The organism is Pseudomonas sp. XK-1 (assembly GCF_038069885.1).
In the GTDB taxonomy this organism is placed as follows: Bacteria; Pseudomonadota; Gammaproteobacteria; order Pseudomonadales; family Pseudomonadaceae; genus Aquipseudomonas.
The window spans coordinates 1073937-1189013 of the sequence record NZ_JBBPES010000001.1; the positions used below are offsets into that span (position 1 = coordinate 1073937).

101 protein-coding genes (2 of these 101 running past the window's edge) are annotated in these 115077 nt (G+C 62.7%); 72 read left to right on the forward strand and 29 right to left on the reverse strand.

Annotated features, from left to right (window positions below; genetic code table 11):
* The 4 genes from leuA to xseA form a co-directional block, all read right to left on the reverse strand.
* Nucleotides 1–622, reverse strand: partial view of a 2-isopropylmalate synthase gene (gene leuA, locus WMW70_RS04780; RefSeq protein WP_341436340.1) — the 5' portion only. 1049 nt of this gene lie to the left of the window's left edge; 622 of the gene's 1671 nt are visible here — the first part of the coding sequence; its start codon is at nt 620–622; the stop codon falls past the left edge of the window.
* A 297-nt stretch (nt 623–919) separates the two neighbouring features.
* The gene (locus WMW70_RS04785; protein ID WP_341436341.1) at nt 920–1462 is read right to left on the reverse strand and encodes a hydrolase; all 543 of its coding nucleotides are present in this window, start codon (nt 1460–1462) and stop codon (nt 920–922) included.
* Nucleotides 1463–1476: 14 nt separating this feature from the next.
* Nucleotides 1477–2301 (reverse strand): peptidoglycan DD-metalloendopeptidase family protein, encoded by an 825-nt coding sequence (locus WMW70_RS04790; RefSeq protein WP_341436342.1) that lies wholly within the window; start codon nt 2299–2301, stop codon nt 1477–1479.
* A gap of 63 nt (nt 2302–2364) precedes the next feature.
* Entirely contained in the window at nt 2365–3744 is a 1380-nt protein-coding gene (xseA, locus tag WMW70_RS04795) for an exodeoxyribonuclease VII large subunit (protein ID WP_341436343.1), read from the reverse strand.
* A gap of 99 nt (nt 3745–3843) precedes the next feature.
* Here xseA and WMW70_RS04800 point away from each other — a divergent pair, with 99 nt between their 5' ends.
* Nucleotides 3844–4398 (forward strand): sugar ABC transporter ATPase, encoded by a 555-nt coding sequence (locus tag WMW70_RS04800; RefSeq protein ID WP_341436344.1) that lies wholly within the window; start codon nt 3844–3846, stop codon nt 4396–4398.
* 287 nt (nt 4399–4685) lie between these two features.
* On the opposite strand, the gene WMW70_RS04805 is transcribed toward WMW70_RS04800, so the two are convergent.
* Nucleotides 4686–6803, reverse strand: coding sequence for a TonB-dependent siderophore receptor (locus tag WMW70_RS04805; protein WP_445942099.1), 2118 nt, complete (start codon nt 6801–6803; stop codon nt 4686–4688).
* Nucleotides 6804–6960: 157 nt separating this feature from the next.
* On the opposite strand from WMW70_RS04805, the gene guaB reads away from it, so the two are divergent.
* The 4 genes from guaB to tadA all read left to right on the forward strand — a co-directional run bounded on the left by guaB (nt 6961) and on the right by tadA (nt 12183).
* Nucleotides 6961–8430, forward strand: coding sequence for an IMP dehydrogenase (gene guaB, locus WMW70_RS04810; RefSeq protein ID WP_341436345.1), 1470 nt, complete (start codon nt 6961–6963; stop codon nt 8428–8430).
* Nucleotides 8431–8522: 92 nt separating this feature from the next.
* On the forward strand, nt 8523–10103 hold the full coding sequence (guaA, locus tag WMW70_RS04815; protein WP_341436346.1) for a glutamine-hydrolyzing GMP synthase: 1581 nt from the start codon (nt 8523–8525) through the stop codon (nt 10101–10103).
* A gap of 171 nt (nt 10104–10274) precedes the next feature.
* Nucleotides 10275–11645 (forward strand): multicopper oxidase family protein, encoded by a 1371-nt coding sequence (locus WMW70_RS04820; protein WP_341436347.1) that lies wholly within the window; start codon nt 10275–10277, stop codon nt 11643–11645.
* A gap of 55 nt (nt 11646–11700) precedes the next feature.
* Nucleotides 11701–12183 carry a tRNA adenosine(34) deaminase TadA gene (tadA, locus tag WMW70_RS04825; RefSeq protein WP_341436348.1) on the forward strand — a complete coding sequence of 161 codons (483 nt, stop codon included), beginning with the start codon at nt 11701–11703 and terminating at the stop codon, nt 12181–12183.
* A gap of 171 nt (nt 12184–12354) precedes the next feature.
* On the opposite strand, the gene mltF is transcribed toward tadA, so the two are convergent.
* The gene (gene mltF, locus WMW70_RS04830) at nt 12355–13815 is read right to left on the reverse strand and encodes a membrane-bound lytic murein transglycosylase MltF (protein ID WP_341436349.1); all 1461 of its coding nucleotides are present in this window, start codon (nt 13813–13815) and stop codon (nt 12355–12357) included.
* Between the two features lie 164 nt (nt 13816–13979).
* Here mltF and purL point away from each other — a divergent pair, with 164 nt between their 5' ends.
* The 3 genes from purL to WMW70_RS04845 all read left to right on the forward strand — a co-directional run bounded on the left by purL (nt 13980) and on the right by WMW70_RS04845 (nt 18681).
* A complete protein-coding gene (gene purL, locus WMW70_RS04835; protein WP_341436350.1) occupies nt 13980–17876 on the forward strand; it encodes a phosphoribosylformylglycinamidine synthase in 3897 nt (1298 codons plus the stop codon).
* 18 nt (nt 17877–17894) lie between these two features.
* Nucleotides 17895–18161 carry a CDGSH iron-sulfur domain-containing protein gene (locus WMW70_RS04840; RefSeq protein ID WP_341436351.1) on the forward strand — a complete coding sequence of 89 codons (267 nt, stop codon included), beginning with the start codon at nt 17895–17897 and terminating at the stop codon, nt 18159–18161.
* Nucleotides 18162–18363: 202 nt separating this feature from the next.
* On the forward strand, nt 18364–18681 hold the full coding sequence (locus WMW70_RS04845) for a YqfO family protein (protein ID WP_341436352.1): 318 nt from the start codon (nt 18364–18366) through the stop codon (nt 18679–18681).
* 163 nt (nt 18682–18844) lie between these two features.
* On the opposite strand, the gene WMW70_RS04850 is transcribed toward WMW70_RS04845, so the two are convergent.
* Both WMW70_RS04850 and WMW70_RS04855 read right to left on the reverse strand, forming a co-directional pair.
* Nucleotides 18845–19348 carry a L,D-transpeptidase family protein gene (locus tag WMW70_RS04850; protein WP_341436353.1) on the reverse strand — a complete coding sequence of 168 codons (504 nt, stop codon included), beginning with the start codon at nt 19346–19348 and terminating at the stop codon, nt 18845–18847.
* A gap of 15 nt (nt 19349–19363) precedes the next feature.
* Nucleotides 19364–19921, reverse strand: coding sequence for an NUDIX hydrolase (locus WMW70_RS04855; protein ID WP_341436354.1), 558 nt, complete (start codon nt 19919–19921; stop codon nt 19364–19366).
* A gap of 167 nt (nt 19922–20088) precedes the next feature.
* On the opposite strand from WMW70_RS04855, the gene WMW70_RS04860 reads away from it, so the two are divergent.
* The 5 genes from WMW70_RS04860 to WMW70_RS04880 are packed head-to-tail and all read left to right on the forward strand — an operon-like array spanning nt 20089 to nt 23375.
* Nucleotides 20089–20694 (forward strand): CoA pyrophosphatase, encoded by a 606-nt coding sequence (locus WMW70_RS04860; RefSeq protein WP_341436355.1) that lies wholly within the window; start codon nt 20089–20091, stop codon nt 20692–20694.
* Nucleotides 20695–20716: 22 nt separating this feature from the next.
* The gene (locus WMW70_RS04865) at nt 20717–21241 is read left to right on the forward strand and encodes a gamma carbonic anhydrase family protein (protein WP_341436356.1); all 525 of its coding nucleotides are present in this window, start codon (nt 20717–20719) and stop codon (nt 21239–21241) included.
* Complete coding sequence (locus WMW70_RS04870) at nt 21238–21429, forward strand: DUF1289 domain-containing protein (RefSeq protein ID WP_341436357.1); 192 nt, start codon at nt 21238–21240, stop codon at nt 21427–21429. Before WMW70_RS04865 ends, WMW70_RS04870 begins: the two co-directional genes overlap by 4 nt.
* 36 nt (nt 21430–21465) lie before the next feature.
* Nucleotides 21466–22647 (forward strand): formate-dependent phosphoribosylglycinamide formyltransferase, encoded by a 1182-nt coding sequence (purT, locus tag WMW70_RS04875; protein WP_341436358.1) that lies wholly within the window; start codon nt 21466–21468, stop codon nt 22645–22647.
* Entirely contained in the window at nt 22644–23375 is a 732-nt protein-coding gene (locus tag WMW70_RS04880) for an SGNH/GDSL hydrolase family protein (protein ID WP_341436359.1), read from the forward strand. The genes purT and WMW70_RS04880 overlap by 4 nt, the downstream gene beginning before the upstream one ends.
* Here the strand turns inward: WMW70_RS04880 and WMW70_RS04885 are convergent.
* Both WMW70_RS04885 and WMW70_RS04890 read right to left on the reverse strand, forming a co-directional pair.
* On the reverse strand, nt 23350–24636 hold the full coding sequence (locus WMW70_RS04885) for an HlyC/CorC family transporter (protein WP_341436360.1): 1287 nt from the start codon (nt 24634–24636) through the stop codon (nt 23350–23352). The genes WMW70_RS04880 and WMW70_RS04885 overlap by 26 nt on opposite strands.
* Before the next feature lie 10 nt (nt 24637–24646).
* Nucleotides 24647–25447, reverse strand: coding sequence for a cytochrome C assembly family protein (locus tag WMW70_RS04890; RefSeq protein ID WP_341436361.1), 801 nt, complete (start codon nt 25445–25447; stop codon nt 24647–24649).
* A 211-nt stretch (nt 25448–25658) separates the two neighbouring features.
* Here WMW70_RS04890 and ffh point away from each other — a divergent pair, with 211 nt between their 5' ends.
* The 5 genes from ffh (at nt 25659) to rplS (ending at nt 29226) form a co-directional block, all read left to right on the forward strand.
* A complete protein-coding gene (gene ffh, locus WMW70_RS04895) occupies nt 25659–27032 on the forward strand; it encodes a signal recognition particle protein (RefSeq protein ID WP_341436362.1) in 1374 nt (457 codons plus the stop codon).
* A gap of 251 nt (nt 27033–27283) precedes the next feature.
* Nucleotides 27284–27535: a 30S ribosomal protein S16 gene (rpsP, locus tag WMW70_RS04900; protein WP_090239277.1), complete on the forward strand. Its 252-nt coding sequence runs from the start codon at nt 27284–27286 to the stop codon at nt 27533–27535.
* Between the two features lie 5 nt (nt 27536–27540).
* Nucleotides 27541–28077, forward strand: coding sequence for a ribosome maturation factor RimM (rimM, locus tag WMW70_RS04905; RefSeq protein WP_341436363.1), 537 nt, complete (start codon nt 27541–27543; stop codon nt 28075–28077).
* A gap of 5 nt (nt 28078–28082) precedes the next feature.
* Entirely contained in the window at nt 28083–28835 is a 753-nt protein-coding gene (gene trmD, locus WMW70_RS04910) for a tRNA (guanosine(37)-N1)-methyltransferase TrmD (RefSeq protein ID WP_341436364.1), read from the forward strand.
* Nucleotides 28836–28875: 40 nt separating this feature from the next.
* Nucleotides 28876–29226 carry a 50S ribosomal protein L19 gene (gene rplS, locus WMW70_RS04915; RefSeq protein WP_090248568.1) on the forward strand — a complete coding sequence of 117 codons (351 nt, stop codon included), beginning with the start codon at nt 28876–28878 and terminating at the stop codon, nt 29224–29226.
* A gap of 82 nt (nt 29227–29308) precedes the next feature.
* On the opposite strand, the gene WMW70_RS04920 is transcribed toward rplS, so the two are convergent.
* Nucleotides 29309–29986 (reverse strand): hypothetical protein, encoded by a 678-nt coding sequence (locus WMW70_RS04920; protein ID WP_341436365.1) that lies wholly within the window; start codon nt 29984–29986, stop codon nt 29309–29311.
* 199 nt (nt 29987–30185) lie between these two features.
* Between WMW70_RS04920 and xerD the strand changes: the two genes are divergently transcribed.
* The 6 genes from xerD to WMW70_RS04950 all read left to right on the forward strand — a co-directional run bounded on the left by xerD (nt 30186) and on the right by WMW70_RS04950 (nt 35959).
* Entirely contained in the window at nt 30186–31082 is an 897-nt protein-coding gene (xerD, locus tag WMW70_RS04925) for a site-specific tyrosine recombinase XerD (protein ID WP_341436366.1), read from the forward strand.
* Between the two features lie 93 nt (nt 31083–31175).
* The gene (locus WMW70_RS04930) at nt 31176–31913 is read left to right on the forward strand and encodes a thioredoxin fold domain-containing protein (RefSeq protein WP_341436367.1); all 738 of its coding nucleotides are present in this window, start codon (nt 31176–31178) and stop codon (nt 31911–31913) included.
* Nucleotides 31914–32026: 113 nt separating this feature from the next.
* Complete coding sequence (locus WMW70_RS04935) at nt 32027–33331, forward strand: homoserine dehydrogenase (protein WP_341436368.1); 1305 nt, start codon at nt 32027–32029, stop codon at nt 33329–33331.
* A 79-nt stretch (nt 33332–33410) separates the two neighbouring features.
* A complete protein-coding gene (gene thrC, locus WMW70_RS04940; protein WP_341436369.1) occupies nt 33411–34835 on the forward strand; it encodes a threonine synthase in 1425 nt (474 codons plus the stop codon).
* Between the two features lie 90 nt (nt 34836–34925).
* Complete coding sequence (locus tag WMW70_RS04945) at nt 34926–35186, forward strand: ribosomal protein L7/L12 (protein WP_341436370.1); 261 nt, start codon at nt 34926–34928, stop codon at nt 35184–35186.
* Between the two features lie 38 nt (nt 35187–35224).
* Nucleotides 35225–35959: a substrate-binding periplasmic protein gene (locus WMW70_RS04950; protein WP_341436371.1), complete on the forward strand. Its 735-nt coding sequence runs from the start codon at nt 35225–35227 to the stop codon at nt 35957–35959.
* 25 nt (nt 35960–35984) lie between these two features.
* Here WMW70_RS04950 and WMW70_RS04955 read toward each other — a convergent pair whose 3' ends face one another.
* A complete protein-coding gene (locus tag WMW70_RS04955; protein ID WP_341436372.1) occupies nt 35985–37184 on the reverse strand; it encodes a CaiB/BaiF CoA transferase family protein in 1200 nt (399 codons plus the stop codon).
* Nucleotides 37185–37442: 258 nt separating this feature from the next.
* On the opposite strand from WMW70_RS04955, the gene WMW70_RS04960 reads away from it, so the two are divergent.
* From WMW70_RS04960 to recJ, 3 genes are all read left to right on the forward strand, one after another.
* The gene (locus tag WMW70_RS04960) at nt 37443–38009 is read left to right on the forward strand and encodes a rhomboid family intramembrane serine protease (protein ID WP_341436373.1); all 567 of its coding nucleotides are present in this window, start codon (nt 37443–37445) and stop codon (nt 38007–38009) included.
* Nucleotides 38010–38106: 97 nt separating this feature from the next.
* Complete coding sequence (locus tag WMW70_RS04965; protein WP_341436374.1) at nt 38107–38646, forward strand: YaeQ family protein; 540 nt, start codon at nt 38107–38109, stop codon at nt 38644–38646.
* Between the two features lie 134 nt (nt 38647–38780).
* Nucleotides 38781–40493, forward strand: coding sequence for a single-stranded-DNA-specific exonuclease RecJ (recJ, locus tag WMW70_RS04970; protein WP_341436375.1), 1713 nt, complete (start codon nt 38781–38783; stop codon nt 40491–40493).
* A gap of 109 nt (nt 40494–40602) precedes the next feature.
* Here recJ and WMW70_RS04975 read toward each other — a convergent pair whose 3' ends face one another.
* On the reverse strand, nt 40603–41289 hold the full coding sequence (locus WMW70_RS04975; RefSeq protein WP_341436376.1) for a transglutaminase-like cysteine peptidase: 687 nt from the start codon (nt 41287–41289) through the stop codon (nt 40603–40605).
* A 257-nt stretch (nt 41290–41546) separates the two neighbouring features.
* On the opposite strand from WMW70_RS04975, the gene WMW70_RS04980 reads away from it, so the two are divergent.
* The gene (locus WMW70_RS04980) at nt 41547–42269 is read left to right on the forward strand and encodes a tellurite resistance TerB family protein (protein WP_341436377.1); all 723 of its coding nucleotides are present in this window, start codon (nt 41547–41549) and stop codon (nt 42267–42269) included.
* Nucleotides 42270–42523: 254 nt separating this feature from the next.
* Nucleotides 42524–44179: a GMC family oxidoreductase gene (locus tag WMW70_RS04985; protein ID WP_341436378.1), complete on the forward strand. Its 1656-nt coding sequence runs from the start codon at nt 42524–42526 to the stop codon at nt 44177–44179.
* A 4-nt stretch (nt 44180–44183) separates the two neighbouring features.
* Here WMW70_RS04985 and WMW70_RS04990 read toward each other — a convergent pair whose 3' ends face one another.
* A complete protein-coding gene (locus WMW70_RS04990) occupies nt 44184–45845 on the reverse strand; it encodes a diguanylate cyclase domain-containing protein (protein WP_341436379.1) in 1662 nt (553 codons plus the stop codon).
* A 171-nt stretch (nt 45846–46016) separates the two neighbouring features.
* On the opposite strand from WMW70_RS04990, the gene prfB reads away from it, so the two are divergent.
* From prfB to WMW70_RS05025, 7 genes are all read left to right on the forward strand, one after another.
* Nucleotides 46017–47112 (forward strand): peptide chain release factor 2 gene (gene prfB, locus WMW70_RS04995; protein ID WP_341436380.1). Its coding sequence is split into 2 segments (ribosomal slippage): nt 46017–46088 and nt 46090–47112, totalling 1095 coding nucleotides; the frame shifts between segments, so codons are not numbered across the junction.
* 61 nt (nt 47113–47173) lie between these two features.
* Nucleotides 47174–48676 carry a lysine--tRNA ligase gene (gene lysS, locus WMW70_RS05000; protein ID WP_341436381.1) on the forward strand — a complete coding sequence of 501 codons (1503 nt, stop codon included), beginning with the start codon at nt 47174–47176 and terminating at the stop codon, nt 48674–48676.
* A 117-nt stretch (nt 48677–48793) separates the two neighbouring features.
* Complete coding sequence (locus WMW70_RS05005; RefSeq protein WP_341436382.1) at nt 48794–49504, forward strand: TetR/AcrR family transcriptional regulator; 711 nt, start codon at nt 48794–48796, stop codon at nt 49502–49504.
* A 33-nt stretch (nt 49505–49537) separates the two neighbouring features.
* Entirely contained in the window at nt 49538–50089 is a 552-nt protein-coding gene (locus WMW70_RS05010; RefSeq protein ID WP_341436383.1) for a hypothetical protein, read from the forward strand.
* Nucleotides 50090–50141: 52 nt separating this feature from the next.
* Nucleotides 50142–51437 (forward strand): flavohemoglobin expression-modulating QEGLA motif protein, encoded by a 1296-nt coding sequence (locus tag WMW70_RS05015; RefSeq protein ID WP_341436384.1) that lies wholly within the window; start codon nt 50142–50144, stop codon nt 51435–51437.
* A gap of 203 nt (nt 51438–51640) precedes the next feature.
* Nucleotides 51641–52387, forward strand: coding sequence for a TIGR00266 family protein (locus WMW70_RS05020; protein WP_341436385.1), 747 nt, complete (start codon nt 51641–51643; stop codon nt 52385–52387).
* Between the two features lie 92 nt (nt 52388–52479).
* A complete protein-coding gene (locus WMW70_RS05025) occupies nt 52480–52803 on the forward strand; it encodes a hypothetical protein (RefSeq protein ID WP_341436386.1) in 324 nt (107 codons plus the stop codon).
* A gap of 84 nt (nt 52804–52887) precedes the next feature.
* Here WMW70_RS05025 and WMW70_RS05030 read toward each other — a convergent pair whose 3' ends face one another.
* Complete coding sequence (locus WMW70_RS05030) at nt 52888–53232, reverse strand: pilin assembly protein (protein ID WP_341436387.1); 345 nt, start codon at nt 53230–53232, stop codon at nt 52888–52890.
* 166 nt (nt 53233–53398) lie between these two features.
* Here WMW70_RS05030 and ppc point away from each other — a divergent pair, with 166 nt between their 5' ends.
* The 7 genes from ppc to WMW70_RS05065 all read left to right on the forward strand — a co-directional run bounded on the left by ppc (nt 53399) and on the right by WMW70_RS05065 (nt 60965).
* Nucleotides 53399–56035: a phosphoenolpyruvate carboxylase gene (gene ppc / locus WMW70_RS05035; protein WP_341436388.1), complete on the forward strand. Its 2637-nt coding sequence runs from the start codon at nt 53399–53401 to the stop codon at nt 56033–56035.
* A 249-nt stretch (nt 56036–56284) separates the two neighbouring features.
* Entirely contained in the window at nt 56285–56932 is a 648-nt protein-coding gene (gene adk, locus WMW70_RS05040; RefSeq protein ID WP_341436389.1) for an adenylate kinase, read from the forward strand.
* Between the two features lie 342 nt (nt 56933–57274).
* The gene (locus tag WMW70_RS05045; protein WP_341436390.1) at nt 57275–58060 is read left to right on the forward strand and encodes a 5'-nucleotidase, lipoprotein e(P4) family; all 786 of its coding nucleotides are present in this window, start codon (nt 57275–57277) and stop codon (nt 58058–58060) included.
* Nucleotides 58061–58208: 148 nt separating this feature from the next.
* A complete protein-coding gene (gene tsaB, locus WMW70_RS05050; RefSeq protein WP_341436391.1) occupies nt 58209–58889 on the forward strand; it encodes a tRNA (adenosine(37)-N6)-threonylcarbamoyltransferase complex dimerization subunit type 1 TsaB in 681 nt (226 codons plus the stop codon).
* A gap of 139 nt (nt 58890–59028) precedes the next feature.
* Entirely contained in the window at nt 59029–59370 is a 342-nt protein-coding gene (locus WMW70_RS05055) for a hypothetical protein (protein WP_341436392.1), read from the forward strand.
* 28 nt (nt 59371–59398) lie between these two features.
* Entirely contained in the window at nt 59399–60259 is an 861-nt protein-coding gene (locus WMW70_RS05060) for a DUF72 domain-containing protein (RefSeq protein WP_341436393.1), read from the forward strand.
* Nucleotides 60260–60272: 13 nt separating this feature from the next.
* Complete coding sequence (locus WMW70_RS05065; RefSeq protein ID WP_341436394.1) at nt 60273–60965, forward strand: extensin-like domain-containing protein; 693 nt, start codon at nt 60273–60275, stop codon at nt 60963–60965.
* A 167-nt stretch (nt 60966–61132) separates the two neighbouring features.
* Here the strand turns inward: WMW70_RS05065 and WMW70_RS05070 are convergent, their stop codons facing one another.
* Nucleotides 61133–61900 (reverse strand): hypothetical protein, encoded by a 768-nt coding sequence (locus WMW70_RS05070; RefSeq protein WP_341436395.1) that lies wholly within the window; start codon nt 61898–61900, stop codon nt 61133–61135.
* 106 nt (nt 61901–62006) lie between these two features.
* On the opposite strand from WMW70_RS05070, the gene WMW70_RS05075 reads away from it, so the two are divergent.
* Complete coding sequence (locus tag WMW70_RS05075) at nt 62007–62801, forward strand: class I SAM-dependent methyltransferase (protein ID WP_341436396.1); 795 nt, start codon at nt 62007–62009, stop codon at nt 62799–62801.
* Between the two features lie 22 nt (nt 62802–62823).
* Here WMW70_RS05075 and WMW70_RS05080 read toward each other — a convergent pair whose 3' ends face one another.
* Nucleotides 62824–63462 (reverse strand): TetR/AcrR family transcriptional regulator, encoded by a 639-nt coding sequence (locus WMW70_RS05080; protein WP_341436397.1) that lies wholly within the window; start codon nt 63460–63462, stop codon nt 62824–62826.
* Nucleotides 63463–63553: 91 nt separating this feature from the next.
* Between WMW70_RS05080 and WMW70_RS05085 the strand changes: the two genes are divergently transcribed.
* The 3 genes from WMW70_RS05085 to gtfA all read left to right on the forward strand — a co-directional run bounded on the left by WMW70_RS05085 (nt 63554) and on the right by gtfA (nt 69638).
* Nucleotides 63554–64657, forward strand: coding sequence for an efflux RND transporter periplasmic adaptor subunit (locus WMW70_RS05085; protein WP_341436398.1), 1104 nt, complete (start codon nt 63554–63556; stop codon nt 64655–64657).
* Nucleotides 64658–64662: 5 nt separating this feature from the next.
* Entirely contained in the window at nt 64663–67743 is a 3081-nt protein-coding gene (locus tag WMW70_RS05090; RefSeq protein ID WP_341436399.1) for an efflux RND transporter permease subunit, read from the forward strand.
* A 452-nt stretch (nt 67744–68195) separates the two neighbouring features.
* Nucleotides 68196–69638, forward strand: a complete 1443-nt coding sequence (gene gtfA / locus WMW70_RS05095) for a sucrose phosphorylase (protein WP_341436400.1) — start codon at nt 68196–68198, stop codon at nt 69636–69638.
* Nucleotides 69639–70710: 1072 nt separating this feature from the next.
* Here the strand turns inward: gtfA and WMW70_RS05100 are convergent.
* Both WMW70_RS05100 and WMW70_RS05105 read right to left on the reverse strand, forming a co-directional pair.
* Nucleotides 70711–71364, reverse strand: a complete 654-nt coding sequence (locus WMW70_RS05100) for a hypothetical protein (protein ID WP_341436401.1) — start codon at nt 71362–71364, stop codon at nt 70711–70713.
* A 160-nt stretch (nt 71365–71524) separates the two neighbouring features.
* On the reverse strand, nt 71525–72202 hold the full coding sequence (locus tag WMW70_RS05105) for a DUF4197 domain-containing protein (RefSeq protein ID WP_341436402.1): 678 nt from the start codon (nt 72200–72202) through the stop codon (nt 71525–71527).
* A gap of 270 nt (nt 72203–72472) precedes the next feature.
* Here WMW70_RS05105 and WMW70_RS05110 point away from each other — a divergent pair, with 270 nt between their 5' ends.
* On the forward strand, nt 72473–75043 hold the full coding sequence (locus tag WMW70_RS05110; protein WP_341436403.1) for a bifunctional diguanylate cyclase/phosphodiesterase: 2571 nt from the start codon (nt 72473–72475) through the stop codon (nt 75041–75043).
* 216 nt (nt 75044–75259) lie between these two features.
* On the opposite strand, the gene WMW70_RS05115 is transcribed toward WMW70_RS05110, so the two are convergent.
* Together WMW70_RS05115 and plsB are read right to left on the reverse strand one after the other, a co-directional pair.
* On the reverse strand, nt 75260–75478 hold the full coding sequence (locus WMW70_RS05115) for a hypothetical protein (protein ID WP_341436404.1): 219 nt from the start codon (nt 75476–75478) through the stop codon (nt 75260–75262).
* Between the two features lie 129 nt (nt 75479–75607).
* The gene (gene plsB / locus WMW70_RS05120; protein WP_341436405.1) at nt 75608–78091 is read right to left on the reverse strand and encodes a glycerol-3-phosphate 1-O-acyltransferase PlsB; all 2484 of its coding nucleotides are present in this window, start codon (nt 78089–78091) and stop codon (nt 75608–75610) included.
* A gap of 359 nt (nt 78092–78450) precedes the next feature.
* Between plsB and WMW70_RS05125 the strand changes: the two genes are divergently transcribed.
* From WMW70_RS05125 to WMW70_RS05150, 6 genes are all read left to right on the forward strand, one after another.
* Entirely contained in the window at nt 78451–79374 is a 924-nt protein-coding gene (locus WMW70_RS05125) for an ABC transporter ATP-binding protein (RefSeq protein WP_341436406.1), read from the forward strand.
* Nucleotides 79371–80105: an ABC transporter permease subunit gene (locus WMW70_RS05130; RefSeq protein ID WP_341436407.1), complete on the forward strand. Its 735-nt coding sequence runs from the start codon at nt 79371–79373 to the stop codon at nt 80103–80105. Before WMW70_RS05125 ends, WMW70_RS05130 begins: the two co-directional genes overlap by 4 nt.
* Nucleotides 80106–80113: 8 nt before the next feature.
* Nucleotides 80114–81949, forward strand: a complete 1836-nt coding sequence (locus tag WMW70_RS05135; RefSeq protein ID WP_341436408.1) for a GldG family protein — start codon at nt 80114–80116, stop codon at nt 81947–81949.
* A gap of 261 nt (nt 81950–82210) precedes the next feature.
* Nucleotides 82211–82399, forward strand: a complete 189-nt coding sequence (locus WMW70_RS05140) for a 4-oxalocrotonate tautomerase (protein ID WP_341436409.1) — start codon at nt 82211–82213, stop codon at nt 82397–82399.
* A 234-nt stretch (nt 82400–82633) separates the two neighbouring features.
* Nucleotides 82634–86698, forward strand: a complete 4065-nt coding sequence (hrpA, locus tag WMW70_RS05145) for an ATP-dependent RNA helicase HrpA (protein ID WP_341436410.1) — start codon at nt 82634–82636, stop codon at nt 86696–86698.
* 112 nt (nt 86699–86810) lie between these two features.
* Nucleotides 86811–87611 carry a substrate-binding periplasmic protein gene (locus tag WMW70_RS05150; RefSeq protein WP_341436411.1) on the forward strand — a complete coding sequence of 267 codons (801 nt, stop codon included), beginning with the start codon at nt 86811–86813 and terminating at the stop codon, nt 87609–87611.
* An 11-nt stretch (nt 87612–87622) separates the two neighbouring features.
* Here WMW70_RS05150 and WMW70_RS05155 read toward each other — a convergent pair whose 3' ends face one another.
* The gene (locus WMW70_RS05155; RefSeq protein ID WP_341436412.1) at nt 87623–87940 is read right to left on the reverse strand and encodes a hypothetical protein; all 318 of its coding nucleotides are present in this window, start codon (nt 87938–87940) and stop codon (nt 87623–87625) included.
* A gap of 119 nt (nt 87941–88059) precedes the next feature.
* On the reverse strand, nt 88060–88632 hold the full coding sequence (locus WMW70_RS05160) for a COG3904 family protein (protein WP_341436413.1): 573 nt from the start codon (nt 88630–88632) through the stop codon (nt 88060–88062).
* A 141-nt stretch (nt 88633–88773) separates the two neighbouring features.
* Here WMW70_RS05160 and WMW70_RS05165 point away from each other — a divergent pair, with 141 nt between their 5' ends.
* From WMW70_RS05165 to WMW70_RS05185, 5 genes are all read left to right on the forward strand, one after another.
* A complete protein-coding gene (locus WMW70_RS05165; protein WP_341436414.1) occupies nt 88774–89211 on the forward strand; it encodes an HIT family protein in 438 nt (145 codons plus the stop codon).
* Between the two features lie 121 nt (nt 89212–89332).
* On the forward strand, nt 89333–89758 hold the full coding sequence (locus tag WMW70_RS05170) for a 3-isopropylmalate dehydratase (RefSeq protein WP_341436415.1): 426 nt from the start codon (nt 89333–89335) through the stop codon (nt 89756–89758).
* Between the two features lie 1051 nt (nt 89759–90809).
* Nucleotides 90810–92321: a ShlB/FhaC/HecB family hemolysin secretion/activation protein gene (locus WMW70_RS05175; RefSeq protein ID WP_341436416.1), complete on the forward strand. Its 1512-nt coding sequence runs from the start codon at nt 90810–90812 to the stop codon at nt 92319–92321.
* Between the two features lie 76 nt (nt 92322–92397).
* Complete coding sequence (locus WMW70_RS05180; protein WP_341436417.1) at nt 92398–95361, forward strand: two-partner secretion domain-containing protein; 2964 nt, start codon at nt 92398–92400, stop codon at nt 95359–95361.
* A gap of 120 nt (nt 95362–95481) precedes the next feature.
* Nucleotides 95482–96294 carry a hypothetical protein gene (locus WMW70_RS05185; RefSeq protein WP_341436418.1) on the forward strand — a complete coding sequence of 271 codons (813 nt, stop codon included), beginning with the start codon at nt 95482–95484 and terminating at the stop codon, nt 96292–96294.
* 110 nt (nt 96295–96404) lie between these two features.
* Here WMW70_RS05185 and WMW70_RS05190 read toward each other — a convergent pair whose 3' ends face one another.
* The 4 genes from WMW70_RS05190 to WMW70_RS05205 form a co-directional block, all read right to left on the reverse strand.
* Entirely contained in the window at nt 96405–97127 is a 723-nt protein-coding gene (locus WMW70_RS05190; protein WP_341436419.1) for a substrate-binding periplasmic protein, read from the reverse strand.
* Nucleotides 97127–98368, reverse strand: a complete 1242-nt coding sequence (locus tag WMW70_RS05195; RefSeq protein WP_341436420.1) for an MFS transporter — start codon at nt 98366–98368, stop codon at nt 97127–97129. The genes WMW70_RS05190 and WMW70_RS05195 overlap by 1 nt, the downstream gene beginning before the upstream one ends.
* A 52-nt stretch (nt 98369–98420) precedes the next feature.
* A complete protein-coding gene (locus tag WMW70_RS05200) occupies nt 98421–99032 on the reverse strand; it encodes a LysE family translocator (protein WP_341436421.1) in 612 nt (203 codons plus the stop codon).
* A 312-nt stretch (nt 99033–99344) separates the two neighbouring features.
* On the reverse strand, nt 99345–100418 hold the full coding sequence (locus tag WMW70_RS05205; RefSeq protein ID WP_341436422.1) for a hypothetical protein: 1074 nt from the start codon (nt 100416–100418) through the stop codon (nt 99345–99347).
* 365 nt (nt 100419–100783) lie between these two features.
* Between WMW70_RS05205 and WMW70_RS05210 the strand changes: the two genes are divergently transcribed.
* The 13 genes from WMW70_RS05210 to WMW70_RS05270 all read left to right on the forward strand — a co-directional run bounded on the left by WMW70_RS05210 (nt 100784) and on the right by WMW70_RS05270 (nt 113280).
* Nucleotides 100784–101905 (forward strand): beta-ketoacyl-ACP synthase III, encoded by a 1122-nt coding sequence (locus tag WMW70_RS05210; protein WP_341436423.1) that lies wholly within the window; start codon nt 100784–100786, stop codon nt 101903–101905.
* Nucleotides 101906–101992: 87 nt separating this feature from the next.
* A complete protein-coding gene (locus tag WMW70_RS05215) occupies nt 101993–102595 on the forward strand; it encodes an RNA polymerase sigma factor (protein WP_341436424.1) in 603 nt (200 codons plus the stop codon).
* Nucleotides 102589–102822: a zf-HC2 domain-containing protein gene (locus tag WMW70_RS05220; protein WP_341436425.1), complete on the forward strand. Its 234-nt coding sequence runs from the start codon at nt 102589–102591 to the stop codon at nt 102820–102822. The genes WMW70_RS05215 and WMW70_RS05220 overlap by 7 nt, the downstream gene beginning before the upstream one ends.
* 243 nt (nt 102823–103065) lie before the next feature.
* Nucleotides 103066–103332 carry an HvfA family oxazolone/thioamide-modified RiPP metallophore gene (locus WMW70_RS05225; protein ID WP_341436426.1) on the forward strand — a complete coding sequence of 89 codons (267 nt, stop codon included), beginning with the start codon at nt 103066–103068 and terminating at the stop codon, nt 103330–103332.
* Between the two features lie 27 nt (nt 103333–103359).
* Complete coding sequence (locus tag WMW70_RS05230) at nt 103360–104202, forward strand: HvfB family MNIO-type RiPP peptide maturase (RefSeq protein ID WP_341436427.1); 843 nt, start codon at nt 103360–103362, stop codon at nt 104200–104202.
* A complete protein-coding gene (locus WMW70_RS05235) occupies nt 104199–104897 on the forward strand; it encodes an HvfC family RiPP maturation protein (RefSeq protein ID WP_341436428.1) in 699 nt (232 codons plus the stop codon). The genes WMW70_RS05230 and WMW70_RS05235 overlap by 4 nt, the downstream gene beginning before the upstream one ends.
* Nucleotides 104898–104950: 53 nt before the next feature.
* Entirely contained in the window at nt 104951–105547 is a 597-nt protein-coding gene (locus tag WMW70_RS05240; protein ID WP_341436429.1) for an HvfX family Cu-binding RiPP maturation protein, read from the forward strand.
* Nucleotides 105548–105688: 141 nt separating this feature from the next.
* Nucleotides 105689–106153, forward strand: a complete 465-nt coding sequence (locus tag WMW70_RS05245; protein ID WP_445942100.1) for a TRAP transporter small permease subunit — start codon at nt 105689–105691, stop codon at nt 106151–106153.
* Nucleotides 106153–107478, forward strand: coding sequence for a TRAP transporter large permease (locus WMW70_RS05250; protein WP_341436431.1), 1326 nt, complete (start codon nt 106153–106155; stop codon nt 107476–107478). Before WMW70_RS05245 ends, WMW70_RS05250 begins: the two co-directional genes overlap by 1 nt.
* Nucleotides 107479–107664: 186 nt before the next feature.
* Nucleotides 107665–108714: a TRAP transporter substrate-binding protein gene (locus tag WMW70_RS05255; protein ID WP_341436432.1), complete on the forward strand. Its 1050-nt coding sequence runs from the start codon at nt 107665–107667 to the stop codon at nt 108712–108714.
* A gap of 552 nt (nt 108715–109266) precedes the next feature.
* Nucleotides 109267–110640 carry a glutamine synthetase family protein gene (locus tag WMW70_RS05260; protein WP_341436433.1) on the forward strand — a complete coding sequence of 458 codons (1374 nt, stop codon included), beginning with the start codon at nt 109267–109269 and terminating at the stop codon, nt 110638–110640.
* Between the two features lie 73 nt (nt 110641–110713).
* On the forward strand, nt 110714–112102 hold the full coding sequence (locus WMW70_RS05265) for an aldehyde dehydrogenase family protein (protein WP_341436434.1): 1389 nt from the start codon (nt 110714–110716) through the stop codon (nt 112100–112102).
* 8 nt (nt 112103–112110) lie between these two features.
* Nucleotides 112111–113280, forward strand: a complete 1170-nt coding sequence (locus WMW70_RS05270; protein ID WP_341436435.1) for an iron-containing alcohol dehydrogenase — start codon at nt 112111–112113, stop codon at nt 113278–113280.
* Between the two features lie 6 nt (nt 113281–113286).
* On the opposite strand, the gene WMW70_RS05275 is transcribed toward WMW70_RS05270, so the two are convergent.
* Both WMW70_RS05275 and WMW70_RS05280 read right to left on the reverse strand, forming a co-directional pair.
* Nucleotides 113287–114060 carry a M23 family metallopeptidase gene (locus WMW70_RS05275; protein ID WP_341436436.1) on the reverse strand — a complete coding sequence of 258 codons (774 nt, stop codon included), beginning with the start codon at nt 114058–114060 and terminating at the stop codon, nt 113287–113289.
* A 10-nt stretch (nt 114061–114070) separates the two neighbouring features.
* Nucleotides 114071–115077 carry the 3' portion of a L,D-transpeptidase family protein gene (locus WMW70_RS05280; protein WP_341436437.1) on the reverse strand. Its footprint extends 4 nt past the window's final position, so 1007 of the gene's 1011 nt are visible here — the last part of the coding sequence; the start codon falls outside the window, past its right edge — the gene reads right to left on this strand; its stop codon occupies nt 114071–114073.

Sequence of the window (115077 nt, forward strand, 5' to 3'; positions counted from 1 at the left end):
GCTTGTTCGCCTGGGTCGGCTGGAACACCCCGATCACCGCGTTGCACACCTCGACGGCGAAGTCGATTTCGGTAGAGCTGAACACCTCCGGCGAATACTCGAAGCCCCAGCGGGTCTCGGGCGCAGCGTCGGCCAGGCGTTTGATGGTCTTGCCGGCGGCCACGGCGATGGCTTTGACACCAGCCTTGTCCTGGTTGAAGACGATCTTGCGAAAGCTCGGCGCGCAGGCGTTGTAGTAGTGAACGATGGCGCGCTTGGCACCCTTGAGCGACTCGAAGGTGCGTTCGATCAGGTCGTCACGTGCCTGGGTCAGCACCTGAATGGTCACGTCATCGGGGATATGGCCACCTTCGATCAGCTCGCGGACGAAGTCGAAATCGGTCTGCGAGGCGGACGGAAAGCCCACTTCGATTTCCTTCAGACCCACGGCCAGCAGACACTTGAAGAAGCGCATCTTCTTCTCGGCATCCATCGGCTCGATCAGCGACTGGTTGCCATCGCGCAGGTCGGTGGACAGCCAGATCGGTGCCTTGTCGATGATCTTGTCCGGCCAGGTGCGGTCTGGAATCCGGATCTGGGTGAACGGACGGTATTTGCTGGACGGGTCTTTAAGCATGCTCATGGGGCAATCCTTTTAGCGCGGCGGCAATCGGCGAACCGGGCGAATCTGAAAAATAGGGCAGGGCGTGGGCGTAAGAATTAGCCACGCAGTCGCTGGCTGACCAAGCAGAGGTTGGCGTGTTGGCGCAGCAGGATAAGAGTGTGATGGGTATTCATGGCGTCAACCCTAACCAGCGAGGGTAAAGCGTGCAAGCATGTTGAGAAAATTGGTGATAAATAGCGCTATGTGTGGATGGTTGCGATTTTATAGCGCTGCAGCGTGCGGCTTTTACCGTGGATTGCGCGGCCTATAGCGCTGCTAGCGGATAAATTCCCGGCTGATGCTGCGAAACAATTCGCTGCCGGCCTGCTCCAACCATTCGAAAGCAACCATTTCCCGCGAGACGATCACTGCGCCTGCTTGCTGCATGCGCTGCAGCGCCAGTTGCTTGTCGGCTGGCTTGCGCGAGCCCACGGCCTCGGCCACGACAAACACGGCGAGGCCTTGCTCCAGCAGGTCGAGCACGGTCTGCAGCACGCAGACATGGGCTTCGCTGCCGCACACGATGAATTGTTGCCGCTCGCCGCCCGGGCGTTGCAGCAGCTCGCCCTCGCTGACAGCGGAGAAGTGCAGTTTCTCTACAATCGCCTCGGGCGCGTGCCCGGCGCGCAGCGAGGCAATGGTCGGCCCCAGGCCCTTGCTGTATTGCTCGGTGAGCAGCACAGGTACGCCGATACGCTGCGCCACCTGCTGCAGCCACAGGCTATTGGCGGCCAGCTCGGCATGCCCGGCGATGGCGGGGAACAAGCGCTCCTGAATATCGATAATCAGCAGGCAGGATTCTTGGGCGCGGATACGCATGGTGGTGCTCCTGTTCAGGGTTTGAAGGCACCGATAAAGATCGCTGGATCGACCCGGGCATCGTTCAGGCTGACATTCCAGTGCAGGTGCGGCCCGGTGGCGCGGCCGGTGGCCCCGACCTTGCCGAGCACGCCGCCACGGGGAATTTCATCACCGACTTTTACGCCGATGGCCGAGAGGTGGCAGAACATGCTGATCAGGCCCTGGCCGTGGTCGACAAACACCGTCTTGCCGTTAAAGAAATAGTCGCCAATCAGGATCACCTTACCCGCGGCAGGTGCCTTGATCGGCGTGCCGCTATTGGCCGCGAAGTCCAGCCCCGAGTGCGGGTTGCGCTCCTCACCGTTGAAGAAACGGCGCAGGCCGAAGGGGCTGGACAGCGGGCCGTTGACTGGCCTGTCGAACAGCAGATTGCTCGGCTGACGAGGGCTGAACTGCTGATAGGCGCGGGTCTGTTCGGCCAGTTCGCGCTCGATGCGCGCAAGGTTCTTGGCGTTCGGGTTGACCTGCTGTTGATTCTTGATAGTGATGCGCTGCTCGACGTAATGCTTGCTGCCGACCTGAAAGCTCAGGGTCTGGCTGCCGTTGACGCTGATCTGTTGGCTGCCCGGCTTGATGCTGAGCGGGATGCCGACGATGGCGATCCAGCGTTGCTGATCTTCATGGATAACCAGCACGGGTTTGCTCTGGTAGCGCACGCTGGGCGCGCTGGCGGCCGGCCCCAGATCGACTACCGCCACGCCGCCCGGTACGGGCTTATTCAGTAGCCGGCTGATAAAGCCTTCGGCGTGGACGGGCAGGGCGAGGCAGAACAGGGTGATAAGCGTGAACAGGCGCATTGAATATCCGTAGGGTGGATAACGCGAAGCTTATCCACCGCTTTAAAAGGTAAATCGAAAAGGTCAGTCGAGCAGCGAAAGGGTAACCGGCTGCACATGGTTGTCTTCGACCCGTACATCCAGCTCGCCGTTGCCCAGGCGTGCCTTCAGACGCTGGCCGGGCCGGGTGTCGGCGGCGTTGCGGATGGCGCGGCCGCGCTCATCCAGCAGGATGCTGTAGCCACGACCGAGGGTCGCCAGCGGGCTGACCGCGTGCAGTGTCTGCACCTGGCTATGCAGCTGCAGGCGGCGTGCCTTGAGGCCTTCGCCCATGCTGCGTTGCAGGCGTTCGGCCAGGGCTTGCAGGCGTTGATCGAGCAGCCTGAGATTGCGTTCCGGGTGCAGGCTGAGCAGGCGGGTCTGCAGGTGATTCAGACGTTCGCGGCGGCTATTCAGCTGACGCTCGAAGGCGCGGGTCAGGCGCATCTCCAGATCATCCACGCGCTGAGCATGCTGGCGCAGGCGCTCGCCGGGGTGGCGCAAGCGCCGCTGCAAACCTTCCAGGCGCATGCGTTCGCGCTCCAGGCGGTGCTGCATGCGCAGGTTCAGGCGGCGCTTGAGGTTGTGCAGGCGCTGCACCAGTTCGCTGCTGTCGGGGGCCAGCAGCTCGGCGGCGGCCGAGGGTGTTGGCGCGCGGATATCGGCGACAAAGTCGGCGATGGATACATCGGTTTCATGGCCCACGGCGCTGACGATGGGCGTGATGCAGGCGGCAATGGCGCGGGCCACCGGTTCTTCGTTAAAACACCAGAGGTCTTCCAGCGAGCCGCCGCCCCGGGCCAGGATCAGCGCATCGAAGCCTTTTGCATCGGCGATACCAAGTGCGCGAACAATCTGCGCGGTGGCTTCGCGGCCCTGTACGGCGGTGGGGATCAGGCACAGCTCGACCTGCGGCGCGCGGCGGCGGAATACGCTGATAATGTCGCGGATCACCGCGCCGGTCGGCGAGCTGATAATGCCGATGCGTTTCGGGTGGGCCGGCAGGGCGACTTTAGCCTCGGCTGCGAACAGCCCTTCGGCGCTAAGCTTTTCTTTCAGCGCTTCGAAGGCCAGGCGCAGCGCGCCATCGCCGGCGGGCTCCACGGCATCGAGAATCAGCTGGTAGTCGCCGCGCCCTTCAAACAGCGAAACCTTGCCGCGCACCTTGACCGCCAGGCCGTCCCGCAGCGCCTGGCGTACCTTGGCGGCGTTCTGCCGGAACAGCGCGCAGCGCACCTGGGCCTGACTATCTTTAAGGGTGAAATAGATATGCCCGGACGCCGGCTTGGCCAGGTTGGAGATTTCCCCCTCGACCCAGATGCCGCCGAATACATCTTCCAGCAGCAGGCGTGCGCGATTGTTCAGTTGGCTGACGCTGAGCACCTCGCGGTCGAGGTTCAGGCGTTGGAAGGGGTCTTTGATCATGGCCCGCATAGTAAAGGCTTTGCCTCTGCAACTATAGAGCCTTGACCAGCGTCGCCAGCCCATTACGCTGCGCGCCTTTAGCGCAAACCGAGTTCCATTATGAGTGAGCAGCAAGCCATTATCGTGCCGCAGATTTCCAGCTTTCCCGGCCACGAGGCGCGGGCGCGGTTGATTGTGCGCTGGCTGGTCAAGCAGAACATCATCGAAGAGCAGCTGACCACCTGCGGGCGTACCTTCAAGCATATGGGCTACGGCATTGCCGAGGGCGCGCGGCGGGTGGTCGAACGTCCCGAGCTGTTGCCGTTCGGGCATGCGGTGCATGGCCTGGAAATTATCTACAAGCGCTGCATCTATACCCCGACGGCGGACTTTCTCGAAGAGGCCGGCTGCCCTGAGTGCCGGCGGGAAGTAGGGGGAAGGTTGTTCGACAGTCTGGAGGAGTGGATGCCGGGGCACACCGATAACTTCCGGTGCCCGCTGTGCGGCCATGAAGACGATATCAACGGCTTTCTGTTTCTGCAGCCCTGCGGTTTTTCCAACCTGGGCTTTATCTTCAACAACTGGGCGGATGCCGGCTTCAAGCAGAGCTTTCTAGACGAGTTTGCCGCGCGCTTGGGCTACCCGGTTTCTCTGGTACGGGTCGATCTTGCCTGAGGCGGCTCATCCCTGAACCCTATAAAAAGGCTATGTCCAAGACTGTGTTGCAGGCCGCTTTTGTAGGGTGGGTTAGCGGCGCTGGGGCTGGCTACGGGAGGCGACACGCAATTCGAGCGCCGCGTAACCCACCATTGCGGTTTGTTGGTAGACCGTCATGGTGGGTTACGGCGCATTGAGAGCCGATGGTGTTTGTCCTATCTCGGCTTGCGCCTGACCCACCCTACGTATTACCGCCCTTCACGCACCGCAAGCGGTTCGGGGCAATTCAACACATGGCTAGAAGGTTAAAACTCGACGCTGGCCGACAGACGCAGTTCGCGCGGTTCACCGACCGCGACCCGCAGGTTGCCGCCGCTGGAGGGGTAGTACTCCTGGTTGAACAGGTTGCGCGCGTTCAGCTGCAGGCGGGTCTTGTCGCCCAGTAGCTGGCTTTCCCAGCTGATAAAGGCATCGGCCACGGTGTAGCTGTCCAGCCAGAAGCTGTTGGCGTTATCGCCTGCGCGTTCGCCGACATAGCGCGCGCCGCCGCCGACTCGCCATTGTCCGGCGTCGCTGGGCAGCGCCAGGTGGTGGGTCAGGTACAGGCTGGCGATATTCTGCGCGGCATTGACCAGTTCATTGCCCTGGTTGGTAGGGTCATCGAGGATTTCCGTGTCGGTGTAGGCGTAGGTGCCGAGCAGCTCCCAGCGTTCGGCAATGCGCCCACTGATATCGATTTCCACACCCTGGGAGCCGACCTTGCCGGCGGCTTGCGAGGTGCCATTGTTGCTGACCACGACGTTCTCTTTCTCGATATCGAACACTGCAGCGCTGGCCGAGAGGGCGTTACCCAGGTCGAGCTTGATGCCCAGCTCATAGCTGCGGCCCTGTTCCGGGTCGAACGCCTGACCGGTGTCGGCGTCGGAGGCGTTGGGCACGAACGAGCGACTGTAGTTGCCGTATAGCGAGACCTGCTGGTTGAGCTGGTAGACCAGGCCGCCGAACGGCAGAAAGCTGTTGTCCTGGCGGTCGGTGGTTTTCTCGTAGTTGCTGCCACGGCCCTGTTCGACCAGTTGCTCGAAGTGCTGGTAACGGCCGCCGGCCACCAGTATCCATTGGTCATTAAGGTGCCAGTTGTCCTTTATATAGAGCGAGCGTGAGTGCAGTTCATCGCTTCTGTCGCTCTGCACGGTGCTGATCCGCGAAGGTTCGGCGAGGTTGCCGTAGACCGGGCGGTAGATATTGAAGCCGCCGACGGCCGAGCCGCGGTAGGTATCACCGCGGAAGTTGTCGACCCGCTCGGTGTCCATGCCCAGCAGCAGGTCATGCTGCTGGCCGAACACGCTGGTGTTGCCAATCCAGTCCCAGGCCAGGTACTGGGTCTGGTTTTCATGTTCGCTGCCGTCGGCGCGGCGGCTGAGTGCGCCGGTGGTGGCGTTAAGCGCGTTGGGCCGCGCTTCGGCATAGTCGTAGCGCTCGTTGTTCCAGCCGTAGGTCAGGCGGCTCAGCCAGTTCGGGTTGAGTTGGTACTCGGCCTTGGCGGTAAACAGCTCATCGGTGCCTTCGGCTTTTGCCCAGCTTTCGTTGAAGCGTGCGTTGTATTTAGTTTTCGCCGGTTTGCCCTTGATGATCACCGTGCCGCGATCCACCGGGGTCGAGTATTCCTTGCGCTCGTAAGCCAGGGTGATGCGCAGGTCATCGCTGCTCCAGCTCAGGGATGGGGCTATCAAGGTGTGGTTGTCCGCGCCGAAGTTGCGCCAGTAGTCCTCATGCTGGCGTTCGGCGATCAGACGGTAGGCGAAGCCGCTGTCGCCCAGCGGGCCGGTGGTGTCGAGCATGAGATTGCCGCCACCCTCGCTGCTGGTCTCACCGCTGACTTGCGTGCGCCGCTGGTATTCGGGCTGCTTGCTGATCACGTTGATCAGCCCGCCAGGCTCCAGTGCGCCGTAGAGCAGAGAGGCCGGGCCCTTGAGCACTTCCACCCGCTCGGTGGTGGCGCTGAAGTTGCGCGACAGGCTGGAGCGGATGCCGTCACGCAGGATCGAGCCGTCGGCGTTGCTGCCGAAGCCCCGTTTGACGAAGCCGTCCTGGGTCCCCGCCAGGGTATTGCTCTGGCTGATGCCGCTGACGAACTTCATCGCATCGTCCAGCGACTGCACCTGATAGTCCTCGATCACCTGTTTAGTGACCACTTGCACCGCCTGGGCCTCTTGCATGATCGGCACCGCGCTTTTGCTCGCGGTGCTGGCCGTGCTGGCGCTGTAGCCGATTTCGTCTTCACGGGTCGCGGTTACGGCCTGGCTGGGTAGCTCAAGCGCTGCGGTGGTTTCGGCCGCCAGGCTGTTGGCGGCGGGCATCAAGGCCAGGGCGAGCAGGGTGAGACGCCAGGCGGGGTGGGCGGGGGAGACGCGGGTGGAGGGCATATGCTACTCGGTCGCAGATGTTTTTGAGAATCATTATTGTATTTGTCTCGTTCGCATCTGGATAGCGCCGCATGCCAATGTCATTGTTTGCGTTGAGTGCGGGGGGGCGTCTGAGTATAATGGCGCGCTTCCAATTTCCCGCCCGGGAGCCCCCGCCATGCTGCGTATCAGTCAAGAAGCTCTTACCTTCGACGACGTTCTACTTATCCCTGGTTATTCCGAAGTTCTGCCGAAGGATGTCAGCCTCAAAACGCGTCTGACCCGTGGCATTGAACTGAATATTCCGTTGCTCTCTGCTGCCATGGACACCGTCACCGAAGCCCGTCTGGCGATTGCCATGGCTCAGGAAGGCGGCATTGGCATCATCCACAAGAACATGACCCCCGAGCAGCAGGCTGCCGAGGTGCGCAAGGTCAAGCGCTACGAATCCGGTGTCGTCAAAGACCCGATCACCATCGAGGCCGATGCCTCCGTGGGGGATCTATTCGACCTGACCCGACAGAACAACATCTCCGGCGTACCGGTGCTGCACCACGGTGATCTGGTCGGTATCGTCACCAGCCGTGATGTGCGCTTCGAAACCAACATGAGCGCCAAGGTGCGCGATGTAATGACCTCGAAAGAGCGTCTGGTGACGGTGAAAGAGGGTGAAGACACCCAGACTGTGCGCAAGCTGTTGCACAAGCACCGTATCGAGCGCGTGCTGATTGTCGATGACCAATTCCGCCTCAAGGGCATGATGACCGTCAACGATATCGAGAAAGCCAAGGCTTACCCTCTGGCCAGCAAGGACGACCAGGGTCGTCTGCGAGTTGGCGCAGCGGTTGGCACGGGTGCAGATACCGAAGATCGCGTCACTGCGCTGGTGCATGCCGGTGTTGACGTGATCATCGTTGACACGGCCCATGGACACTCCAAAGGCGTGATCGACCGCGTGCGCTGGGTCAAGCAGACCTTCCCTGATGTACAGGTGATTGGTGGCAACATCGCGACTGGTGATGCGGCCAAGGCGCTGGCCGAAGCTGGCGCGGATGCAGTCAAGGTCGGTATCGGCCCGGGCTCGATCTGCACCACGCGTATTGTCGCGGGTGTCGGTGTGCCGCAAATCTCCGCCGTGGCCAACGTCGCAGCTGCCTTGGCTGGCACCGGTGTGCCGCTGATCGCCGATGGCGGTATCCGCTTCTCCGGCGACCTGTCCAAGGCCATCGTGGCCGGTGCGTCCTGCGTGATGATCGGTTCGATGCTCGCCGGTACTGAAGAAGCGCCAGGTGAAATCGAACTGTTCCAGGGCCGCTCCTACAAGGCTTATCGCGGTATGGGTTCGCTGGGTGCGATGGCGCAGGCGCAGGGCTCCTCAGATCGTTACTTCCAGGACTCATCCGCTGGTGCCGAGAAGCTGGTGCCGGAAGGTATCGAAGGCCGCGTGGCTTATAAGGGCGCTATGGGGGCCATCGTCCATCAGCTGATGGGCGGCCTGCGTGCCTCCATGGGCTATACCGGTTGCGCGACCATCGAAGAGATGCGCAGCAAGCCTGAGTTTGTGCGCATTACCGGTGCCGGTATGGCCGAGTCCCATGTACATGACGTACAGATCACCAAAGAAGCCCCAAATTATCGCGTGGGCTGATTGTTGATCAGTTGATATAAAGCCCGGGGCTGTCGCTGTTGTTTTACAGGGCAGCCCCGAGTCATTTGTGAATTCCGCTACGAGAGACGGCCATGGCTCATCAAGACATCCACGCTCACCGCATCCTGATTCTGGATTTCGGCTCCCAGTACACCCAGCTGATCGCCCGCCGCGTGCGCGAGATCGGCGTGTATTGCGAGCTGCACCCGTTCGATATGAGCGACGATGACATCCGTGCCTTCGCCCCGCGCGGCATCATCCTCGCCGGTGGCCCGGAGTCGGTGCATGAAGCCGACAGCCCGCGTGCGCCGAAAGCCGTGTTCGACCTCGGTGTACCGGTTTTTGGTATCTGCTACGGCATGCAGACCATGGCCGAGCAGCTGGGCGGCAAGGTTGAAGGCTCCGAGTTGCGTGAGTTCGGTTATGCCCGCGTTGACGTGGTCGGCAAGGCCCGTCTGCTCAACGGTATCGAAGATCACATCGACGACGACGGCGTGTTCGGCCTCGACGTCTGGATGAGTCATGGCGACAAGGTCACCGCTCTGCCGGAAGGTTTCCATATCCTCGCCAGCACCCCGAGCTGCCCGATCGCCGCCATGGCGGACGACGGCCGCGGCTACTACGGCGTGCAGTTCCACCCGGAAGTGACCCACACCAAGCAGGGCGGTCGCATCCTCTCGCGCTTTATCCTGGAAATCTGCGGCTGTGAAGCCCTGTGGACCGCCTCCAACATCGTTGAAGACGCCATCGCCAATGTGCGCGCTCAGGTTGGCAGTGCCAACGTGCTGCTCGGCCTGTCCGGCGGTGTGGATTCCTCGGTGGTCGCGGCGCTGCTGCACAAGGCCATCGGCGATCAGCTGACCTGCGTATTCGTCGACAACGGCCTGCTGCGCTTGCATGAAGGCGAGCAGGTGATGGCCATGTTCGCCGAGAACATGGGCGTCAAAGTGATCCGCGCCAACGCCGAGGAGCAGTTCCTCAATAACCTGGCCGGCGAAGCGGACCCGGAGAAGAAGCGCAAGATCATCGGTCGTACCTTTATCGACGTGTTCGATGCCGAATCCTGCAAGCTGGACAACATCAAGTTCCTCGCCCAGGGCACCATCTACCCGGACGTGATCGAGTCGGCTGGCGCGAAAAGCGGCAAGGCCCACGTGATCAAGTCGCACCACAACGTCGGCGGCCTGCCGGAAGAAATGAACCTGAAACTGGTCGAGCCACTGCGCGAACTGTTCAAGGACGAAGTGCGTCGCCTGGGTCTGGAACTCGGCCTGCCGTACGACATGGTCTACCGTCACCCCTTCCCGGGCCCAGGCCTGGGTGTGCGCATCCTCGGTGAAGTGAAGAAGGAATACGCCGACCTGCTGCGTCGCGCTGACCACATCTTTATCGAAGAGCTGCGCAAGGCCGACTGGTACCACAAGGTCAGCCAGGCCTTCGTCGTGTTCCAGCCAGTGAAGTCGGTGGGCGTGGTTGGTGATGGCCGTCGTTACGCCTGGGTCGTCGCCCTGCGCGCGGTGGAAACCATCGACTTTATGACCGCACGTTGGGCGCACCTGCCTTACGAACTGCTGGAAACCGTCAGCGGCCGCATCATCAATGAAATCGAAGGCATCTCCCGCGTCACCTACGACGTGTCGAGCAAGCCGCCTGCCACCATCGAGTGGGAGTGATGTAGCCGACAAGGGCAGCGAAAGCTGCCCTTGTCGTTTCTGCTGCGGCATCCTGTCCGCTTTTCGGGGTCGTCAGTCCCGTCGCTTAAATGAGAAGATATTGCAATTGGTAGTCCGGATTAAATCCGGGCTGATATCTTCCCGGATTGCATCCGGGCAACGGGAATCCCTATGTCCTTTACCCGCAGACAAATGCTGGTCGGCCTGGCTGGGCTTGGCGTTGTCGGCCTTGGTGCCGGTGGCGTGCGCTACTGGCTGGGCCGTCCGGAAAACGTGGCGACTCACGACTATGAACTGATCGCCGCGCCGCTGGATATCGAGCTGGTGCCGGGGCATACCACGCCGGCCTGGGCCTATGGTGGCCAGGCACCGGGTGTGGAGCTGCGCTGTCGCCAGGGTGAGCGCTTGCGTGTGCGCTTTATCAATAAGCTGGAGGTGCCGACCACCATCCACTGGCATGGTATCCGCCTGCCGCTGGCGATGGACGGCGTGCCCTATGTTTCGCAGCTGCCGGTGCTGCCGGGTGAATACTTCGACTACAACTTCATCACTCCCGATGCCGGCAGCTTCTGGTATCACCCGCACACTGCCAGCAGCGAACAGCTGGGTCGCGGCCTGGTCGGCGCGCTGATTGTCGAGGAGCGTGAACCAACGGGCTTTCGCCATGACCACACGCTTAACCTGAAAAGCTGGCATGTCGATGGGCAGGGGGCCTTTACCGAGTTCAGCGTGCCGCGTGAGGCGGCGAGGGGCGGTACCCCGGGGCGCTTGAGTACGGTCAATGGCAAGCATGCGCCCGCCCTGGATTTGCCCGCCGGGCAGGTGGTGCGCCTGCGTCTGATCAATCTGGACAACACCCTGACCTATCGCCTCAACCTGCCCGATGCGGATGCGCGCATTTATGCGCTGGACGGCAACCCGGTCGAGCCGCGGCCGCTGGGCAAGGAGTACTGGCTGGGGCCAGGTATGCGCATTGAGCTGGGTTTGAAGGTGCCGGCGGTGGGTACAGAGTTGTCGCTGCGCAACGGGCCATTGCGTTTGGCGACCCTGCGCGCGCAGCCCAGTGCCGAGGGGGAGGGTGATTGGCCGCCGGCGCTGCCGGCCAACCCGATTGCCGAGCCGGATCTGGCTGCTGCGCAAACCGTCAAATTCAACTTCGAGTGGGCCGGTGCAGTGTCGGTCGGTCTGGACCAGGGCGCGGCGCATAGCTTCTGGCAGATCAATGGTCAGGCCTGGGATATCAATGACAAGACCTGCGCCGACCGGCCGATTGCCCGCCTGCAGTTGGGCAGGAGCTATATCTTCGAGCTACGCAACCTTAGCCAGTATCAGCACCCGATCCATTTGCACGGCATGACCTTCAAGGTGCTGGCGTCCAATCGCAAGGCGATCATCCCGTATTTCACCGATACCTATCTGCTGGGCAAGAACGAAAGTGCGCGGGTGGCGCTGGTCGCGGATAATCCCGGGGTATGGATGTTCCACTGCCATGTGATCGACCATATGGAAACCGGCCTGATGGCCTCCATCGAGGTGGTGTGAACATTTCCGTAGGGTGCGCCGTGCGCACCAGTGCAAGGGGTGGTCTGGCGAGGCTATGAAGAAAGTACAAATCATCGATCGCAGCCGCGATTCGTTTTTCATGCGCGAGGCCCTGGCCCTGGCCGCAGAGGGGGCGGCCCTGGGCGAGGTGCCGGTGGGCGCAGTGCTGGTGCAGGATGGCGAGATCATCGGGCGCGGCTTCAACTGCCCGATCTCCAGCCACGACCCCAGCGCCCATGCCGAGATGGTGGCGATCCGCGCCGCCGCCCGGGCCGTGGATAACTACCGCCTGCCGGGCAGCACCCTGTATGTGACCCTGGAGCCGTGCAGCATGTGCGCCGGGCTGATCGTGCATGCACGGGTGCAGCGCGTGGTCTATGGCGCAACCGAGCCCAAGGCCGGCGTGGCCGTGAGTCGTGGCGAGTTCTTTACCCAGGCCTTTCTCAATCATCGGGTGTTGATCGAGGGCGGGGTGCTGGCCGAGGAGTGCGGTGCGGTGCTTAGCGAGTTCTTCAAGATGCGCCGCGCAACGCGCTAGAGGTTTTCTCCACTTCAATCTGGCGGCGTTTAGCTCGTATAAGTCTGGGCGCAATCCTGGGTGGGCAGGTGCAGGCGTTCCCGGATTCGATCCGGGCTCCACGCTGGCGGTTTAATGCCAGGGTTATGTGGGAGAACTGCAGACGAAACACGAGGCTGTGCGGGTGCCGGGCTACAGCGGCGACAGTTCTTCCGGCGGCGGCGTCTTGTTTACCCCAGGTACATGCAGGTTGCTTTCGGCCAGCTGGGTGCCTTCCAGCTGCGGCTGGGTGACCCAGGTGAGGATGTCGTAGTAGCGACGGATGTTGCGTACGAAGTGCACCGGCTCGCCGCCGCGGGCATAGCCGTAGCGGGTTTTGCTGTACCACTGCTTCTGCGCCAGGCGCGGCAGGATCTTCTGCACATCCAGCCATTTGTTCGGGTCCAGGCCTTCGGCCTCGGTGAGCTTGCGCGCATCTTCCAGGTGGCCGCCGCCGACGTTGTAGGCGGCCAGGGCGAACCAGGTGCGGTCCGGCTCCTGAATGCTTTCCGGCAGCTGTTTTTTCACGTGGACGATGTACTTGGCTCCGCCGTCGATGCTCTGCTTGGGGTTGAGGCGGTCGGACACGCCCATGGCCTGGGCCGTGCGCAGGGTCAGCATCATCAGGCCGCGTACGCCGGTTTTCGAGGTGGCGGTCGGTTGCCAGAGCGACTCCTGGTAGCCCATTGCGGCCAGCAGGCGCCAATCGACCTGGTTGTTCTGCGCCGCCTGGCGGAAGAACTGTTCGTAACGCGGCAGGCGCTGTTGCAGGTGCTTGGCAAAGGTGTAGGCACCGACATAGCCGAGTACGTCGACGTGGCCGTAATAACGATCCTTCAGGCGCTGCAGGCTGCCATTCTTGTGCGCGCGTTCGATAAAGGCGTTGATCTCGTCCAGCAGACTGGTGTCTTCCCCGGGAGCGACCGCCCAGGCCAGGTTCTGCGTATCGCCCAGGTCGAAGGCCACCCGTACGTTGGGGAAGTACACCTGATTCATCGCCAGTTCGTTGGAGTCGACCAGGGTCAGGTCGATCTGCCCTTCGTCGACCATGCGCAGCAGGTCGACCACTTCTACCGCGGCGGATTCGTCATACGTCAGCTCTGGAAGTTGCAGCTTGAGTTCGGCCAGCTGTTCGGCATGGCTGCTGCCTTTAAGCACCAGAATGCGTTTGCCGAGCAGGTCTGCCGCGCGAGTGGGGCGCTGCTGGCCGTTGCGATAGATCACCTGGGGGGTGACTTCCAGATAAGGCAGGGAGAAGCGTGCGCTCTGTTGCCGGCTGGCGCTTTGCACCAGGCCGGCGGCGGCCAGCACCGGGCCGTCGGGCTTGCCAAGGTTGGTAAACAGCTCGTCGAGGTGGTCGGCGGTTTCGATTTTCAGCTGGACGCCCAGGTCTTCGGCAAAGCGTTTGACCAGTTCGTATTCGAAGCCGGTTTCGCCGTTACGGTCCTGGAAATAGGTGGCCGGGCTGTTACGGGTGATCACCCGCAGTACACCCTCCGCCTGAACGCGCTCGAGTGTGCTGGGTTCTTCAGCGCAGCCGCCGAGCAGCAGGAGGATTCCGGTCACCGACAGCCAGCGGGCGCAGCGCGTACGGAACGCAGATTGAGCAAACATTGGCGCAGTATACGCAAAGCATGGGGCGCGCCATATCTCGACAGCGCACCGCTTCTCTGCTAGCGCAATTGCTGCGCGAGGTTCGCCTCCACGGGTGCTGTTGGCGGCGCTTTAGGCTAGAATGCACGGCCTCAAAGTACACCCCTTCCCAGAGGCTGTCCCCGATGTTGATCCTGCGCGGCGCTCCCGCCCTTTCTGCTTTCCGCCACGGTAAATTGCTCGAGCAACTGACCGGCAAGGTACCCGCTGTCACTGGGCTGTATGCCGAGTTCGCGCATTTTGCCGAAGTTGCCGGCGTGCTCAGCGCCGACGAACAGCAGGTTCTGGCCCGTTTGCTCAAGTACGGCCCGAGTGTGCCGGTGCAGGAGCCCAGCGGCCGCCTGTTCCTGACCATTCCGCGTTTCGGCACCATCTCGCCCTGGTCGAGCAAGGCCAGCGATATCGCCCGCAACTGTGGCCTGGCGAAGATTCAGCGCATCGAGCGTGGCCTGGCCTATTACGTGACCGGCGAGCTGAGCGCCAGTGAGGCGCAGCAGGTCGCCGAGCTGCTGCACGATCGCATGACCCAGATGGTGCTGGATAACCTGGAAGGGGCCAGCGCGCTGTTCAGCCACGCCCAGCCCAAGCCGCTGACCGCGGTGGATGTATTGGGTGGCGGCCGCGCCGCCCTGGAGCAGGCCAACGTCGAACTGGGCCTGGCCCTGGCCGAGGACGAAATCGACTACCTGGTGAGCAGCTTCAACGACCTGGGGCGCAACCCCCACGACATCGAACTGATGATGTTCGCCCAGGCCAACTCCGAGCATTGCCGCCACAAGATCTTCAATGCCAGCTGGGATATCGACGGCCAAGCCCAAGAGAAATCCCTGTTCGGCATGATCAAGAACACCTATCAGATGCACAGCGAAGGTGTGCTGTCCGCTTATAAGGACAACGCTTCGGTGATCGTCGGCCACACCGCAGGACGCTTCTACCCGAATGCCGAGACTCGCCAGTACGGCGCGACTCAGGAGCCCGTGCATATCCTGATGAAGGTGGAAACCCACAATCATCCGACCGCCATCTCGCCGTTCTCTGGTGCCTCCACCGGTTCCGGCGGCGAGATCCGCGACGAAGGTGCCACCGGCCGTGGTGCCAAGCCCAAGGCGGGTCTGACCGGTTTCACCGTCTCCAACCTGAACATCCCCGGTTTCGAGCAGCCCTGGGAAGTTCCATACGGCAAGCCCGAGCGCATCGTTACCGCGCTGGACATCATGATCGAAGGCCCTCTGGGCGGCGCGGCGTTCAACAACGAGTTCGGTCGTCCGGCTCTGACCGGTTATTTCCGCACCTTCGAACAGGCGATCCAGACCCCACGTGGCGAAGAAGTGCGGGGTTACCACAAGCCGATCATGCTGGCTGGCGGTATGGGCAACATCCGTGCAGATCACGTACAGAAAGGCGAGATCACCGTGGGTGCCAAGCTGATCGTGCTCGGTGGCCCGGCCATGCTGATCGGCCTGGGCGGCGGTGCCGCTTCGTCGGTCGCCACCGGTGCCAGCTCGGCTGACCTGGATTTCGCTTCGGTACAGCGCGAAAACCCGGAAATGGAGCGCCGCTGCCAGGAGGTTATCGACCGTTGCTGGCAGCTGGGCGAACATAACCCCATCGCCTTTATCCACGACGTCGGTGCCGGCGGTTTGTCCAATGCCTTCCCTGAGCTGGTCAACGATGGCGGCCGTGGCGGGCGCTTCGAATTGCGCAACGTGCCGAACGACGAGCCGGGCATGGCCCCGCACGAAATCTGGAGCAACGAATCCCAGGAACGTTACGTGCTGGCGGTGGATGCCGCCGACTTCGAGCGCTTCAAGGCGATCTGCGAGCGCGAGCGTTGCCCGTTTGCGGTAGTCGGTGAGGCCACCGAAGAAGCCCACCTGACCGTGACCGACAGCCATTTTGGCAACAACGCTGTGGACATGCCGCTCAACGTACTGCTGGGCAAAGCCCCACGCATGCACCGTTCGGCCGCTCGCGAAGCCGAGCTGGGCGACGATTTCGATGCCAGCACCCTGGCCATCGATGAGGCCGTGACCCGCGTGTTGCATCACCCGGCCGTGGCCAGCAAGAGCTTTCTGATCACCATCGGCGACCGCACCATTACCGGTCTGGTTGCCCGCGATCAGATGGTCGGTCCGTGGCAGGTGCCCGTGGCCGATTGCGCGGTCACCGCCACCAGCTTCGACGTCTACACCGGCGAAGCCATGGCCATGGGCGAGCGCACCCCGCTGGCGCTGCTGGATGCTGCGGCATCCGGGCGTATGGCGATTGGTGAAACCCTGACCAACCTGGCCGCCTCGCGCATCGAGAAGATTTCCGATATCAAACTGTCCGCCAACTGGATGGCCGCCGCCGGCCACCCGGGCGAAGATGCGCGTCTGTATGACACCGTGAAAGCGGTCGGCATGGAGCTGTGTCCCGAGCTGGGTATCACCATCCCGGTGGGCAAGGACTCGATGTCGATGAAGACCCAGTGGCGCGATGACGGCGCGGAGAAGAGCGTGACCTCGCCGCTGTCATTGGTTGTTACCGGCTTTGCTCCGGTCGGCGATATCCGCAAGACCCTGACCCCGCAGCTGCGCATGGACAAGGGCGAGACCGACCTGATCCTGATCGATCTGGGTCGTGGGCAGAACCGCCTGGGCGCGTCGATCCTGACCCAGGTTTACGGCAAGCTCGGCAGCCAGGCCCCGGATGTGGATGACGCCGAGGACCTCAAGGCCTTCTTCGCGGTGATCCAGGGTCTCAACGCCGATGGCCATATCCTCGCCTATCACGACCGCTCCGACGGTGGTCTGCTGGTTACCGCGCTGGAGATGGCCTTTGCCGGTCACTGCGGTCTCAATCTGTACCTCGATGCCCTGGCCGCCGACAGCGCCGAGCTGGCCGCCGTGCTGTTCAACGAAGAGCTGGGTGCGGTGATCCAGGTGCATCAGGACGCCACCCCGGAAGTGCTGGCGCAGTTCAGCGCCGCTGGCCTGGGCGACTGCGTGGCGGTGATCGGCCAGCCGGTCAACAGCGATGCCGTGGCGATCGGCTTCAACGGTCAGCCGGTATTCGCCGGCCAGCGTCGCCTGCTGCAGCGCCAGTGGAGCGAAACCAGCTACCGCATCCAGCGCCTGCGCGACAACGCCCAGTGTGCCGATCAGGAATTCGACGCGCTGCTGGAAGAAGACAATCCGGGCCTGTCGGTCAAGCTCGGCTTCGATGTCAATGAAGACATCAGCGCGCCCTATATCCGCAAGGGTGTGCGTCCGCAGATCGCCGTGCTGCGCGAGCAGGGTGTCAACGGCCAGGTGGAAATGGCTGCGGCCTTCGATCGTGCCGGTTTCAACGCGATCGACGTGCATATGAGCGATATCCTCAGCGGCCGCGTCAGCCTCGACGAGTTCAAGGGCCTGGTCGCCTGCGGCGGTTTCTCCTACGGCGACGTGCTCGGTGCTGGCGAGGGCTGGGCCAAGTCGGTGCTGTTCAACAGCCGCGCCCGTGATGGCTTCCAGGCCTTCTTCGAGCGCAAGGACAGCTTCGCCCTGGGTGTGTGCAACGGCTGCCAGATGATGAGCAACCTGCATGAGCTGATCCCTGGCACCGAGTTCTGGCCGCACTTCGTGCGCAACCGCTCGGAGCAGTTCGAGGCGCGGGTGGCCATGGTTCAGGTGCAGGAGTCGGCGTCGATCTTCCTGCGCGGAATGGCCGGTTCGCGCATGCCAATCGCCATCGCCCACGGTGAAGGCCATGCCGAGTTCGAAAGCGAGGAAGCCTTGCTCGAGGCCGATCTGTCCGGTTGCGTGGCCATGCGCTTTATCGACAATCACGGCAAGGTCACCGAAAACTACCCGGCCAACCCCAACGGTTCGCCGCGCGGTATCACTGGCCTGACCAGTCGCGACGGCCGCGTGACCATCATGATGCCGCACCCGGAGCGGGTATTCCGCGCCGTGCAGAACTCCTGGAAACCGGATGATTGGCAGGAAGATGCCGGCTGGCTGCGCATGTTCCGCAACGCCCGGGTCTGGGTGGATTGATCAAGGTGGCGCGGGCCGATGGATAAGTCCGCGCCCATCCTGCCCGAGGTGCGCCAGGTCGAGCCTGGCGCGACCTTGCTGCTGTGCCGCTGCGGGCGTTCGCCCCAGCTTCCCGATTGCAGCCCAGGCTGCAGCCACGGACTTCGTCTCGAACCCGTTCAACAGCAACTCCTGCTGCTGTGCCGTTGCGCCCGTTCGCGGCACCTGCCCTATTGCGATGGCAGCCATAATCCGCCCGTGCAGGGGTGGCGCGAGCGCTGGCGACGTTTCTGGCATGGCCTTTAGCAGCGGCCAAGTGACAGGTGGCACCAGATGGGCGCAGGGGCGAGCTACGCTCAAGGTGCATGCCGACACTGAACGTCGGTGCAATTGACCGGTCATATCTGGCAACTGTGATGAGCGCCACGAACCGTGAATAAGGCAAAATGCCATTATTGTGTGGCATCATTCGCGCGCTTTTTTATCGGTCGTGCCCTTGGAGACCTTGATGTACAAGCTTTGCTTTTACGTGCCGGAAACTCACCTCGATGAGGTAAAAAAAGCCGTTTTTACAGCCGGTGGCGGCCGTATAGGGGCTTATGACAGTTGTTGCTGGCAGGCCCTGGGGCAGGGCCAGTTCCGCCCGCTGGAAGGCAGTCAGCCGTTTATCGGGCAGGTCGGGGCGGTCAAGCAGGTGGCCGAGTGGAAGGTCGAACTGGTGGTGGCCGACGAGCTGATCCACGATGCGGTCAAGGCGTTGAAGCTCAGCCATCCCTATGAGACGCCGGCCTTTGAGGTATGGCGGCTTTCGGATATCCAGTTCTAAGGTTTCAGCAGGCGAAAGGCACCGTAAAGGTGCCTTTTTTGTGGGTGTGTCGTCGCTATCTGGTGGGTTTTATACCGTAGGGTGCGCCGTGCGCACCGAGACGCATGCGCACCCACCATGCAGAATTTAGATGGGCTGGCCGCGCAGGTGCTGTTTATACCTGTCAGGGTCTGATTTCGATCAGCGTGCCATCTTTGACCAGTCTCCAGACCTCACGCATGTCGGTGTTCTTCATGGCGATGCAGCCTTCGGTCCAGTCCAGTGTGTGGAAGAACCATTCGGGGTATTCCTCGTCCAGTGGCGTGCCGTGGATCATGATCATGCCGCCGGCTGAGACGCCTTTCTCCCGCGCCAGGGCCTGATCCCGGGCGTTGGGGTAGGAGATATGCATGGACAGGTTGTACTTGTCGCTGGTCTTGCGCCAGTCGATCCAGTAGAAGCCTTCTGGGGTGCGCAGGTCGCCTTCGCGTTGCTTGGCTCCATCGGGCTGCTTGCCCAGGGATACTCGGTAGGACTTGAGGGTTTCGCCGCGGCTCTGCAGGTGCAACTTGCGCTCGGATTTGAGTACCAGCACCTTGTCGATGGTCTTGCCGGCGAGCGTGGCGGTGGTCGTGGCCTGAGAGGTCAGGGTAAAGGTCAGGCAGAGTAGGGCTAGCAACCAGCGCATCATCGTTTCCGTCAATCAAAAAGCTTTCTTGTAATGCGCGCGCAAGGCTTCGAGCGGCTCGTTGCGGACCGGGAAGTGTTGCTCGCGGCGGTCGGCGAAGTAGCATTCTAGGGTACGGCCGATGGTCGGGAAAGCCAGCTCTGACCAGGGGATGTCCCGTTCATGGAACAGCTGCACCTCGAGGCTTTCTTCGCCGGCGGCAAAGTCGAGGTCGATCAGCTCGGCGCGGAACAGCATATATACCTGGTTGATATGCGGCAGATCGAACAGGGTATAGAGGCTCAGGTCGCGCACCCGGGCACAGGCTTCTTCGTGGGTTTCGCGGGCGGCGGCCTGTTCCAGGGTTTCGCCGTTCTCCATAAAACCGGCGGGCAGGGTCCAGTAGCCGCGTCGCGGTTCGATGGCGCGGCGGCACAGCAGCACCTGGTCGTGCCATACCGGCAGGCAGCCGGCGATGATGCGCGGGTTCTGGTAGTGAATGGCCTGACAGTGCCCGCAGACATGCCGCAGGCGGTTGTCGCCCGCGGGAACGAGCAGGGTGACGGGGCTGCCGCAGTTGCTACAGAACTTCATGCCGGCTACTCGGAAGTGGTTAAGGTTATCTTGGCGCGCCGGCGCTATGCTCGGCAAGCGCCACGGGTACGGGCCTGTTTTCGGGGCGTGGCGCTGTCGGTGCGGGGGCTTGGGCCGCGCGCTGCTTTCGTGCCATTATCGGGGCAGAACAAAGATCGAGAATATCCATGCTGGACGAGTTGCTCCATCGCATGCGTGGCTATAGCCCGCACCTGCTGCAGACCACCAACGACTATCCGCAGGCGGCGGTGCTGGTACCCATTACCCGCAGCGACGAGCCGGAAGTGGTGTTGACCTTGCGCGCCAGCGGCCTGTCCACCCATGGCGGCGAGGTGGCCTTTCCCGGTGGGCGGCGCGACCCTGAAGATGCCGACCTGATCCAAACCGCCCTGCGCGAGGCGCAGGAGGAAATCGGCCTGCCGCCTGGCCTGGTCGAGGTGATCGGGCCGCTCAGTACCCTGGTTTCGCGCCACGGCATCCAGGTCACGCCCTATGTCGGGTTGGTGCCCGACTTTGTCGACTACCAGGCCAACGATGATGAAATCGCCGCAGTATTTAGCGTGCCTCTGGAGTTTTTTCGCGACGATCCGCGCGAGACCACTCACCGTATCGATTACCTTGGGCGCAGCTGGTATGTGCCCAGTTACCGTTATGGCGAATACAAGATCTGGGGCCTGACCGCGATCATGCTGGTCGAGCTGGTCAACCTGGTTTACGACGATGCCGCGATCGATATGCATCGTCCCCCTGAGCACTTTATCAAGCTCACCTGAGGGTGGGCCGAGGACTATCTGGATGAAATATCGCCTGGGTCAATCCCATGTCGAGGCCCATGCCGAAAGCTGGGTCGCGCCCAATGCCACCCTGGTGGGCAAGGTCAAGCTGGAGCCTGGCGCGAGCGTCTGGTTCAACGCGGTGCTGCGCGGCGACAACGAGCTGATTCATATCGGCGAGAACAGCAACGTGCAGGACGGCACCGTGATGCACACCGATATGGGCTTCCCGCTGACTATCGGCAAGGGTGTGACCATCGGCCACAACGCCATGCTGCATGGCTGTTCGGTGGGCGATTACAGCCTGATCGGTATCAATGCCGTGGTGCTCAACGGCGCAAAAATCGGCAAGTACTGCATCATCGGGGCCAATAGCCTGATTGGTGAGGGCAAGGAGATTCCCGATGGGTCGCTGGTCATGGGGTCGCCCGGCAAAGTGGTGCGCGAGTTGACCGAGCCGCAGAAGAAGATGCTTGAAGCCAGCGCCGCCCACTATGTGCACAACGCCCAGCGTTATGCCCGCGAGCTGGCGGAGCAGGACGAGTGAGCGAGCAGGAGCGCCCGGTTGCTTCGCCCTGCGTGCATGTTTGCGCCCTCGATGACGAGGATATCTGCATCGGCTGTCAGCGTAATGTCGCCGAAATAACCCGCTGGAGCCTGATGGACAACGCCGAGCGCCGTCAGGTGCTGGATTTGTGTCACGCGCGCGCCAAAACCAAGGGTGTGCTGCTGTAGTACGCCCTTCTTTATTATTTGCTTCGAGGAATTTCCATGCCCCGTATCGGAACCCCTTTGTCGCCGAGCGCGACCCGTGTGCTGTTGTGCGGCGCAGGTGAGCTGGGCAAGGAGGTGGTGATCGAGTTGCAGCGCCTCGGCGTCGAGGTGATCGCCGTGGATCGCTACGCCAACGCCCCGGCCATGCAGGTGGCGCACCGCAGCCATGTGATCAATATGCTCGATGGCGCGGCATTACGGTCGGTGATCGAGCTGGAAAAGCCCCACTATATAGTTCCGGAAATCGAGGCCATCGCCACTGCGACCCTGGTCGAGCTGGAGAATGAAGGCTATACCGTTATCCCCAGCGCTCGCGCCGCACAGCTGACCATGAACCGTGAAGGCATTCGCCGCCTGGCCGCCGAAGAGCTGGGCCTGCCGACTTCGCCTTATCAGTTTGCCGATTCCTTCGAGCAGTGCCGCGCAGCGGTTGAGGCGATTGGTTTTCCCTGTCTGATCAAGCCGATCATGAGTTCCTCGGGCAAGGGTCAGTCGGTGCTGAAAAGTCTGGATGATCTGCAGGCGGCCTGGGATTACGCCCAGGCTGGCGGCCGTGCCGGCAAGGGTCGGGTAATAGTCGAGGGCTTTATCGATTTCGATTACGAAATCGCCCTGCTCACCGTTCGCCATGTCGGCGGCACCACCTTCTGCGCGCCGGTTGGTCATCGCCAGGTCAAGGGCGATTACCAGGAGTCCTGGCAGCCCCAGCCAATGAGTGCCAAGGCCCGGGCCGAAGCCGAGCGTATTGCCTTGGCGGTTACCGATTCGCTGGGCGGTCGCGGATTGTTCGGCGTCGAGCTGTTCGTCAAAGGCGATCAGGTCTGGTTCTGCGAAATCTCGCCGCGGCCCCACGACACCGGTCTGGTCACCCTGATTTCCCAGGATCTGTCGGAATTCGCCCTGCATGCCCGGGCGATTCTCGGCCTGCCGATTCCGGCGATTCGCCAGCTGGGGCCCTCCGCCTCGGCGGTGATCCTGGTCGAGGGCGAGTCGCGTCAGGTCAGCTTCGCTAACCTGGGGGGGGCTCTGGTCGAGCCCGACACCGCTCTGCGTCTGTTCGGCAAGCCGGAAGTCAGCGGCCAGCGCCGTATGGGCGTGGCGCTGGCGCGAGATGAGTCATTGCAAGCGGCGCGGGCCAAGGCGAGCCGGGCGGCGCAGGTGGTCAGCGTCGAGCTGTGAGCCGTTTGCGCGTCGGTCTCTGGTGGTTGGGGTTGGCGCTGCTGTCGCCGCTGGTGGTGCCGCAAGCACTCTATACCAGGCGACGGGCGCTCAGGTTGCCGCCGGCAGAAGGTCCACGACAGGGCTTGGCCGGGGTCGAACAGGCCGGGGTGCCGCTGCGCTTGCTGGTGCTGGGCGAATCCACCGTGGTGGGTGTCGGGGTCAGTAGCCTGCAGATGGCCCTGGTTGGGCAGTTGGCCGAGGCCCTGGCGCAGCGCTGCGGGCGACCCGTGGCCTGGCGCGCCTGTGGGGAAAATGGCATCACTGCCGAGCAGGCCCGCGTGCGTCTGTTGCCGCAGATGCTGGATCAGCCCTTCGATCTGGCGTTGCTGGTATTCGGCGTCAACGACACCACCCACCTGACCCCATTACCGTGCTGGGAGGCTGCGCTCGGCAATATGGCCGCAGCGCTGCAGGGGCAGGGTGCAGCGGTGGCTTTTAGCGGGGTGCCACCGCTGCAGCATTTCACCGCCTTGCCCTGGCTGTTGCGGCGGCTGCTTGGCGTGCGCGGGGCATTGCTGGATCAGCGCCTGCACCGCCTGGCGATTCGCCTAGGGGCGGGGCACCATGGCGTTACGCTGGAGTTTTCCGGCGACTACCTGGCACGCGACGGTTATCACCCCTCGGCTCTGGGGTATCGGGTATGGGCCGAGGCGTTGGCCGCTAGTCTTGCGCCTGTTCGGCCGTGACCTTGGTGCTGGCTTTCCAGGCGCGCACGGTTTTTACCCGGTTTTCCGAGGATTGCAGGATCTCCAGGCGATAAGGGCCGATTTTCAGGCAGACCGCGCTTTCCGGAATGCTTTCCAGAGCCTCGGTGATCAGACCGTTGAGGGTCTTGGGGCCGTCGCAGGGCAGATGCCAGTCCAGTGCCTTGTTCACTTCACGGATATAGGCTGCGCCGTCGATCACCTGGGTGCCGTCTTCCTGGGGGTGGATGTCCGGGCTGCGCAGGCTGTCCTTCTTGCTGAAGTCGCCGACGATTTCTTCGAGGATGTCTTCCAGGGTGACGATGCCGATCACATCGCCATATTCGTCGACCACGATGCCGATACGACGTTTCTGCTTCTGGAAGTTGATCAGCTGGGTCGACAGCGGCGTGCCTTCAGGCACGAAGTACGGCTCGTTGCAGGCCGCCAGTAGCGCCTCTTTGCTCAGTTCGTTGTGGGTCAGCAGTCGGGCGATCTGGCGCATATGCACGATGCCTTCGACCTGATTGATATCGGTACGAAACACCGGCAGACGCGTATGGGTGGTGTTGGTCAGCAGGTTGATGATGCTTTCGAGGTCATCGTCCAGGTTGATGCCGGTCACTTCGTTGCGCGGGATCATGATGTCATCCACCGTGACCCGCTCCAGATCGAGGATGCCGAGCAGCATGTTCTGGCGGTTTTTCGGCATGCCTGCACCGGACTCGCGTACCACGCTGCGCAGCTCCTCGGTGGACAGGCTGTCGCTGGCCCGTTGTGACGGGTCGACGCTGAGCAGGCGCAGCAGGATATTGCTGATCGAACTGGTTGCCCAGACCACCGGGTAGAGCAGGCGTTGCAGCAGCAGCAACACGCGGCTAGCGGGGAAGGCCACCAGTTCGGGGCGCAGGGCGGCCAGGGTCTTGGGGGTGATCTCGCCGAAAATCAGCACCGCGATGGTCAGGCCGGCGGTGGCGATGGCAATCCCGGCCTCACCCCAGATGTCCACGGCCAGTACGGTGGCGATGGAGGCGGCGAGAATATTCACCACGTTGTTGCCGACCAGAATGGTGCCCAGCAGGCGGTCCGGGCGGCTCAGCAGGCGGGTCACGCGGAGCGCGCCCTTGTGCCCTTCCTTGGCCATGTGCTTGAGGCGATAGCGGTTGAGGCTGAGCATGCCGGTCTCCGAGCTGGAGAAGAAGGCCGAGCAGAGGATCAGAAATATCAACAGGCCAAGCAGATAGCTTGAGTGCAGGTCGTCCACGGAAGGGGTCTCAGATATGCAGGATAAATTCGCGGACCAGCTTGCTGCCGAAATAGGCCAGCATCAGCAGGCAGAAGCCGGCCAGGGTCCAGCGAATCGCTTTGTGGCCGCGCCAGCCGAGTTGGTGGCGGCCCCACAGCAGCACGGCGAATACCACCCAGGCAAAGCCCGAGAGGATGGTCTTGTGCACCAGATGCTGGGCCAGCAGGTCGTTGATAAACAGTGCGCCGGAGAGCAGCGACAGCGACAGCAGCAGCCAGCCGGCCCAGAGGAAGCCGAACAGCAGGCTCTCCATGGTCTGCAGGGGTGGGAAGTTCTTGATCAGGCTCATGGGGTGCTTGTGCTTGAGCTGGTGGTCCTGCAGCAGGACCAGCAGCGATTGCAGCACCGCAATGGTGAGCATGCCGTAGGCGGTGATCGACAGCAGGATATGCGCCAGTATGCCGGGGGCCTCGTCGATGGCCTTGATGGTGCCGGTGGGCATAAATTGGGCGAGCAGCACGGTCAGAAAACCCAGGGGGAACAGCAGCAGCAGCAGGTTTTCCACCGGAATCCGCGAGCAGGCCAGCAGCGTCAGCAGGATCACGGCGGCGGCAATCAGACTGGCGGCCTTGAAGAAGTCGAGAAACAGGCCGCTGCCGTCGAACATCTGCATAAACAGGCTGCCGCCATGGAACAGCAGGGCGAGTACGCCGAGCAGCACCAGCAGGCGTTTATTGGAGGTGCTGCGCTGTTGCAGGCGCAGGCCCTGGTAGAAGGCGGCAGCCGCATAGAGGCCGGCGGCGGCTAGGCTGGGTAGCAGAGGGTGCATAAATCCTTGTCAGGCAAACCCGAAAGGCGGCCAGTGTGGCATATAACCCGTGCGCCACGAAAGCGTCTGGCGGTGTTGGTCAGGGTATGTCCGGCCGGCCTTGGCTTGGCGCAGCCGACAAAGATACGTCAACAGCGGCTTAAGTCTTCGCTATAATCCGCCACCTGTTGCAAGCCCACCCTCGGCTCGATAGAGCCTGAAAGGAACGCGCATGTTCGAAAATCTGACAGACCGCCTCTCGCAGACCCTGCGAAATGTCACTGGCAAGGCCAAGCTGAGCGAAGACAACATCAAGGACACTCTGCGCGAAGTGCGCATGGCCTTGCTGGAGGCCGACGTTGCCCTGCCGGTGGTCAAGGACTTCGTCAACAAGGTCAAGGATCGCGCGGTTGGCACCGAAGTGTCGAAGAGCCTGACTCCGGGTCAGGCCTTCGTGAAGATCGTCCGTGCCGAGCTCGAAGAGCTGATGGGCGCGGCCAACGAAGACCTGGCGCTGAATGCCGTGCCGCCGGCGGTGATTCTGATGGCCGGCCTGCAGGGTGCGGGCAAGACCACCACGGTCGGCAAGCTGGCGCGCTTCCTTAAAGAGCGCAAGAAGAAGACTGTGCTGGTGGTGTCGGCCGACGTTTACCGTCCGGCGGCGATCAAGCAGCTGGAAACCCTGGCCAGCGATATTGGCGTGACTTTCTTCCCTTCCGATCTCAGCCAGAAGCCGGTGGATATCGCCGAAGCGGCGATCAAGGAAGCCAGGCTCAAGTTTATTGATGTAGTGATCGTCGATACTGCCGGTCGTCTGGCCATCGATGCCGAGATGATGGCCGAGATCCAGGCGCTGCACGCAGCGATCAAACCGGTGGAAACCCTGTTCGTGGTTGACGCCATGACCGGTCAGGACGCCGCCAATACCGCCAAGGCCTTTAATGATGCCCTGCCGCTGACCGGTGTGGTGCTGACCAAGGTCGATGGTGATGCCCGCGGTGGTGCGGCGCTGTCGGTGCGACATATCACCGGTAAGCCGATCAAGTTTATCGGTATGGGTGAGAAGACCGAGGCGCTCGAGCCCTTCCATCCGGAGCGGATTGCTTCGCGCATCCTCGGTATGGGTGATGTGCTCAGCCTGATCGAGCAGGCCGAGCAGACCCTGGACAAGGAAAAGGCCGAGAAACTCACCAAGAAGCTGAAGAAGGGCAAGGGCTTCGACCTCGAAGACTTCCGCGATCAGCTGCAACAGATGAAGAACATGGGCGGCCTCGGCGGCCTGATGGACAAGCTGCCGCAGATGGGTGGCGTCAATCTGGCGCAGATGGGCAATGCTCAGGGCGCGGCCGAGAAGCAGTTCAAGCAAATGGAGGCGATCATCAACTCGATGACGCCTCAGGAGCGTCGTGACCCGGACATCATCAGCGGCTCGCGCAAGCGCCGCATCGCCATGGGCTCCGGCACCCAGGTGCAGGACATTGGCCGCCTGATCAAGCAGCACAAGCAGATGCAGAAGATGATGAAGAAATTCACCGCCAAAGGCGGTATGGCCAAGATGATGCGTGGCATGGGCGGGATGATGCCGGGCGGCATGCCGAAGATGTAAGGAATCCGCGTCGGCAGCGATGTCGGCGCAGACCCTGCCGAAGGCGGGGATTTACAGTAAACCCGCCTTTTGCGGGAGCTGATTGGCCGGGTTGGACAGCGGCCCTCAAGCAGATCTTGATTGCACAGTCCTATGCGCCTGAAAAAGCCATTTGCAAAAGTCCGGATATTCCTTAGAATATGCGGCCTTTCGGGCACCTATGCCCGCCGTGCATTTAGATTTGCAGCACCGACTACAGGAACTATGTTCACATGCTAACGATTCGTCTTGCCCTTGGCGGCTCCAAAAAGCGCCCGTTCTACAAAATCAACGTGACCGACAGCCGTAACCCACGCGACGGTTCGCATAAAGAAGAAATCGGTTTCTTCAACCCGATCGCTCGTGGTCAGGAAGTTCGTCTGTCCGTGAAGCAAGACCGCCTGGCCCATTGGCTGAGCGTTGGTGCACAGCCTTCTGATCGTGTTGCTCAGTTGTTGAAGGACGCTGCTAAGGCTGCGGCCTAAGCAATATGAGCGCGACGCCTGTTTCTACCGATGATTTGATCGTTATCGGCAAGATCTACTCTGTACATGGCGTTCGCGGTGAAGTGAAGGTGTATTCCTTTACTGATCCTGTTGCAAACCTGTTGCAGTACAAGTCCTGGACGCTTAGGCGCGAAGGCAGTGTCAAACAGGTAGAGCTGGTCAGCGGACGCGGGAGTGATAAATTCCTGGTCGCGAAGCTCAAGGGTCTTGATGATCGTGAAGAAGCACGTCTTCTTGCCGGTTATGAGATCTGCGTGCCGCGCAACCTGTTCCCTGAATTAACAGACGGCGAGTACTACTGGTACCAGTTGGAAGGTCTCAAGGTTATCGACCAGGCAGGGCAATTGCTCGGCAAGATTGATCACCTGTTAGAAACCGGTGCCAACGATGTGATGGTGGTCAAACCCTGCACCGACAGTCTGGATGGTCGTGAGCGCCTGTTGCCCTATACCGAGCAATGCGTGTTGTCGATTGATCTGGCCGCTGGCGAAATGCGGGTCGACTGGGATGCGGACTTCTAAGCCTGATGCCAAATCTGCGCGTTGAAGTCATTACGCTGTTCCCGGAAATGTTTGCCGCTATCAGTGATTACGGCATTACCAGCCGAGCGGTGAAGCAGGGGTTGTTGCAGCTGACCTGCTGGAATCCGCGTAGCTACACCACAGACCGTCACCACACCGTGGATGATCGGCCTTTTGGCGGTGGCCCCGGCATGGTGATGAAGATCAAGCCGCTTGAAGATGCTTTGCTTGAGGCGAAGCAGGCTACAGGTGGTGCGGCCAAGGTGATTTACCTGTCGCCGCAAGGTCGCCAGCTGACGCAGTCAGCGGTACGCGAACTGGCCAATGAGGGTGCATTGATCCTGATTGCCGGCCGCTACGAAGGCATTGATGAGCGCTTTATTGAAGCGCATGTCGATGAAGAATGGTCGATTGGGGACTACGTCCTGTCCGGCGGTGAGCTGCCGGCCATGGTGCTGATCGACGCGGTAACGCGCCTTTTGCCTGGTGCATTGGGTCATGCAGATTCGGCCGAGGAGGACTCCTTTACGGATGGCCTGCTCGACTGCCCGCACTACACCCGCCCGGAGGTGTATGCGGATAAACGTGTTCCCGAAGTGTTGCTTAGTGGCAACCACGAACACATCCGGCGCTGGCGTTTGCAGCAGTCCCTTGGTCGGACCTACGAACGACGCGCCGATCTTCTGGAAAGCCGCTCGCTTTCTGGAGAAGAGAAAAAGCTGCTGGAGGAATACGTCCGCCAGCGGGACGATAGTTAATGTATCGATGACCGGCCGAGGCCTGTCTTAGGAGCGCAGCATGACCAACAAGATTATTCAGCAGCTCGAAGCTGAGCAGATGGGCAAAGAGATCCCGACTTTCGCACCGGGTGACACTATTGTTGTCCAGGTTAAAGTGAAGGAAGGCGACCGCCAGCGTCTGCAGGCTTTCGAAGGCGTAGTTATCGCCAAGCGTAACCGTGGCCTGAACAGCGCTTTCACCGTGCGTAAGATCTCCAACGGTGTTGGCGTAGAGCGTACTTTCCAGACCTACAGCCCGCTGGTCGACAGCCTGGCTGTCAAGCGTCGCGGTGACGTACGTAAAGCCAAGCTGTACTACCTGCGTGACCTGTCCGGTAAGGCGGCACGTATCAAGGAAAAACTGGGCTAAGTCTCAGCTTCCTTACAAAAAAGCAGCCTTCGGGCTGCTTTTTGCGTTTCTGGGTCGGGGGTGGCGAAGTGTCTCGGCGGCGCTACCTGTGCAGGTGGATCTTCAGCGAGGCTTGGGACAGGTCGATATCGTTCAGGCTGAGGCTGCCGAAGCTTTGCCCTTGGGGGGCACCGGCGACACGGATATTGTCGAAGCGCAGTTCGCCGATGCTGCTGGGCAGGCGTACGTTGACCGAGCCGTCGGCATTGATCACCGAGCGTGCCTGGCTCGTGTCGTACTGCACGGCGGTCATTGAGGTTTCTGCCTCCAGGCTGTTGAGTACCGGCATTACCAGCTTGCTGAGCTGGCCGACGGTGCCCAGGCCGTCGTCACTGCCGGCCTGCTGGAACAGGCTTTGCAGTACATCTTCCAGACCTTGCGCGCTGACCGTGCTCATTTCCGTGTCACTCATCGGGCGCAGGCCTGAGGGGGGCTCAAATTGACTGATGACGCTGGGCTGGCTGCGCATGATGTCGGCACTGGCAATCTGGAATGGGCTGAGCAGGGCGGCGACCAGGGTGGCGGCTATGCGCAGGTTGCTTTGCTTGGTCAGGGCCTTTTTCAGCTGGCGTTCGCTGAGCAGGCCGCGTTCGATCAGAATCTCGCCTAGGCGTTTCTTGCTGGTGAGCTGTGCCTGGATAGCGGCATCCAGCTGGCTGCGGTCGATCAGCCCCTTGTTGATCAGGATTTGCCCGAGGCGCGAGTGTTGTTGGCTAGACATGGCGATCCCTGCAGTAGTGTGATGGCGTATTGATATCATGGCGATCAAACCTACTACTGTCACCCTTCGAAAGGTAGGGGTTAGGTGATTTTCGCCGGTTTTTCCGCCGTTGGTCGGGCGGTGCCGGATGGTATTAACCCTGGCTCGCTGCATCCGGGCATGGAAAACTAGCGTAGTTCATCTTCCCCAGGTTTTCTTGATGCCCGCCGTCGACCACCCTCTGATTGATCGCTTTCTCGAAAGCCTGTGGCTGGAGAAGGGCTTGTCCGTGCATACCCGCGCGGCCTATCGCAGTGATTTGGCGCTGTTCAACGGCTGGCTGCAGGCGCGGGATTTGGAGTTGGCCAGCGCCGGCCGTGGGCTGATACTCGATCATCTGGCCTGGCGCATGAACGAAGGCTACAAGGCCCGTTCCACTGCACGCCTGCTCTCCGGCTTGCGTGGTTTCTATCGCTTTCTGCTGCGTGAGGGGCTGATTGCCGGCGACCCGACCCTGCAGGTGGACTTGCCCCAACTCGGCCGGCCGCTGCCCAAGTCCCTGTCCGAGGCGGATGTCGAAGCGCTGCTGGCGGCCCCCGAACTGGATGACCCCATCGGCTTGCGCGACCGCGCCATGCTGGAAGTGTTGTATGCCTGTGGCCTGCGGGTGACCGAGTTGATCAGCCTGACCCTGGAGCAGGTCAATCTGCGTCAGGGCGTGCTGCGGGTGTTCGGCAAGGGCAGCAAGGAGCGCCTGGTACCACTGGGAGAGGAGGCTATCGCCTGGATCGAGCGCTACAGCAAGGAGGCGCGGCCCTTTCTGCTGGATGGAAAACCCAGCGACGTGCTGTTTCCCAGTCTGCGCGGCGAGCAGATGACCCGGCAGACCTTCTGGTACCGGATCAAACATCAGGCTCGCGTCGCGGGGATTGCCAAGAGCCTGTCGCCGCATACATTGCGTCACGCCTTTGCCACCCATCTGCTCAATCACGGGGCCGATCTGCGCGTGGTGCAGATGCTGCTGGGGCATAACGACCTGTCGACCACGCAGATCTACACCCATATCGCCCGCGCGCGTCTGCAGGAGCTGCATGCCGAGCACCATCCGCGAGGCTGAGAGCGCCGCCCAGCCTGCCGTAGTCGGTCTCTGCAGGCTTCTATGGTAGGCTGTGTCGATCACCGCTTAGCATGTCGTATGACAGGAGAATTCATGCGTTTTACTCGCACTTTCGCGGCACTGACTCTGGGTCTGGCCAGCAGCGTGGCCATGGCCGCCGATGCCGATCAGGCCATCCGCAAGACCTTGCAGGCCATTCAACCGGATCTGCCGGTCGAGGCCATCGCCGAAAGCCCCATGCCTGGGGTTTATCAGGTGCAGTTGCAGGGCGGGCGTCAGCTTTATGCCAGCGAGGACGGGCAGTTTCTCCTGCAGGGCTATCTGTTCCAGGTCAAGGATGGCAAGGCCGTCAACCTGACCGAGCAGGCGGAAAGCCAGGGCGTGGCCGAGACCCTCGCCGCGATTCCAGCTTCCGAGATGGTGATTTTTGCCGGTAAAGAATCCAAGACGCATATCACCGTCTTTACCGATACCGATTGCGGTTATTGCCAGAAACTGCACAGCGAAGTGCCGGAGCTCAATCGTCTGGGCGTTGAAGTGCGCTATCTGGCTTTCCCGCGCCAGGGCATGGGCAGTGCCGCAGCCAAGGAACTGGTCAGCGTCTGGTGTGCCAAGGACAGGCAACAGGCCATGGATCTGGCAAAAAAACGTCAGCCGGTACCCGAGGCCCAGTGTGACAATCCGGTCGCCAAGCAGTACGCCCTTGGCCAGATGATCGGCGTCACGGGCACGCCAGCCATCGTTCTGGCCAATGGCAAGATCATTCCAGGCTATCAGCCGGCACCACAGCTGGCAAAAATCGCCCTGGAATCCGCCCAGAAATCTAAGTAGTCCGAGCCTGGCGACGGATTGACTAATAAACAGCCGCTTCGTATGGTGCGGCTCTTTTTCTACGGCCGGGGCTTGCTCCGGCCGTTTTACGCAGTGCAGATGGGGAGTTCAGTGTGAAACCGGTCAAAGTAGGCATCTGTGGGCTGGGTACCGTCGGTGGCGGTACGTTGAATGTGCTCAAGCGTAACGCCGAGGAAATTACCCGGCGCGCCGGCCGCGGTATTGAGATCGCCCAGATCGCCATTCGCTCGCCCAAGCCGCAGTACGACACGACCGGCATCAGCCTGACCCAGGATGCCTTCGAACTGGTGAATAACCCCGAGATCGATATCGTTATCGAGCTGATCGGCGGTTACACCCTGGCCAAGGAGCTGGTGCTCAAGGCCATCGACAATGGCAAGCATGTGGTCACCGCGAACAAGGCGCTGATCGCCGTGCACGGCAACGAGATCTTCGCCAAGGCCCGCGAGAAGGGCGTGATAGTCGCCTTCGAAGCGGCGGTGGCCGGCGGTATTCCGGTGATCAAGGCGATCCGCGAAGGTCTGGCGGCCAATCGCATCAACTGGCTGGCCGGTATCATCAACGGCACCGGCAATTTTATCCTCAGCGAAATGCGCGAGAAGGGCCGGGCCTTCGACGACGTGGTGAAAGAAGCCCAGGCCCTGGGTTATGCGGAAGCCGATCCGACCTTCGATGTTGAAGGCATCGATGCGGCGCACAAGCTGACCATCCTGGCGTCGATTGCCTTTGGTATCCCCCTGCAATTCGACAAGGCGTACACCGAAGGCATCACCAAGCTGACCACGGCCGATGTGAACTACGCCGAAGCCCTGGGCTATCGCATCAAGCACTTGGGCGTGGCGCGGCGCACCGACGCGGGTATCGAGTTGCGCGTGCATCCGACGCTGATCCCGGCCGATCGCCTGATCGCCAACGTCAATGGCGTGATGAACGCGGTGATGGTCAATGGCGACGCCGCCGGCAGCACCCTGTATTACGGTGCCGGTGCTGGTATGGAGCCGACCGCCTCTTCCGTGGTGGCCGACCTGGTGGACGTGGTGCGCGCCCTGACCACCGATCCGACCAACCGAGTGCCGCACCTGGCCTTCCAGCCGGATTCGCTGTCCGATCACCCGATCCTGCCGATCGCTGCGTGCGAGAGCGCCTATTACCTGCGCATCCAGGCCAAGGACCATCCCGGTGTGCTGGCCCAGGTGGCGAGCATCCTGTCGGCGCGCGGGATCAATATCGAATCGATCATGCAGAAGGAAGTCGAAGAGCATGACGGCCTGGTGCCGATGATTCTGGTGACCCATCGCGTGGTCGAGGCCCGCATCGACGAGGCGCTGGCCGCTCTGGAAGCCCTGGATGATGTGGTTGGCAAGGTCATGCGCATCCGCGTCGAACAGTTGAACTAACCAGCGGCAGGCCGCACGCGCAACCGGCGCCTGCGGCTTACCGCTTGAAGCTTGCAGCTCAAACCGAAGGTTTGCCCCTATGCGCTATATCAGTACCCGCGGCCAGGCACCGGCCCTGAATTTCGAAGACGTGCTGCTGGCTGGCCTGGCCAGCGACGGCGGCCTCTATGTGCCGGAAAACCTGCCGCGTTTTACCCAGGAAGAAATCGCCTCCTGGGCCGGCTTGCCCTACCACGAGCTGGCGTTCCGGGTGATGCGCCCGTTCGTCACCGGCAGCATCCCGGATGCCGACTTCAAGAAGATTCTTGAGGAAACCTACGCGGCCGGCTCAGGCGGCGTGTTCGCCCACAACGCCGTCGCACCACTGCGCCAACTGAACGGCAACGAATGGGTGCTGGAGCTGTTCCACGGCCCGACGCTGGCCTTCAAGGACTTCGCCCTGCAACTGCTCGGCCGTCTGCTCGACTATGTGCTGGCCAAGCGCAACGAGCGCGTGGTGATCATGGGCGCGACGTCTGGTGATACCGGTTCGGCCGCCATCGAGGGCTGCAAGGCCTGCGACAACGTCGATATCTTTATCATGCACCCGCACAACCGGGTGTCCGAGGTGCAGCGCCGGCAGATGACCACCATCTTCGGCGACAACATCCACAACATTGCCATCGAGGGCAACTTCGATGACTGCCAGGAGATGGTCAAGGACAGCTTTGCCGATCAGGGCTTCCTCAAGGGCACGCGCCTGGTCGCGGTGAACTCGATCAACTGGGCGCGGATCATGGCCCAGATCGTCTACTACTTCCACGCTGCCCTGCAGCTCGGCGGCCCGGCGCGCTCCATCGCGTTCTCGGTGCCGACCGGCAACTTCGGCGACATCTTCGCCGGCTACCTGGCGCGTAATATGGGCCTGCCGATCAGCCAGCTGATCGTCGCGACCAACCGCAACGACATCCTGCATCGCTTTATGAGCGGCAATCAGTATGTGAAGGACACCCTGCACCCGACGCTGTCGCCGTCCATGGACATCATGGTGTCGTCGAACTTCGAGCGCCTGCTGTTCGACCTGCACGGGCGCAATGGCGCAGCGATTGCCGAGCTGATGGCCACCTTCAAGCAGGGCGGCGGCTTTAGCGTCGAGGAAGATCGCTGGACCGAAGCGCGCAAGCTGTTCGACTCCCTGGCAGTGGACGATGCGCAGACCTGCGAGACCATCGCTCAGGTGTATGCCGAGTGCGGCGAGCTGCTCGATCCGCACACCGCCATTGGCGTGCATGCCGCCCGCGAGTGCCGACGCAGTCTGGCCACGCCTATGGTGATCCTCGGTACCGCACACCCGGTCAAGTTCCCCGAAGCGGTGGAGCAGGCCGGCGTCGGCCAGGCTCCGGCATTGCCAGCGCACCTGGCGGATCTGTTCGAGCGTGAGGAGCGTTGCACGGTATTGGCCAACGATCTGAAAACCGTACAGCAGTTCGTGGCTCAGCACGGCAACCGCGGCAAGCCGCTGTAAGTTTGGCGCTGGTCGACAAAGCCGGTACCCGCAAGGGGCCGGCTTTTTTTGCGGCTATGCTCTGGGTGGTTTGCTGGCGCGGAGCGGGCGATGAGCGAGTTCAACGAGGATTTGCCACCGCAGGTGGTGGCGGCGCTTGAGCGTGGGCAGAAGATCGAGGCGATCAAACTGCTGCGCGAATTCAAGGGCATCGGCTTGAAAGAGGCCAAGGAAGCGGTGGACGACTACGCGCCCGGGCGACAGCCGGGCGACGTATCGGTGGTGCAGCCTGGCGGGCATGGGGGTATCTTCTGGTTGTTGAGCTTATTTGCGTTGGGAGCTGCAGTCGCCTGGTTGTTGGGTGCGTTCTAGCGGCGGCTTGTAGTGCGCAGGGGTAGTAGGGTGATGCTGTGAAGTGGTTGAGCAAGGCAATTTTTCTGTTGTCGAGTGCCTGTTCTTCAGCCGGCACCCATGCCGCTACCTTTGAGGTCGGCTTTTATAACTACCCACCGATGATGATCGAGCAGGGTCAAACGGGGATTTATCAGGACATACTCGATGAGCTGGGCAAGCTCACGGGCGACACCTTCAGCGTGCAGTACTACCCCTATCCACGCATTGCCTTGCTGTTCAACGGCGGACAGCTCGATATCGAACCGGGCGTGTATCCGGGCTGGGTGCACCATCAGTCGACCCCGGGGATGTTCTCGGTGCCGTTTGGCAAGGTTGTCGATGTCATGGTGTTTGCGCCGGGCAAGGCGTTCCCAGTGGTGCGGCCCGAGGATTTGCGCGGCAAGTCGGTAGGGCTGGTACGCGGCTATTCATACCCTGACTTACGGGCGATGATCGAGGCGGGGCAGCTCGATCGGCGTAACGCGTTGAACGAAGCGCAGCTGCTGGAAATGCTGGCGAAGTCGCGCTTCGATCAAATCGTGGTCAATAAGGCGATTGTGCAATACAGCCTGACCAGGACCCCGGAGTACCGCCATCTCGAGATCGGCGATGTAATGAGTTCTTTCGATGTCAGCATGCGTGTGCATCCGCGCCACAAGGCCTGGCTGGATAAGCTGGATGCGGCAATTCTGACGCTCAAGCGGCGCGGGGTCATTGAGGCGATCTACGGCAAGTACGGAGTTCGCCTCTAGTGAGCGCGCCCGCGGGCATGGCTGATCAGATGGCACCGTCGCTGCGCAAGTGGGCGATCTGTTCAGGGCTGTAACCCAGGCCACCAAGCACCTGCTCATTGTGCTCGCCCAGTTGCGGGCCGACCCAGTTCACCTCGCCCGGTGTATCGCTCAGTTTGGGCACGATGCCGGGCATCTTGAAAGCCTTGCCATCCGGCAGCCTGGCCGACAGGAGCATCTCGCGGGCGAGAAACTGCGGGTCGTGGAACATGTCCTCGGCGCTGAAGATACGGCTGGCCGGTACTTCGGCCTGGTTAAGTGTGGCCAGCACCTGCTCCAGCGGCAGCGAGCCGACCCAGCGGTCGATCACCCCGTAGAGCTCATCGCGGCGTGCATCGCGGCCATCGTTGCTGGCCAGCGTCACGTCGTCGGCCAGGTCATGGCGGTCGATGGCCTGCATAAAGCGTTTGAAGATCGCATCGCCGTTGGCACCGATCTGGATATGTTTGCCATCGCGGCTGGTGTGGATCGAGGAGGGCGTGATGCCGGGCATGATATTGCCGCTGCGCTCGCGGATAAAACCGAACACATCGAACTCCGGCACCATGGACTCCATCATGGCGAAGATCGCCTCGTACAGCGCCACATCCACCACCTGGCCGCTGCCACCCCTGACCTCGCGCTGGCGCAGCGCCATCAATGCGCCGATCACCCCCCAGAGCGCGGCAATCGAGTCGCCGATGCTGATGCCGGTGCGCACCGGCGGGCGGTCCTCGAAACCGGTGATATAGCGCAGCCCGCCCATGGACTCGCCCACCGCACCGAAGCCCGGTTGATCCTTCATCGGTCCCGTCTGGCCGAAGCCGGACAGGCGCACCATCACCAGCTTGGGGTTGAGCGCATGCAACACGTCCCAGCCCAGGCCGAGCTTTTCCAATACACCGGGGCGGAAGTTCTCGATCAGGATGTCGGCTTCGCTGAGCAGCTTTTTCAGCACCTCCAGCCCTTGCGGGTGCTTGAGGTTAAGGGTGATCGACTGCTTGTTGCGCGCCTGCACAAACCACCACAAGGATGTGCCCTCATACAGCTTGCGCCACTTGCGCAGCGGATCGCCGCCATCGGGGGACTCCACCTTGATCACCTCGGCCCCGAACTCGGCGCAGATGCGTGCGGCGAAGGGGCCGGCGATCAGGCTGCCGAGTTCAATCACTTTCAGGCCGGCGAGGGGTTTGCTGGGCAAGGACATGCTGTCTCCTGGGCTGGGGTGCGCGGCTAAGCCTATTGCATTGCGCGCAGTTGGGCTATTGCTCCAGGCAGTTGCGGCAAGGTACCGGTCGCACTGGTCGAGCCGCTGCAATCTGCCCTCTGGAAAGCCCGGCCGATATCCGGCATAAGGGCTTACTGCCCTGATGGATGCGCTAAACACGATGATGACTGTCGAACCCTGCCTGTATCGGCACCTGTCCAGCCAGTCGCGGCCGGATTGTATGGCCGCTGAGCGACCATGAAAACCTGGCTGCTGGTACGCCTGCAGTTGCTGCTGGGCATTGCCGTGCTGATGCTGCTGGTGCAGGTGGGCAACAGCCTGAGCGGTTACAGCCTGAATATCTGGGGAGTAATACCGCGGCGGCTCGAGTCTTTGCCGGGCATTGTCTTCGCGCCCTGGCTGCACGGCAGCTGGGCGCACCTGCTGAGCAATCTCAGCGGGCTGCTGGTGCTGGGGCTGCTGGCGTTGCTCGAATCGCGGCGCGACTTTATCAAGGCCAGTGTGGCGATACTGCTCGGCAGTGGTCTGCTGGTCTGGGCGTTCGGTCGCGAGGGCATTCATGTCGGGGCCAGCGGCTGGCTGTTCGGGCTCTGGTCGTTGTTGCTGGCGCGGGCCTGGTTTCGCCGCAGCTGGCTGGATCTGCTGCTGGCGGTCCTGCTGTTGCTGTTGCACGGCGGCTGGGTGTTCGGTCTGTTGCCGCAGCAGGGTATTTCCTTCGAATACCATCTGGCTGGCGTACTGTGTGGCGGCCTCTACGCGGTCTGGCGCTATGCGCCGCGGCAGCGGCAACAGCAGGGCGGTTGACTGGGCCTGGCAGCGCCCCGTCGAGCACTCGGGTTCGTGGCGAGGCGGCCTTTGCGGTAGACTTGCCGGCTTATTCGATCAGCCAAGAAGCCCCACCATGGCCCTGCCTTCCACGACCTATAAAATCGAGCTGAACCTCACCGATATGGACCGCAGCGTCTATGAAAACCTGCGTTTCACCGTGGCCAAGCACCCCTCGGAAACCGAAGAACGCCTGGCCGCGCGCCTGGTCGGTTATGCGCTGTTCTATCACGAGCAGTTGGCCTTCGGCCGTGGCCTGTCGGATGTGGATGAGCCGGCGCTGTGGGAAAAGAGCCTGGACGGCCGTGTTCTGCACTGGATAGAGGTGGGCCAGCCGGACAGCGAGCGCATGACCTGGTGCTCGCGGCGTACCGAGAAGTTCAGCCTGGTGGCCTACGGCAACCTGCGCGTATGGCAGACCAAGGAGCTGGACCCGGTACGCAGTCTGAAAAATATCAACGTAGTCGCCCTGGATCAGGAGGCCCTGGCCAAGCTGGCGCTGGATATGCCGCGCTCGCTGAACTGGAGCGTGATGATCAGCGACGGCGAACTGTTCGTCACCGACGAGCGTGGCCAGCATGAGCTGCCGATCGAGTGGCTGATTGGCGAGCGCTGAGGCTTGGATTTGTAGGATGGGTTGAGCGCAGCGATACCCATCAATACCGACAATACGATGGGTATCGCAGGCTCAACCTACGCGGCTCGACCCATCCTACGGTTCGTTTACCTGCACATTGAGATACCCGCCCCATGCGCATTGAAGCCCGTCCGTTACCCGCCACCCTGCCTGATCTGGGCGCTCTTCCTCCGTTGTTGACCCGTCTCTATGCCGCCCGTGGCGTGCAATCGGCGGCCGAGCTGGACAAGGGGCTGGCGCGGCTGATCCCGTACCAGCAGCTGAAGGGCATGGACACCGCGGTCGAGCTGCTGGTGCATGGCCTGGAACAGGGCCAGCGCATGCTGATCGTCGGCGACTTCGATGCCGACGGGGCCACTGCCAGCACGGTAGGAGTGCTCGGCTTGCGTATGCTTGGCGCGGCCCATGTCGACTACCTGGTGCCCAATCGCTTCGAGTACGGCTACGGCCTGACTCCGGAAATCGTTGCGGTGGCGCTTGAGCGTCAGCCGCAGCTGCTGATCACCGTGGACAACGGCATCTCCAGCGTCGAGGGTGTCGCCGCAGCCAAGGCCGCCGGCTTGACCGTGCTGGTCACCGATCACCACTTGCCCGGGGCCGAGTTGCCGGCGGCGGACGCCATCGTCAATCCCAACCAGCCGGGCTGCGACTTTCCCAGCAAGGCCCTGGCCGGGGTCGGGGTGATGTTCTATGTGCTGCTGGCCCTGCGTGCGCGGTTGCGCGAGACGGGCTGGTTTAACGCGCAGCGCCCGGAGCCGAATCTGGCCGAGCTGCTCGACCTGGTAGCTCTGGGCAGCGTCGCCGACGTGGTGCCGCTGGATGCCAATAACCGCATCCTGGTCCATCAGGGCCTGGCGCGGATTCGTGCCGGGCGGGCGCGGGCGGGGCTGCGGGCGATTCTCGAAGTGGCCGGACGCGACCATCGGCGCATCACCTCCACCGACCTGGGCTTTATCCTTGGCCCACGGCTGAATGCCGCCGGGCGACTGGACGACATGGCCCTGGGTATTGAGTGCCTGCTCTGTGACGACGAGGCGCTGGCCCGGGATATGGCCGTGCAGCTGGACCAGCTCAACCAGGACCGCAAGGCCATCGAGCAGGGCATGCAGCGCGAGGCCCTGGCCCAGCTCAAGGATCTGCCGCTGGAAGATATGCCCTTCGGCCTGTGCCTGTTCGAAGCGGACTGGCACCAGGGGGTGATCGGCATCCTCGCCTCACGGATGAAAGAGCGTTATCACCGTCCGACCATCGCCTTTGCCGATGCCGGCGATGGCGTGCTGAAAGGCTCGGCGCGTTCGGTGCCGGGTTTTCATATCCGCGATGCCCTGGACGCGGTGGCAGCCAAGCATCCGCAGCTGATCAGCAAGTTCGGCGGCCATGCCATGGCGGCGGGGCTGTCGCTGCCTGCGGCCAATTTCGCCGCCTTTGCCGCCGCCTTCGATGCCGAAGTGCGTCGCCAGTTGTGCGCGGGCGACCTGACCGGGCGACTGCTCTCGGACGGTAGCCTGGCCGTGGAGGAGTTCCATCTGCCCCTGGCCAAGGAGCTGCGCAACGCCGGGCCCTGGGGCCAGCACTTTCCCGAGCCGCTGTTCCATGGCGTGTTCCAGCTGGTGCAGCAGCGCATCGTCGGCGAGCGCCATCTCAAGGTGGTGCTCAAGAGCGAATGCGGCAGCGTGCAGCTCGATGGCATCGCCTTTGGCGTCGACCGCGAGGTATGGCCGAACCCAACGGTGCGCTGGGTCGACCTGGCCTACAAACTCGACGTCAACGAGTACCGCGGCCAGGAGACGGTGCAGCTGCTGATCGCCCATATTCAGCCGCGTTAGTCATGGCTCGCTGGTGCTTTTGTGGCCCGGATGCAATCCGGGGCGCGGAGTCAGCCACACAATATTCCCGGATTTCATCCGGGCTACGCTCTGGGTTTGTTGGACGCGCTTAGCTGCGCGGTACGGGCGCGGCCGAGCCATCGGCCATGGCTCGCTCGGTCAGCTCGTTCCAGCGTGCAAGAAACTGCGGCGGCTGGCTGACGCGCTGCGGGGCCTTGGCCAGAAACACCCCCAGATCGTTGAAGGAATACACCGGCAGCAGGTCGCTGCGCTCGCTGGCGGGGCGGATAGCGGGGTCGAGGTTGTCGAGAATCAGCGGCTCGGCATTGGGGTTGGCATAGTAGGTCAGCACCATATGGGCCTGGTTCTGCTTGAGCGCCTTGACGAAGGTCAGGCGCAGCTTCTCGCTTGGCACGCCCAGGCTTACCAGGCTGAAATATTTGGCGATGGCGAAGTCTTCGCAGTCGCCCATGCCCCGGCCTAGAGTCTGTGCCGGGGTCGCCCAGTAATCCTGCTGCCCCCAGGCCTGCTGGTCGCTGACAAAACTCACCGAGCGATTGACGAAGCGGTTGACCCGCTCCAGCAGGGCGCGATTATCCTCACCCTTGGCGCTTTCCAGTAGCAGCTGCCAGCTGGCCAGGCGCGCCGCGTTCTGGGCGTCGGCCATTGCGCTGCCCTGGGGGCTGGCTTGCGCCGCGCCCAGTGGGCCGAACAGGCAGACGCCCAGCAGCAGACCGGCAAGGGGCTTGAGGTGCAGGCGCAGGTGCAGGCGCAGGCGCAGGGGCGATGGGGGCATGGGTGACGGGTTCCCGGCTCAGGCACTTGGTAGCCTTTGGCCATAGATTTGTTTTGTGTCGCCATCCTACCGGCGTCAAATAGTGAACGGCTACCGGCACTGTGTGACGGCGTCCACTATTTGACATGTCTTGCGCCGGTTAACCGACGAACAGCCACTGGCCCAGCAATATCGTGCAGCACTCGATTTGCTGAATCCCGAAACCCCTGGTTGTAAAGTCGCTCTATTGAGGTGCCTACCTATCTGGAGAACGCTGCATGAATACCCGTGGATTGCTCGATCAGTTACTTAAATCCGGTCAGGACATGCTGCAAAAGCAGGGTGGCCAGGCCTCGGCCCGGGGTTCGGCACCTGCAGGCCTGGGTGGGCTGCTGGGCAGCGGCGGCGGGCTGGGCGGTCTGTTGTCCGGCGCGACGGGTGGGGCGTTGGCTGCCGGGGCCATGGGTCTGCTGCTGGGCAATAAGAGCGCGCGCAAGCTGGGCGGCAAGGCCCTGACCTATGGCGGTCTGGCCGCGCTGGGAGTGATTGCCTACAAGGCCTATGGCAATTGGCAGGCGCAGCAGGCCGCGGCTCCGCAGGGCGAGCCGCAGACGCTGGATCGCCTGCCGGCGGCTCAGGTTGAACAACATAGCCAGGGGATTCTCAAGGCCCTGGTAGCCGCAGCCAAGGCCGATGGCCATGTCGATGCGCGCGAGCGGCAGTTGATCGAGGGCGAATTCGTCAAGCTGACCCAGGATGTCGAGTTGCAGCACTGGCTCGAGGCCGAGCTGAACAAACCCCTCGACCCGGCTGAGGTGGCGCGCGCAGCCACTACCCCGGAGATGGCTGCCGAGATGTATGTCGCCAGCGTACTGATGGTCGACGAGGAGCACTTTATGGAGCGTGCCTACCTCGAGGAGCTGGCCCGTCAGCTCAAGCTCGACCCGGCCTTGAAGGGCGAGCTGGAGGCTCAGGTACGGGTGGAGCTAAGCGCCGGTTGATACCGTTCGCTAGCCCGGATGCCATCCGGGGGTGGTTTTCGGGTGTTTTGTAGGCGGCCCATGCTTGTCTTAGGGCGTGCCTGCAAAAAGCATCGCGGGCATGGCCCTATGTTCTGCGAGGCTAGCGCCTAAGCGAACGCAGGGCCTGCTGTCATTCACCGCGTTTATCCCAGAGCAAAAGTTCGTGCCCCTCGGCTTGCCGAGCGGCTAGGCTGTTGTCCATTCGAACAACAATGGCTACAGCGAGGTCGCCGATGCAGGATCCCCTGGACAGCTACGACTACCTGATCGTGGGGGCCGGCCCCGCCGGTTGTCTGTTGGCCAATCGGTTGTCGGCGAACCCGGCGGTGCGGGTGTTGCTGCTGGAGGCCGGCGGGCGCGACAACTACCCCTGGATTCATATCCCGGTCGGCTACCTCTATTGCATCGGCAACCCGCGTACCGACTGGTGCTATGACACCGTGGCCGAACCGGGTCTGAACGGGCGGGCGCTGAAGTACCCGCGGGGGCGCGTGCTAGGCGGCTGTTCCTCGATCAACGGCATGATCTACATGCGTGGCCAGGCCCGCGACTACGATGGCTGGGCTGCTGCGGGCAATCCCGGCTGGGCCTGGGACGATGTCCTGCCGCTGTTCAAGCGTACGGAAAACCACCATGGCGGCAGCAGTGCGGTGCACGGTGCGGCGGGGGAGTGGCGGGTCGAGCGCCAGCGTCTGTCCTGGCAGGTGCTGGAGGCGTTCCGCCAGGCGGCCGAGCAGAGCGGCATCGCCAGCATCGAGGATTTCAACGGCGGCGATAACGAGGGCTGCAGCTACTTTCAGGTCAATCAGCGCCGTGGCGTGCGCTGGAATGCTTCCAAGGCCTTTCTCCGCGATATTCGCCAGCGTCCCAACCTGCGCGTGCTGACCAATGCCGAGGTGCAGCGGGTGGTGCTGGCCGATGGTCGCGCCAGTGCCCTCCGGCTGCAGTGGCGGGGGCGTGAGCTGCAGATCGCGGCGCGCCGGGAAATCATTCTCTGCGCCGGTGCCATCGGTACCCCGGCACTGCTGCAGCGTTCCGGGATCGGCCCGCGGCCCCTGCTGCAGCGCCTGGGTATCGGCGTGCAGCATGAGCTGGCCGGGGTCGGCGCGAATCTGCAGGACCATCTGCAGCTGCGCCTGATCTACAAGGTCAGTGGCGTAACCACCCTCAATCAACTCGTCGCCAGCCCCTGGGGCAAGCTGGGCATGGGCCTGGAGTACCTGTTCAAACGCAGCGGGCCGCTGGCCATGGCCCCCAGCCAGCTGGGCGCGTTTGCCCGCTCCAGCGTGGCGCAGCCATCGGCCAATCTGCAATACCATGTGCAGCCGCTGTCGCTGGAGCGTTTCGGCGAGCCGCTGCATGGCTTCCCGGCCTTTACCGCCTCGGTGTGCAACCTGCGGCCCTACAGCCGCGGCAAGGTCGAGATCCGCTCGCTGGATGCCGCAGCTGCGCCGCTGATTCAGCCCAACTATCTGAGCGATCCTCGCGACCTGCAGGTGGCCGCCGATGCCATTCGCCTGACCCGGCGCATCGTCGCGGCACCGGCCCTGGCGGCCTTCAAGCCGGAGGAGTACAAGCCCGGGCCGAGTTACCAGAGCGAGGAGGATCTACAGCGGGCGGCGGGGGAGATCGGTACGACGATTTTCCATCCGGTGGGCACCTGCAAGATGGGTCGGGGTCGCGATGCCGTGGTCGATGCGCAACTGCGCGTGCATGGCGTACCGGGGCTGCGGATTGCCGACGCCTCTATCATGCCGAACATCGTTTCGGGCAATACCTGTTCGCCGGTGCTGATGATTGCCGAGAAGGCTGCCGAATTGATCCTGGCACCGTCCGGGCACCACACGCCGGCATCCGCGGGTGCGGCGCGCCAGGCACTGGTCGAATAGCCTGCTAGTCGCTCTGGGTCTTGCCTGGGGTCGGTTCGGCCTGGCCATGGAAGGCCGCGCAGTTCTTGCCGGCATGCTTGGCGCGGTATAGCGCCTGGTCGGCCAGCTCCAGGGTGGTTTCGATCTGATCGTTGTCCAGTGGCCAGAGTGCGCCGCCAATGCTGCAGCCGATCTGCATCAGCTGGCCGTTGAGGGTAACCGGTGCCTGCAGGGCCGCCAGGGTGCGCTGGGCAATCAGTCGGGCCTGGTCCCGGGCATCGCTCTCGGGTACCTGCAGGAGCATAAGGAATTCGTCCCCGCCCAGGCGCGCCACCAGATCGCCCTCGCGCAGGCAGCCGCGTAAGCGGATGGCCACCTCGCGCAGCAGCTGGTCACCGACCGCATGGCCGAACTGGTCGTTGATCGGCTTGAAGCCGTCCAGGTCCAGGTAGAGCAGCGCCAGGCAGCTATGGTTGACCCGGCAGCGCTGCTGGGCGCGGGGCAGATAGTGCTCCAGGGCGACCCGGTTCGGCAGGCCGGTCAGCAGGTCATGGTGGGCCAGGATTTCCATGGCACCCAGGGCGTTCTGCTGGTGGGTCAGGCTTTCCACCAGGTGGCGAATCGAGTGGCTGAGGATTTCGATCTCGCGGGTGCCTTGCAGGTCTGGAATCACGCTGATCTCGCCGGCGCTGAGACGGTCCGCCGCTTGCGCGATCTGTCGCAGCGGGCGGGTGAAGTAGCCTGCGAGCAACCAGCCGAGGAAGGCGAACAGCAGGGCCAGGCCGATGCCCCAGAACAGGATGTTGTAGGTCAGCTCACGGGCCGGGGCGTAGGCCTCCTCCAGCGCCTGGCGCGCGATCACCGTCCAGCCCAGGCCGGGATAGTCCTTGTAGCCCTGACTGGTGGCCAGGCCGGTGAGGTAGTGCTTGCCGTCCGGCCACTCCTGCACGGCCCAGTCGCCCTGGCCGTTGCGCAGCGTGTCGAGGGCGGGCAGGTGCAGGCGTTGGCCGATCATCTCCTTGGGGGCCAGCAGCACCGTACGGTCTGCGCCTATCACGAAGAACTCGACATTGCGCCGCTGCTGGATTGGTTCGAGGATCGACAGGCGCACCTCGTCGGCCCAGCCCCAGGACAGGTGGGAGGCCAGCACACCGACCAGTTCGCCCGCCTGGCTATGCACCGGCAGGCTGATATCGACGAACTTCATCGCCTCACCAGTGGGGTTGGGCAGCAATTTGGCCAGTAGCACGGCCTCATGCACGTCGCCAATAAATAGGCCCTGCTTGCCCTCCAGGTAGACCGGGCGCTGGGCAATGCTGACGCCTTCGAGGATGCCGTTGCTCGATGCCCGCACCTCGCCCGCAGCGTCGGTGAAGCCGATCCAGGCAATGCTGGGGAACTCCACCTGCAGGCGGTCGAGCAGGCGACGCACCTCGCCGAGGTCGTTGGGCGCGCTCAGGGTACGCAGCTGACCGAGTACTTGAAGCATGCCGGCGCGGCTTTGCATATCGCGGTCCAGGCGGTCGACCATCATAAATGACACTTCGGCCAGATCGCGGCCGACTTCCTCGCGGATACGCTGGCTGGAGTCCTGGCCAATCAGGGTGCCGAGCAGCCAGCTCAGGAGCGAAACCAGCAGGGCGATCAGAATGGCGAAACGGCTGCGCAGGCTGTGCGATGAACGCATGGGCACCGGGTTCCTTGTTAATGAGCGGGCATTGTGGCCGCACGTCCGATTATAGTGTGTCGTCGCTCCCGGGGCGTGTGACATGCAGCTGATTACGGGCTGCCAGGGGCGGCCGGACTGGGGTATACTCGCCGGCTTTTCCGAAAGTTTGACCTGCGAGTGCCGCCAGCCATGGAAATCAACCCGATCCTGAACAGCATCAAGGACCTGTCCGAGCGCACCCTGACTATTCGGGGGTATCTTTGACTACGATCACAAACATGATCGGCTGGTCGAAGTAAACCGCGAGCTGGAAGACCCGAACGTCTGGAACAACCCCGAATACGCCCAGAATCTCGGCCGTGAGCGTGCCTCCCTGGCACTGATCGTCGACACCCTCGACGATCTCAATAGCAGCCTGGCCGACTCGCGCGATCTGCTGCAGATGGCCGCCGAAGAAGAAGACCAGGCCGCCGTCGATGATGTCGCGGCCGAGGTCGAGCGCCTGCGCGATATCCTCGAGAAGATGGAATTCCGCCGCATGTTCAGCGGCGAGATGGACGCCAACAACGCCTACCTGGATATCCAGGCCGGCTCCGGCGGCACCGAAGCCCAGGACTGGGCCAACATGCTGCTGCGCATGTACCTGCGCTGGGCCGACAAACGGGGCTTTGACGCCACCATCATGGAGCTGTCCGCCGGCGAAGTCGCCGGGATCAAGGGCGCGACCCTGCATATCAAGGGCGAGTACGCCTTCGGCTGGCTGCGCACCGAGATCGGCGTGCACCGCCTGGTGCGCAAGAGCCCGTTCGACTCCGGCAACCGTCGCCACACCTCGTTTACCGCGGTGTTCGTCTCGCCGGAAATCGACGACAACATCGAGATCGAGATCAACCCGGCCGATCTGCGCATCGATACCTATCGCTCCTCCGGGGCCGGTGGTCAGCACGTCAACACCACCGACTCGGCGGTGCGGATCACCCACGTGCCGACCAATACCGTGGTCAGCTGCCAGAACGAGCGCTCCCAGCACGCCAACAAGGACACCGCCATGAAAATGCTGCGGGCCAAGTTGTACGAGCAGGAAGTGCAGAAGCGCAACGCCGCCTCCCAGGTGCTGGAAGACAGCAAATCGGATATCGGCTGGGGGCACCAGATCCGCTCCTATGTGCTCGACCAGTCGCGGATCAAGGATCTGCGTACCAGCGTCGAACGTAGCGATTGCGTCAACGTGCTCGACGGCGATATCGACGAGTATCTGGTGGCCAGCCTGAAGCAGGGGCTGTAAGACATTTCACTCCCTCTCCCGCCGGGCAGAGGGAACGAATCAGTGACGGAACTTGATGACCATGAGCGACCAACAACTCGACCACCACGAACTGCTGCAGGAAGAAAACAAGCTGATTGCCCTGCGCAAGGAAAAGCTTGCCGCCGCGCGTGAGCAGGGCAATGCCTTCCCCAACGATTTCCGTCGCGACAGCCTGTGCGCGGATTTGCAGAAACAGTACGCCGACAAGACCAAGGAAGAGCTGGCCGAAGCCGCCATCCCGGTCAAGGTCGCCGGTCGCATCATGCTCAACCGCGGCTCCTTCATGGTCATCCAGGACATGAGCGGGCGCATCCAGGTCTACGTCAACCGCAAGACCCTGCCGGAAGAGAAGCTGGCCGAGGTCAAGCACTGGGACCTGGGCGATATCATCGCCGCCGTTGGCACTCTGGCCCGCTCCGGCAAGGGCGACCTCTATGTGGAAATGACCGAAGTGCGCCTGTTGACCAAGTCACTGCGCCCGCTGCCGGACAAGCACCACGGCCTGACCGACACCGAGCAGCGCTATCGCCAGCGCTACGTCGACCTGATGGTCAACGAGGAGGTGCGCCAGAGTTTCCGCGTGCGCTCCCAGGTGATCGCCCATATCCGCAGCTTCCTGATGCAGCGCGACTTCCTCGAAGTGGAAACGCCGATGCTGCAGACCATTCCCGGCGGCGCGGCGGCCAAACCGTTCGAGACCCACCACAACGCTCTGGACATGCAGATGTTCCTGCGTATCGCGCCTGAGCTGTACCTCAAGCGTCTGGTGGTAGGCGGCTTCGAGAAGGTCTTCGAGATCAACCGCAACTTCCGTAACGAAGGCGTCTCGACCCGGCACAACCCCGAGTTCACCATGCTCGAGTTCTACCAGGCCTATGCCGACTACGAAGACAACATGGACCTCACCGAGGAACTGTTCCGCGAGCTGGCCCTGCTGGTGCTGGGTACCACCGACGTGCCCTATGGCGACAAGGTGTTCCACTTCGGCGAGCCGTTCGTGCGCCTGTCGGTGTTCGATTCGATCCTCATGTACAACCCCGAGCTGACCGCCGCCGATCTGACCGATATAGACCGGGCCCGCGAAATTGCCAAGAAGGCCGGGGCCAAGGTGCTCGGGTTCGAAGGCCTGGGCAAGCTGCAGGTGATGATTTTCGAAGAGCTGGTCGAGCACAAGCTGGAGCAGCCGCACTTCATCACCCGCTATCCGTTCGAAGTCTCGCCGCTGGCCCGTCGCAGCGACGACGATCCAAGCGTTACCGACCGCTTCGAGCTGTTTATCGGTGGTCGTGAAATCGCCAACGCCTACTCCGAGCTGAACGACGCGGAAGACCAGGCCGAGCGCTTCCATGCCCAGGTGGCCGACAAGGACGCCGGCGACGACGAAGCCATGCACTACGATGCCGATTTCGTCCGCGCCCTGGAATACGGCATGCCACCGACCGCCGGCGAGGGCATCGGCATCGACCGCCTGGTGATGCTGCTGACCAATGCGCCGTCGATCCGCGACGTGATCCTCTTCCCGCATATGCGCCCGCAGGCCTGATCGCCTTGAAGCCGCCTACGGGCGGCTTTTTATTGCCCGGATAGAATTGGTTTTGGCTGTTAACGGACTAAATAGTGAAGAACCCCTTCACATGCCAGAGAGGAATGCCCAGTCGTGATGCCCAGGACTGCCCAGGAAAGCGCCACCCATGTGGCCAACGCCGTCGCAGAAAGTGTTCAGTATCAGGGGCGCAAGGCCAGCCGCCAGGGCAGCGAGCAGCGCCGTCAGGCGATTCTCGATGCGGCCATGCGCATTATCGTGCGCGAGGGCGTGCGCGCCGTGCGCCATCGCGCGGTGGCCGCCGAGGCGGCGGTGCCGCTGTCGGCCACTACCTATTACTTCAAGGATATCGATGACCTGATCACCGATACCTTCGCCCAGTTCGTCGAGCGCAGCGCCGCCCATATGGCGCACTTCTGGAGCAGCACCCAGGGCCTGTTGCAGCAGCAGGTCAGCCAGCTCGATGGCAGTGTCGAGGCGCGGCGGCGACTGGCCAACGAGATCGCCCGGCTGGCGCTGGAGTACGTGCGCAATCAGTTGCTCAATCGCCGCGAGCATCTGCTGGCCGAGCAGGCCTTTCAGCAGGAAGCCCTGCTCAATCCGCGTCTGCACGCGCTGGTGCGCTCTCATCGGCAGATTCTGCTGCAGGGCGTCACACACTTTTTCCAGGTACTGGGTTCGCAGCAGCCGGAGCAGGATGCCAAGCTCTTGACGGCGATTATTCTGCGCATGGAGTATCAAGGCCTGCTCGAGGGTGTCGAACATCTGGACAGCGAGGATATGTTGGCCATTCTTAAACGATATATGCATCTGGTGCTGGGGCTCTGAGCCCCGCCCATGCGCATCCACAAGGAGAGTTTGATGAAGGCTTGGCGCGCGTTGTTTGCCCTGTCTTTCCTGTTGCTGAGTGGCTGTCTGGTCACATTCAAAGACCCGATCCCGGCCAACGAAGCGGCCCCTATTCCCTTGCTGGGAGAGTGGTCGCGCAAGAACGAATGGGGGGAGCAGCAGTACCTGCAGATCAGCCGTGCCGGCTCCAACCTGTACAAGGCTCAGGTCTATGTAGACAGCCCGGATAACCTCGACAGCCTGGAAGAATACGGCTTTACCGTGGCCCACCATGGTCGCCGCTGGTACTTCTCGGCGGGTTTGCCGCAAAGCCTGGGGGCGAATTTCGCCATCGCCGGTTTCGAGCTGACCCTGGATGGCGAGCTGGTGCTCTACAACCTGGATGTCGACCGCATCATGCAGGAGCTGGAGGCCGGCATCCTGGAGGGCGAGGTGTTCGACAGTGGTCAGGGCGATGGCGTACTGGTGACCAGCCCGCTGGAGCTGGTGTTCGCCTACCTCGACGACCAGGCCAATACCGATGTGTTTATCGAAGTTGCGCGCTATCAGCGTGTAGGTGAATGAGAGGATTGACGGGTGGTGTTTCGGCGACCCGCTGGACGGATATGGGGCAAGCATGAATAGCCAGGCAGGGTTGGACGACTACCAGTTGATCGTACGGGCATTGTCCGATCGGATTGTCGAGGCGCAGACACCGATCCGCGTGCTGGATGCGGTGAAGTGGGACGACAGCGTGCGCGCCGAGTTTCTCAAGCACAAAGGCCGGCAGCTGCCGGCAATTGACCGCGGCTATTACCAGGGCCGCCCGCTGGCCTTCGATGCCTCGGCCAAGAAGCTGGAATTCCAGAATATCGAGCGCGATGTCACCCGCCAGCTCGGCCAGTTCAACCCGGTCGGGCAGATCATGCGGCGCATGTGCCGCGAGTACCGCATGGTGATCCGCATGCTCGAGGCGCGCGGCACCGAGGACTTCGGCCTGATCTCCCAGGAGCTCTACGGCGCGGCCTCCGATGCCTTCCATGCCGGCGACCCGACCCTGGCCGACCTGGGCCTGATGTTTTCCGACTTTCTCAATAACATCGACAAGCGCGGAGACCTCAAGGACGAACCCAAGAACCTCAACGCCAAGGAGGCCGTCGACCTGCTGCAGCGGCGGCTGAACAAGGTGTTCGGCGAGGAGGAGAGCACCATCCGGGTGTTCGAGTCCGACGGCATCCTCGCCGATGCTGCCGCCGGTGCCGACTACATCAAGATCCGCAGCGACGCCACCTTCAACGAGCGCGACGTCAAGGCCCTGGAAGTCCACGAAGGCCTGGTGCATGTGGCCACCACCCTCAACGGTCTGAACCAGCCGGTGTGCACCTTCCTGTCCAAGGGCCCGCCATCCTCCACCGTGACCCAGGAGGGCCTGGCGATTCTGATGGAGGTGATTGCCTTCGCCTCCTACCCGACCCGCCTGCGCAAGCTGACCAACCGCACCCGCGCCATTCATATGGCCGAGGAGGGCGCGGACTTCCTCCAGGTGTTCGACTTCTACCGCGAGCAGGGTTTCAGCCAGGAAGACAGCTACAGCAACGCCAACCGGGTGTTCCGCGGCTCGACCCCCACCGGCATGCCTTTCACCAAGGATCTGTCCTACCTGAAGGGCTTTATCATGGTCTACAACTACATCCAGCTCGCCGTGCGCAAGGGCAAGCTGGAGCAGATACCCCTGCTGTTCTGCGGCAAGACCACCCTGGAAGACATGCGCACCCTGCGCCAGCTGGTGGACGAGGGCCTGGTGACACCGCCCAAATACCTGCCGCCGCAATTCAGCGATCTCAACTCGCTGTCGGCCTGGATGTGTTTCTCCAACTTCCTGAACCATTTGAGTCTGGACAGGATCGAAGCCGACTACGCCAATATCCTCTAGGAGCTTCTGCGCTCGGTCATGCGGCGTTGCCCACGACCTGAAAAATGCTCATTTACAGTCGTAAACTCCGCTTTTTCAGATCGTGCGCGCCTTAACTAGGCGTTCCCGCCTGACCTTCGCTCGTGACGCTCCTAGTCCTTCAATAGGTTAACCGTAGCCCGGATACAATCCGGGGCGATTTTCCCGCTTGCCAGGAGCTCCCCATGCCCAGCCATCAACTCGACTACGAAATCCTCGGTGCTTCGGCGCAGAGCGTGGAAATCATCCTTGATCCGGGCGAGACGGTGATCGCCGAGGCCGGAACGATGAACTACATGACCGACGGCGTGCGTTTCGAAACACGCATGGGCGATGGCTCGGCCACGGGGGTGCTGGGCAAACTCTGGGGCATGGGCAAGCGCATGCTGACTGGCGAATCGCTGTTTATGACGCACTTCACCAATGCCGGCAAAAACCCGGCGCGGGTGGCGTTCGCAGCGCCCTATCCGGGTACCGTGGTGCCGATCCAGTTGAGCGAACATGGCGGCACGCTGATCTGCCAGAAAGACGCCTTTCTCTGCGCCGCCCATGGCACCGCGGTCGGTATCAGCTTCAACAAGCGTCTGGGGGCAGGCTTCTTTGGCGGCGAGGGATTTATCCTGCAGAAGCTCGAGGGCGACGGCCTGGTCTTCGTGCATGCCGGCGGCACGGTGATTCGCAAGGAGCTGCGCAACGAAACCCTGCGTCTGGACACCGGCTGCCTGGTGGCCTTTACCCAGGGCATCGATTATGACATCGGCCTGGCCGGTGGCCTGAAGAGCATGCTGTTCGGCGGCGAGGGGATTTTCCTGGCGACGCTCAAGGGCACCGGTACGGTATGGGTGCAGAGCCTGCCTTTCTCGCGTCTGGCCGAACGTGTCTACGAGGCCACCTTCAAGGCCCGGGAAGAAGTGCGCGCCGGTGGCAAGTGATGCGGCAATCTAGGCCTTTGCAGGCGGGAGAGTTTGTTGCAAGCTGCGCCGCCTGTGCTTAGCCTGCCAACTGTTAATACCGAGAATCTGTAATGAGCGAACTGAACCCCATCCCCCTGATCCTTACCGCCATTGCCAGCGTCTGCGCCACTGTGGCGACGCTCGGCTACTACGGCTACCTGCATATCGCCAAGCCGGAAGACGCCCTGTTGCTGTCCGAGTTCACCATGCTCAAGACCATTCCCGGCGAGGACTACAAGGTGTCGTTGAAGCCAGCCAGCCAGGTCGCGCAGTGCGTCGATGGCGTGCTGGTGCTGTTCGATCTGCAGCAGAAGGGGCTCAGCGGCGTGCTGATCGACCAGCGTAAGCAGGCCGTGCGTTGCGCCGGCGAACAGGTTCCTGCGGCCAGTCAGTGAGCTGAAATCGCTGTAGCCGGCGTTAACGCCAGACCGCAGCAATTGTGGCGGGTTGTCCCCGCCCGGCATGACCTTGGCGGCCCTTCAGTGGCTGCTGCTGTCTGACTGGTCGTTGAGCTCGTGCAGGTATTTGCGCGCCAGGGTGAGAAAGCGCGGGGTCGGGCCGATGTCTTCGTAGAGCGGGTCGCCTTGCTCGTCGGTGGCCACCACCTGGTTGCCCTGCACATAGGGCATGCTGGCTTCCAGTTCTTCCAGGGCCGCGCCTATCAGTTCGCCAAGCAGTTCCTGCGGGCTGCGTTTGGGGTACATCTCGCAGAGGGCGGCAATGCGCGCCGCCGACTCCAGGTCGAGATGGATATGGTAGGTCGTCGGTGTCAGACGGCCTTTGGCCTGTTCTTCCCAGGTACTTACGAGTTCGCGAATCTTCATGCTGGATAGTCCTTGGCCCTTTTGTAAAAGGCCGTTAGGGGCGATCGAAGTGTGCATACGCAAAGCCTAGACCGCCGTTAAGCCTACATGCAGTTGGAGTCGCGCCCTTGTAAGAAGTTGCCGCGCTGGGCACTCTTGGGGCCTGGGATCAATGGAGGCAGCAGTCATGGCAGAAATCGACGCGCGTTTGCGTGAAGACGTGCATCAGCTCGGCGAACTCTTGGGTGACACCATCCGCAGTCAGCGTGGCGCAGCCTTTCTCGACAAGATCGAGCGCATCCGCAAGGGGGCCAAGGGCGCACGACGTGGCTCGGCGGCCGGGGCCGAACAGCTCAGTGCGACCCTCAATCAGCTCGACGATGACGAGTTGCTGCCGGTGGCCCGCGCCTTCAACCAGTTTCTCAATCTGGCCAATATCGCCGAGCAGTACCACCGGGTGCGCCGTCGTGGCCCCGACGAGGCGGAACCGTTCGAGGCCAGCGTGCTGGCCGAGCTGCTGCAACGTCTGCTGGCCAATGGTCAGGGCGGCGAGGCCCTGGCCCGGCAGTTTGGCCGTCTGGATATCGAACTGGTGCTGACCGCCCACCCCACCGAGGTGGCGCGGCGTACCCTGATTCAGAAGTACGACGCCATTGCCGAAGAACTGGCGGCCGGCGATCACAGCGACCTGTCCCTGGCCGAGCGCGAGGCGGTCCGGCAGCGCCTGCACCGGCTGATTGCCGAGGCCTGGCATACCGAGGAAATCCGCCGCAGCCGACCCAGTCCGGTGGATGAGGCCAAGTGGGGCTTTGCGGTGATCGAGCATTCGCTCTGGCAAGCCCTGCCGAACGTGATGCGCAAGGCCGACCAGGCCCTGCATGCGGCCACCGGCTTCCATTTGCCGCTGGATGCCGCGCCGATCCGCTTCGCCTCCTGGATGGGCGGCGACCGTGACGGCAACCCCAATGTCACCGCCGCGGTAACCCGCGAAGTGTTGCTGCTGGCGCGCTGGATGGCCGCCGACCTGTACCTGCGCGATATCGACCAACTGGCCTCCTCGCTGTCCATGCAGCAGGCCAGCCCTGAGCTGCTGGCGCGGGTCGGGGCCAGCGCCGAACCCTATCGCAGCCTGCTCAAGCAGTTGCGCGAGCGCCTGCGCGCGACCCGTAGCTGGGCCCAGGCGGCCCTGACCGAGCGCCTGGAGGCTCCTGCGGCGGTCTTGCAGGACAACCGCGAGCTGCTCGCCCCCCTGACCCTCTGCTACCAGTCGCTGCATGCATGCGGCATGGGCGTGATCGCCGACGGCCCGCTGCTCGACTGCCTGCGCCGCGCCGCCACCTTCGGCCTGTTCCTGCTGCGTCTGGATGTACGTCAGGATTCCAGCCGACATGCCGCGGCCATGAGCGAAATCACCGAATACCTGGGCCTGGGCCGTTATGCCGAATGGGACGAAGAGGCCCGCGTGGCCTTCCTCCTGGCCGAGCTGGAAAACCGCCGGCCGCTGCTGCCCGGGCACTTCAAGCCCAGCGGCGAAACCGAAGAGGTGCTGGCCACCTGCCGCGAGGTGGCCAACGCCCCGGCGGCGTCACTGGGTTCCTATGTGATCTCCATGGCCGGCGCGGCTTCCGATGTGCTGGCGGTGCAGCTGCTGCTCAAGGAAGCCGGCTTGCAGCGGCCGATCCGCGTGGTGCCACTGTTCGAGACCCTCGCCGACCTGGATAACGCCGGCCCGGTGATCAGCCGCCTGCTTGGCCTGCATGGCTACCGCGCGCGTTTGCATGGCCCGCAGGAGGTGATGATCGGCTATTCCGACTCGGCCAAGGATGCCGGCACTACCGCCGCGGCCTGGGCCCAGTACCGCGCTCAGGAAACTCTGGTTCAGGTGTGTCGCGATAACCAGGTCGAGCTGCTGCTGTTCCACGGCCGCGGCGGTACCGTCGGTCGCGGCGGCGGCCCGGCCCATGCGGCCATCCTCTCGCAGCCACCGGGCTCGGTGGCGGGGCGCTTCCGCACCACCGAGCAGGGCGAGATGATCCGCTTCAAGTTCGGCCTGCCGGATATTGCCGAGCAGAACCTCAACCTCTATCTGGCCGCCGTACTGGAAGCCACCCTGTTGCCGCCCCCCAGCCCCGAGCCGGCCTGGCGCGAGCTGATGGACAAACTGGCCGCCGATGGCGTCAGTGCATACCGCAGCGTGGTGCGCGAGCATCCGCAATTCGTCGAGTATTTCCGCCAGGCCACCCCGGAACAGGAGCTCGGCCGCCTGCCCCTGGGCAGTCGCCCGGCCAAGCGCCGCGAGGGCGGAGTGGAGAGCCTGCGCGCGATTCCCTGGATCTTCGCCTGGACCCAGACCCGCCTGATGCTGCCGGCCTGGCTGGGCTGGGAATACGCCCTGGGCAATGCCATGAGGCGCGGTGAAGGCGAGTTGCTGGCGCAGATGCGCGAGCACTGGCCGTTCTTCCGCACCCGTATCGATATGCTGGAAATGGTCCTGGCCAAGGCCGACGAGGCCATCGCCCGGCTCTATGACGAGCGTCTGGTCGAGCCGCAATTGCAGCCTCTGGGCGAGCATTTACGCGGCTTATTGTCGCAGGCGGTGGCCGCGGTACTGGGGCTGACCGGGCAGTCGCAGTTGCTCGGGCACAGTCCCGAGACCCTGGAGTCGATCAGCGTGCGCAACACCTATCTGGACCCCCTGCACCTGCTTCAGGCCGAGCTGCTGGCCCGCGCCAGGCAGCGCGATAACCAGGCCGACAGCCCTCTGGAACAGGCTCTGCTGGTCAGTGTGGCGGGTATTGCCGCGGGTTTGCGCAATACCGGTTAAGGCCTGCAGTTGAGGGCTTGGGGCCTGCTGGCGAATACGCGCAGGCCCCGGTCCAAGGCGCGATCCGACGCTGCCTTGGTCGTAGTTCTATCCGACTTTCGGTGGCTTGTGCGCTGGGGGTGCGCTGTGTATCTTGATCGGCCTTTGGCAATCTGGCCGCCCCTGCGGGACCACTTGCCCGAACCATTCTGAGATTGGCCCCACGAGGCGAGTCCGACGATTTTTCTTTGAATCTTGAGGAGCACATCAATGCGCGTGATTTTGCTGGGGGCGCCAGGTGCCGGTAAGGGTACCCAAGCTGGTTTCATCACCAAGAAATTTGGTATTCCGCAAATCTCCACCGGCGACATGCTGCGTGCTGCCGTCAAGGCCGGTACCGAACTGGGCCTGAAAGCCAAGAGCGTGATGGACAGCGGCGGTCTGGTTTCCGACGATCTGATCATCAACCTGGTCAAGGAACGCATCACCCAGGCCGACTGTGTCAATGGTTTCCTCTTCGACGGCTTCCCGCGCACCATTCCCCAGGCCGAAGCCCTTAAGGAAGCGGGCGTGGTTATCGACCACGTGGTGGAAATCGCCGTTGATGACGAAGAAATCGTCGGTCGTATCGCTGGCCGTCGCGTGCATCCGGCCTCGGGTCGCGTCTACCACACCGAACATAATCCGCCGAAAGTTGCCGGTAAGGACGACGAAACAGGTGACGAGCTGATCCAGCGCGAAGACGACAAGGAAGAAACCGTACGTCATCGCCTGTCGGTCTATCACTCGCAGACCAAGCCGCTGGTGGATTTCTACCAGAAGCTCGCTGCTGCTGACGGCACGCCGAAGTACAGCGCCATTGCCGGCGTGGGTTCGGTCGACGAGATCACCGCCAAGGTGCTTGCAGCTCTTAGCTAAGCCTTGTTGCAGTCAGCCAACGGCCCGCTTTTGCGGGCCGTTGTCGTTTCTGCGGTTGGCGCGCTGGACTCGCTGAACGTCGTTCATGGAACAGTAACCTTGCTCGCCTAAGCTAGCATCGGTTCTGGTCTATACCAGGCGGAAGATGGTTTTAGACTTTTTAGGTCTTAGCAGGCCGTTGAAAAACGTAGGCGAGGCAGGAAAGACAAGGTAAAAACGGCCGAGGACGCGGAGTTTACTGGCTGTAAATGAGCATTCCGAGGCCGGTTTTAACGCAGTATTGCCAACGCAGGTAGTTTTTCAACGGTCTGTTAGCCCATACCAAGAAAGGGAGAGCGTTCAATGACCGAGAAAACAGCAAAGAGTGCTATCTGGCTGGGCCTGGCCCTAGCGCTGGCGGGGAGTTCTGCGGCCTTCGCTGATATCCAGGCGAAGCCCAAGACCGACTGCACTGTCGCCGAGTTCACCATGGGCCTGCGTTTCCAGCAGCAATCGGCGGAAGTTCAGGCCCTGCAGTTGCAGGCCTACAACATCGCGACGCTGAAGCTGGATGCGGCAGTGGCCGCCGCGAAAGATCCGTCGAAGCTGGCCATCGTCACCGACCTGGATGAAACCGTTATCGATAACAGCGCCCTGTTGGCGCGAGACCTGGCCAACTGTCACACCTATGACGCCTGGGACACCTGGCTGCCCTGGGAGCGCGACGGCACCCCGGTGCTGATTCCCGGAGCGAAGAAATTCCTTGAGCACGCCAACAAGCTCGGGGTGACCATTCGCTATATCTCGGACCGTGCCGACGAGCAGAAGCCACACACCCTGGCCACCCTGAGCAAGCTCGGCCTGCCGCAGATATCTGAAGAAAGCGTGCTGCTGCTGGGCCCACCCAAGGTCGAGCGGCGCGCCATCGTCAGCGCCGATCATCAGATCGTGCTGTTGCTGGGCGATACGCTGCACGACTTCGATGGGCGTTTCCGCAAGACGCCGCTGGCCGATCAGCGCGCCACCGTGGCCGGCGAAGCGGACAAATGGGGTACCGAGTGGATCGTCTTCCCCAATGCGGGCTACGGCACCTGGTCCAAGGCCCCTCTGAAAGCCTGGGAAGCCGAGACCGTGATCGAGGCCTGGTAAGCCGCTGTTGGCTGAGTGCGCACCGGGTCTGTTCGGGCCCAGTACGCGCCAGCTGCCCGGGGGCCCGTGAGCGTGTCAGTGATTGCGCTGGAAAAAAAAGCCTCAAGCCGTTCTAATGCCGGTCCATTTCGTCACCTGTCCGAATGCAATGACCACTCTCCTGGCCCTGGATACCGCCACCGAAGCCTGCTCCGTTGCCCTGCTGCACAACGGTCAGGTGCTCAGCCATTACGAAGTGATCCCGCGCCTGCATGCCCAGCGCCTGTTGCCGATGATCAAGCAGCTGCTGGCCGATGCCGGGGTGCCGCTGTCGGCGCTCGACGCCATTGCCTTTGGTCGCGGCCCCGGGGCCTTTACCGGCGTGCGTATCGCCATCGGCGTAGTGCAGGGGCTGGCTTTTGCCCTGGAGCGTCCGGTGCTGCCGATATCCAACCTGGCCGTGCTGGCCCAACGCAGCCTGCGCGAGCACGGCGCGCAGCAGGTGGCGGCGGCCATCGATGCACGTATGGATGAAATCTACTGGGGTTGTTACCGCGCCGAGCAGGGCGAGATGCGCCTGCAGGGCCTCGAAGCCGTGCTGCCGCCGGAGCAGGCCAGCCTGCCCCGCGACGCCAGTGGCGAGTGGTTTGGCGCGGGCACTGGCTGGGGCACCTTTGCCGCGCGGATTCCGCTGGCGGTGGTGGGGCAGGACGCGGCCATGCTGCCCCATGCCGAAGACCTGCTGAGCCTGGCGCATTTCGCCTGGCAGCGCGGCGAAGCCGTGGCGGCGGACCTGGCGCAGCCGGTGTACCTGCGCGACAAGGTCGCGACGCCCAAGGCACCGCTCTGAGTCAGTTTGCTCGCCCGGCGGCGGCACCTTCCGTCGCACGTATAGCCGGCTCGGCAGTGGCCGATTGCCAAGCGCCCCCTGCAAGGCTAAATTGCCATCACCTGTATCCATCGTTGGCTGAACAGCCGAGCAGTAACTGATGCGAATCGACGGTTTTACCCCCTCATATCTGCCAGATCGCAGCGCCCGCGCGGGCTCTGCGGTCACGCCCTTTCGCGAAGCTCAGCGCGAGGTAGAGGCACGTCGTGAGCAACCGGCTTCGCCTGCCAGCAGCCAGGGCCTGGAGCAGGCGCCCCAGGAGCGCAAGGTCGACGCCGGCAATGCCAGCAGCGACAGCCTGCCGGCGCGTCTTCAGGATCAGCTCTATCAGCCACCCTTGAACAACCGCGCCGCCCAGGCCCTGGCTAGCTACAGCTCCACCGCCAGCTTCGCCGTCGATGCGGATGCCCAGCAGGTAATGGGTCTCGACCTCTACGCCTGACGTTTTGTTGCCCTGGTCACAAGAACCGATGCTTCCCTACTACCTTGGCTGCCCGTCATGGAGCGAGCCGGCCTGGCGCGGTTCACTGTATCCCCAGAGCTGCCGTCCGGCAGATTTCCTGGCGCGCTACGGCCAGGTGTTCAACGCCGTGGAAGGCAACACCACCTTCTATGCACCGCCCTCAGTCGAGACCGTGGCGCGCTGGGCCGAGCGCATGCCGGCGCATCTGCGTTTCTGCGCGAAGTTGCCGCGGGAGATCAGCCATGGCGGCGATCTGCGCGAGCAGTTGAGCGCAGCCGAGGATTTTCGCCGGTTGCTGGCTCCGCTGGGGCGGCGGGTTGCGCCCTACTGGCTGCAGTTGCCGGCCAGTTTCGGCCCCGCGCGACTGGCTGAGCTGGCTGGGTTTATCGAGCCCTGGATGGCTGGCGAGCTGGCCGTCGAGGTGCGTCATCCGGGGTTCTTCGCCAGGGGCGATGAAGAACGAGCGCTCAACCGTCTGCTGCACGAGCGCGGCATCGAGCGCATCTGTCTGGACTCGCGGGCCCTGTTCAGTTGCGCGTCCAGCGCGCCGGCGGTGCTCCATGCGCAAGCCAAGAAGCCGCGCCTGCCGCTGCGGCCGACGGCCTTCAGCCCGTCACCGCAACTGCGTTTTATCGGCCATCCCGAGTTGCTGGCCAATGATCCCTTTATGACGCCCTGGCTGGACAAGGTGGCGGGCTGGATCGAAGAAGGCCGCACGCCTTACGTGTTTCTGCATACCTCGGATAACCGTCTGGCTCCGCAGCTGGCACAGCGCTTTCATCAGCAATTGATGCTCCGACTGCCGGGTTTGGCGGCGTTGCCCGAGCTGCACAGCGAGGCCGAGGTCGAGCAACTGGGTCTGCTCTGATAGGCTGCGCGGCATGACCTTCTTTCGTGCCTTGCTGATTCTTTGTGTCGTGCTGGCCGGCCTGTTGCTGGCGCTCTGGCGTGGTGTGCTGGATGTGCCGCCGCGCTGGAACCCCTGGGCGGTGCTGGATATTCGCGAGACGCCCAATCTGCTCACCGGCTTCAAGCTCTGGCGGCTGCAGGACAACCCTGCGCTGTGCCAGCAAGCCCTGAGCACCTCGGCCATGCGTTACACCCAGCAGCGCGATGGCAACCCCGAGGCGGCCTGCCCGCTGGAAAATGCCCTGCGGGTGCAGGCCTCTGGTGTGCAGTTCAGCAGCAGCTTTCTGGCCAGTTGTCCGCTGGCCGCAGCCTTTGCCCTGTTCGAGCGCCACGGCCTGCAGCCTGCGGCCCACGCGGTGTTCGGCCAGCCGGTGGTGCAGGTCGAACATGTCGGCAGCTTCGCCTGCCGCAGCATCGCCGATAGCCAGCGGCGCAGCCAGCATGCCTCGGCCAATGCGCTGGATATCGTCGGTTTTCGTCTGGCCGATGGCCGACGCATCAGCGTGCTGCACGACTGGCCCAAGCAGGGCGAAAATGCGCAGTTTCTGCGCCAGGTCCAGCAGGCGGCGTGCACAAGCTTCAACACCACCCTCGGCCCGGAATACAACGCCGCCCACCGCGATCACTTTCATGTGGATATGGGGATGTGGCGGATGTGTCGCTGAGAACCTGGTTCGGATCTGCTGCGCGTCGGCCCTGCGGCGTTAAAAACAGGTTCGGAATGCTCATGTACAAAAGTACACTCCGCTTCCTCGCCTATTTTTGCCTTGCATGGCTCTAGCTCGCGAGATCGGAACACAGGTTCTGCAAGCGTCCCTGCGGGCTGCCGCGCTTAACGCTGCGCCAATAGCAGATCGGCGGCCTGGCCGCTGCGGCCGTCGGCGAATTCGAAGCGGCCGAGCTGGGCGATCTCGTCATAGGCCCCCAGGGCTATCTGCACATCTCGCGCTTGCAGCTCAATGGCGCTGACCCCGGCCTGGCTCAGCGTCTGGCTCGATTGCCGGCCCCGGGCGTCGAAGCGCAGCAGGCTGAGGCGCTCGAAGATGGCGTCCTGGGCATCGATACGGCCGTCGCCGTTGTCGTCGTACCTGCCCAGTTCGGCAAAGCCGTTGGCCGCGCCATGCTGGTCGCCGAACAGCTCGCGGCCATCGTCGATCCGCCCATTGCCGTTACGATCCAGGGCGAGCAGGGCGTCGTCGCCGGTGGGTACGCTGATCTGGTCGAGTTTGCCGTCGGCATCCAGGTCGAAGCGCACCGAGCGGCTCAGGCCGCTGGTGCTGAAACCATTGCCGGCGATATCCAGCACCAGTGGGTCGGTCTGCTGTGGTTCGGGGTTGAAGCTGACGTTGAGTTCCAGCTGGCTTTGGGCGGCCAGTTCCTGAAAGTCGCTGACCTGGGTGTTGACTGCCGCGGGCTCGCTGGGCGCAGCGGCGGCGCTGTCGGGGCCGGCAGGGGCCTCGTCTTTATCGATCATCAGGGTGCGCCGCAGGATCTGATAGTCCAGCGAGGCGCGCTTGCCTTCATCCAGCGTCTCACCGATCGAGCCGGTGCTGGCGGGCGACGGGGCGACGCTGCGCGGGGCGGAAATTACATCGAACATGGCGAACTCGGTGCGGCTGGAAGCTGCCGGGTCTGGCAAAATGCCGCTCAGGCAGGTTGTCGGCTGTTTTGGCAGTCAATTGAGTGATTTTTGAGCACATTTTCTGATGAGTGATGAGCGGCTAATAGCCAGAATTCGTATGCAGGCCCTGGCCCCCCATCTGCAGGCTGCGGCCGCAACCTGGGCGGCGCGCCTGGATTTGCCGCTGGAGGGCGACAGCGAGTTTGCCCTGCAGCTGGGCGAGGGCGGCTTGCAGCTGGTCGAGCTGGGCCCCCAGGCACCCGGACCGGTCAAGGTGGATTTTGTCGAAGGCGCGGTGGCTCATCGCCGGCTGTTTGGTGGCGGCAGTGGGCAGATGATCGCCAAGGCGGTCGGGGTGCAGTCTGGGGTGCGTCCCACTGTGCTGGATGCCACCGCTGGCTTGGGCCGCGATGCCTTCGTGCTGGCCAGCCTGGGTTGCCGCATGACCCTGATCGAGCGTCAGCCGCTGATCGCCGCCTTGCTCGAAGACGGTCTGGCCCGCGCCGCCCTGGATCGCGATGTCGCGCCGATTGCCGCGCAGATGCGGCTGCTGACGGGCAATGCCATCGAGCTGATGCGCGCCTGGCAGGGCGAGCCGCCTCAGGTGATCTACCTCGACCCGATGTTTCCCCATCGCGACAAGAGCGCCCTGGTGAAGAAGGAGATGCGCCTGTTTCGACCCTTTGTCGGCGACGACCTGGACGCGCCGGCCCTGCTCGAAGCGGCGCTGAACCTGGCCAGCCATCGAGTGGTGGTCAAGCGCCCGCGCAAGGCCCCGCTGATCGACGGGGCCAAGCCGGGCTATGCCCTGGAGGGCAAATCCAGTCGATACGACATCTACCCGAAGAAGAAGCTGCAGGCCGCCAGCGAGCAGGCCTGAACCGTTCTACCGCGTAGCGTGCCTATTCCGCGCGATAGGCACGCAGAAAGACCCCCACCGCATCGCGCACATGCTGCTCGGCGGCCTCGCCCTGTTGGGCTTCGCCGCAGCCGATCAGCAGGCGGAAGTTGGCCCCGCCCTTGATCAGGCAGAAAAACTGATCCGCCGCGCTCACCGGGTCGGCTATGCGCAGCTTGCCGGCCTGGTCGGCCTGGCGCAGCAGATCAGCCATGCCGTGCAGCACCCGCTGCGGGCCGGCTTCGTAGAACATCTTCGACAGCTTTGAGTCCTGCGCAGCCAGGCTGACCATCAGGCGGTGCAGCGCCACCGACTCACAGCTGTTGATCAGCACATGGAAGCCGCGGCCGATGCTCAGCAGCACCTGCTCGATCGGCGCGTCGTCGCTCAGCTCGAACAGCAGCTCCGGCAACTGCTCCTGGCACTTGGACTGCACCGCGGCGGCGAACAGGGTCTCCTTGTCGGTGAAGTGGCTGTACACCGTGAGCTTGGAAACCCCGGCTTCAGCGGCAATCGCATCCATGCTGCTGCCGTCGTAGCCGTTGCCCAGGAACAGGGTTTTCGCCGCTTCGAGAATGGCTTGGCGCTTGGCCAGATCTTTGGGGCGGCCGGGGCCGCTGGGTGGCAACACTTTGTTTGGCATTGGTCGTTTTTAATACTGGACTAGTGAGTTTGCTATTTTTACTATACCCGTCAGTACAAATATTCCATAGCCTCCTGAAAGGTTGGTCATCATGTTCCGCCAAGCCCTGTCTGTTGCCTTGCCTGCCAGTCTAATTGTATTGCTCGCCGCCTGCGGCAATGGCGAGCCGGTCGAGGTCGCCGTGCGCCCTGCCATGGTGGTGCAGCCGCAGCTATCCGGCGATCTGATGGATGCCTACCCCGGTGAGGTGCGTGCGCGCCTGGAGCCGGAGCTGGCCTTTCGCATCGGCGGCAAGGTGAGCAAGCGCCTGGTCGAGGTGGGGGAGCGGGTGAAGAAGGACCAGCCCCTGGCCGAGCTTGACCCCCAGGACGTGCGCCTGCAGCTTGAGGCCATGCGTGCCCAGGTCGCCGCCGCCGAAGCCAATCTGCAGCTGGTACGCGCCGAGCGCGACCGCTACAAGACCCTGCTGGGGCGCAATCTGGTCAGCCGTTCGCAGTACGACAATGCCGAGAACACCTATCGCGCTGGCGAGGCGCGGGTCAAACAAGTGAAAGCCGAATTCAACGTGGCCAACAACCAGGCCGGCTACGCCGTGCTGCGCGCCTCCGAGGATGGCGTGGTAGCGCGGCGCATGGTCGAGGTAGGGCAGGTGGTGGCCGCCGGGCAAACCGTGTTCACCCTGGCCGCCGACGGCGAGCGCGAAGTGCTGATCAGCCTGCCGGAACAGGCCTTCGAACGCTTCAAGGTTGGCCAGGACGTGGCCGTCGAGCTGTGGTCGCAGCCGGATCAGCGTTTCTCCGGGCGCATTCGCGAGATATCGCCGTCGGCCGATCCGCAGTCGCGTACCTTCGCCGCCCGCGTTGCCTTCGTCGAAGGCAAGGTGCCGGCCGAGCTGGGCCAGAGCGCCCGGGTGTTTATTGCCCATAACGGCGAAGTGCCGCTGGCGGTGCCGTTGTCGGCGCTGACCGCCGAGAAGGGCCAGCCCTATGTCTGGGTGGTCGATCCGAAGACCTCCACCCTTAGGCGTACCAATGTGCAGATCGGCCCCTATGGCGAGAAAACCGTGCCGGTGCTCGAAGGCCTGAAGGCCAGCGACTGGGTGGTGGCCGCCGGCGTACAGGTGCTGCGCGAAGGCCAGCAGGTGCGCCCGGTGAATCGGGATAACCGCACCGTTCAGCTGATGGCCGAGGAGTAATCCCGATGGATTTCAACCTCTCCGCCTGGGCCCTGCGCAACCGCCAGATCGTGCTCTATATCATGCTGTTGCTGGCCGTGGTCGGCGGTATTTCCTACACCAAGCTGGGCCAGAGCGAAGACCCGCCCTTTACCTTCAAGGCCATGGTGGTGCAGACCAACTGGCCTGGGGCGAGCGCCGAGGAAGTGGCGCGGCAGGTCACCGAGCGCATCGAAAAGAAGCTGATGGAGACCGGCGACTACGACAGGATCGTCTCCTTCTCTCGCCCCGGCGTGTCCCAGGTGACCTTTATCGCCCGCGACTCGATGCGCTCCAAGGACATTCCCGATCTGTTCTACCAGGTGCGCAAGAAGGTCAGCGACATTCGCCACACCTTGCCCCAGGGCGTTCAGGGGCCGTTCTTCAACGACGAATTCGGCACCACCTTCGGCAATATCTACGCCCTGACCGGCGATGGCTTCGACTATGCCGTGCTCAAGGACTACGCCGACCGCATCCAGCTGCAGCTGCAGCGGGTCAAGGACGTGGGCAAGGTCGACCTGCTCGGCCTGCAGGATGAAAAGGTCTGGATCGAGCTGTCCAACACCAAGCTGGCCACCCTCGGCCTGCCCCTGGCTGCAGTGCAGCAGGCGCTGGAAGAACAGAACGCGGTGGCCGCTGCCGGCTTCTTCGAAACCACCAGCGACCGCGTGCAACTGCGCGTCACCGGGCGTTTCGAGTCGGTTGATGAAATCCGCAACTTCCCCATTCGTGTGGCCGAGCGCACCTTCCGCATCGCCGATGTGGCCGAGGTCAAGCGCGGCTTCAACGATCCACCCGCGCCGCGCATGCGCTTTATGGGCGAAGACGCCATCGGCCTGGCGGTATCGATGAAGGCCGGCGGCGATATCCTGGTGCTGGGCGATGCGCTGGAAGGCGAGTTCTCCCGTCTGCAGGAAACCCTGCCGGCCGGCATGCAGCTGCGCAAGGTCTCCGACCAGCCGGCGGCGGTGAAAACCGGTGTGGGCGAGTTCGTCCGCGTGCTGGCCGAGGCGGTGATCATCGTCCTGCTGGTGAGCTTCTTCTCCCTTGGCCTGCGCACCGGCCTGGTGGTGGCGCTGTCGATTCCCCTGGTGCTGGCCATGACCTTCGCCAGCATGTATTACCTCGGCATCGGCCTGCACAAGATCTCCCTCGGCGCGCTGGTACTGGCCCTGGGCCTGATGGTGGACGACGCGATCATTGCCGTGGAAATGATGGCGATCAAAATGGAGCAGGGCTACGACCGCATCAAGGCGGCCAGTTACGCCTGGACCAGTACCGCCTTCCCCATGCTCACCGGCACCCTGATCACCGCCGCCGGTTTTCTGCCGATCGCCACGGCGATGTCCGGTACCGGCGAATACACCCGTTCGATCTTCCAGGTGGTGACTATCGCCCTGCTGGTGTCGTGGATCGCCGCGGTGGTCTTCGTACCTTATCTGGGGGCCAAGCTGCTACCAGACCTGGCCAAGCTGCACGCGGCCAAGCATGGCGGCAGCGCCGAGGGCCGTGATCCCTATTCGACGCCGTTCTATAAGCGCGTACGCGGGATGGTGGAGTGGTGCGTGCGCCGGCGCAAGACGGTGATCCTGCTGACCATCGGCCTGTTCGTCGCCTCGATCCTGCTGTTCCGCTTCGTGCCCCAGCAGTTCTTCCCGGCATCCGGCCGCCTGGAGCTGATGGTCGACCTGAAGCTGGAGGAGGGGGCCTCCCTGGCTGCCACCGAAGCACAGGCCAAGCGCCTGGAGCAGCTGCTCCGCGACCACGAAGGCATCGACAACTTCGTCGCCTATGTCGGCACCGGTTCGCCGCGCTTCTATCTGCCGCTCGACCAGCAACTGCCGGCCGCCAGCGTGGCGCAGTTCGTGGTGTTGGCCAAAAGCATCGAGGAGCGTGAGAAGATCCGCCTGTGGCTGATCGGCCTGCTGCATGACGAGTTCCCGACCCTGCGCACCCGTGTCTCGCGCCTGGAAAACGGCCCGCCCGTGGGTTACCCGGTGCAGTTTCGCGTCTCCGGCGAGCATATCGATGAAGTGCGCGCCCTGGGCCGCCAGGTCGCCGCCAAGGTGCGCGACAACCCCCATGTGACCAACGTACACCTGGACTGGGAAGAGCCGAGCAAGGTGGTGCGCCTGAATATCGACCAGGAGCGCGCCCGCGCCCTGGGCGTCAGCACCGCCGATCTGTCGCGCTTTCTGCAGAGCTCGCTGACCGGCTCGCCAGTCAGCCATTACCGCGAAGGCAACGAGCTGATCGAGATCCTCTTGCGCGGCACCTTGAGCGAGCGCCAGGAACTGGGCCTGCTACCGAGCCTGGCGGTGCCCACCGACAGTGGCAAGAGCGTGCCGCTGGCGCAGATCGCCACCCTGGAGTACGGCTTCGAGGAAGGCGTGATCTGGCACCGCAACCGCCTGCCCACGGTCACCGTGCGCGCCGATGTGTACGGCAAGGAACAGCCGGCCAGCCTGGTCAAGCAGATACTGCCGACCCTGGAGCCGATCCGCGAGGTGCTGCCGGACGGCTATCAGCTGGAAGTCGGCGGCAGCGTGGAGGACTCCAGTCGCGGGCAGAAGTCGGTCAACGCCGGTATCCCGCTGTTTATCGTGGTAGTGCTGACTCTGCTGATGCTGCAGCTGAAAAGCTTCTCGCGCTCGGCCATGGTGTTTCTCACCGCGCCCCTGGGGCTGATCGGTGTGACCCTGTTCCTGCTGATCTTCCGCCAGCCCTTCGGCTTCGTCGCCATGCTCGGCACCATCGCCCTGTCGGGGATGATCATGCGCAACTCGGTGATCCTGGTCGATCAGATCGAACAGGATATCGCCGCCGGCATGGACCGCTGGCACGCGATTATCGAAGCCACAGTGCGGCGCTTCCGGCCCATCGTGCTGACCGCCCTGGCGGCGGTGCTGGCGATGATCCCGCTGTCGCGCAGCGTGTTCTTCGGGCCGATGGCGGTGGCCATCATGGGCGGCCTGATCGTCGCCACGGCGCTGACCCTGCTGTTCCTGCCGGCACTCTATGCCGCCTGGTTCCGGGTCAAGGAAACGGAGCGTCAGCCGGGCTAACAGACGCTTGATGCATAAAAAAACCAGACCTCAGGGACTGGTTTTTTTATGCAAGTTTGTCCTGTATTTGTAGACGCGGGGGGACCCCTGGTTCCATGCCCGCGAAGCTTTTGCCGTTTCACCATCCCCCTATGCTCACCCGCCTAAACCGTGGCTTCTCGGTGCGCACGGCGCACCCTACGGGAGAGGCCACCCCGCGTTCAAACGCCGCGCCCGTGCGCAACCTGCAGCCGCGATATGGGTGCCTTTCGGGCTGTCATCGAACCGATAGCGGCGGATGCTGTCGCCCCATCTGTCGGCTTCAAGCTGTTAGGGTTGTGGCGGACAGTTGTCGGTGGGCAGGTTCTTTTGCACGTTGAACCGTGGTGTTGCAGGCCTGATTTGCGCGCCGGCTGTCCTGAGCTGCCGGGTGCCGCAGGCAGCTGAAATCCATGAATTCAGGGAGGCTGCACATGCCGCTGAACAATACCGTCCATTTGATCGCCTATCCCAACCGCATCGGCTCGGGGCTGGCCGATCTGGCTGATTTTGTCGAACACAAGCTCGGCCGCGCTGTCGGCGGGGTGCATGTATTGCCGCCTTTCCCGTCGAATGCCGACAGTGGTTTCTCGCCGCTGACCCACAAGCGCATCGACCCGGCCTTCGGCGACTGGGCCGATATCGAACGCCTGAGTGCGAACTACGATGTCTGCCTGGATCTGGTACTCAATCACCTGGCTGACGATTCGCTGGAGTTTCAGGACTACCTGCAAAAGGGCAAGGCCTCGGCCTGGGCCGAGCTGTTTGTCGACGTCGACAGCCTGGGCGAAATCGGCCCGGACGATCTGGCCAAGATCCATATCCGCAAGGAAAAGGAACCGTTCCGCGACATCACCTTTGCCGACGGCAGCAGCGGGCGGGTCTGGTGCACCTTCACCGAACGGCAGATCGACCTCAACTTCGACTCGCCGCTGACCTACCAGATGATGGCCAACACCATCGCCTATCTCGCCGAGCGCGGGGTCAAGCTGCTGCGCCTGGATGCCTTTGGCTACACCACCAAGAAAATCGGCACCAGCTGCTTTCTGGTGGAGCCACAGGTGTGGCATATCCTCGACTGGTTCAAGACCACCGCGGCGGCCAGCGGCATAGAGCTGCTGCCCGAGGTGCACGACCACCCCAGCTGGCAGTACGCCATTTCCGCGCGCGGCATGTGGTCCTATGCCTTTGCTCTGCCGCCCCTGCTGCTGTACACGCTGCTCGACGCCAACAGCCAGTACCTCAAGTCCTGGCTGCGCATGTGCCCGCACAACCAGATCACCGTGCTCGACACCCACGACGGCATCTGCATTCCCGATGTGGAGGAGATTCTGCCGCGCGAGCATATCGAAGCGCTGATCCAGAATGTCTCCGAGCGCAGCGCCGACCCGATCCTGCGCCGCTCGGCGGCCAACGTGCACAGCGTCGGCGCGATCTACCAGCTCACCTGCACCTTCTTCGATGCCTTGCAGGGCAACGAAGACGCCTATATCGCCGCCCGCGCGATCCAGTTCTTCACCCCCGGCATACCGCAGGTCTACTACGTCGGCCTGCTGGCCGGCCAGAACGACACCGAACTGATGCACGAAACCGGCGAAGCGCGGGAAATCAACCGCCACCACTACTCGCTGGATGAAGCCGAGGAAGCCTTGCAGGCCCCGGTGGTGCAACGCCTGCTTAGCCTGATGGAACTGCGCTCCACCCACCCAGCCTTCGCCGGCGAGTTCGAACTGCACCAGTCGAACATGTCCAGCGTCTCGATGGGCTGGCGCGCCGGGGCACACAGCTGCCACCTGTTCGTCGACCTGAACTTCCGCACCGCCACCGTGACCTGCACCGACCCGGATAGTGGTGGGGAGACGAGCTTTAGGTGTTGAGGCGGGTAGGCGCGGCCCATGAACGCGATGCCCTGGTGTGGCGGATGTTTGGCCCTGGATGCTTCCTGCGAGTGTGCTGGCGCGATATGGCTTTGTAGGATGGGTGGAGCGCAGCGATACCCATAAAGCAATCAACCGCATGGGTATCGCGCTGCTCAACCCATCCTACGGGTCTTCCGTAATCCTGTAGGAGCGGGCCATACCCGCGATGCGATGGTGCCGCCAACGCCGAATTCGGTTTGCTTACGCCGCTTGTGCTGTTCCTCGGCTAACGGTTGACTCGCTGTGCTCGCCCTGCGGGCCAGCCTTCGGCTGTTACTCCGCTGCGCTGCGTTTCGCCCTTACGGCGGGTCACTTTTGGCAAACGCCCGGATGGCCGGCCCCGCCAAAAGTAAGCAAAAGGTCTTGCCCCTTGCATCCGGCCCGACTTCGTCGGCTTGATTCACTGCGCTCACCCTGCGGGCCAGTCTTCGGCTGTTACTGCGCTTCGCTCCGTTTCCTCGCTCCATCATTGCTTCAGGGGCCCGACCGGATGCGGCCCACCGATGAAGGGCCATCCCTGGCCCTTTACGCCTCTCGCCGCATCCATGCGGCTCGCTCTCTTCCGCAACGATTCCGCTCGGCCTCCTGATGGGGCGTTTGGCGTCGTCTGCGAGATTAGTGTTCTAGAAGCAAAGCAAACTGTAGGAGCGGGCTTGCCCGCGATGCTTTTGCTTTGGCTTTTACGCTCTGCCTTCCACAAATCGTCCAAACAACGCGGTTCCCGAATCCCGTCAGGAGGCCGAGCGTAGGTGCTGTGGAGAGGGGCGTTTGGCATGGATGCCAAACGAGGAGCGATGGGCCAGGGATGGCCCACCGTGACGACCCTCGGAGCAGCGCCGGAGCGAGGGAAGTCTGGCGCAGCCAGACCCGTATGCCGGGTGTGCTTTCTCTTTGGTTACTTTCTCTTTGCACAAACAAAGAGAAAGTAACTCGCCGTAAGGGCGAAAGGGTGACTCACAATCAAAGCATATGCGGCGGGCGTTAGAGGATTGATGGGTATCGCTGTGCTCGACCCATCCTACGAGCTCGTTTAAACGGAAATTAATTTTGTATGGTCGAAGTCGTAGTTGAACTTCTGTTTCTCTTTTATTCCGTCGCTTCTTATATATTCCACTGTAATGAAAAAAGGCTGAATAATAAAAGAACCTATGCCTTGTTGTATGAGTATAGAGTAGCGGCCTCCAGCCTCAATGCGGTCGAAAAAATCGGGGCTCAACTTATGATCTATTCCACTTGATTTAAAGCTGATGTTTATAGCGCCGCTTCCGGCGTTGTAGTATTCAACTGTATAGCCATCTCGTGTATGTTTTGCACCCATGTAAAGCAATCTTGGCTTAATAGAGTCAGTTGCTCTTTGTTCAATTGTCATTGCAGTCTGTACCTCATGGTCAAACTGCGATCTGGCAACAGAAACTAGCTCCCTTTGGCTTTCTACTGACAAGCGCAGTTCATTTGCCTGAAGCTCGAGAGCAGCGGTGTTTTGTTTTAATTCAATACCTTGTTGGAAATATCCCAAAACCAGCCAGAGAATTGCGATTGGTCCAAATATTCCTGCAAGAAAGTCGCCTATTTCATTTAGTTCGAGATCGCTTATGCTGGTGAGTTTGTCTCCGATCATAAGCCACACTGCAATGGCGTATGTCGCAGTAAGAATGGCCCCTGAAATAGATAAAAATCTACTCATATGTGCTCCATTTTTCATTGCTCTTCAAATGTGCCGCGTTGATCTAGGTGTTTGAGTTGGCCGGAAAAGGGAAAGATTTATTTTTTAATAAATCAGGTTTCTGTCGGGCCAAAAAAGCCAGACCTCAGTGTCTGGCTTTTTCACATCCATCCAACCCTTCTTACAGCGCCCCAAACACCTTCTTAGCCAAACTGGTCGCCGCACCAGCCGGGTTCTGGCGAAGGCTGGCTTCCTGCTTGGCGATCATTTCGAACAACCCGTCCAGCGCCTGTTCGGTGACATAGCTTTCGATATTCGCGCTTTTCGCGTCGATCACCCCGAACGCTGCAGCCTGGCCGGCGAAGGCGTTGTACTGCTGGGCCAGGCCGACCTGGGCGGTGGTTTGCTGGACGATGGGCAGGAACTTGGCGCGGAGCTGTTCGCGGCTGGTCTTGTTCAGGTATTGGGTGGCCGAGTCTTCGGGGCCGGCGAGGATGCTCTTGGCGTCCTGTACGGTCATTTTCTTCACCGACTCCACCAGCAGGGCCTGAGCCTGGGGCACCGCCGCTTCGGCGGCCTGGTTCATGCTGGTTTCCAGCTGCGTCACCTGGGCACCCATGCCCATCATCTTCATGGTGCGCGCCGCCTTGCCGAGGTTGCCGGGTAGTTCGATGCGCACGTCCGGGTTGTTGCTGAAACCGCCGGGCGCACCCAGTTGCTGGACCGCCACCTGCGCGCCCTGGATCAGGGCGTCCTTGAGGCCGCCGCTGGCGTCGGTCTGGCTCAGGTCGGCGAGGGACAGGGCGAAGGCGTTGGCGGAAAGTACAAGAGCGGCGGCGAGGGTGGTAATGCGCAGCATGGGGCGATCCTTCTTGGGAAACAGATAGGGCGAGCTTAGCGGAGCGTGGCGGTGTCAGCAAAAGACTTGAGTTTGAGCGCTGGCGAACCATTTTTTGGCCCCGCGTAATGGGCCCTAGCGGGGCCTGTAGGAATTGTGATGCGCTAGCGTTAAAGCCCGCACAGCAGTGGCTTTTTGCTACCCGCAGGGCGTTTCAATGCTGTTATGCTCGGGCAAGACAGGGGGCTTTCCCGCTTATTCGCGGCTATGGACAGGCCTTAAGGATTCTCAATGCCGCCACCCGCCGAACTGGCCCGCCACTCCGTTAAAGCTGTTGCCACCTTAGGTGCCACTCGTCACGCTCTGCTGTTTATGGCTGCGCTGCTTTTGCTGCTGTTTGTCGTGGCCAGTGTGGGCCTGGTGCAGATTGCCCTGCAGCAGAATACGCGGGCGACCCAGCAGAGCCTGTTCTATGTCGACAAGGCCATCCAGACCCGGGAAAAGTCGATGTTGGCGACCCTCAAGGATTACGCCTACTGGGGCGAGGCCTATCGCAATCTGCATGTCACGGTCGACTACGAGTGGGCTTATATCCGGCAGAACCTCGGCCCCAGCCTGTTCGAGGATTTCGCCTATGAGGGCTTGTTTGTGCTCGACCCTCAAGGTCGTACTGCTTATGCGGTGGTCAATGGCCAGCGGGTGGCGGTTGCGCTGGAGCAATGGCTAAAACAGGACGTAGCCGAATTGCTGGAGCAGGCCCGTAGGCAAACCGAGGATGAAGAGCCGGTGGTGGGCTTTGTCCAAGTCGATGGGCAACCCGCGCTGCTGGCCGTCACCGGCCTGACCACCGGCGGCGACCCCCAGGTCGGCGCGCTGGCGGGGCCGCCCTCGCTGTTGCTCTTCGTTGATCTGCTCAGCCCGGCGAAGCTGCAGGCCCTGGGTGAGGATTTCGGCGTCACCAACCTGCGCTTGGCCACCGACCCCGTTGATGCCCAGGCCACGCCGGCATTGGCGCTGACCAGTGTGGGCGCGCAGCCGCTGTTGTTGCGCTGGGAGCCTGCGCGGCCAGGCCGCCTGCTGCTGTACTGGATTCTGCCGCTGCTCGCCCTGGGCGGGACGATCTTTGCCCTGATCACCGGGTTGACCCTGCGCCGGGCCATTGCTTCGGCGCGAGAGGTGGATGCCAGTTACGCCTCGCTGTATGCCAGCCAGCAGGCCCTGGCCGCCAGTGAAGTGCGCTTTCGGGATGTGGCCGAGGCCGCTACGGACTGGATCTGGGAGGCCGACGCCGAGCTGCGTCTGACCTATCTGTCGACCCGCTTCCAGGCGCTGACCGGACATGCGGCAAGCGCCTGGCTCGGTCACCCGCTGGACGAACTGATGCAGTGCCCTGGCGGCCTGGATGTCTGGCTGGAGACCTGTAGCAGCTCAGCAACAGTTAGCCATATTCGCCAATGCCATTACCGCGCTTGCGATGGCGAGTTGCGCACCTGCCATCTGTCATTGCGGCGTATCGCGGATGGTCAGGCAGCGGGTGGTTATCGCGGTACGGTCAGCGATATCACCGAAGAGCTGCAGGCCCAGGCGCGTATCGAACACCTGTTATTGCACGATGCCCTGACCGGTCTGCCCAACCGCCACCGTATGCAGGAGTTCCTCGAAGCCAAACTCAAGGCGTTGCCCTCGGCCGCCAAGCCGCTGGTGATGCTGAGCATCGATCTGGATCGTTTCAAGCCGGTCAACGACTCCTTCGGTCATGAAGTGGGCGATCAGGTGCTGGCCGAGGTGTCCCAGCGTTTGCGTTTGGCCTTGCACGAGGGGGACCTGGTGGCGCGCATGGGCAACGATGAATTTATCCTGATCGTCAGCGGCATCTCGGCTGCGGAGGAAGTGGAGCAGCTCTGTGTGGGGCTGATCGGCGCAATCGAGCAGCCTTTCGAGATCGATAATCACCGCATTTTCCTCGGTGCCAGTATTGGGGTGGCCATGGCTCCGACCGACTCCCGCCAGGCTGATGAATTGCTGCGTTTTGCCGAGATTGCCCTCTACCAGGCCAAGGGTGCCGGGCGCAGTGCCTGGTGCTTTTACGCCAATGCTATGAACGAGCGGGTGATCGAGCGTCGGCAACTGGAGAACGACCTGCGCCATGCCGTGGCCAATGAGGAGCTGCGCCTGGTGCTGCAGCCCCGCTATCGCGTCAGCGGCCAGCGCATGGTGGCGGTCGAAGCGCTGGTGCGCTGGCAGCATCCCCAGCGTGGGTTGCTGGGGCCGGACAGCTTTATCGCGATTGCCGAAAGCACCGGGCTGATCATTCCACTCAGCGCCTGGGTGCTGCGTGCGGCCTGTCGCGAGGCCTTGAGCTGGAGCGAGGCGCTGATCGTTTCGGTCAATCTGTCGCCGGTGGAGTTTCGCGGCGGCCAGCTGGTGGCGCAGATTCGCAGTGCACTCGAAGAGACCGGGCTGCCACCCGGGCGTCTGGAGCTGGAGCTGACCGAGAGCGTGATGCTGGAAGATGCCGAGGGGGCTCTGGTGTTGATGCAGGAGCTGAAAGGCCTGGGCGTGCGGCTGTCCATGGATGACTTCGGCACGGGCTACTCGTCCCTCAGTTACCTGCGAGCCTTCCCCTTCGATGGCCTGAAGATCGACCGCAGCTTTATGACCGACCTGCATGCCGCCGACGATAGCAAAGCGATTATCCAGGCCATTATCGGCCTCGGCCGCGCCCTGAGCCTGACCGTGACCGCCGAGGGCGTGGAAACCCGGGAGCAGCTGGAGCTCCTGCGCCAATATGGCTGCGATGAGGCCCAGGGCTACTTGCTCAATCGGCCGATGCCGCCCGAAGAGCTGCGTCTTCTGCTCTAAATGCGACGAGCCAGATATCTGTAGGGTGCGCCGTGCGCACCGCGGCTTGCGCGGTTATTCGCCACATTCATCTCCCGCCTACGACAACGGCTTGATCGATTGCTGGCCTGGAAGATCGGCGGTTAACCCCGGTGCGCGCAGCGCACCCTACGGGACCGCGGAACCCCCGCATCGCCGCAAGGCATCGCACTCGTAGGGTGCGCCGGCGCACCCTACTTAATCGGCGTTTAAGCGTTGCAGCTCGCGGCGCACCATCTGTGCGTAGGCGGCGGGTTTGAGGGCGTAGAGCTCTGCGGCTACCCAGCTTAGCCAGCGTGCGCCGAGTTCGGCTTTCGCCGCCAGCAGGCGCTGGGCTTCGGCCTCGGCGCGGGCCTGGTTGGCCTGGTGGAATTCGGCGCGGGAGGGTTTGGCGGTTTTGTCGTTGTCTGGGTTCATGGTTATCTACAAGCTCTGTGACCCCGTAGGGTGGATCGGGGCGAGTAGCTGACGCCTTTTTCATCCACCATCGCGATTTGGTGGATGGATAAAGCGTCATCCACCCTACATCGTTTTCGGTAGGTGGGTTTACACCGTCTCGGCCATGTCCTCGTTTCTATCCATGGCCACCTGGCGAATCGACAGGCGAATCTCCGCCGGCAGCACGCGCTTGGCTGCGCCTTCGGCCAGTTCGTTGAGCAGTGGGTGGTGGCTGAGTTTGCCGGCTTCGTCCTGACGCAGCACGCCTTCATCGAGCAGACTCTGGATAAAGTGGCGGAACAGGCTCTTGTCGAAGAACTCCGGGGCGTTGAGGCCATGCAGGATCGACAGGCGCTGGGCCATCACGGTGCACAGGTCTTCCAGTTTTTCGGCGCTGATGGTGTTCTGCCCGGCGTTGAGCAGCAGGGCGGTGGCCATATAGAAGCGCTGCAGGGTCTGCACGATGGCGCGGGCCAGCAGGGTCAGCAAAACGAACTCGCGCGAGCTGGGGGCTGGGCGTATATACACGTCGCCGTCGAACTTGAGCAGGCCCTGTTCGACAAAGGCCGCCAGCCACTGATCGACCACGCCGTCCAGTTCGTCCAGATTCCAGCGGATAAACAGCTCCGACTGCAGATAGGGATAGAGCGCGCGGGTGTAGCGCAGGATCTGCTCGCGGCTCATCCGCGCGCTGCTCTGGAAGAAGCTCGCCAGCAGCGCCGGCAACGCGAAGATATGCAGCACGTTGTTGCGGTAATAGGTCATCAGAACGGCGTTGTGCTCGTTCAGGTAGAGGATCTTGCCCAGGGCGTCGCTCTGTTCGGCGAGCAGGTCCATCTTCTGCACGTATTCGATCAGCGCCTGGCCATTGCCCTCCGGCAAGGTGGTGTGGGGCGAGTAGGGCACTTTGCGCAGCAGCGCCAGGTACAGGTCGAGCACCCGCGCCAGGGCGCGGTCGTCCAGGGCCAGCTTGCTGGTGGAGAGCAGCGCCAGGGCCACCAGGTTGACCGGGTTGATCGCCGCCGCCTCGTTGAGGTGCTGGGCCACCTTGTCGCCCAGGCGATTGGTGGCGCTGTTCAGCCACTCGGGGCGGAACTGGCTGCCGTAGTCCTGGCTGCGCCAGTCCGGCTGCTCGGCGTCGAGGAATTCGGCCAGTTTGATCGGCTCGCCGAAGTTGACCCAGACCTGGCCGAAACGCTGCTTGAGTGCGCCGATCACCTTGAAGATGTCGAAGATCGACTCCTTCTTCTTGCTCGCGCCGCGCAGCTCACCCAGGTAGGTGCGGCCTTCCAGCACCCGCTCGTAGCCGATATACACCGGCACGAACACCACCGGCAGACGGTTGCTGCGCAAAAAGCTGCGCATGGTGATGGCCAGCATGCCGGTCTTCGGCTGCAGCATGCGCCCGGTGCGCGAACGGCCGCCCTCGACGAAGTACTCCACCGGGAAGCCCTTGCTGAACAGGGTGTGCAGGTATTCGTTGAATACCGCGGTATAGAGCGGGTTGCCCTTGAAGGTGCGGCGCATGAAGAACGCGCCGCCACGCCTTAGCAGGCCGCCGATGACCGGCATGTTGAGGTTGATTCCGGCGGCGATATGCGGCGGCGTCAGGCCGTTGCGGAACAGCAGGTAGGACAGCAGCAGGTAGTCGATATGGCTGCGGTGGCAGGGTACATAGATCACCTCATGGCCCTGGGCGACGTCCTGCACACCTTCGATATGGTTGACCTTGATGCCGTCGTAGATCTTGTTCCAGAACCAGCTCAGCACCAGTTCGAGGAAGCGAATGGCGGTGTAGGTGTAATCCGAGGCGATCTCGTTGCCGTAACGCAGGGCTTGTCTTTCGGCCTTCTCCAGGCTGATGTTCTCGCGTTCGGCTTCGTCGAGGATCGCCTGGCGTACCTGCGGGCCGTGCACCAGGCCCTTGACCAGGTTGCGCCGATGCGACACGTCCGGGCCGATAACCGCGGCCTTCTGGTTGCGAAAGTGCACCCGCAGGATGCGCTGGACCATGCGCAGGGTGCGCTCGTGGCCCTTGTCCTGCTCGATCAGCTCGCGCATCTGGATCGGCGTGGAGAACTGCACGCGGGTCTTGCGGCCCAGGATCAGGATGCTCACCAGCCGGCGCAGACGCCCGGTCACCGCCCAGCTGTCGGCGAACAGCAGCTTCCACGGGCTGGTTTCGCGGTCCGGCGACTGGCCCCAGAACACGCTGACCGGAATGATCTGCGCATCGTCCACCGCATGCTGGCTCAGTGCGCTGACCAGGCGCTGCAGCGTCGGCGAGGTGCCGCGCTTGTCCTGGCGGCCGAGCCAGTCCGGCTCCGGGGTCAGGTAGAAGAACGCCGCCGGTTCCTCCAGTGCCCCCACCGACACCGGCAGCACCGGGCGTGGCAGGCCGGCCTTGCGGCACTCGGTATCGACCACCGCCAGGTCGCTCAGCGACGGCAGCTGGAGCACGTAGAACACCGGCTTGCTGCGGTCGAGCTTGAGGGTAAAGGCCGACTGGTTGATGGTTTCCGAGCGCACCCAGAGGTACAGCACACGGCGCAGGGTGCCAAAGACAAGGCGGCGGAACGGGGATCGGGTCATACGGAGTCTGCTGGCTTGGCAAAACGAGCATTTGCTCGGGGGGGCGTAGTGTGCCGGATCGTCGGGCTGTCGGCAAAATCTTGTAACTGCTTGATTCGCTGAACCTAGGTTGGGTTATACGGCGTTGGCAGGCATACCGAATGATGGGTTACGCCGCGCCTAGAATGCGCTCTGGCCACCTAGCGCCTGGGCGGCTAACCCATCCTGCGGGGCTGCGCCGACAGGTCGCACGGCATGACCCCCAGGTTCCCGGCTTGCACTGGCCCTGGCCGACTCCTTATAGTCCGCCGGCATTTAAACGCCCGGCTTGCACCTGCACGGGTCGCGAGCAGGGCCTGTTACCGCAATGGTGAGAGGCCATGATCGAAATAAGAAACCTGACCAAGCGTTTTGCGCAGCATACCGTCGTGGACAATCTGTCCTTTAGCGTCCAGCCCGGTGAAGTACTGGGCTTTCTCGGCCCCAACGGTGCCGGTAAATCCACCACCATGAAGATGCTCACCGGCTTTCTTGCGCCGACCTCGGGCAGCGCCAGCATCCTCGGTTTCGATATCCAGAAGGACTGCCTCAAGGCCCAGCGCCTGATCGGCTATCTGCCCGAAGGCGCGCCCTGCTACGGCGATATGACGGTGCGCAGCTTCCTCGAATTTATCGCCGAGGTGCGCGGCTTCAAGGGTGCCGAGAAGCGTGAGCGGGTTGCCAAGGCGGTTGCTCAGGTGGAGCTGGAAGCCGTGCTTGAGCAGTCGATTGAGACGCTCTCGAAAGGCTTTAAGCGCCGCGTCGGCCTGGCCCAGGCGATTCTGCATGACCCCAAGGTGCTGATCCTCGACGAGCCCACCGATGGCCTCGACCCGAATCAGAAGCACCAGGTGCGCAAGCTGATTCAGAGCCTGGCCTACGACAAGATCGTGATCATCTCCACCCATATTCTTGAAGAGGTGTCCGCCGTTTGCACCCGCGCGGTGGTGATCGCCCACGGCAAGCTGCTGGCCGATGGCACGCCGTTGGAGCTGGAAAGCCGCTCGCGTTACCACCAGGCCGTCACTCTGGTGGCTGAGGAGCCGCTGGATCAGGCCGCGCTGGCAGCCTTGCCGGGTGTGGCCGGGGTGGAGGAGAACGCTCTGGAACACAGCCTGAGCGTGCTGGCCAAACCGGGCGAGGTGATCTTCCCCCAGGTCAATGGGCTGATCGCCGAGCGCGGCTGGAAGGTGCGTGAGTTGAATGTCGAACGCGGGCGGCTGGACGAAGTGTTCCGCAGCCTGACCCGTGGGGAGGTGGTATGAGTCAGTTGTCGGTGATATTCAAACGCGAGCTGGCGAGCTACTTCGCCACGCCGCTGGCCTACGTATTTATCCTGATCTTTCTGGTGCTGTCCGGGGTGTTCACCTTCTACCTCGGCGGCTTCTTCGAGAGCGGCCAGGCCAACCTGTCGGCGTTCTTCAATTTCCACCCCTGGCTGTATCTGTTTCTGGTGCCGGCGATTGCCATGCGCCTGTGGGCCGAGGAGCGCAAGAGCGGCACCATCGAACTGCTGATGACCCTGCCGATCACCCGTTTCGACGCGGTTACCGGCAAGTTCCTCGCCGCCTGGGCCTTTGCCGGCCTGGCGCTGCTGCTGACCTTCCCGATGATCATCACCGTCAATTACCTGGGCGAGCCGGACAACGGCGCGATCCTGACCGGTTATATCGGCAGCTGGCTGCTGGCCGGGGCCTACCTGGCGATTGGCTCGTGCATGTCGGCGCTGGCGAAGAACCAGGTGATCGCCTTTATCCTGGCGGTCAGCGTGTGTTTCCTGTTTATCGTCAGCGGCTTTCCCATGGTGCTCGACGGCTTCAGTGGCTGGGCCCCGCAATGGCTGATTGATGCCGTGGCTTCGCTGAGCTTCCTGACCCGTTTCGATGCGATCAGCAAGGGCGTGATCGACCTGCGCGACCTGCTGTATTTCCTCACCCTGATCGCCGCCTGGTTGGCCGCGACCGCGGTGGTTATCGACCTGAAAAAAGCTGACTGAGGTCGCCCATGAAAAAGCTGATGCTTTCCAGCGCCGGGCTCGTACTCATTGCCCTGGCGTTTCTCGCCTTCAACCTGTTCGCCGGTCTGGGCCTGAGCAATGCCCGCCTGGACCTGACCGAACAGAAGCTCTACACCCTGACCGACGGCAGCCGGCAGATCCTGCGGGAGCTGGACCAGCCGCTGGAGTTGAATTTCTTCTACTCCGACGCCGCGACCAAGGAACTGCCGGTGCTGCGCACCTACGCCAAGCGCGTCGAGGAGATGCTCAAGGCCTACCAGCGCGAGGCCGGTGACAAGCTCAAGCTGAATATCATCGACCCCGCGCCGTTCTCCGAGGACGAGGACAAGGCCGCCGAACTCGGTCTGCAGGGTGTTCCCCTGCAGCAGGGCGGCGACTCCATCTACTTCGGCCTGGCCGGCAAGAATGCCGAAGGCCTGACCCAGGTGATCCCGTTCTTCGCCCTGGATCAGGAAGAGTTCCTCGAATACGAACTCAGCCGCCTGGTGCAGAGCCTGGCCAAGCCCGAGCGGCCAGTGGTCGGCGTGCTGTCCGGCCTGCCGGTCAACGGCGGCTTCGACATGGCCGCGCGTCAGCCGACACCGGCCTGGATGCTGATCGAGGAAGTGCGCCAGCTGTTCCAGATCGAGAGCCTGAAGGCCGATGTGGACCTGATCCCTGAGCAGGTGTCGGTGCTGCTGCTGATCCACCCCAAGCAGCTGCCCGAGCAGACGCTGTATGCGATCGATCAGTTCGTCCTGCGCGGCGGCAAGCTGCTGACCTTTGTCGACCCCTTTAGCGAAGCCGACACCCAGGCCGAGATGCCTGGCGAGATGGTGATCGACAAGGCCTCCGATCTGCCCGGGCTGTTCAAGGCCTGGGGCCTGCGCATGGTGCCCGACCAGGTGCTCGGCGACGGTTCCTACGCCATGTCGGTCAGCATGGGCCAGGGCCAACGCCCGGTGCGTCATGCCGCCTGGCTGAGTCTGCCGAAAAAGGCCCTTGATCAGGACGACATCAGCACCGCCTCGCTGGAAACCATCACCGTGGCCACCGCCGGCATACTGGAGCCGCTGGAAGGGGCCAAGACCCAGTTCACCCCGCTGATCAGCAGCTCGCAGTACGCCATGCCCTTCGATGCGAAGCGCTTCGGCATGCTGGCCAACCCGGAAGAGCTGATCCGCGAGCTGGAGCCCACCGGCGAGCGTTACACCCTGGCCGCGCGCATCAGCGGCCCGGCGCAGTCGGCCTATCCGGACGGTATCGAGGGGCAGAAGGACGGCCTCAAGCAGGCGGACAATATCAACGTGATAGTCGTAGCCGACACGGATATACTCACCGACCGCATGTGGGTGCAGGTGCAGGACTTCTTCGGCCAACGCATCCCCCAGCCCTGGGCCGACAACGCCGCCTTCGCCATCAACACCCTGGACAACCTGGCCGGCAGCGATGCGCTGATCAGCGTGCGCTCGCGGGGCCGTTTCAGCCGGCCGTTCGAGGTGGTGGAGCGGATTCAGCGCGAGGCCGAAGTGCAGTTCCGTGAGAAGGAGCAGACCCTGCAGGCGCGCCTGGCGGAAACCGAGCAGCAACTCGCGGCCCTGCAACAGAACGACGACCCGAGCAAGATGCTCGAACTGACCCCCGAGCAGCAGGCGGCGGTGCAGCGCTTTGTGCAGCAGAAACTGGCGATCCGCAAGGAACTGCGCGACGTGCGTTACCAGCTCAATGCCGATATCGAAGCCCTGGGGCGCACCCTCAAGCTGCTTAATATCGTCCTGGTGCCGGTACTGTTGACCCTCGGCGTGCTGGCGCTGTGGTTGTGGCGCAGACGCCGTCACGGCTGATCTGCCACCACCTCAAAGGGCCGCTTTAAGCGGCCCTTTGTTTTTATCGACAAAGGGGCGTGATGCTCTTGTAGGAGCGGGCTTGCCCGCGAACAAGGCCACAAAGCATCGCGGCCAAGGCCACTCCTACAGGTATTTCAGCGCTTTAGCGCAGTGCAGCCAAAAACCATAACTCTCGCCATAATGCCCCGCGCTCTTGCGCCAAGCGGATCGCCGTGACCGATCTAACCAGTCCTGTTTCCCTGTTTTGAGGATTATTAGATGCCTACCCTCCTGGTCAAAATATTCGAAGGCCGCAGCGATGAGATCAAACGCGAGTACGCCAAAGCCCTGACCGACGCCTCGACCCAAGTGCTCGGCTGCGATGCCGGCGCGGTGGATGTGATCTTCGAAGAAGTGAAGAAAAGCGATTGGGCCACCGGCGGCGTGCTCTGGTCCGAGCGCGACTAGCGCTGAACCGCGCGATAAGACGGCAGGCTGCCTTGTTGCCCAGCTTTAGCGGCACCTAGGGCAGAGACATGGATGTCCCTTATGGCTGCCATGCCGTTCTGGCCGTTGCCATGGGCTAGGCCGCTGGGCTTAACCGGCACCTCGGCAAAACGTGGTCGGTCGTTTTCCCCCGGTTAAATCTGCGACAATCGCCACCCTCCAGCCTTTCCCCTTGAGCCACTCCGCGATTAGCCGATGACCGATGCCACGCCCGCCGTTGACCAACTGCTGAAAAACCTCGACCAGACTCTGCTGGGCGATCGCCATCGCCTGCGCCGCCAGTTGCACGAATTGCGCAAGCAGAGCCCAGTGGACGAGGCCAAGCTGGCGCAGTGGCTGCAGCGCTTCGAGGCGTCCCGGGCCAAGGTCGAGGCGCGCAGGTTGAGCGTGCCGGTCATGCGTTACGACGATGCCTTGCCGATTGCGGCCAAGCGCGACGAGATCAAGGCCGCCATCGCCAAGCATCAGGTGGTGGTGATCGCCGGGGAAACCGGTTCGGGCAAGACCACTCAGTTGCCGAAGATCTGCCTGGAGCTGGGCCGCGGCGTGCATGGCCTGATCGGCCACACCCAGCCGCGCCGTCTGGCTGCACGCAGCGTGGCTACTCGGGTTGCTGAGGAGATTGGCACGCCCCTGGGCGAGCTGGTCGGCTATCAGGTGCGCTTCGAGGACCAGAGCAACGAGCGCAGCCTGATCAAGCTGATGACCGACGGCATCCTGCTGGCGGAGACTCAGCACGACCGCTACCTGGAAAAGTACGACACCATCATTGTCGACGAGGCCCACGAACGCAGCCTGAACATCGACTTCCTCCTGGGCTTTCTGAAAACCCTGCTGGTGCGCCGCCCCGACCTCAAGCTGATCATCACTTCGGCGACCATCGACCTGCAGCGCTTCTCTGAACATTTCGATGGTGCGCCTATTGTTGAAGTGTCCGGGCGCACCTTCCCGGTGGATACCTGGTACCGGCCGCTGACCGCCGAGCAGGATGAAGACGGCAACCGCGTCGAGGAAGACCTCTCCGTCGACCAGGCGCTTCTCGCAACGCTGGATGAAATCAGCGCCTTCGAGAAAGCCGAGGGCAAACGCCCTGGCGATGTGCTGGTATTCCTGCCTGGCGAGCGCGAGATTCGCGACGCTGCCGAGGTGCTGCGCAAGGCCAACCTGCGCCTGACCGAGGTGTTGCCGCTCTATGCGCGGCTGACTCCGGCCGAGCAGCAGAAGATTTTCGCGCCCATGGGCGCACGCAAGATCGTCCTCGCCACCAACGTCGCCGAGACCTCGCTGACCGTGCCGGGCATCCGCTATGTGATCGACAGCGGCACCGCGCGGATCAGCCGTTACAGCTACCGCGCCAAGGTCCAGCGCCTGCCCATCGAGGCCGTGTCCCAGGCCAGCGCCAACCAGCGCAAGGGCCGCTGCGGGCGGGTTGAGCCGGGTATCTGCATTCGCTTGTACAGCGAGGAAGATTTCAACGGCCGCCCGGCCTTTACCGACCCGGAAATCCTCCGTACCAACCTGGCGGCGGTGATCCTGCAGATGCTCCATCTGCGCCTCGGTGAGATCGAGGCCTTCCCCTTTATCGAGCCGCCGGATGGCAAGGCCATCAGCGACGGCTTCAACCTGCTGCAGGAGCTGTCGGCGGTCAGCCGCGAGGGCCAGCTGACGCCGCTGGGCCGCCAGCTGGCGCGCCTGCCTGTTGATCCCCGGTTAGGCCGTATGGTGCTGGAAGGGGCCAAGCAGGGCAGCCTTGAGGAAATCCTGATTATCGCCAGCGCGCTGTCGGTGCAGGATGTGCGCGAGCGCCCGTCTGACCGCCAGCAGGCCGCCGACCAGACCCATGCGCAGTGGAAGGATGTGGATTCCGACTTCGCCGCGCTGATCAACCTCTGGCGCGGCTTCGAGGAGCAGCGCCAGGCCCTGGGGTCCAGTGCGCTGCGCAGCTGGTGCCGCAAGAATTTCCTCAACTACCTGAGGCTGCGCGAGTGGCGCGACGCGCACCGTCAGCTGGTGCTGATTACCCGTGATCTACAGCTATCGCCAGCTAAGGGCAACGTAGGAAGGGTGGAGCGTAGCGATACCCATGCCGGACCAGATGATGGGTATCGCTCTGCTCAACGCCATCCTACAGGTGACGTCCAGCTATCGGCGGCGCACAAGGCCAGGGAGCTGGCCGAAAAAGACCAAGCCGCCCAGCGCGCCAAGGGCTACGCCGCCGTGCACAAGGCGATTCTCGCCGGCCTGCTCAGCCAGATCGGTCAGAAGACCGAAGACGGCGACTACCTCGGCGCGCGTCAGCGCCGCTTCTGGGTGCATCCGTCCTCGGTAATCGGTCGCAAGAAACCCAGCTGGCTGATGGCCAGTGAGCTGGTGGAAACCACCAAGCTGTTTGCACGCATGGTGGCCAAGATCGAACCGGACTGGATCGAGCCACTGGCCGGCCATCTGATCAAGAAGAACCACCTGGAACCGCACTGGGAGAAGAAGCGCGGCCAGGTGGTGGCTTTCGAGCAGATCAGCCTCTACGGCCTGATTGTGGTCGGCCGTCGCCCGGTGCATTTCGGCCCCATCGAGCCGGTTATCTGCCGCGAGCTGTTTATCCGCGAGGGCCTGGTCGGTGGCGAGATCAACTCGCGCGCCAAGTGCCTGAGCGCCAACCGTCAGCTGCTGGAAAAGCTCGACGAGCTGGAAGCCAAGGCGCGCCGCCGCGACATTCTTGCCGACGATGAAACCCTGTTCGCGTACTACGATGCGCGTCTGCCGGCGGATATCTACCAGAGCGCCACCTTTGACAGCTGGTACAAAAGCGAAAGCGCGAAGAACCCTCAGCTGCTGCTTATGCGCGAAGAGGACGTGCTCGCTCGCGACGCCAAGGAAGTTACCGCCGCGCAGTACCCGGACAGCCTGCGCCTGGGCGAACTGACCCTGCCGCTCTCCTATCACTTCGAGCCCAATCATCCGCGTGACGGCGTCACTCTGCGCGTACCCGCGCCGCTGTTGCCGCAACTGCCGCCGGAACGCCTGGAATGGCTGGTGCCGGGCCTGCTGGAAGCCAAGTGCATGGCCCTGGTGCGCGGCCTGCCCAAGGCGCTGCGCAAGAACTTCGTGCCGGTACCGGATTTTGTCGGTGCCGCCCTGGGCAAGATCAGCTTTGCCGACGGTAGCCTGCCCGAAGCCCTCGGTCGCGAGTTGACGCGCATGACCGGTACACGGGTCAGCGAAGAGGCTTGGGCCGAGTCCGCATCCCAGATCGAAAGCCATCTGCGGATGAATATCGAAGTGGTCGACAACCAGGGTAAACCCCTGGGTGAAGGCCGCGATCTGAGTGAACTGACCGCGCGCTTCAGCCAGGCGACCCAGGCCGGCCTGGCCCTGCCAAAAACCGCCCAGAGCCAGCAACCGGTGGAGGCCAAGGCCTTTAGCGAAGTGGCGGCCAAGACCCAGCAGCAGGTCGCCGGCTTGTCCATGACCGTCTACCCGGCGCTGGTGGAAGAGGCGGGTGTGGTCAAGGAAGGGCGCTTCCCGACCCTGGCCGAAGCCGAGTTTCAGCATCGCCGCGCCTTGCAGCGTTTGCTCTTGCAGCAGTTGGCTGAACAGGCGAAATTCCTGCGCGGCAAGCTGCCGGGGCTGACCGAGCTGGCGCTGCTGTACCGCGACATGGGGCGGGTCGATGCCCTGGTCGAGGATATTCTGCTGGCCAGCCTCGACAGCTGCATTCTCGAAGGCAGCGAGCCGCTACCGCGCGACGGTGCCGGTCTGGCTGCCCTGGCCGAGCGCAAGCGTGGCGACTGGACCAGTCACGCCGAACGCCTGGCCAAGCTGACCCTGGAAATACTCAAGTTGTGGCACGGCCTGCAGAAGCGCTTCAAAGGCAAGATCGACCTGGCCCAGGCCATGGCGCTGAATGACATCAAGCTGCAGCTGAGCAATCTGGTGTATCCCGGTTTCGTCCGCGAAACCCCGGCGCAGTGGCTGAAGGAAGTGCCGCGTTATCTCAAGGCCATCGAGCAGCGCCTGGACAAGATCGCCGGCCAGGTGCAGCGTGATCGGGTGTGGAGCGGCGAGCTGGCGGGTTACTGGGAGCAATACCAGGCGCGCCTGGGTAAACACAGTCAGGAAGGCAAACGCGACCCGCAACTGGCCCTGTATCGCTGGCTGCTGGAGGAGTACCGCGTGTCGCTGTTTGCCCAGCAACTGGGCACCAAGCTGCCGGTATCGGACAAGCGCCTGAGCAAGCAGTGGCAAGCGGTCGAGGCCTGAGCCTGGTATCGCCGCTTTGGCGCGGTGCGAGCGGGGCGGTCTGCGGCGAACTCGGCCGTGCAGCCCTGCTAGACTCGGGGCACAACTCTTGCGCACGCTGTGAGCAATAACCTTGAACAGAGTCGCCGCCTGTTTCTGCAAAGCCCCGTGGCTTAACCCACCGCTAGCCCTGCTGGTGCTGGCAACCCTGTTGTCGGGCGGCGCGTGGGCCTGCGAGAAATCCCTGCGCTGGGACGACGATCCGCCATTCAGCCTGCTCCTGGCGGATGGCAGTGTCGGCGGTATCGATGTCGACCTCAATCGCGCGGTTCTGGCGCGTCTGGGCTGTCAGGCCCGGCTGGTCAAATTGCCCTGGGGGCGGGCGCTCAAGGAGCTGGAACTGGGGCGGCTGGCGATTCTCCCCGGAGCCTTTCGCAAGCCCGAGCGCGAACGCTATGCTCATTTTTCCGGGGCGTTGCTGCCACCCTCGCGCAATATCCTCTTTATGCATGTCGATGCGCTGGAGCGTTGGCCAGTCAGCCGCTTGCTCGACTTGCAGGACACGCCATTTCGCCTGGGGGCACAGATCAATGTGTCCTACGGCCCGGATTACCAGCAGTTGATGGGGCGGGAGGCCTTTGCTGGCCGAGTCGCGCTGGTGGCCAGCCGGGAAAGCCTGTGGCAGATGATCGACAAGGGGCGGATCGACGGCATCATCGCCGACGAACGCAGCGGGGTGTACGAGATTCAGGCCCTGGGCCTGGGCGAGCGGATCAAACCCAGCGCCGTGGTGGTTTCAACCGAGGCGGCCGAGGTGGCCTTCAGCAAGCGGGCGCTCAGTCCGGCCTTTGTCGCAACCTATAAGGCGGCCCTTAAAGACCTGGTGGACGACGGCAGCTACGCGCGCATCGTACCGCGCTACCTCGCACCCTGAGCGCGGGCTGTTCAGTCATCGTTGTCGCACTTGACCTCTTTCTTGTACTCGTCGTACTTGGCTTCGATCTTCACCTTGCAGCCGCGCTCCCAGTATTCGTCCTTCCACTCGCCGCGCGGCCAGTAGGCCCCGCGACCGCCCGGGCACTTGATCTCTTCCTTGTAGTCGCCGTCGTCGGCCTCGCGTTTGACCCTGCATGGCCCATCCCGGTACTCCTCCTCCCACTCGTCATCATCATCGTCATGGCGATGGTCGGCCGCCGCCGGGCTTAGCCAGCTACAGAGCAGGATGCACGCCAGCCACAGGCTGGGCCTGGATTTCACCTTCATTGCAGTACCTCCGCTATAAACGCCCGCCCTGGCGGTCGAAATGATCTGTCGATATGACAACGGCGGCGGGCGGCTTTATCCGTGGTGCTGCAAGAATGCAGGGGCGATGCAGCCTGGGCTCATTTCAAGCCAAAACTGGCCAGTTCCTGGGCCGACAGCAGCTTCATCCGCTGCGGGGCGATGCGCTGCATTTCCTCGGCCAGACGGCTGGGCACATTCATTTCGCGGAAGTAGGCCACCGGGCTGTAGCGTTCGTGGCGGTGGGCGGCCTGGGCCTGGGCGGAGTCGCCGCTGGAGAAGGGCGGGCGATGCAGACCGACGTGGCCGCTGACGGTCTTTCTGTGGCCGGCGGCCAGCAGGTAGATGCAGCTGCCTTGGCAGATGCCGGTGCTTGGCACCAGGGCATCGAAGCCTGTTTCGCGCAGCAGGCGGCCCATGCGCATGGCTTCCGGGGCGCTGCCGCCGATGGTGTCCAGCAGCAGTATCTTGCGGTTGAACTGGCCGGGGTTGGCCTGGATGCCCTTGAGCAGGGTCTCGTAATCGCCGGGGGCAATCTCTTCGCTGACTTTGGCCGCCAGCACCCGGCCCAGGCTTGGGTGTTGCGCGGCTTCCACCTCGACCCTGGCCGATACGGCGGCCGCATACAGCGCGGCGAGGCAGAGCAGGGCAGTGAGCGGCAGACGTGGGCGCATGGCTTGATCCTGAAAAACGGCGGAATGCAGACGATACCGGCAGGCGACGATGGGCGCACGCTGTGTCTTGTTGTCATGCGGTTTTGCCCACAAGCAGGTATGGTTTAGCCCATCTCACACCCTGGTTAACGGAGAACCCAGATGAGCCTGCACGGCGATTACGATGCGCAGAATATCTTTGCCCAGATCATTCGCGGCGAAGCCCCTTGCTACAAGCTTTACGAGGACGAGGATGTGCTGGCCTTCCTCGATGTGTTTCCGCAGGCCTACGGCCATACCCTGGTGATCCCCAAGCGCTCTGCTGCGCGCAATATCCTGGATGTCGACGTGGACAGCCTGGCCAAGGTGATGGCCGTGGTGCAGCGCCTGACCCAGGTGTTGGTGGATGAGCTGGAACCTGCTGGGGTGCAGGTGGCGCAGTTCAACGGTGCGCCGGCCGGGCAAACGGTGTTCCATCTGCATATGCATATCGTGCCGCGCTTTGCCGGGGAGCAGCTGGGCATCCACGCCAGCGTCAAGGCCGAACCGGCCGAGCTGGCGGCGCTGCAGGCGCGTCTGCTCAAACGCATCGCCGGCTGATAACCCCCCCCCGGTTGCGGCGGCGCATCAGGCGCTACTTGAGGCCGGCCGCGCCAGGGGCAATACTCACGCCGTTTTGGCTGTTCCCCTTTGCTGTTTCCTGCGCCCATGGAGGGCTCCCATGCGATTGATCTGTGCCGTATTACCGCTGTTGCTGTTGGCCGGCTGCTCATCCTTCAGGGGCGACCCGGAGAACGTCAAGGCGGTTCCCGAGGACCGCCTGCTGGGCTATCAGGAGTCGCTGGACGGAGGCGGGCAGCTGGTGGTCAACCGCGATTTCGGCGGTATGGGCGCGGGCTGTTATGTGGCCATCCTGGTGGACCGCACAGTGGCGGCGCGTATCGGCATGGGCGAAGTGGCCCGTTTCCAGGTGCCGACCGGCACGCGGGTGCTGGGCATCGGGATCGACGAGATGGATGACACCCTGTGCGGCAAGGGGCGCTTGCGCCGCGAGCTGGCGGTCAAGGTCGAACCCGGTAGCACGCAGCACTTCCGTATCGTCAGCGATAACCGCAAGGGTTTCGATATCGAGGCGCAAACCCGCTGATAGCCCACTGAAAAGGGCGGAGCCGTGCGCCTCTCATAGGTTTTCAGCTGAGGTGCGTCGCACGGCGCACCCTGCTTACGCAGAACTGTTGGGCGAGACGTCCCTGGGCCATGGCCGTGGGTTCTGTTGAGGCCTGCCCCCTAAAGGTTTCTGCTAACGCGCCCTCATCTGTCTAGCGGGTAGCCCCTGCGTGATCCATTACTGGTACCGCGGTTGGGTAAAACCACAGGACTTTGCAGCCAATGATGGTTGCCTGCCGGCTCAGGGTTAAAGCGTGCATGGCGTCATGGTTTGCTTGTTTGTTTATGCGCACATAATCGAATTGTGAAACCTTTTACTTTCGCTGTTGAATGCCGTTGAGAAGTTATATCGATTGTATATGTGTGCTATCGAACACACGGCGGAATTTTGTCTGTCCTTATTACTGCTGCTAAGGCTATAGCTTGTATAGCTTTTATGTTTATCGCGATGAATCGCGCCTCTTAATTTGAATAAACTTGCTGGCGCATATTTCTACCGTGCTATAGGCTGCGGATACCTTTGTTTATATGGCGAAAATTTCGGGGCCATGCTGGCTGGTAATAGTTCAGTCGATTTGGTGATTATTGATTTTTTGCTGAGCGCTACAAGCAGGTCTTCCTCGAGGTGTTTGCAGGCGATTTTACCGGGCCGCCGCGGCTGGCGAGCTGAAGCAGGTTTAATCAAATGGCTAGTGTGAACTTTTATTAATATTCGAGTTCGCTGCACGTTGCCGGACCCAGACAGGTAGTTTTCTCTTCTTTTTATTTGTTTCACACCCTCAACGAATTTCGCGTGGATAGAAACGCGAGACGGGCCTCTGCGGATTTTCGCCGGGCGCGTTTCAAACAGTCAGAGCATGTCCAGGGGCAATATAATAATGCAAAAAAAGTTAATGACGTTTGCGCTGCTGACATTGAGTTCCGGTGTATTTGCCGCTCAGTTTCCAAGCGGCGGTAGCCAGCTCCAGCAAATACCACCATCCCCTAGCCTGCAAAAAGCAGAGCCCGAGATTCGTGTCGAACAAAACCAGGTGCCTGTCACTCCGGCGGTGGACTCGGCGAAAATACAGGTCAATTCACTGCACTTGACCGGCCAGAGTCTGTATTCCGAAACCGAACTGCTCGGCCTTACCGGGTTTACGGCGGGCGAAGAGTTGAGCCTCGGTCAATTGCAGCAGATGGCCGCACGAATTGCCGCGTTCTATCACGAGAACGGTTATTTCGTAGCCCAGGCCTATCTGCCTGCCCAGGAGATCCAGCAGGGTGCCGTGACTATTGCGGTGGTTGAGGGGCGCTACGGCGATATCAGCCTGCGCAACCAGAGCAATCTTTCCGAGCGCCAGGCGAACAGCGCCCTTGATGGCCTCAACAGTGGAGAGGTGATCGACTCGGCTCCGCTCGAGAGCCGCCTGCTGCTGCTCTCGGACACGCCGGGGGTAAACGTCCGCTCGACCCTGGTTCCGGGCGCATCTGTCGGTGCCGCCGACCTGATCGTCGATGTCACGCCTGGGCAACGGGTAACTGGCAGCATCGATGCCGACAACGCCGGTAACTATTACACCGGCGAGTATCGCCTCGGCGCGACCCTGAATATCAACAACCTGGCCGGTCAGGGGGATGTCGCCACCCTGCGTGCGCTGAGCACCTTTGATGGTCTGAACTATGGGCGTGCGGCCTACCAGATGCAGTTTGGCAAGGCGACCGCAGGCGTTGCCTACAGCCGCATGGAGTATGAACTGGGCAAGGGCTTCAGTGACCTGGATGCCAATGGTACGGCGGATATCTTCAGCGTCTTCGGCAGCTATCCGCTGCTCCGTTCGCGCAGAAGCAACCTCTATGCCCAGCTTGGCTATGACTACAAAACCTTCGAAGACCGCATCGATGCGATTCCGCTGGTTACCGACAAGAATATCCATGTGTTGATGGCCAGCCTGCATGGCAACCATCGTGATGATTTCGCCGGTGGCGGCCTGACGGCAGCTTCCCTGACCTGGTCCACCGGGGTGCTCGATATCGAAACCCCCGAGGCCCGCGCTGCTGATGGCGTAACGGCGCGTAGCAATGGTCACTACGACAAGCTGGGTTTCCATGTCATGCGCCTGCAGCACATCACCGACAGGGTCTCGCTGTATGGCGCGGTCAGTGGTCAGGTCGCTTCGAAAAATCTCGACAGTTCGGAACAGATGTCCCTTGGCGGCATGTACGGCGTGCGCGCCTACCCCCAGGGTGAGGCCTTTGGCGATGAAGGCTATCTGGCGACGCTGGAGGCCAGGCTGTTGCTGCCGCAGTTCTCCGACCAGCAGGTCGGGCAAGTGCACCTGATCGGTTTCGTCGATGGTGGCTCGGTCACCGTCAACAAGGACCCCTGGGATGGCTCAGACAACAGCCGAACCCTCAGCGGCGCTGGTGTCGGCGTCAACTGGATCGACAACAACAATTTCTCTGTAAAGGCTTACTACGCGCAAAAGCTGGGCAGTGAGGAGGCAACCGCTGCTCCGGATTCGAACGGCCGCCTCTGGGTGCAGTTGGTCAAATATTTTTGATCGACGCATTCGCTACCGCAACGAACACGGGCCTGACCACGCCTGCAAAAACGCCTGAACAGAGTAGGAACACGCCATGAATAATATTTACCAGTCGATCTGGAATGCCAAGAGCGGCACTTTTGTTGCGGCATCCGAGCACGCCAAGAGCGGCGGCAAGAAAACCGCCAGTGCCAGCAAAAGCAACCTTAGCCGAGGCGCTGGTTTCGCTCTGAAATCCCTCGCTGCCTGCGTGATGCTGGCTGCCGGGTTCAATGTCTACGCCCTGCCTACGGGAGGCGAGGTGGCGGCCGGCAGTGCCAGCATCAGCGGTAGTGCCGGTAGCACGACCATTAACCAGACCACGCAGAATGTCAGCATCAACTGGCAGAGCTTCAATATCGGCAAAGGCGAAACGGTGAACTTCGCTCAGCCCAACAGCAGCGCAATTGCGCTCAACCGGGTATTGGGTTCCGACCCGTCGAGCATTCTGGGTAACCTCAATGCCAACGGTAAGGTTTTCCTGATCAACCCCAATGGCGTGCTGTTCGGGCAGAGTGCTGCGGTCAATGTCGGCGGCCTGGTGGCCTCGACCCTGAATCTCAGCGACAGCGACTTTATGTCCGGCAACTATCAGTTTGCCGGCAGCGGTGACGGCAGCGTGGTCAACCAGGGCACGCTCAATGCGGACGGTGGCTATGTTGCCTTACTGGGTGCCAGCGTCAGCAACCAGGGGCTTATACAGGCCAACTTGGGCACCGTAGCCCTGGCGGCGGGCGACGCCATCACCCTCGATGTGGCTGGCGATGGTCTGCTTAACGTCGCGGTCCAGCAGGGCGCTGTGGATGCGTTGGTACAGAACGGCGGGATGATCCAGGCCGATGGCGGCAAGGTGCTGATGACGGCTCGCTCGGCGGGCAGTCTGGTCCAGTCGGTGGTCAATAACACCGGATTGATCCGCGCCCAGAGCCTCGAAAACCGCAATGGCACCATCGTGCTGTCGGGCGATATGCAGAGCGGCACCATTAATCTGGGCGGCACCCTGGATGTTTCCGGCAGTGGGGCCGGGGAGAAGGGCGGCACTATCACGGCGACGGCGCAACAGGTCGGTCTGGTCGGCGCAACTATCAAGGCTTCCGGCGACGCTGGTGGTGGCACCGTGCTGCTTGGCGGTGGCTACCAGGGCAAGAACAGCGCCGTGGCGAATGCCAGAGCTACCTATATGAGCGCTGATTCCAGTATCAGCGCCGATGCCATCAGCGCCGGCGACGGCGGCACTGTGGTGCTCTGGGGGAACGAGTCGACCCGCGCCTACGGCACTATTACGGCCCGTGGCGGTGCGCAAGCGGGTAACGGTGGGCTGATCGAGACTTCCGGTGGTTGGCTGGACGTGTCGGGTATCAAGGTCAACACCAGTGCCGCGCATGGCCAGTTTGGCATGTGGCTGCTCGACCCGGCCGATATCACCATTTCCAGTGCAGCCACTTCGGGGGCCACTTCAAGCGGCAACGTCTTTGCCCCGGACTCCGGGGTCAATGTGGCCAATATCAATGTCAACGACCTGGTGACCGCCCTGGGCGGCAGCAATATCACCGTGACCACGGAAAATACCGGTGCCAGCGGTACCGGCAATGGCGATATCACGGTGATGAACGCCATCACCTGGGTGGCCCCGACCACGCTGACTCTGAATGCCGATCGAGACGTGAACGTAAACCTGGGGGCCGATATCACCGCCACCCTCGGCAGCCTGGTGGCCAACGCCGGGCGCGACGTCAACGTCAATGCGGACATCACCACCACCACCGGTGGCCTGAGTTTTATCGCCGTCAATGACGTCGATATCAACGCGGCCACGACCATTACCACGGGTGACCTCACCGCGGTCGCCGGGCAGAACGTCAACCTGAACGCGGCCATGACGGTAACCACCGGCGATGTCATCCTGCGTGCCGACAATGACGGTACCGGGCCGGGTGCGGTTCTCGGTGGCACCGTGCGGATTACCTGCGGCATCAACTGCATCACCATAGGTACGGGTGATCTGAGCATCCGTTTCAACCCGGTGAGTTACGACCTGACCAACGCTGAAATCCTCGCCTACGGTTTGAACCTGACCGGCGGCGGAGCCCTGGATGCCAAAGCCTGGGTGTTCGGCCTGGGTGACGACAAGGTTTACGACGGCCTGCGCGACGCAACGGTCAGTGGTCTCGAGCCCGATATCACCGCTGCGCCGCCGCCGGTCGCCCTGGGGGCAGTCAGCAATGCCCTGTTCGACACCAAGAATGTTGGCGTTGAAAAGCTGATCACCTATGAAAGCAGCTTCTTCGATCCGGTCTTTGAACTCTTTGCCCCCTTCGGGGCGGCGCTGGGGACCTATGTCACCCGGGCCGATATCACCCCGGCCCCGTTGACCATCACGGCCAACGATGCCACCAAGGTATTCGGCGACACGCTGGTCCTGGGCACATCGGCTTTCACCTCGGTAGGTCTGGTGGCCGGTGAAACCATTGGCGGAGTCACCCTGACCAGCCCCGGCACGGTGGCGACGGCCTCCGTGGATGGCAACCCCTATGCAATTACGCCCAGCGATGCAGTCCCGGGTACTTTCGACGCCGACAACTACGCCATCAACTATGTCGATGGCACGTTGTTGATCAGCCAACTGGTTCCGGTCGATCCAGTAGATCCAGTAGATCCAGTAGATCCAGTAGATCCAGTAGACCCAGTCGATCCGCCCATTGACTCAACGCCACCGGGTTCGACTCCGCCGGGTTCAACGCCACCCGACTCGACCCCGCCGGATCTGCCGACCGAGACATTGCCTGGGGTCACCAGTCCGAGTACCAGCAGCCCCTATGACGATGACACCGGTCGTGAGTTTGTTTCTGCGCCGCCCCTCCTGGCTGCTGGCTTGAACTTCGCGACTGAAGGCGCAGGGATCAATATGCAGGTGGCCCAGCTGGCCCAGCTAACGGCCTTGCCCGTGGTAATGGAGGAAGAGGTGCCGCCAGTGCGCTATGTAACGCCGATCTACCCGCCGCGGCAGGATCGCAACTAAGCCGCGGTGTTACCTGACCAGGGCCTTAGCGGGCCCTGGCTACAGGGCGCAGCCACTCAATGGGAAGGTTGGGGAGCAGATGCTTATGGACAGGTTGGTCATCCAACACCTGGGCTGAATATGAACACTGATGAAAGCAGCCGTTCTCTGCCGTCGCTGCCCGTGCCAGTAGGCCATAGGCTAGCGGTTGGCTGTCGCGCGGGCGGTGCAAAAGGAATCTGCCTGGGGTTGCTGCTCATTGTGAGCATTGGCGTCCAGCAATCGGCCTGGGCGGAAGATCCCTGGCAAGCATTTACGCTGACTCAGCCTGTGGCTGGGCCGCAACCTCTGGTGGCCGAAACAGCCAGCGCGCTAGGTGTCGCGCCTCGGCGGGCGAACTTCAAGGACGAGCAAGTCTCCTTGCCCGCCCGGCATACCGCGAACTGGGTTGTCGACTCGGGCGATAACCTTGGCATGCCTTTTATGATTGTGGACAAGGCACAGGCCCGGGTCTTGCTCTTCGATGCAAGCGGACAGCTCAATGGTTCGGCCTCGGCGCTGCTCGGCCTGGCAGTGGGGGATGACTCCGTGCCCGGTATAGGTACGCGCAAGTTATCCAGCATTCGCCCGGAGGAACGCACCACCCCTGCGGGGCGTTTTGTGGTGTCGTTGGGCCGCAACCTTCAGGGCAAGGAAATTCTCTGGGTGGATTATGAACATGCCATCTCGCTGCACCGGGTTGCGACCGGTAATGCGAAAGAGCGGCGTGCCGAACGCCTGGCTTCGGCGAATATCCACGACAAGCGGATTTCCTATGGTTGCATCAACGTTCCGGTGGAGTTCTTCGACCAGCTGGTAAGCCCGGTCTTCAAGGGGACCAATGGCATCGTTTATGTGCTCCCGGAAACCCGGGACAACCACACAGCCTTTGCTACCTACTACAGAGTCGAGTAAGCGCAACTGCTGATGCACGGCCTATCTTGGCGGCTGCAGGGTTACGTCCGGTTCGCGGCGCGGCTGTATTTTTTGTGAGGCGGACACAGCATCCGTTGGGTCTGCAAGACTTAGCGATAACGCGCCAGGATCGCCTCGAATTCGCCGTCCTGTTTCATCTGCACCATGGCGCGCAGCAGGGCCATGGTCGGGACTTCCGGGTCATCGCGGACGATGCAGGCGATGGGGTCGGCGGCGATTTCGCCGAGCGTATGCAGGCGTTGGTGCGCCGGTCTCTGGCGGTTGAACCAGTGCAGGCTGAGCTCGTTGCTGATCGCGTAGTCGTAGCGTGCGGATTCCAGTTTGAGCAGCACCTGGTGCTGGGTGCGGGCGTCTTCGCGCAGCAGCTGACGGCTGTCGAACAACGGCTGCAGGCGCGGGTAGGTGAAGCCGAGTACGGTTCCGAGGCGCTGCCGTTGGATCTCTTCAGGTTGCATCGGGCCCGGGATGCGCCCCACCAGCACGTCGCGCTGGGTCATAAAGGGCAGGCTCCAGATATAGCGGTAATGGCCGCTGTGCAGCCAGTTCGGGCTGACATAGCAGCGCACGTCGATATCGCCGCTTTCCAGAGCCTGCTGCACCCGCAGGCGCGGCATCACCAGCAGGCGCGCCTTGCGCCCGACCTTGGCTGCCAGGCGGCGTTGCAGGTCGACCAGAATTCCGCCGATGGCCTGGCCCCGTTCAATCTGCACCATGGGCATGGCCCAGCTGTCGTTGATCGCGAAGCGCAATGGGCGTTCCGCGGCCAGCAACGGGGCGGTCCCCAGGGCGAGCAGGAGCAGCAGGCCTTTCATCAGGGACCGGGCGCAGGGCAGGTGGCCGCGTGCTGCGTGCCCCTAGCGGGAGTGGCGGAGTGCTGGATTTTCCAGGCCCAGTAAAACACCAGCAGACCAGCCAAGGCCGTGGCGGCTCCGATATAGCCGGTGACGGTCCAGGCAAAGCCGGCGCTGATCGCCAGGCCGCCGAGCCAGGGGCCGAGGGCGTTGGCGATATTGAAGGCGGCATGGTTGGAGGCGGCGGCCAGGGTCTGCGCGCCGTGGGCCACGTCCATCAGGTGGGTCTGCAGGGCCGGCGACAGGGCAACCATGGTGCCCACGGCAAATATGGCGGGGAACAGGCTCCAGGGCGATTGCGCCGCCAGGGGGAACAGCGCCAGTACCAGGGCGCTCCACAGCAGCAGCCAGGCCACGGCCTGGAAGCGCAGCCTGTCGAACAGCCAGCCGCCGAACATATTGCCGAGGATGCCGCCCAGGCCGAACGTGGCCAGAGCGAGGGGGATCCAGCGGGCGTCGAGCCGGGTCACTTCGAGCAGGGTCGGGGCCATATAGCTGAACACGCAGAACATCCCGGCGAAGCCGACCGAGCTGATCGCCAGGGCCAGCCAGACCGGGGCGCGGTTGAAGGCGCGCAGCTCGCCCAGCGGGTTGCTGCGCACCTGCTGTTTATCCAGCGGCAGAAAGATCGCCACCATCGCCACGGTAAGCAGGGCGATGGCCCCGACCATGACAAAGGCATAGCGCCAGCTCAGCCACTGGCCGAGCCAGGTGGCTACCGGGTTGCCGATCAGAATGGCGATGGTCAGCCCCATCAGCACCCGGCTGACCGCCTTGGCGCGCTTGTGCGGTGCGGCCATGGCGGCGGCCACCAGCATGGCCACGCCGAAGTAGGCCCCGTGGGGCAAACCGGCGAGAAAGCGGTACAGCATCAGCGTCTGGTAATCGGGAGCCAGGGCACTGGCAAAGTTGCCGATGGCAAAACAGCTCATCAGCAGAAGCAGCAGGTGCCGGCGATACAGGCGCGAGCCGAGGATCGCCAGCAAGGGGGCACCGACCACCACGCCCAGGGCATAGCTGCTGATCACGTGGCCGACCTGGGGTTCGCTGATACCGAGGTCCTGGGCGACATTAGGCATCAGCCCCATGATGGCGAACTCGCCAGTGCCGATGGCGAAGCCACCGAGCGCCAGGGCCAGCTCGATCAGGATGATCGCGCGGGCAGACAGACGTGGGGCCGCAGTAGCGGTGGTCGGGTTCATGGCAAGCCTTGTGGGTGCGGGCAGGGGCGGTCTAGCAGGGCGGGCGTGTCGGCTAGCGGGTCATCGGCAGGGCGGCCCCCATCAGGGCAAACAGGCTGCCGCAGCAACGGTTGAAGCCCTTGCCGCTGCGTTGCAGCCAGGGGCGAATGCGATGGGCCATACGCGCCAGCAGGTATTCGACGCAGCCTTCAACCAGGGCAAAGGTGGCGGCCATGATCGCAAATTGCAGCCAGAGGTCAGCGCGCGGGTCGAGAAACTGCGGTAGAAACGCGCCGAAAAACAGGATTACCTTGGGATTGGACAGGGCCGACAGCAGCCCTTGGCTAAACAGCTTGAAAGCGCTGCGCTCGGTGGTTTTCTCGGCCATGGCAAGGTGCAGCGGCGGGGCGCGCCAGAGCTGGATGCCGAGCCAGATCAGATAGGCACCGCCAACCCATTTGAGGATGATCAGGGCCTGCGCCGAGGCTTGCAGCAGGGTACCAATACCGAGCATCGACAGAGCCATCAGCAGGCTAAAGCCGAGTACGCCACCACCGATGGTAAACAGGGTTTTGCGATGGCCATAGAGCGCGCCATGGCTGAGGGCGAGCAGGCCGTTGGGCCCCGGGGTCAGCGCCAGGCCGATCACCGCAGTGAGATAAATCAGCCAGGTATGCAGGGCCATGGGCAGGGGTCCAGATCGCGGAATGGAGCGCCACGCCCGGTAGCAGGCCGTTGAAAAACTATCTACGTTGCCGATACGGCGTTAAAAACAGGCTCAAAATGCTCATTTACAGCACGTAAACTCCGCTTTTTCGCCTGTTTTTGCCTTGTCTCGGCGGCCTCGCCTACGTTTTTCAACAGCCCGCTAGTGACAGGCGTATGCGGCTCTGTTTTTTCATGATGTGACCGAATAGTCAAGTACGCATGCCCGGACGGGCCATGGCAAGGAGAAAGCCCGCGCCCGCGCCGTCTATCCGGCGCGGGCGTGTAGCTGTCAGCGATTGGCTTCCTTGAAATTATCGTCGGACGGTTCCTTGGTATAGGCCCCCTGATCGTGCACCAGCTTCTTGCTGCCATTCATGATGGTGGCGATGCGGCTGTCGCTGGTTTTGGCCGAGGCGGCCTGGGTTCTGGTGCCGCTGATCAGCGGCGGGTTGCTGCTGAACGACCAGAGGTAGTGCCAGACCGCGGCGTTGTGTTTCTCGGTCAATTGGGTGGAGCCGAAGTACCAGGGCTTGAGTTCGGTAAAGGCGGTCATGTTCATCAGGCCACTGTTGCTGTCGCCGATAAAGCCTGTGCTGCTGGCCCCCGAGCTGCGGTAGGTCTCGAAGATCACGCCCTTGGTCTTCAGCTCGCTGACATAAGTGCGGCAGACTTCGCCGACCCATTTGTTGCCCAGGTAGCTCTTGGCGTAATTGGAGTAGAAGGGGTCGAGCAGGGCCACGCGCTTGGGCAACAGGCGGCTGTTGAGGCTGCCGGCACTTACCGCATCGCTGATCTTCTTGGTCAGCACGATGGCCATCTGGTTGCCCAGGGAGTGGCCGAGAATGCGGATATTGCTGCCGCTGTAGCCGGCCATATTGGCCTTGTAGCTGTTGAACAGCAGGTCGCCGGCCGACTGGCTTGGGCCGTTGCTGTAAACCCCGCTGCTGTTGCGCCAGCGCATGGCGCGCGGGCCGCTGGCGGTCCAGATCTTGGCTTCGGCGTCCTTGACCTCGCCTTCGTCGGCGAACTGGTTCCAGTACAGCACGCCGACGTTATAGCCGGCCGCGAGCCAGGCGTGGGCCAGGTCCAGGTTGGGGCCGCCGGCATCCTGGCGGTTGAAGGTCTCGCGGTTCTTCTTCTGGGTCGAGCCGTTCTGCCAGCCGTGTACATAGATGATGGTCGGCTTGGCACTGCCGAAATAGGCATTGCTCTGACCGGGCACGGCCTTCTCCCAGCTGTCGCCGTAACCGAACCAGTACAGGCCGTGGTCGAGGTTCTGGAAGGTACTGTCGGGGAACACGCCCACGGCGGCCTGGGACAGTGACGCAACACCGAGCAGCAGCAACAAGAGCAGCCTGCGCATAGGGGGAAACCTTTTTTGTTATTGGAGGTGGAGCGCAGCTTATAGATTGTCCTACAGTCGGCCATCGCCCGGATGGGTGAGGCGCAGGCCATGCCGGCTAGCACCTGGCAGCGGCCCTGCCGACCCTGTCTGGCCGTGGGTTCGGCGCAGTTTTGCCCCAATAGTCGTCATTTTCTTCCACCGGCAGCGATGGGGAGGGCGGACGAAGTCCCTCGGCCTGTGGCAAACTCTGCGGCTAGTAACAGGACGTTTCATGGATCGAACACAGTGAGCCTGTAAGCCCGGATATGTGCCCAAGGTCAGTGCGCCTTGGGCTTACTGCCTAACTGGCCGCCCTGGGCGGCAAAGAACCAAGAGGAATGACCGTGCATAACGTCGTGATCAGTGGGACCGGCCTCTACACCCCGGCGAACAGTATTTCCAACGATGAGCTGGTTGAATCGTTCAACGCTTACGTACAGCTGTTCAATGCCGACAATGCAGCGGCCATCGCCCGTGGCGAAGTGGAAGCGCTGAGCGAGTCGAGCAGCGGTTTTATCGAAAAGGCCTCGGGTATCAAGAGCCGCTTTGTCATGGACAAGGCCGGCATCCTCGATCCCAAGCGCATGGCTCCACGCATTCCGGAGCGCAGCAACGAGGAGTGGGGCATTCTCTGCGAGATGGCCGTAGGCGCTGCCAAGGACGCCCTGGAGCGTGCCGGCAAGACCGCCGCCGATATCGACGGGGTGATAGTCGCCTGCTCCAACCTGCAGCGCGCCTACCCGGCCGTGGCCATTGAAGTGCAAGCGGCGCTGGGCATTCAGGGCTTCGGCTATGACATGAACGTCGCCTGCTCCTCGGCCACCTTCGGCATCCAGGCCGCGGCCAACAGCGTAAAGCTCGGCCAGGCGCGGGCGATTCTGATGGTCAACCCGGAAATCTGTACCGGCCACCTGAACTTCCGTGACCGCGACAGCCACTTTATCTTCGGCGACGCCGCCACCGCGGTGATTATCGAGCGCGCCGACCAGGCCACCTCGGCCTATCAGTTCGATATCGTCGGCACCAAGCTGATCACCCAGTTCAGCAACAATATCCGCAACAACTTCGGCTTCCTCAACCGCTGCGCGGAAGAGGGTGTCGGGACCCGCGACAAGCTGTTCGTTCAGGAAGGCCGCAAGGTGTTCAAGGACGTCTGCCCGATGGTGGCCGAGCTGATCGCCACCCACCTGGCGGAAAACCAGCTGAACGTCGGCGACGTCAAGCGCTTCTGGCTGCACCAGGCCAACCTCAACATGAACCTGCTGATCGCGCGCAAGCTGCTGGGCCGCGATGCCGAGCCGGGCGAAGCGCCAGTGATCCTCGACACCTACGCCAACACCAGTTCGGCCGGCTCGGTGATCGCCCTGCACAAGCACCAGGACGACCTGGCCAGCGGCAGCCTCGGGGTGCTCAGCTCCTTCGGCGCGGGTTATTCGATAGGTAGCGTGATTCTGCGCAAGCATTGATCTCGCGGCAGGGTGCGCCTGTGCGCACCTGTTGACGCGGCGGCGGTGCGCGAGGCCTAGACAGCCTGCACAGCCTAAGGGAGCAGCATGACGGACACTGATCTGCTAAAGCGTCTACTGGCCGGTGAGCAGAAGGCTTTCCGCGAGCTGGTCGCCACCTATCAGGGGGCGATGCGCGCGGTGGCCTATGCCATAGTCGGCAGCCGCAATGCCGATGAGGTGGTGCAGGATGCCTGGCTGGCTGTGGTGCGTAGCCTCGACGGCTTTCAGGGCCGCGCGAGCCTGAAGACCTGGCTGCTGACCATCACCGCCAACACCGCCAAGACCCGTCTCAAGCACAACCGTCGCGAAGTGCTGCTCGACGATCTGCCGGCCCCCCATGGCAGCATCGGTGACGAGCGGTTCAGCGAGAACGGCCACTGGCTGCTGGCTCCCCATGCCTGGCACCACGACAGCCCTGACGCCCTGCTGACCGAGGATGAGCTGCGCGAGTGCCTGGAGAAAACCCTGGCCAGCCTGCCCGAGCAGCAAGGCAGTGTGTTGCACCTGCGTGAGCGCGCAGGTCTGGAACTGGAGGAAATCTGTAACCTTCTGCAGGTTTCCGCCTCCAATGTACGGGTGCTGCTGCACCGTGCCCGGCTCAAGGTGTATGCCACCCTTGAGCACTTCGAGGAGACCGGTCAATGCTGAGTTGCAAGGAGCTGGTAGCCCTTTCCAGTGATCTGCTTGATGCCCGTTTGAGCCTGCGTCAGCGAGTGGCCGTGCGTCTGCACCTGGCCATGTGTTATCGCTGCCGGCGCTTTATCCGGCAGATGCGCCTGAGCCAGGGCGTACTTCGTCAGCTGCCGCAAGGGCAGAGTGCCGAACTGGATGCCCTGGCCGCTCGCCTGGCCGAGCTGCGCCGCCAGCAGCCTTAGGCTCCCTTGCCCCGCCCTACAACCTGAATCTGACCCGCCTGTGGCTTGTACCTCGTTGTTCTAGGAGGTGGCTATTGCTGCGCTAATGTCTGACGCCTCGCCGTGAACGGCAGCAGATTTATTCGGCGTTGCCGCGATTTTTGTGAATTCCTCCTGTGACTCTGTAACGCCAGTGGCTGGGCTCTCTCTATTGAGTCGAGGGTGCCAATCTGGCCCCATTTTTAACTGCACTGGAGATTCACCGTGAAGCATCTAAATACCGTTGTCGCCACCCTGGGCGCTGCCCTGCTGAGCAGCGCCGCATTCAGCGTACAGGCTGCCAGCAACCCGTTCGCCGCACAGGAACTGAGCAGCGGTTACAGCCTGGCTGCTGGCGAGAAAGCCGCCGAAGGCAGCTGCGGCGAAGGCAAATGTGGTGGCGACATGAAGAAAGCCGAAGGCGAAGCCAAGGCCGAAGGCGAGGGCAAATGCGGTGAAGGCAAGTGCGGCGCTGAGAAGAAAGCCGAGTAACTGAATAACTGGGTGCAGGGGCAGAAGATGCAGATGGATTTCGTCAACGGTGCCGGGTTGGGCCTGCGTCGCGGCCTGCTTGGCGCGCTGCAGGACTGCAGCAAACGCGAGGTGGATTTCCTCGAAGTGGCACCGGAGAACTGGATCGGCGTGGGCGGGCGTCTGGGCAAGCAGTTGCGTGCCTTAAGCGAGCGCCTGCCACTGCTCTGCCATGGTCTGTCCCTCAACCTCGGTGGTTTTGCCCCGCTGGATATCGCGCTGCTCAAGGCCCTCAAGGGCTTTCTCGAGCAGCACGGTGTGCGTGGTTACAGCGAGCATCTGGCGGCCTGCGCCGACCATGGCCAGCTCTATGACCTGATGCCGCTGCCCTTTTCCGAGGAATCGGTGCTGCGTATCGCCGAGCGCGTGCGCATCGTTCAGGACGTGCTGGAGCGTCCGCTGATTATCGAGAATGTCTCGGCCTATGTGCAGTTGCCGGGCGAGCTGGATGAAGCGGCGTTTGTCAGCGCGGTACTGGAACAGGCCGACTGCCAGCTGTTGCTGGATGTGAACAACGTCTTGGTCAACAGCATCAATTTCAACTTCGATGCGGCCGCCTATATCGCCGCCATGCCCAGTGCGCGCATCGCCTACCTGCATGTAGCCGGGCATTACGACCAGGCCAGCGATCTTAAAATCGACACCCACGGCGCTCCGGTGATCGATCCGGTCTGGGCGCTACTGGAACAGGCCTACGCCGAGCATGGCGTGCGTCCGACCCTGCTGGAGCGGGATTTCAACTTCCCGCCGATTGCCGAGCTGTACGCCGAGGTGGCGCAGATTCGTCAGTTGCAGGCGGCAGCGGCTCCTTTGCGGAGTTACGGAACATGAATGGCGTTGAGGCCCAACGCGCTTTTGCCGCGCGTATTCGCCAGCCGGCGCAGCAGCCCTTGCTCGATGGCATCAGCGCCGAGCGTATGGCGGTGTATGAAGAGTTGTTCTTCAACAATATCGAAGGCTTTATCAGCGGCGCGTTCCCTGTGCTGCACCGGCTAATCGAGGCCAACCGCTGGCAGCGCCTGGTGCGCAGTTTTATCGCCGAGCATCCGGCGCGCACGCCGTATTTTCTTGAGATCAGCCAGGAGTTTCTTGCCTGGTTGCAGCAGGGCTATGTCGCCGAGGCGGGTGATCCGCCGTTTATTCTGGAGCTGGCGCATTACGAATGGGTCGAGCTGGCCTTAGATGTCAGCGAGGCCGAGCTGCCGGAGCGGGGCTGGTCACCACTGGCCTGGCCGTTGGCCTATCAGTGGCCGGTGCAGCGTATTGGCGTGGACTTCCAACCCTGTGAACCGGATGCCGAGCCGACTTGCCTGCTGGTCTGGCGTGATGGGCAGGACAAGGTGCGCTTTATGCAGTTCAGTCCCTTCGTCTATCAGCTGGCGGCGCGCCTGCAGGCCGGCGAAGCAGCTGAACCTGCGTTGTTGGCACTGGCCCAGCAGCATGGCCTGACGGCCGACATGCAGTACTTCAACAACGCCCAGAACTTGCTGGATGACTGGCAGCGCCAGGGCATCTGGTGTCCCTAAGCCCTCTCTGTATCTGAACCTTGGCGCTAAGCGCCAGCTTGTGGAGATTTACCATGCTGAGCTTTTTCAATCGTCTCCAGGACGCCCTGGACGCTTCTCGCCGCCTGGATTTTCTGGGTCCCTTGCTGTTGCGCCTATATCTGGTCCCGGTGTTCTGGATGGCTGGCATGCACAAGCTGGCGGATATCGACGCTACCGCTGCCTGGTTCGGCAACCCGGATTGGGGCCTGGGCCTGCCATTCCCCGAGTTGCTGGCCTGGGCCGCAGCCTTGACCGAGGCGGGCGGGGCGCTGCTGCTGTTGTTCGGCCTGGCAGTGCGCTGGGTGAGCATCCCGCTGATCGTCACCATGTTGGTGGCTATCTTCGCCGTGCACCTGCCCTACGGCTGGCAGGCGATTGCCGATGCCTCAGCTCCGTTTGCCAATGAACGGGTAATGGATTCGGTGGAGAAGCTGGCGCGCGCCCGCGAGTTGCTCAAGCAACACGGCAATTACGACTGGCTGACCAGCAGCGGCAAGCTGGTGGTGCTGAACAACGGCATCGAATTTGCCGCTACCTATCTGGTGATGCTCGTGGCGCTGTTTTTCAGCGGTGCCGGGCGCTGGTTGAGTCTGGATTATTGGTTGGCGCGACGGCTGCGTAAGCGCTGAGGCGCAAACCGGAGAGCCGCGCGCAGCGTAGGGCGGCAGTTGGTTTTATCCGATCTTGGTCTAGGCTCTCCGCATAACAATTTTTCGGTAGGTAGCGGTATGCCTCGGGCCATCAAGACATTCGTATGGGCTGTAGAACGCATGAATCGGGTGGTGGGCAGGTTCGCCATGTACCTGATCTTCGTCATCCTCGGGGTGCTGCTGTACTCCTCAGCTACCAAGGCTTTTACCCAGCCCGCCGCCTGGACCCTCGAGTCGGCGCAGTTTCTGATGGTCGCCTACTTCCTCCTGGGCGGTGCCTATTCCATGCAGCTCGACGCCCATGTACGCATGGATCTGTTCTATAGCCGCTGGGCTCCCCGTACCCGGGCGATCATGGACGCCGTCACCATCGGCTTTCTGATCTTCTACCTGGTGTTTCTGTTGTACGGCGGCATCTCCTCGACCCAGTACGCCCTGGAATACAAGGAGACCAGCTACTCGGCCTGGTCGCCGCCGATGGCTCCGATCAAGATCGTCATGTGCATCGGCATCGCCCTGATGCTGCTGCAGGCCATCGCCACCCTGTTCAAGGACATCGCCGCCGCCCGGGGGGAAAAGCTGTAATGGAATACGAGCTGATAGCCTTGCTGATGTTCTCCTCGATGATGTTGCTGCTGCTCACCGGCAAGCGGGTATTCGGTGCCATTGGTTTCGTCGCGGTGGTCTCGGCCCTTTTGCTGTGGGGCGATGGCGGCTCGGAAATGGCCTTCAGCGCGGCCATGAAGCTGATGAAATGGTACCCGCTGCTGACCCTGCCGCTGTTCGTCTATATGGGCTATATGCTCTCCGAGTCGGGGATCGCCGAAGACCTCTACCGCATGTTCCATGTATGGATGGGGCCGCTGCACGGTGGCCTGGCCATCGGCACCATCGCCCTGATGGTGGCGATCTCGGCCATGAACGGCCTTAGCGTGGCCGGCATGGCCATCGGCGCGAGCATTGCCCTGCCGGAGCTGCTGCGCCGCGGTTACGACAAGATCATGATCACCGGGGTGATCCAGGCCGGCAGTTCACTGGGGATTCTGATTCCGCCCAGCGTTGTGCTGGTGCTCTACGGCATGATCGCCCGCCAGCCGGTGGGCCAGTTGTGGCTCGCCGGGGCCATTCCGGGGCTGATGATGGCCGGCATGTTTATTCTCTATATCGCCATCCGCTGCCGCCTGCAGCCGCAACTGGGGCCGGCCCTCAGCGTCGAGGAGCGCGAGCAGATCAGCTGGGGCGAGAAGCTGCGTCTGCTCAGCGCCGGGCTGGTGCCGCTGTTTATCTTTTTCAGCATGACCGGGCTGTTTCTGATGGGCTACACCAGCCTGGTGGAAAGCTCGGCGGTGGGGGCTGCGGCGGCGACCCTGGCGGCGCTGGCCAAGCGCCGGCTGACCCGTCATGTGATGGAAGAGACCCTGCGCAAGACCCTGGGCATCAGCTGCATGTTTATGTGGATCATCCTCGCGGCCCTGTGTTTCGGCGCGGTGTTCGACGGCCTGGGGGCGGTCAAGGCGATCGAGGCGTTCTTTCTCGAAAGCCTCGGCCTGGGGCCCTGGCAGGTGCTGATCCTGATGCAGCTGTCGTTCATCCTGATGGGCATGTTTCTCGACGACACCGCCATGCTGGTGATAGTCGCTCCTTTGTATATTCCGCTGGTCGGTGCCCTGGGTTTCGATCTGGTCTGGTATGGCGTGCTCTACACCATCACCTGCCAGATCGCCTATATGACCCCGCCTTTCGGCTACAACCTGTTTCTGATGCGCGCCATGGCTCCGCCGGAAGTCAGCCTGCGCGACATCTACGTTTCGGTCACCCCCTTCGTCTTGATCATGGCCCTGGCCCTGGTGCTGGTCATGCTTTTCCCGCAGATCGCCCTGTGGCTACCGCAGTGGCACTACGGGCGGTGAGCTATAAAGTTCAGGAGCAGTAGGTAAGCGCAGACGTACCGGCAGCAACCCGTTGCGGGTCGCCCGGCGCAAGCGCGGCGGATCCGCGGACGGCCTGTCGGTTGCCCACCTGAAAACCTGCACGGCCGTTCTGGCCGGTGCAGCGCGGTTGTATGCCATCTGAATCGACAAGACTGGAGAAACAGCATGAGTACGAGACGCAGTTTTCTGAAAACCGCCGCAGTGGCCACCGGAGCCGCCGGCACCGCGGCGCTGGGCTCGGCGCATATCTACGCCGAGGAACCGAAGAAGATCACCTGGCGCCTGCAGACCTATGCCGGCCCGGCGCTGGGCGAACACGTGATCAAGCCTTCCATTGACGCCTTCAACAAGGCCGCCAACGGCCAGATGGAAATCCAGCTGTATTACGCCGACCAGCTGGTGCCCACCGGCGAGCTGTTCCGTGCCATGCAGCGCGGCACCATCGACGCGGTGCAGAGCGACGACGACTCCATCGCCGCGCCGGTGGATATCTCGGTATTCGGTGGTTATTTCCCCTTTGCCACCCGCTACAGCCTGGATGTGCCGGTGCTGTTCGAGAAGTACGGCCTCAACGAGATCTGGGCCGAGGCCTATGGTGAGGTCAAGGGTGTGACCTGGCTTGGCGCAGGTGCCTGGGACCCCTGCCATTTCGCCACGGTGGAGCCCATCACCAAGCTCGAACACCTCAAGGGCAAGCGCATCTTCACCTTTCCCACCGCCGGCAAGTTCCTCTCGCGCTTCGGCGTGATTCCGGTGACCCTGCCCTGGGAAGACATCGAGGTGGCGATCCAGACCGGTGAACTGGACGGCATCGCCTGGTCCGGCATCACCGAGGACTACACAGTCGGCTGGGCCAACGTGACCAAGTACTTCCTCACCAACAACATCTCCGGGGCCTGGTGCGGCTCCTACTTCGCCAACTCGGACAAATGGGCCGAGGTGCCCGAGCACCTCAAGACCCTGTTCAAGCTGTGCATGGACAGCTCCAACTACTACCGCCAGCACTGGTACTGGGGCGGCGAGGCGCAACTGCGGGTCGAAGGCGGCAAGCTGGAACTGACCTCGATCCCGGCCGAGGAATGGGCCACGGTGGAAGCCGAGGCGCAGAAGTTCTGGGACGAAATCGCCAAGACCAGCCCACGCTGCGCCAAGGTGGTGGACATCTTCAAGAAGTACAACGCACTCATGGCCAAGGCTGGCGCGCCCTATCGTTGAGCCCCGCGACCCGCCTGCACACCACGCCCGCGCTGCAAAGTGTGGGCGTTTTGTTTGGGTTATGGGTTGGTACTGTGTTGCGCTTAAAAGCCGGTATCTAAGTGTGCGAGGCCTGATTTAGCAGGGTGCGCCGTGTGCATCAGCCTGGTTAATGAGCCCGCGGTGCGCACGGCGCACCCTACTTCCCGGCAAACCGCATCATGCGGGTTGCTCAGCCATGCGTTTGGCTGCGCGCTATAGCTCATGGCCGCGGCGCTGATCGCCATCAATCCTTTCCCCCTCCGTGACCAGCATGGCTAGGCAACTGGCGCGCAATTGCATCCCAGTACCTAAGCGGCTGCTTGCCGCATTCCTGCGACGAGGCTGCAGGTTTTTCCCCAAGCGGGCCAGCCAACTTGGCAATCCTGTACCACACTCAATGGGCTTTTTACCGAGTGTTGCAACAGGCGTGGGCTGTTGCGTCCCGGCGCGCAAAGGGGCTGCCTGCCCCGCGCCGCGGGTGCCGAGGTTGCCTGACACCGGAGGTCGGCCATAACAACAAAAGGGGTGTTTATGCTCAATCCGCGGGATGTAAAGACCAGCGAGGATGCCAAGCGCATTGTCGAAGAACGTGGGCTCAGTCATATCAAGGTCGGGGTGTTCGATAACGATGGTGTGATGCGCGGCAAGTACCTGAGCCGCAGCAAGTTCTTCTCCGCCCTGGACAGCGGTTTCGCCTTCTGCGACGTGGTGCTGGGCTGGGATGTGAAGGATCAGCTCTACGACAACGCGCAGTACACCGGTTGGCACACCGGCTACCCGGACGCCCCGGTGCGGGTATTGCCGCACACCTGTCGGGAGTTGCCCTTCGAGAACGGCATGCTGCTGTTTATCTGCGAGTTTGCCGAGGCCGCCGAGCAGGTCTGCCCGCGCGCCACCCTGCGCCGTGTGGTGGAGCGCTGCAAGACCATGGGCTTCGATGCCTTTGCCGCCCTCGAATATGAATTCTTTATGTTCGACGAGACCCCGGAGTCGGCCCGGGAGAAGGGCTTTCGCAACCTCAAGCCGTTTACCCCGGACTGGTTCGGTTACTCGATGATCCGCAACTCGGTGCACGCCGAGCTGTACCACGAGATCCTGGCCATGGCCGAAGCCATGGACTTTCCCATCGAGGGCTTGCACACCGAAACCGGCCCCGGCGTGCTGGAGGCGGCCATCGCCTATGACCGTGCCGAAGCCGCTGCCGACAAGGGCGCGCTGTTCAAGACCTTTATGAAGGTGCTGGCCCAGCGCAACGGCCTGATGGCCACCTTTATGGCCAAGTGGTCGGGCAAGTACCCGGGGCAGAGCGGGCATATCCATGTGTCACTGCGCGACCTGGCCAGTGGCAAGTCGGCCTTCCATGACCCGAGCCAGGCGCACAACATGAGCAAGATCCAGCGCCATTTCCTCGCCGGCCAGCAGCGCCTGATGCCGGAATTTCTGTGCATGGTCGCGCCGACCCTGAACAGCTACCGGCGTCTGATTCCCGGTTTCTGGGCCCCCACCGACGCCACCTGGGGCGTGGAGAACCGCACCGCGGCGCTGCGGGTGATTCCCGGTACGGACAAGTCGCAGCGCCAGGAATATCGCCTCGGCGCGGCCGACGGCAATCCTTATCTCGCCCTTTCGGTGGCCCTGGGCAGCGGTCTGTACGGAGTGATGCAGCAGTGGGAGCCGACCGACCCGGTGGTGGGCAATGCCTATGCGCAGAAACACCCGGAACACCTGGCCCTGCCGCGTACCCTGTGGGACGCGGCGCAGCGCCTGAAGGGCTCCACGGCGGCGCGGGAACTGTTCGGCGATGCCTTCGTCGAGCACTTTGCTGCCAGCCGCGAATGGGAAGAGCGCGAGTACCGTCGGCATGTCAGCGACTGGGAGCTGGATCGCTATTTCGAAATTATCTGAATGTCCTCCCTCACCCCAGCCCTCTCCCGAGGGGAGAGGGCTGGGGTGAGGGGCAGCATCAACGGAGCATGCAATGAACAAGCTGCAATGTATTTCCCCCATCGACGGTTCGGTCTATGTCGAGCGTCATCTGGCCTCCAATCCCGAGATCCAGGCGGCCCTGGCCAGGGCCGAGCTGGCGCAGAAGGCCTGGAAGAACACCCCGCTGGCCGAGCGCGTGGCCATCGGACGCAGGGCCATCGCCGCCTTCTGCGCCAAGGAGGATCAGCTGGCCGAAGAACTGTGCTGGATGATGGGCCGGCCGATCCGCTATGCCGCCGGCGAGATTCGCGGTTTTGCCGAGCGCGCCGGCTATATGGCGGATATCGCCGAGAGCGCCCTGGCCGATATCCAGTTGCCGGAAAAACCTGGTTTCATCCGTTTTATCCGCCGCGAACCGCTGGGTGTGGTGCTGGTTATCGCACCCTGGAATTACCCCTATCTGACCGCCGTCAACGCGGTAATGCCGGCGCTGCTGGCCGGCAATGCGGTGCTGCTCAAGCACTCGGCGCAAACCCCGCTGTGCGCTGAACGCATGGTCGAGGCGTTTGCCGAAGCCGGGCTGCCGGAGGGGGTGTTCCAGTACCTGCACCTGAGCCACGCCGAGACCGCGGTGCTGATTCGTGCCCCGACCATCGCCCATGTGGCCTTTACCGGTTCGGTGGCGGGCGGGGCCATGGTCGAGCGGGCGGCGGCGGGTCGCTTTATCAGCAGCGGTCTGGAGCTGGGCGGAAAGGACCCGGCCTATGTGCGGGCCGACGCCGACCTGGGTCACGCCGTGGAAACCACGATCGACGGTGCCTTTTTCAATTCCGGGCAGTCCTGCTGCGGCATCGAGCGCATCTATGTGCATGAAGCCCTGTACGACGCCTTTGTCGAACAGGCGGTGGCCCTGGTCAAACAATACAGACTGGGCCGCTCGGACGATCCCGAAACCACCCTGGGACCCTTGGTACGCGCCGAGGCGGCGGATTTCGTCCGCGGGCAGATCCACGAGGCGATCGAGCAGGGGGCCATGGCCCATCTGGTGCCGGCCGACTTTGCCCTGGACAAGCCCGGCAGCCCTTATCTGGCCCCCCAGGTGCTGACCGATGTGCACCACGGCATGCGGGTGATGACCGAGGAATCCTTCGGCCCGGTGGTCGGCATCCAGAAGGTGCGCGACGATGAAGAGGCGCTGGCGCTGATGAACGACAGCGAGTTCGGCCTGACCGCTGCGATCTTCAGCGCCGATGCCGAAGCGGCCATGGCCCTGGCCGAGCGGGTCGAGGCCGGCACGGTGTTTCTCAACCGCTGCGACTACCTCGACCCGGCCCTGGCCTGGACCGGGGTGAAAAACTCCGGGCGCGGCTGCACCCTGTCCAGCGTCGGTTACGAGCAGTTGACCCGACCGAAATCCTTCCACTTCAAGACCCGGTTATGAGGCCCGCCATGGATATCAATCAGTACCGCATGAACTGGAATTACCCGACGGCGCTGCGGGTTGGCGTCGGCCGTATTCGCGAGCTGCCCGAAGCCTGCCGGCAGCTGGGCATGAGCGCGCCGCTGCTGGTTACCGACCCCGGCCTGGCCACCTTGCCGATGCTCGACCGCGCGCTGCTGCAGTGCCGCGACGACGGCCTGAAAACCGGCCTGTTCCATGGGATCAAGGGCAACCCCACCGGGCCCAACGTGATGGATGGGGTGGCAGCGTACAAGGCCGGCGGCCATGACGGGGTGATCGCCTTTGGCGGCGGCTCGGCCCTGGATGCCGGCAAGGCCATCGCCCTGATGGTCGGCCAGGATCGACCGCTGTGGGATTTCGAGGATATTGGCGACAACGCGGGCCGCGTCAATGTGGCTGGCATGGCCCCGGTGGTGGCGGTGCCGACCACCGCCGGCACCGGCTCGGAAGTCGGCCGCGCCTCGGTGATCACCGATGATGAGGCGCATATCAAACGCATCATCTTTCACGCCCGGATGCTCCCGGCCCTGGTGATACTCGACCCCGAACTGTGTCTCGGCCTGCCGCCCAAGATCACCGCCGCCACCGGTATGGATGCGCTGTCGCACAACCTCGAAGCCTATTGCTCGCCGCTGTTCCATCCCATGGCCGAAGGCATCGCCCTGGAGGGCATGCGCCTGGTCCAGCAGTACCTGCCGCGTGCGGTCAGCCATGGCGCGGATGTCGAGGCGCGCTTGCAGATGCTGGTGGCCTCAAGCATGGGCGCGACTGCCTTCCAGCGCGGCCTGGGGGCGATGCATGCCCTGGCCCATCCGCTCGGCGCGTTGTACGACGCCCACCACGGCCTGCTCAACGCAGTGTTGATGCCCTATGTGCTGGTGGCCAACCGCGCCAGCATCGAGCCGCAGATGGAGAGGATGGCGCGCTACCTGAACCTGGCCAAGCCCGGTTTTGTCGGGGTGCTGGACTGGGTGTTGCACCTGCGCAACGAGGTCGGCATTCCCCATAGCCTCAGCGAGATTGGCATCGACGACAAACGCATCGAACAAGTCGGGCAGATGGCCGAGGTCGACCCCTCGGCGGGCACCAACCCGATTGCCTTTAGCGCGGCGCAGTACAGCCAGTTGTTCGAAAAGGCGCTGCGTGGAACCCTGTAGGCACCGTTAGCGAGCGAACAGTGGATAGGGGTTGATCGCGGTGCCTTTCCACCAGCGCTTTTCGGGGCCGAGGACGAACACCGCAAAATGCAGGTGCGGGGCTAGCGGGTTGGCGTTGCCGGTGACGCCGACGTAGCCGAGCAGGTCGCCGCGCTTGATCGCCTGGCCTTCCACCAGGCCGGCGGCGTAGCCATCCAGGTGCGCATAGTAGTAAGCGAAGGTGGAACTCGGGTCGTATTGATAGAGGGTGAGGCCGCCGGGCTTGCTGTCGAAGAGTTTCACCAGGGTGCCGTCATCGACCGCGTACACCGGGGTCTTCAGCGCGGCCATGATGTCGATGGCCTCATGGCCGCGCGTGGTGCCACGCATGTCGTGGAAGGTGTCCTGCAGTTGCGTTGGGGCAATACCGGCCACAGGGATCAGCAGCCCGCCGGCATGCGCGGGCAAGGGTTCGGTGAACGGATCTGGATCCTGGCTTTGCTCCAGCCCACTGGGCTCAGGGGGCGGCTCAGGGGCCAGGGCCTCGGGGCTGATCGAGGGTTCGACCTGAGTTTCCCCTGACGGCGCATCTGCACTGGCAACCCGTTCTAGTGTCTGTGCAGGCGGCACGGCGCTCGGCTCCTGTGTCCTGGCCGCGACAGTCACGGCTCCATAGGGCAAGGGTTCCAGGGCGGCAGGGGCGAGCGCCACAGGGGCAGTCAGCCGGTCGTTGTGCAGGGCATAGAACAGCCCCGTAGCACCCACCAAAGCACCTACCACGAATATCAGAATGCTCTTCATCAGCGGCGGCCTACTCTTGCAGAAGGGCGGGTAGCCCAGGCGAGACCGAGTGCCCCATGGCCTCGACATTCCAGTTGGTCAGGCGGATACAGCCATGGGACTGAGTCTTGCCGATCTTCGACGGTTCCGGGGTGCCATGGATGCCGTAATGGGGCTTGGACAGGGCGACCCAGGCGATGCCTACGGGGTTATTCGGGCCAGGTGGGATGGTGGCCTTGGCATGGGCGGCGTTGGCGTCCCAGAACAGCTTGGGGTTGTATTTGAACTCGGGGTTTCGTGCCACGCCGAGAATCTTCCACTCGCCGAGCGGCAGCGGATCGCGTCCGCTGCCGGTGGAGGCGGGAAATTGCGCGATAACGGCATCCGCGGCATCGAACAGGGTGACGGTCGAGTCGGACTTGTCCACCACCACCCGCGCGGCCTTGGCCAGGGGCGCGGCCGATGCCAGGTTGGGCACCACTATCGACTCGCCTGCAAGGCTCAGATCCTTGCCCGGGTTGAGTTCGGCCAGCAGCGCGGGGCTGGTGTGGAATTTCTCGCCGAGCGCTTCCAGCGGGTCGCGGTAGCCCAGGGCTGGAAGCCTGGCCTTGTCCATCATGTCGGCGGGAATCTGGACAAAGGGACCGGCGATATCGGCCTCGGTGACCGTATAGGTCACCAGCACAGGCGCTGGATCGCTGTTCAGCGCTGCCCAGGTCGGCTCGTCCATGGCACCGCTGGCGGTCAGGCCGTTGTGTTTCTGAAAGCCGCTGATGGCGATCCGGGTATTCGAACCGAAACTGGCGTCGACCTCGCCGGGAAAGAAGCGCGCGCGATCGAGCAGGATCTGCACGCGCAGTACCGCAGCATTGCGTTGCTTGGGGCCGACATCGCCGCGCAGGCTGGCGTCATTGGCAACCTCGGCCGTGAGCGGCAGCACGGTAGTGCTGGCCGCAGGGGACGTGGCGGTCGCGAAGGCGAAGGAGCTGGTGGCGCTATACAGGGCCAGGGTAATGGCGCAGGTGAGGTTTGTTGTTT

Coding starts and splice junctions, on each gene's coding strand:
- WMW70_RS05195 (WP_341436420.1), bottom strand. CDS start 98,368: ATGAACCCGACCACCGCTACTGCGGCCCCACGTCTGTCTGCCCGCGCG.
- WMW70_RS05180 (WP_341436417.1), top strand. CDS start 92,398: ATGAATAATATTTACCAGTCGATCTGGAATGCCAAGAGCGGCACTTTT.
- WMW70_RS04985 (WP_341436378.1), top strand. CDS start 42,524: ATGCAGGATCCCCTGGACAGCTACGACTACCTGATCGTGGGGGCCGGC.
- WMW70_RS05240 (WP_341436429.1), top strand. CDS start 104,951: ATGCTGAGCTTTTTCAATCGTCTCCAGGACGCCCTGGACGCTTCTCGC.
- WMW70_RS05165 (WP_341436414.1), top strand. CDS start 88,774: ATGAGCCTGCACGGCGATTACGATGCGCAGAATATCTTTGCCCAGATC.
- WMW70_RS05130 (WP_341436407.1), top strand. CDS start 79,371: ATGAGTCAGTTGTCGGTGATATTCAAACGCGAGCTGGCGAGCTACTTC.
- WMW70_RS04785 (WP_341436341.1), bottom strand. CDS start 1,462: ATGCGTATCCGCGCCCAAGAATCCTGCCTGCTGATTATCGATATTCAG.
- rplS (WP_090248568.1), top strand. CDS start 28,876: ATGACCAACAAGATTATTCAGCAGCTCGAAGCTGAGCAGATGGGCAAA.
- WMW70_RS05255 (WP_341436432.1), top strand. CDS start 107,665: ATGAGTACGAGACGCAGTTTTCTGAAAACCGCCGCAGTGGCCACCGGA.
- WMW70_RS05020 (WP_341436385.1), top strand. CDS start 51,641: ATGCCCAGCCATCAACTCGACTACGAAATCCTCGGTGCTTCGGCGCAG.
- WMW70_RS05275 (WP_341436436.1), bottom strand. CDS start 114,060: ATGAAGAGCATTCTGATATTCGTGGTAGGTGCTTTGGTGGGTGCTACG.
- WMW70_RS04855 (WP_341436354.1), bottom strand. CDS start 19,921: ATGAAGTTCTGTAGCAACTGCGGCAGCCCCGTCACCCTGCTCGTTCCC.
- WMW70_RS04980 (WP_341436377.1), top strand. CDS start 41,547: ATGAATACCCGTGGATTGCTCGATCAGTTACTTAAATCCGGTCAGGAC.
- WMW70_RS04930 (WP_341436367.1), top strand. CDS start 31,176: ATGCGTTTTACTCGCACTTTCGCGGCACTGACTCTGGGTCTGGCCAGC.
- WMW70_RS04845 (WP_341436352.1), top strand. CDS start 18,364: ATGTACAAGCTTTGCTTTTACGTGCCGGAAACTCACCTCGATGAGGTA.
- WMW70_RS05245 (WP_445942100.1), top strand. CDS start 105,689: ATGAATCGGGTGGTGGGCAGGTTCGCCATGTACCTGATCTTCGTCATC.
- WMW70_RS05230 (WP_341436427.1), top strand. CDS start 103,360: ATGCAGATGGATTTCGTCAACGGTGCCGGGTTGGGCCTGCGTCGCGGC.
- WMW70_RS04965 (WP_341436374.1), top strand. CDS start 38,107: ATGGCCCTGCCTTCCACGACCTATAAAATCGAGCTGAACCTCACCGAT.
- WMW70_RS04805 (WP_445942099.1), bottom strand. CDS start 6,803: ATGCCCTCCACCCGCGTCTCCCCCGCCCACCCCGCCTGGCGTCTCACC.
- WMW70_RS05030 (WP_341436387.1), bottom strand. CDS start 53,232: ATGAAGATTCGCGAACTCGTAAGTACCTGGGAAGAACAGGCCAAAGGC.
- rimM (WP_341436363.1), top strand. CDS start 27,541: ATGAGCGCGACGCCTGTTTCTACCGATGATTTGATCGTTATCGGCAAG.
- WMW70_RS04945 (WP_341436370.1), top strand. CDS start 34,926: ATGAGCGAGTTCAACGAGGATTTGCCACCGCAGGTGGTGGCGGCGCTT.
- WMW70_RS04840 (WP_341436351.1), top strand. CDS start 17,895: ATGGATAAGTCCGCGCCCATCCTGCCCGAGGTGCGCCAGGTCGAGCCT.
- trmD (WP_341436364.1), top strand. CDS start 28,083: ATGCCAAATCTGCGCGTTGAAGTCATTACGCTGTTCCCGGAAATGTTT.
- WMW70_RS05125 (WP_341436406.1), top strand. CDS start 78,451: ATGATCGAAATAAGAAACCTGACCAAGCGTTTTGCGCAGCATACCGTC.
- WMW70_RS05060 (WP_341436393.1), top strand. CDS start 59,399: ATGCTTCCCTACTACCTTGGCTGCCCGTCATGGAGCGAGCCGGCCTGG.
- WMW70_RS05110 (WP_341436403.1), top strand. CDS start 72,473: ATGCCGCCACCCGCCGAACTGGCCCGCCACTCCGTTAAAGCTGTTGCC.
- plsB (WP_341436405.1), bottom strand. CDS start 78,091: ATGACCCGATCCCCGTTCCGCCGCCTTGTCTTTGGCACCCTGCGCCGT.
- WMW70_RS05160 (WP_341436413.1), bottom strand. CDS start 88,632: ATGCGCCCACGTCTGCCGCTCACTGCCCTGCTCTGCCTCGCCGCGCTG.
- WMW70_RS05215 (WP_341436424.1), top strand. CDS start 101,993: ATGACGGACACTGATCTGCTAAAGCGTCTACTGGCCGGTGAGCAGAAG.
- ppc (WP_341436388.1), top strand. CDS start 53,399: ATGGCAGAAATCGACGCGCGTTTGCGTGAAGACGTGCATCAGCTCGGC.
- WMW70_RS04850 (WP_341436353.1), bottom strand. CDS start 19,348: ATGCGCTGGTTGCTAGCCCTACTCTGCCTGACCTTTACCCTGACCTCT.
- guaB (WP_341436345.1), top strand. CDS start 6,961: ATGCTGCGTATCAGTCAAGAAGCTCTTACCTTCGACGACGTTCTACTT.
- purT (WP_341436358.1), top strand. CDS start 21,466: ATGCCCCGTATCGGAACCCCTTTGTCGCCGAGCGCGACCCGTGTGCTG.
- ffh (WP_341436362.1), top strand. CDS start 25,659: ATGTTCGAAAATCTGACAGACCGCCTCTCGCAGACCCTGCGAAATGTC.
- WMW70_RS04920 (WP_341436365.1), bottom strand. CDS start 29,986: ATGTCTAGCCAACAACACTCGCGCCTCGGGCAAATCCTGATCAACAAG.
- WMW70_RS05250 (WP_341436431.1), top strand. CDS start 106,153: ATGGAATACGAGCTGATAGCCTTGCTGATGTTCTCCTCGATGATGTTG.
- purL (WP_341436350.1), top strand. CDS start 13,980: ATGTTGATCCTGCGCGGCGCTCCCGCCCTTTCTGCTTTCCGCCACGGT.
- adk (WP_341436389.1), top strand. CDS start 56,285: ATGCGCGTGATTTTGCTGGGGGCGCCAGGTGCCGGTAAGGGTACCCAA.
- WMW70_RS05155 (WP_341436412.1), bottom strand. CDS start 87,940: ATGAAGGTGAAATCCAGGCCCAGCCTGTGGCTGGCGTGCATCCTGCTC.
- WMW70_RS05135 (WP_341436408.1), top strand. CDS start 80,114: ATGAAAAAGCTGATGCTTTCCAGCGCCGGGCTCGTACTCATTGCCCTG.
- gtfA (WP_341436400.1), top strand. CDS start 68,196: ATGCCGCTGAACAATACCGTCCATTTGATCGCCTATCCCAACCGCATC.
- WMW70_RS04990 (WP_341436379.1), bottom strand. CDS start 45,845: ATGCGTTCATCGCACAGCCTGCGCAGCCGTTTCGCCATTCTGATCGCC.
- WMW70_RS05025 (WP_341436386.1), top strand. CDS start 52,480: ATGAGCGAACTGAACCCCATCCCCCTGATCCTTACCGCCATTGCCAGC.
- WMW70_RS05190 (WP_341436419.1), bottom strand. CDS start 97,127: ATGAAAGGCCTGCTGCTCCTGCTCGCCCTGGGGACCGCCCCGTTGCTG.
- WMW70_RS05090 (WP_341436399.1), top strand. CDS start 64,663: ATGGATTTCAACCTCTCCGCCTGGGCCCTGCGCAACCGCCAGATCGTG.
- WMW70_RS05115 (WP_341436404.1), bottom strand. CDS start 75,478: ATGAACCCAGACAACGACAAAACCGCCAAACCCTCCCGCGCCGAATTC.
- thrC (WP_341436369.1), top strand. CDS start 33,411: ATGCGCTATATCAGTACCCGCGGCCAGGCACCGGCCCTGAATTTCGAA.
- xerD (WP_341436366.1), top strand. CDS start 30,186: ATGCCCGCCGTCGACCACCCTCTGATTGATCGCTTTCTCGAAAGCCTG.
- WMW70_RS05270 (WP_341436435.1), top strand. CDS start 112,111: ATGGATATCAATCAGTACCGCATGAACTGGAATTACCCGACGGCGCTG.
- WMW70_RS05045 (WP_341436390.1), top strand. CDS start 57,275: ATGACCGAGAAAACAGCAAAGAGTGCTATCTGGCTGGGCCTGGCCCTA.
- WMW70_RS05205 (WP_341436422.1), bottom strand. CDS start 100,418: ATGCGCAGGCTGCTCTTGTTGCTGCTGCTCGGTGTTGCGTCACTGTCC.
- WMW70_RS05075 (WP_341436396.1), top strand. CDS start 62,007: ATGAGTGATGAGCGGCTAATAGCCAGAATTCGTATGCAGGCCCTGGCC.
- tadA (WP_341436348.1), top strand. CDS start 11,701: ATGAAGAAAGTACAAATCATCGATCGCAGCCGCGATTCGTTTTTCATG.
- WMW70_RS05105 (WP_341436402.1), bottom strand. CDS start 72,202: ATGCTGCGCATTACCACCCTCGCCGCCGCTCTTGTACTTTCCGCCAAC.
- WMW70_RS04820 (WP_341436347.1), top strand. CDS start 10,275: ATGTCCTTTACCCGCAGACAAATGCTGGTCGGCCTGGCTGGGCTTGGC.
- WMW70_RS04975 (WP_341436376.1), bottom strand. CDS start 41,289: ATGCCCCCATCGCCCCTGCGCCTGCGCCTGCACCTGCGCCTGCACCTC.
- WMW70_RS05185 (WP_341436418.1), top strand. CDS start 95,482: ATGAACACTGATGAAAGCAGCCGTTCTCTGCCGTCGCTGCCCGTGCCA.
- WMW70_RS05080 (WP_341436397.1), bottom strand. CDS start 63,462: ATGCCAAACAAAGTGTTGCCACCCAGCGGCCCCGGCCGCCCCAAAGAT.
- WMW70_RS04960 (WP_341436373.1), top strand. CDS start 37,443: ATGAAAACCTGGCTGCTGGTACGCCTGCAGTTGCTGCTGGGCATTGCC.
- WMW70_RS04865 (WP_341436356.1), top strand. CDS start 20,717: ATGAAATATCGCCTGGGTCAATCCCATGTCGAGGCCCATGCCGAAAGC.
- WMW70_RS05140 (WP_341436409.1), top strand. CDS start 82,211: ATGCCTACCCTCCTGGTCAAAATATTCGAAGGCCGCAGCGATGAGATC.
- WMW70_RS04955 (WP_341436372.1), bottom strand. CDS start 37,184: ATGTCCTTGCCCAGCAAACCCCTCGCCGGCCTGAAAGTGATTGAACTC.
- mltF (WP_341436349.1), bottom strand. CDS start 13,815: ATGTTTGCTCAATCTGCGTTCCGTACGCGCTGCGCCCGCTGGCTGTCG.
- rpsP (WP_090239277.1), top strand. CDS start 27,284: ATGCTAACGATTCGTCTTGCCCTTGGCGGCTCCAAAAAGCGCCCGTTC.
- WMW70_RS05065 (WP_341436394.1), top strand. CDS start 60,273: ATGACCTTCTTTCGTGCCTTGCTGATTCTTTGTGTCGTGCTGGCCGGC.
- WMW70_RS05100 (WP_341436401.1), bottom strand. CDS start 71,364: ATGAGTAGATTTTTATCTATTTCAGGGGCCATTCTTACTGCGACATAC.
- WMW70_RS04860 (WP_341436355.1), top strand. CDS start 20,089: ATGCTGGACGAGTTGCTCCATCGCATGCGTGGCTATAGCCCGCACCTG.
- WMW70_RS05015 (WP_341436384.1), top strand. CDS start 50,142: ATGAATAGCCAGGCAGGGTTGGACGACTACCAGTTGATCGTACGGGCA.
- xseA (WP_341436343.1), bottom strand. CDS start 3,744: ATGATCAAAGACCCCTTCCAACGCCTGAACCTCGACCGCGAGGTGCTC.
- WMW70_RS04800 (WP_341436344.1), top strand. CDS start 3,844: ATGAGTGAGCAGCAAGCCATTATCGTGCCGCAGATTTCCAGCTTTCCC.
- WMW70_RS05085 (WP_341436398.1), top strand. CDS start 63,554: ATGTTCCGCCAAGCCCTGTCTGTTGCCTTGCCTGCCAGTCTAATTGTA.
- WMW70_RS05260 (WP_341436433.1), top strand. CDS start 109,267: ATGCTCAATCCGCGGGATGTAAAGACCAGCGAGGATGCCAAGCGCATT.
- WMW70_RS05200 (WP_341436421.1), bottom strand. CDS start 99,032: ATGGCCCTGCATACCTGGCTGATTTATCTCACTGCGGTGATCGGCCTG.
- WMW70_RS05070 (WP_341436395.1), bottom strand. CDS start 61,900: ATGTTCGATGTAATTTCCGCCCCGCGCAGCGTCGCCCCGTCGCCCGCC.
- WMW70_RS05170 (WP_341436415.1), top strand. CDS start 89,333: ATGCGATTGATCTGTGCCGTATTACCGCTGTTGCTGTTGGCCGGCTGC.
- WMW70_RS04890 (WP_341436361.1), bottom strand. CDS start 25,447: ATGCACCCTCTGCTACCCAGCCTAGCCGCCGCCGGCCTCTATGCGGCT.
- WMW70_RS05055 (WP_341436392.1), top strand. CDS start 59,029: ATGCGAATCGACGGTTTTACCCCCTCATATCTGCCAGATCGCAGCGCC.
- WMW70_RS05265 (WP_341436434.1), top strand. CDS start 110,714: ATGAACAAGCTGCAATGTATTTCCCCCATCGACGGTTCGGTCTATGTC.
- WMW70_RS05005 (WP_341436382.1), top strand. CDS start 48,794: ATGCCCAGGACTGCCCAGGAAAGCGCCACCCATGTGGCCAACGCCGTC.
- tsaB (WP_341436391.1), top strand. CDS start 58,209: ATGACCACTCTCCTGGCCCTGGATACCGCCACCGAAGCCTGCTCCGTT.
- WMW70_RS05010 (WP_341436383.1), top strand. CDS start 49,538: ATGAAGGCTTGGCGCGCGTTGTTTGCCCTGTCTTTCCTGTTGCTGAGT.
- WMW70_RS05235 (WP_341436428.1), top strand. CDS start 104,199: ATGAATGGCGTTGAGGCCCAACGCGCTTTTGCCGCGCGTATTCGCCAG.
- WMW70_RS05220 (WP_341436425.1), top strand. CDS start 102,589: ATGCTGAGTTGCAAGGAGCTGGTAGCCCTTTCCAGTGATCTGCTTGAT.
- hrpA (WP_341436410.1), top strand. CDS start 82,634: ATGACCGATGCCACGCCCGCCGTTGACCAACTGCTGAAAAACCTCGAC.
- WMW70_RS04790 (WP_341436342.1), bottom strand. CDS start 2,301: ATGCGCCTGTTCACGCTTATCACCCTGTTCTGCCTCGCCCTGCCCGTC.
- recJ (WP_341436375.1), top strand. CDS start 38,781: ATGCGCATTGAAGCCCGTCCGTTACCCGCCACCCTGCCTGATCTGGGC.
- guaA (WP_341436346.1), top strand. CDS start 8,523: ATGGCTCATCAAGACATCCACGCTCACCGCATCCTGATTCTGGATTTC.
- lysS (WP_341436381.1), top strand. CDS start 47,174: ATGAGCGACCAACAACTCGACCACCACGAACTGCTGCAGGAAGAAAAC.